Origin of the sequence: Brevibacterium sp. (assembly GCF_031179145.1) — a bacterium.
In the GTDB taxonomy this organism is placed as follows: Bacteria; Actinomycetota; Actinomycetes; order Actinomycetales; family Brevibacteriaceae; genus Brevibacterium.
Genome location: NZ_JAPSIB010000003.1, coordinates 171888 through 259152 on the forward strand (window position 1 = coordinate 171888; position 87265 = coordinate 259152).

The following is an 87265-nucleotide window of genomic DNA, read 5'->3' on the forward strand; positions in this document are numbered from 1 at the left end:
CAATGGTGCGGCCGTCGCAAACTTCACCGTGGCCTCGACGCCACGCGTCTTCGACCGCGCGTCCAATGAGTTCAAAGACGGAGAGACACTGTTCCTCCGTTGCTCAGTGTGGCGCGAAATGGGCGAGAACGTAGCCGAAAGCCTCCAGCGAGGGACTCGGGTCATCGTGCAGGGCCGGCTCAAGTCGCGTTCCTTCGAGACCAAAGAGGGCGAGAAGCGCACCGTCATGGAACTGGACGTCGACGAAGTCGGCCCCAGCCTGCGGCGCGCCACCGCTCAGGTGTCGAAGAACGAACGCAGCGGCGGCGGATTCTCCGGCGGTGGCAACCCCGGCGGCCAGCAGGGAGGCGCCCAGCAGGGCGGCTTCGGGCAGCAATCGGGATGGGGCAGCAACCCGCAGCAGGGCGCGCCCCAGGGCAATCCTGGCCAGGGCAACCCGCAGCAGGGTGGTCAGCGCCAGGGCGGCTACAGCCAGGGGAACAACGGACCGGCGAATGATCCATGGGCATCATCGAGTCCACAGGGCGGCAACGGCGGCTGGGGCAATCCGGGCGCCGATGAACCACCGTTCTAACCACGTCTGACGACATTTCGTAAATCAGGAGATACTCATGGCAAAGCCAGAGATCCGGAAGCCTATCAAGAAGAAGGCGAATCCGCTCAAAAAAGGCGAAGCGGCCAAGATCAACTACAAGGACACCGCTACGCTTCGTAAGTTCATTTCTGACCGTGGCAAGATCCGCGCACGTCGCGTCACCGGCGTGACCGTGCAGGAACAGCGCGTCATCGCGAAGGCCGTGAAGAACGCCCGCGAGATGGCACTTCTGCCCTACTCGAGCTCTGCTCGCTGATCGGAGAGAAGAAACATGCCAAACCGCAAAGTGATTCTGAATCAGGAAGTCGACGGCCTCGGAGCCGCCGGCGACATCGTCGAGGTGCGTGCCGGTTACGCCCGTAACCTGCTCCTGCCTCGTGGCTGGGCAAGCGTCTGGAGCGAGGGCGCGGAGAAGCACATCGAGGCTCTCCGCAAGGCTCGCCAGTCGAAGCAGATCGCCGACCACGATGAAGCAGTCAAGGTCAAGGCACAGCTGGAAGCCTCCAGCGCTCGCATCGAGCTCAAGGCCGGAAAGAACGGTCGCCTCTTCGGCGCCGTCACCCCTGCCCTGGTGGCCGAAGCCCTGCAGGCTGCAACCGGACATGACTTCGACCGCCGTCAGGTTGCCCTGGCCGGTCACGTCAAGACCCCGGGCACCTACACGGCCACGGTGCGCGTCAACGACGCGATCACCGCCAACGCCAAGTTCGAGGTCGTCGGCAAGGCCTGAGACCAGGCCTGACCGCTGAGGTCGATTCTGTTCAGCGCGTCGTCAGGGCGCGCGGCCGTGAAGGTTCGCAGCAGACGATTTGGTGGTCACAGACCCGAGGGAAACCACGATATTTCACGGTTTCCCCTCGGGTCTGTGACCACCAATTCTGCATTCACGGCCGACCGAGAGTGCGGTTACACGGGTGGTGCCTCTCAGGCGCGATCAGCTGGCTCTATCGGCGGCTCGACCTGGACGACGATCTTGCCGGACTGCTGATTCGACAGCATGTGCTCGTAGGCCCCTGCGAAGTCCGCGAACTCGAAGACCCGGTCCACCAGAGGCGAGAGCTGACCCCCATTCAGCGCGGCCGAGATTGCGGCGACGGCGCGTTCACGTTGGTGGGGATCGCCGACATGGTTGTACATCGAGTACGGGTGGAAACGAGCCCGCACACGTGCCATTGCCGCGACCGGCACAACGGGTTGGGCATCGCTGAGCGTCCCGTAGCCGAGAACGATGGCATCCGGACCCAGTAGATGCGCGTAGTCGAAGAGCGAGTCCCCGGCGATCGGATCGAAGGAAGCCGCGAATCCGCGCCCGAGCGAAATCTCCTGGCTGACGGCATCGAGATCGTCGACTCCGTCGATGACGACGGCATTGGCGCCGTGTTCGAGGACCAGGTCTCGTTTGGCGGCGGTGCGAATCGTCGCCACCGTCTTCAGTCCCAGCAACTGCGCGATCTGCAGGGCGCCGAGGCCGGCGCTGCTGGCCGCAGCCCTCACGAGGACGGTGTCACCCCACTTCAGGTCAGCCGCTTCGGTGAAGGCGAACCAGGCGGTGAGGTACTGCATCCAGATGGAAGTGCCGTGGATGAAGTCGATCCCGTCGGTAAGCGGCGCCAAGTAGTCCTCGGGAGTCACTGCAGTCCTGCCCTGGTTGCCGTGACACAACGTGTGAAACGGCAGCGCCGATACCCGGTCGCCGATCTGGAAGCGGCTCACTGCGCTGCCGACCTCGGTGACGACGCCGGCAGCCTCCTGCCCGATCCGGGTGGGGAACTGCGGGACCGTGTAGTGTTCGCCCGCCAGGAACATGAGATCCGCCCGATTGAGGGCGAAGGCTCTGACTTCGTAGCGGACCTCGTCGGGCGCCAAGGGCGGGTCATCGACGTCGACGACCCGGAGGCGTTCGGGACCGCCGAACTCGCTGAACTGCAGGACTTCGGCCATGATGTGCCCTTTCGATACGCGGTGGGTGGGCGGTGTCAGCGACGGACGCGGTCCGCTGCCGCCAAACCGACTGCCGCCAGGATGATGAAGCCGGTGACCAGGTCCTTCAGCTGCGGATTGAGGCTGAGCAGGTCGAAGCCATTGCCGATGAGTGCGATGAGGAAGACTCCGGCGACGGATCGCCAGACGGCTCCGACCCCTCCGTAGATGCTTGTGCCGCCCAGGATGACGGCGGCGATGGCCTGCAGCTCCATACCGGTCCCCGCCAAGGGCTGTCCTGAGGCGATGCGGGAGACTCCGATGGCGCCGGCAATGCCTGCGGCCAGACCGCTCAGCGCCATCACAGCCACTCTCACCCTGATCACCCGCACCCCCGACATCTCGGCCGCCTCGGGGTTCCCACCGACGGCGAACACATGCCGGCCGAAGACCGATCTGCGCAGAACGAACCACAGGGCAGCGACCACGGCGATCATGACGAACACGGAGATGAAGATCCCTCCGATCCTCTCTCGGCCGAGCGCCGAGAACCCTTCGGTGGTGACGGTGATGAGGCTTCCACCGGTGATCAGGACGGCGATGGTCGTGAAGATCATCGATGAGGCGAGAGTGGCGAGGAAGGAATGGACTCGGAGCCGAGTGATGACAAGCCCGTTGAAGGTGCCCAGCAGGATTCCGATGACGGGTGCGGCGAGCAGAGCGGGCCAGACGGTGTCGAAGGCCATGGAGATCGACGCCGCCAGCACACCTGCGAGGCTGTACATCGCGCCGGTGGAGAGGTCGAAGTTGCCCGAGATGATGACGAACGTTCCGGTGGCGGCGATGATGACGAGTGGAGCGTTCTGACTGAGGATGTTGACAAGGTTGCCGAAAGTGAAGAACGACGGGGACAGGATGGCGAGGGCGACGATGACGACGCCCAACAGGATGAGGACCGCGTATTCGATGGTCACCTGGCGGATCGATGGTCTGGTCCTGGCGGCCGGAACACGGTTGTTGAACAGCTGTTTCATGCTGCGGGCTCCTCTCCGGAAGCGACGTGGAAGAGTCGGAACAGGACGTTCTCCATGGTCGACTCGCTCGGTTCGATGTGATCGATGGTGCGACCGCCTGCGACGAGATAGGCGCGGTGCGCCAATTCCATGATCTCCTCGTGTTCGGAGGAGATCAGGAGCACCCCGTAGCCGTCGGCGGCGAGTCGGCTGATGAGGTCGTAGATCGTGCGTTTTGCACCGACGTCGACCCCACGGGTCGGCTCATCGAGGATGACCAGATCGGGTTTCGCGGCCAGCGCCTTGGCGAGCAGGGCCTTCTGCTGGTTGCCGCCGGAGAATTGCCCCACCGGGCGTTCGATGTCCAGGGGTCGGATCTCGAGCGAATCGGCGAGCTCGCGGGCTGTGCCGATCTCAGCGGACGTGCGCACGATCCCCGAGGTGGCGCGAGCTGCCAGGCTGGACAGGGCAATGTTCTCCCGGACAGAGCGTTCGAGGACGAGTCCGTCCTTGTGCCGATCCTCCGGGACCAGGAAAACTCCTTCGGAGATCATCCGATGCGGAGGGGCCCCGGTCCGGTCGAAGCCTTTGACCTCCACGGTTCCGCCCGTGATCGCATCGACGCCGATCAACGCGCGCAGGCATTCGGAGCGACCGCTGCCGACGAGTCCGAGCAGGCCCACGATCTCGCCGCGATGCACCTCGAAGGACATATCCTTGACCCCTGTGTCCGTTGCCAGGTTCGACACCTTGAGCAGAGGGACGTCGCCTGGTTCAGGTGCCTCGGTGCGGTCCGGAAACGCCTGATCCAGTTCACGGCCGAGCATGGCGGTGACCAGATCGCGTTTGCCGACATCCTCGGCGGGCACGGTCATGATGTGCCGGCCGTCGCGCATGACCGTGACGGTGTCGGAGACTCGCAGCACGGAGTCGAGGAAGTGCGACACGTAGATGATGCTGCAACCGCGTTCGGACAGACTGCGCATGAGGGTCTCGAGCTGGCCCATCTCATGTGCGGTCAGCGAGGACGTCGGTTCATCCATGACGATGACGTTCGCATTGCGTGCCAGTGAGCGCAGGATCTCCGTCTTCTGCTGGTCCGCGATCCTGAGATCGCGGACCAGTGCTCGTGGGTTCAGGCCGAAGCCCACTTCCGCGTCGAGAGCGGCGAAGCGTTCGTTCAGCCCGCGTTTGAGGAACCCGAGTCGATGTCGTTCGGCCCCCAGGTACACGTTCTCGGCAACGGTGAGGTCCGGCACGAGGGCGAGTTCCTGGGCGATCATGGCGATTCCGGCGGTCTGGGCCGTGCCGGGGTTCCAGTGTCTGACCGGGTCCCCGTCGATGAGAAGGTCCCCGTCATCGGGAGAATAGACTCCGGCGATGATCTTGCCGAGAGTTGACTTCCCGGCGCCGTTCTCGCCCACGATCGAATGAACCTGGCCGGGACGGATCGTCACGGACACGTCATCGAGAGCCTGGGTGGCGCCGAACCGCTTGCTGATGTGGCTCAGCTCGACCGGCAGTCGGTCCGCATCACTGTTCGACATGGCTCAGCCATTCCACTGACCGGTGAAGTCGGGATTCGCCTCGAGGTCTTCCTTGGTGGCGATGGGCCCGATGTCGAGGAGCGTGTCGGAGTCGATGACGGTCTCAACGGGTTCGTCCCGCACCGCATTGACCGCCTGCTCCACGGCTCTTTCGCCCATCGTGACGGGGAAGCTCATGAGATCGTTGGTCCACTTTCCCTCACGGACGGCTTTGATGGCCTCGGTGGTGCCGCCGCCTCCGTTGAGGAAGATGCTTGACGGTTCGATGCCGGCATTCTCCAGGGCGATCTGCGCTCCCATGGTCTGCTGATCGGCGATGCTGAGGATGCCGTTGATGTCCTTGTTCCCCTGCAGGAGATTGGCGACCGCGGTCAGCGACTTGTCGCGGTCGTAGCCGCCTTCGAGGGTGGCAACGATCTCGATGTTGTCATGCTCGCCGAGCACCTCCTTCCAGACCTTGACCCGCTCGATGTCCAGGGGTGAGTTGAGCAGGCCGGCCAGGAGGCCGATCTTGCACGGATCGATGTCGGCGCAGTAGTCGACCACCGTTTCGGCCTGCAGCTTCGCGCTGTTCTTCGGCGGGGACGCGACTGTTGAGACCACGCCTTCGACCTGGGGCTCCATCTTGTTGATGTCGGGGCCGATCGGGTTGAGCACGGCGACGACCGGGACGTCCTGTCCCAGGGGGAAGGCGGCGCCCAGCCCGGGTCCGTCATGCGGTTGGACGATGATGGAGTCGAACTGGCCGTTCGTCCCCGCGTTCTGCATCTGGGACAGTTGGGTGTTCGCGTCGAACTGTCCGTCCTGGATCTCGGTGGAGATCTCGACCCCGAGCTCCTCGGACAGTTCGGCCGCACGTCCTTCGATGCCTTCGTACACGGCTTGGTTGTAGCCGTTCTGCGACGAGGACGCGAGGAACACGAGTGAGAGCGAATCGTCGCCGGCTGTGGAGGAGCTGCAGGCGCTGAGGCCGGCGGTCAACGCCATGGTGCCGAGGACGGCGATGGTCTTGGTGACATGCTTCATTGCATTCATCCTTCTGTTCGGACCCGTCGTCGGTGGATCCGAGGACTTAGGTCGGTGGTGCAAGCCGAGTTGCGCGGTACTGCGTTCACCTCGGCGTGGGACGGAGGCCCTGCGGAGCCGGCATCTGTGTCGACGCCGCAGGAGCTGTGGGTCGTGGAGCTGCGGATCGTGGAAACTGCCGGCAGGTTCGGTCGGCGGCGAGTCTTCTCAGCGCAGAGCTCTGCCCTCCGTCTCCGGGATGCCGAAGGTGCCGATGACGGCGACGACCATGAAGACGGCGATCGATCCCACGACGGCGGCGGCCCCCATGCCCTGGTCCATCATCCAGCCGACGACCGGGACGGAGACGGCTTGGGCCGCCAGCAGCGAGGCGTTCGACAGTGAGTAGCCGGCGCCGCGGATCTTCGTCGGCATGGCCTCACCGCGCCAGGTGTTCCAGATTCCCCACGATCCCAGGATGAAGAAGGCGAACATGAAGTTGCCGAGGTAGAGCTGGAAGGTGTCGGAGGCATTGCCGAAGATCAGCCCGCCGATGCTGGCGCAGAGCGCGAAGATCACGAAGACCCAGCGGCGCCCGTAGCGGCGGGTCGCCCATGCCGCCAGCAGGTAGCCGGGGATGGCGACGACCTGGCTGATGGCGACGAAGCCGAGAGAGGTCGAGATGCTCAGGCCCTTGTCCTGCAGCAGCACGGGCAGCCAGGCCTGCAGTCCCCAGTAGGCCCAGTTGTAGGTGAAGGAGATGAAGATGATGAGCGTCATCAGCGGCAGGGTGCGCACCTTCTTGATCGAGGCGACGAGGTGGTTCTCACCCGTCTCGGGATCGAGGGTGAGATCGCAGTCAGGTCCGAGATCGAGCCCGAAGTCGCGGATGACGGCCTTCGCCTCCCCCGTCCGTCCCCGCTTGACGAGCCAGTACGGCGATTCGGGGACGAACTTCCAGATCGCGAACGCCCAGACAGCCGCGAAGGCGGCGATGATGGCGACGACCCTCCAGCTGATCTCACCGAAGAGCGCGCTGGTGCCGATGCACATGAGCACGCCGATGGGGAAGCCCATCGACAGGGCGACAGTCGCCTGACCGCGCCGCTTGGTGGGCAGCAGCTCCATGAAGTAGGGAACGGTGATCGCATAGACTCCGGCGAAGGCGATGCCGGAGACGAACCTCAGCGCCACGAAGAAGGTGAAGTTCGCGGCCAGGGCGGCGACCGTGGCGACCACTCCGTACAGGAGGAGGCTGATGATCGCGACGTTCTTCTTGCCCATCTTCTCGATCAGGGCCGCCCACATGATGGTGCCCGGGACCATGCCGAGGGCCACTGCTCCCAGGGCCGTGCCCACTTGGGCCATTCCGACTCCGAAGTCCTCGGAGAGGAGGTGGCTGACGTAGACCAGTCCCACCTGTTCCCAGGCGTCGATGACGAAGGTGATGAAGAGGACGGAGCCGACGAGGATGTGCGAGCGTTCGAGCTTCATCTCGCTGAATGCTTCGCCGACCGTCATGGTCTGCTGATTCCTCATCGTGTCCGAGTGTGATTGACTCATCGGTCTCTCCTGTTTCTCGAGTCGGTGAAATCGGTGGCGAGTTCGTGGACGGTGCGTACGCCCCACCCCGTCGCCTCAGGTCCGCCCCTGACGGTTCTGACCGCGGGTCCTGCGAAGTCGATGTGAGCGAAGGGGACCGTGTCCGCGACGAACTCCCCGAGCAGCAGGGCAGCGGTGATGGCGCGTCCGGTGTCGGTCCGCGGATGATTGCGCAGAGTGGCACCGGGTGCGTCGGACCGGATCTGGTCCGCGTACCGCTGGGCCCAGGGCAGCCGCCACATCTCCTCCCCGGTCGTCGCCGAGGTGGTGAGGAGCCGGTTTCCGAGTTCGTCGTCGCGGGCGAGCACGGCGGCGATCTCCGGACCCAGGGCGACCATCGCCTGGTAGGTCAGGGTGGCGAGAGTGACGACTGCGGCGGGTTCGTGTTCGCCGATGAGGGCGAGGGCGTCGGCGAGCACGACGCGTCCTTCGAAGTCCGTGTCGACGATCTCGAGGCCGGCCCCGCTGCGCATCGTCACGACGTCACCCGGCAGCACGGATTCCGGACCCGGAACGTTCTCCGCGAGGGGAAGTACGGCATGGATGGGGCAGGGGGAACCGGTCATGGCCAATGCCACCAGGCCCCCGAGCACCGCTGCCGCTCCGGCGCAGTCGGTGTGCATCGAATACATCGCGTCAGGGGACTTCAGTGAGTGGCCGCCCGTGTCGAAGGTGATTCCCTTGCCGGCGAAGGCCAGGGCCCCCGTGGGCGGTGCGGCTGTCCCGGCGCTTTTCGCCGAGGTGTCGGCAGCGTCCGAAGTGTTGGCAGCCTCCGAGCCGCCCGGCAGCCAGAGCTCGACCAGTGCAGGGGGTCTCTTCGAGCCCTGGCCGATGGCGATGATTCCGCCGAAGCCGCCTTCCTCGAGTTCAGGGGCGTCCCACACCCGGATGCCGAGTCCATGTTCGGCGGCGAGTTCCTCGGCGCGCCGGGCGAACTCCGCGGGTCCGAGCTGATTGGCGCGGGCGTTGGTGAGTTCGCGGGCGATCTCCGTTCCCCGGCGCAGAGCGAGCTCGATCTCGATGGCGCTCGTCACCTCGGCGGGGGTGAGCCCGGTCCCGGTGCCGAGGACGATGTCGATCGTTCCCAGAGGTTCGAGACCTCCGATGCCGTCGAGGATTCCCGCAAGCAGAGGACGCAGATCGCGCGACTCGATCGGATCGAGTCCGAGGAGCACGGAGGACTCCCCGACGGCTGTGAGGAGGTGGCCGAGGTCGCGTCCCCAGTCGATCAGCGATGAGGCTGCCCCTGAGGAGGGGAACGGTGAGAGCCGGAGGATGCGCGGAGAATCGGACGCGATCAGCGACCCATCCCATATCTCATCGGCGCCGATGACCAGCCGAGGGTGTTCGGCTCGGTCGCGCACATCCAGGAACGGCATCGTTCTGCTCCTCTCGGGAGTCTCAAGCGGTCGGCCACATCGGCGACCTCGGACGAGAGAGAAGCTACCAGTGGCTGAGATCACAATGGGTTGCGATCTGCACATTGTCAGAGGGACGAATAGGCGATCTGCCCAAATTTTCGACGGCGGCTGTCTGTAGGTTGACCGCAACGATCCGAGACTGCCAAAGGAGGCCACTTGTGAGTTCGTACAAAGTGTCCATGGACATCGGTGGCACTTTCACCGATATCGTCACTTACGACAACCAGGCGAAGAGGTACCGCGCGACGAAATCCTCGACCACGCCGGGAGAGCTGAGCCGGGGCGTGATCTCCGGACTCGATTCCGTCATCGATGACCTCTCCGACATCGACTTCACCGTCCATGGGACCACACAGGGCCTCAACGCGTTCCTCGAACGCCGAGGCGTCGGCGTCCTGCTGCTCGCCACCGACGGCGTCGAGGACAGCTACCACATCGCCCGCGGACCACGGCTCGAACTCTACAATGCCCAATACCGGAAACCGGAACCGCTCATCGAACGCAAGGACGTCGTCGGGATCCGGGGGCGCCTTGCCTATGACGGGTCCGAACTCGTTCCCCTCGACGAGGAGGCCGTCCGGGACGCTGCCCGTCGGGTGCGCGACGGCGGCTACGGTGCCGTGGCCGTGGCGTACCTCTTCAGCTACAAGAACCCGGACCACGAACGGCGGACCCGGGAGATCCTGCGCGAGGAACTCGGCTCCGATTTCACGGTGGCCCTGTCCCACGAGTCGGCGAAGGAATGGCGAGAGTACGAACGCACCTCCTCGGCCGTCGTTGAAGCCTATACCGGCCCTGTGGTCAGGGACTACCTGCGCAACCTCGAGGATGAGCTGAGCACCCGCGGGGTCGAGGCGCCGCTGCACATCATGCAGTCCTCAGGGGGCATCCTCACCGCCGCCTCGGCACGCGAACACCCTCTGCAGACCCTCTTCTCCGGACCGGTGGGTGGAGCGATCGGCGGGGCGAAGCTGGCCGAGTCGCTCGAGTCGGGCAACCTCATCGGCGTCGACATGGGTGGGACGTCGTTCGACGTGTCCCTGGTCATCGACGGAGTGCCGGATGTTTCCACCGAGGCGGTGCTCGAAGGCCAGCCGATGCTGATGAGCGTCGTCAACATCCACACGATCGGCGCCGGCGGAGGCTCCGTGGCCTGGATCGAAGCGGGAGGACTCCGTGTGGGGCCGCGCTCAGCCGGCGCCAGTCCGGGGCCCGCCTGCTATGGGCGCGACGGGACGGAGCCGACCGTCACGGATGCCAACCTCGCACTCGGCCGGGTGTCTGCGGAGGGCTTCGCGGCCGGGCACATGTCCCTCGACATCGAGGCGGCGAGGACGGCCCTCGCGACCGTCGGTGAACCGCTGGGACTCGGTCCGGTCGACATCGCCGAGGGGATCTGCGATGTCGCGAACACCCAGATGGCGCAGGCGATCCGGACGATCACGATCTCGCGCGGGATCGAACCCCGCGACTTCACTCTCGTCGCCTTCGGCGGCGCCGGCCCGATGCACGCGGTCTTCCTCGCCAAGGAGCTCGGCATCCCGGAGACCGTCGTCCCGCGCTTCCCCGGGGCATTCTCTGCCTGGGGCATGCTCCAGGGCGATGTCCGCAAGGACTTCACCCAGCCGTACTTCCACCTCGACGAGGACATCGACCCTGCGGACATGTCCCGGACCCTGCGTGGGATCGAGGCCGAGGCGCTCGCCTCGCTCGCCGAGGAGGGCGTGCCCGAGGACAAACGACATGCCCAGCACTCCGTTGACGTCCGCTATCAGCTCCAAGAGTTCTTCCTCACCGTGCCGCTGACCTCGGCGGACGAACCGCTCGACCCGGACTTCGGGCGGCGTCTGGCCGAGCGCTTCGCCCGCCAGTACGAAGATCGCTACGGTCACGCCAACCTCGGTGCCCCGATCGAGATCGTCACTCTGCGGACCCGGGTGACCGGAGTCCTCGAGAGCGCTGAGGAACGACGCAGCGAACCCGCCGAGGGTGCAGACTTCCCGCACCGGACGAAGCCCGTCGTCTTCGATCGGGAGCCCAGGGACACGATGATCGTCGAGCGAGACGATCTCCGGTCCGGTCACACCTTCGCCGGACCCGCCATCGTGCTCGAGGACACAGCGACGACCGTGGTTCCGCCGGGATTCTCGGTCCGGGTGGACGACCAGGGCGCACTCATCATCCGTAATCTCGAAGTCGAAGGGAATGACTGACATGACTCTGCTCGATCATGCCGAACCACCCGTGCACCGGGCCGATCCGGTCACCGTCGAAATCATCCGCAACGCCCTGACCAGTGCGGCCAACGACATGAACGCGACGCTCATCCGCTCCGCCTACTCGCCGATCCTCTATGAGGGAGGGGACTGCGTCGTGGCCCTCCTCGACACGGATCACCAGGTGCTCGGCCAGTCCGCTGGTCTGCCCCTGTTCCTCGGGAACCTCGAAACCTGTTCGAAGGCCGTCGAGGAGAAGTACGGCAGTGAAGTCTGGCAGCCCGACGATGTCTGGATCCTCAACGACTCCTACCTCGGCGGGACCCACCTCAACGATGTGACGATCTTCGCCCCGGTCTTCGTCGACGGCACCCACGTCGGATTCTCAGCGACCCGCGCCCACTGGATGGATATGGGGTCGAAGGACGTGGGCGGGTCGATGGACTCCGTGGACATCTTCCAGGAGGGCCTGCGGATGGGGCCCGTCAAACTTCACGAAGCGGGCAGAGAGACCTTCATCGTGGACATCATCTCGACGAACGTGCGATTTCCCTATCAGACGATCGGCGACATGAATGCGATGATCGCGGCGCTGCGGATGGGGACGATCCGGATGCAGGAGCTCGTCGCCCGCTATGGGATCGCGACGATCGAAGCCGCCCGGGACGAGATCTTCCGGCAGACCGAGGCGCTCGAGCGCAAGACCGTGGCGGACATCCCCGATGGGGTCTACGAGGCCGAAGGCGTACTCGACAATGACGGGATCGACCTCGACACCCCGATCCCGATCACGCTCAAGGTCACCGTCAGCGGCGACACCATCGACTTCGACGTCACGGGATCCGCCGATCAGACCCGGGGACCGGTGAACTGCGGTGTGGCTCAGGCCGTCTCGGCGCTGCGGGTCGGGTACAAGCTGCTCATCAGCCCCGAGACGAACTCGAACGGAGGATCCTTCCGGCCGCTGAGCACGCAGGTCCGCGAGGGTTCGGTCCTGGGCGCGGTGGCACCGGCGGCCTGCCAGTGGTACTTCTCCCACCTCGGCCTGCTCATCGACCTGGTGTCGAAGGCGCTCGCCCCTGCCCTGCCGGACCGTGTGGTCGCCGCCTCACACGGCGACTCGATGATCATCAACACCGCCGGCACGGATCCCCGCACCGGTCGTGACTGGGTGACCATGGAGGCGACCTTGGGCGGCTGGGGAGGCTGGGACGGATCAGACGGCGAATCGGCCCTCATCAACAGTGTCAACGGGTCGATCAAGGACCTGCCGATCGAAATGGTCGAGACGAAGTACCCCTTCCGGATCACCGCCTACCGGATCGAGAAGGACACCGGAGCGCCGGGCAGGTGGCGCGGCGGCAACGGGGCGACGCGGGAATACGAGTTCCTCGCCGACTGCGCCGTCGGACTGTGGTTCGAACGGTCGCGGACCAAGCCGTGGGGACTCTTCGGTGGCGAGACAGGCAGGGGCCCCGAGGTCATCATCAACCCGGGCCGGGACGACGAGGAGCGTCTGCTCAAGGCCAATGCGCGGCCGATGAAGGCCGGCGACGTGATCAGGTTGACCGCCAGCGGAGGCGGAGGCTACGGGAACGTCGCGGACCGGGATCCGCAGGCTGTCGCCTCCGACGTCGAGAACGGCTATGTCTCCGTCGACCATGCTCGCCGCCACTATGGCTACGAGGGCTGAGTTCCCTGTTCACAGGGTCGATTAGGGAGGGATGAACTATCATCGCCTACGGGTCGACCCGGTGATCGGAGCCGATGCTCGACCAGTGGTGGGGCAGCGGTCCGGCGACATCACGCGGCGCCCAGCTCTCGAGACGACGGCGAGGTCAGATATGCGAATCGGGGTGTGCGTGCACAGCACCGAGATCCGTGCCGTCACTGTGCGAGACGATGGAGCCATCGCCTCCCACGTCGTTCCCCTCGCGGACGAAGCAGGCATCGGCGGATTCGCCCAAGCCCTCGAGCAGCTGCTCGACCTCGAGCGTCACGACGAGGCGGTCACCTCGGTGACTTTCGATGTCGGTGCGGTTCTCCGGCGGAAGGCGGCAGGGAGGACGACCTTCGTGCGAATCGCTCCGCGGGCACCTGTCGACATCGTCCATGAGCACCCCGCCGAGGCGGTGGATGGGGAGGACGTCGACATCGTCCACATCGCCGGCGGCCACTCCAATTCCGGTGAGGAGCTCGTGCCATTGGACGCCGAGGCGCTGGTCCGGTGGTGCTCCCAGGCTCCGCGCGGCAGTCGGTACGTGATCACGGCGGTCGGATCGCCGATCAACGAATCTCACGAAGTGCGGGCCGGACAGATTCTCCTCGATCATGCTCACCCAGGAAGCGTCGAGTACTCGCACTCGTTCCACAGCAGTTCGGTGGCGGTGCGCGAGCGCACTGCCGCGGTCAACAGCTCCCTCATCGACAGCGCCGAGGAGATCGTGGGCGCTCTGCATCCGGTGCTCGGCCGGGCGGTGCCGGGCGCTCGTCTCTACGTGACGACGAACGAGGGCGGGTGCCACCCTTTGGCCCGGCTGGCGGTGATGCCGGTGCACTCCCTGTTCGCCGAGGCGAGCAGCGCTCTCGTCGGAGCGGCCGCCCTGGCCGCGTGCCGGGAAGGGTTCGTGGCCGTCCGGCGCGGCGAAGGCACCTTCATGGGCCAGTTCGTGCGGACCTGTCCGGCGGTGTTCCCCCAGTTCCGGACGAGTTCCGGGGCGGCGCTGGCAACCCAGGTGGCCAACCTCGTCGAGATCTCGCCGGAGGGCCACGGCCTTCCCGCCGCTGCGGTGATCGTCGAGGAGACCGAACTCGGAGACGACGAAGCCGAGCCTGATCGCCCGGTGCTGCGGACGGCGCTGAGTCTGTGCGCCCTCGGTGCGGTCGTCACGCCCCTTGCGGACTGGGCACATCGGGTGGTCCCCGGCACGACCGAAGGCGAGGTCAATGCGTCGATCATCGCCCTCGAGTCTCGGGTCCGCGCCCGGCTGGTGTCATTCGGAGCGCACGACCGCCGGATCGACCTGCTCGAGTCCGGGGTGGAGGCCAGCAGCTATGACAACTCGAGCACAGTGACGGTTCGAGTCCGGGGAGTCTCCCTCGACCCCATCGCCCTCGACAGGGAGTCCGTGGTCGACCTCGTGCCCGCCCGGCCTCCGGGGCGCACATCCTCACGTGAGGGCAGGAGGAGCGACCATGTACCTCGACTCTGAGGATGTGAGGAATCTCAGCGCCGGAGCGCTGTTCAATGCGTGCGCCGCGGAACCCGAATGGACAGAGGACGGGATGAGGCGGGTGCTCGCCCACATGGACATGACCGGGCTGCGACCCGAACTCAAACAGGTCACGGATCTCGATCCGGACGCGCTCGTCGTCTGCGTCGGCTTCGTCAACAACGGGCTCTCCCTGTCCGAGCTAAGGCCCGTCGGCGACGAATTCATCGCAGCGATCGAGCTCATCGCCGAAGCCCACGGTCGTGAAGTCGCCGGTCTGATTCCTCTTGCGGCGGGCAGCGCCAACGCCGTCGTGCCGTTCCTCGCCGGGATGCAGTGCGGAATCCCCGTCATCGACGCCGATCCGATGGGACGGATCTTCCCTCTCGTGTCCCAGACAGTCTTCGCCCTCAACTCCCTGCCGATCGGTCCGATCGCGGCGGTGAGCGCGCTCGGCGAGTCCGCGCTTCTGCGAGTGGACGAGCCTGCGCGCGGAGAGCGGCTGCTGCGGGCCCTGGCCGAGGAGTTCGGCGGTTGGGCGGCGACCGCGAGCTATCCGATGACGGCAGATGCCTTGGGCTCCGCCGGGATCCTCGGAAGTCTGTCGAATCTCATCGCGATCGGACGGGTCCTCGAATCGTCGCGGGGTACGGACCACAAGCACAGTGAGCTGCGGCGGTCCTGCGGAGTCCGGCAGATCGTGCGGGCTCGCGTGAGCGAGGACTCCTGGGTGGCCCGACCGTGGGCGCCGAGCAGAGTCGGGATCCCTGCCAGCGTCGTCCTCGAAGAGGAGGCGGGCGGGCAGATCATCCAGCTGGAGGTGCAGAGCGAGATCCTCATGATGCTCTCCGACGGCGCGGTCAGGGCGGTTTCGCCCGATATCATCACGCTTCTGCGTCCTGCGGACTGCAGTGTGGCCTCTCTCGACGACCTGTGGACGGGGAATGTCCTCGACATCTGTGTCCTCCGGGCAGCGAGTGCCTGGTACACACCCGCTGGAAGGAAGCTGGGACGCCGGCCCTCGCTGGCGATGATGGAGGAGACCCGATGACCAAGGACACACGTCGGAGCCCGGGAGCGGGAGAGGTCAGACTGGCGGACTTCGTCTCTGCGTATGCGGCCGAGCTCACCCAGGTCCATCATCTCGCGCCTGTGGGGGGCGTGATCAGGGATCTGGCCCTGATCTCCGACATCGAAGAGATCATCGGAGTCGGGCCCGACACCCTCGTCGTCCTCTCTGACACGGCTTCGCAGGGCGACTGGATGGTTTCGGCGGGACTGCGCTATGCCTGGGAACGTCGCGCCGCCGGGCTCGTGGTCCCGCACAGCTCGGTGACGAAGACGGCGGTGCGATTGGCCGAGCGCCTCGGCGTCTCCCTGTTGTCGACCGAATACGACGCCACCCGGACCGCGCTCGATCTCGCTCTGCGAATCGGACTCACTCGGTCGGGTCAGGTCGCCCGGCTGCAGCAGTTCACCTCTGCGGCTGCGCGGGCGAACGGCCTGCGGGAGCTCCTCGGCCTCGTCTCCACGGAGGTCGGCGGACGGCGGGTGCGGGTCGAAACCGCGGGATCGATCGTCTTCTCCGTCACCGCTGACGAGGTCGAACTCGACATCTCGAATGACCAGATGTCCGAGGGGGTGATCGACGGGGAGGCCATCGATGGTCTCGTCGAAGTGTCGGCCGAGGTCACGGGCGGGAAGATGGATTCGGATGTGCTCAGGATCTTCGTCTCCCCCGACGAGCGGGAATATGCCGGGCGCGTCCTGGAGGCCGTGGCACCGAGCGTGCGGGCACTGACGGCGGAGTTCCGGCTGTCCTCACTCACCTCGTCGTTGCCCTCATTGACGATCGCGGCACTGACGGGTTCATCGCGCTTCGACCTCATCGGTGAGGTCTCGTGGAATGCGTCGGAAGCGGCCGGTCGCTGGCCGCTCACCGGATCGTTCGTCTCCGTCTGCGTGCTCGCCGAGGAACGGGACTCATCCGCCGTCCACCAGGTGTGGCATGCGACGTTCCCCGACGTTCCGCTGGCTCGGATCGACTCGGGATGGTTGGCGCTCGTCCCGGTCCGGGCGAAGGAGGGGAAGGCTGCGGTGCTCGCCGCAGTCCGGGCAGGTTTCACCGTGTTCGCCGATCTCGACCTCGGGGTCGGGATGTCCGACCCCGGGATGGGCCCCGAGCGAGTCGCCGCGGCGGTGCAGGAGGCCTGGCTGGCCGCCCGCCTGGCTCGCAGCTCGGACAGGACTCGCAGCAAGGGGTCGGGTCCCGTCCTCGAGTTCGCGGCGATCCCTCTCGGACTCGCACAGGGTGCTCTGCCGCGGGAACTCGCGGTCGAACTCGCTCGGGCGATGTTCCCCGAGCTTCTCGCCGACGTCGAGGCTCACGTGATCATCGAGACGATCGTCGCCCTGCTCGACTGCCGCGGTTCGGTTTCCAAGGCGGCGCAGCGCCTCGGCGTCCACCGCAACACCCTTCATGCCAGACTTCGGAGGGCCGGGGAACTCGGGGTGCCTCTGGGAGATCCGGATTCGACCCTGTCCCTTCACCTGATCTTGACCGGCCTTCTCTCTGCCCGTGGCTTCAGATCCGGTACGACGCCCTCGGCAGAAGGCGAAGAAAGCCGGACAGACCGCGACAGCGCGTGACGGTGCCCGCTTGCGACAGCGGCTGACGACGGTGCCCGCTCGCGGCAGCGGCTGACGACGGTGCCCGCTCGCGGCAGCGGCTGACTGCACAGTTCTGTCCTTTACGCCAGTGCAGACTGCCCAGGGTGGCCGAGGTGGCCCCCGGTAGTGTCTCGGACAGCAGATGTGACGTGGATCAAGTCCCCCATCTCCATGTCCGCCGGCCGTGCGCCGGATCCTGACCAGCGACCGGCCCTGCCGGTGCGAGAGACAACGACGTTAGGCAATCATGTTCCGATCAGTTCTCACCCTCCGTGCGCAGCCCGAGCAGGTCGACGCCGTGCTGCAGCTCTTCCGGGACGAAGGAATCCTGCAGGAGTCCTTCGACAAGACCCGTCAGATCAGCTCCGACATCGCCGTCGCCGCAGACGGTTCCGGCGAAGTCGTCATCACCGCGGACTGGCCCGACGAAGACGGCTACCAGGAATGGCTCGACCACCCCGACCGGAATCGCGCCAGCCCGCAGCTCGAGGAGATCCTCGCCGGAGCGGAGGTCGGTGTCGGAAAGCTCTACCGCATCGACCAGCGCGTCCAGTCCGGCTCCTCGACCGGCGATCCTTCCCGTTCATGATCATGAACCGGAACCAGAAACCACAGCCCAAGGAAAGCAGAACCATGTCGAACAATGTTCGCGTCGCCGTCGACGTCGGCGGAACCTTCACCGATGTCGTCAAACTCGTCCCCGAAACCGGCGAGCTCCGCTTCGAGAAGGTCCCCACCGATTCCGCACAGCCCACCGCCGGTGTCCTCGCCTCCTTCGACAAGGCCGAGGTCGATCCGACAGGGGTGACGATGTTCAACCACGGCAGCACGCTGGGCCTCAACGCGCTTCTCACCCGCACGGGAGCGAGGATCGCCACGATTGCGACCCGCGGATTCCGCGATGTCTACCTGCTCGGACGCACCAACCGGATTCCGATGTACGATCTGGCCTATCGCAAGCCCGAGGCTTTGCTCGAGCGCTTCGACACCTTCGAAGTGACAGAGCGCAGCAAGGCCGACGGCAGCGTCCACGCACCACTCGACGAGGAGGACGCTCGGAGCATCGCCCGCGAGATCCGCGAGCGCGGATACGAGGCGGTGGCCGTGACCTTCCTCCACTCCTACGCCAATCCTGCGCATGAGCAGCGGATGGGCGAGATCATCAGGGAAGTCGCCCCGGAGGTCGAGGTGACCCTGTCCCACGAACTCTCCCGCGAATACCGCGAGTACGAGCGGACGAGCACTACGGTGCTCGACGCCTACATCAAACCGATCATGCGCAGCTATCTCAAGGAACTCGAGAAGGAGTTGGAGGCACGCGGATTCGATGGCCAGTTCCTCATGTCCCGTTCCGGCGGTGGCGCCATGACCGCGGTGGCAGCCCGGGAACAGCCCGTCAACCTCATCCTCTCCGGTCCCGCCGGCGGAGTGATCGGGGCGGCAGGGTTCGCGAAGCTCATCGGGCGGAAGAATGCGATCACGATCGACATGGGAGGAACCAGCCTCGACGCCTCCCTTGTCCTCGACGGAGCTCCCGTCCACTATCACGGAGCCGAGTTCGAAGGCCTGCCGATCAACACTCCCTCGCTCTACATCCACACCATCGGCGCCGGCGGCGGATCGCTGGGCTACCTCGACGAGGCTGGTGCCCTGCAGGTGGGGCCGAAGAGCGCCGGAGCGGTTCCCGGCCCGGCCGCCTACGGGCGGGGTGGAACCGAGCCGACTTTCACTGATGCCGCTTTGGCCATCGGCTACCTCGGCACGGACACGCCGCTCGGCGGCGAGCTCGTCCTCGATGCCGAGAAGTCAATACAGGCACTGGCCCCCATCGCCGAGACCCTCGACATGTCGGTGACCGAGCTCGCTCGCGGGATGGTCCGGATCTCGAACACGAAGATCACCGGTGCCGTGCGTGCGATCACCATCGAGCTCGGGCACGATCCGAAGGACTTCTCACTGTTCTCGTTCGGCGGGGGCGGCGGTCTCGTCGCCGTCGACGTCGCACGCGAACTCGGGATCCCCGAGGTCGTCGTTCCGCCGGGCCAGGGCGCCTTCTCAGCGTTGGGGATGCTCATGGCCGACGTCCAGCACGAATACTCCCGCACCCAGGTGTCGCTGCTCGAATCGGTGGACATGACGATCATCGAGGACATCTTCGCCGCGATGGAGTCCGAGGCCGCGCAGGCTCTGGCAGCCGAGGGCTTCGCGCCCGACCGGAGGGTCTTCCATCGCTCCTACGACGTGAGGTACCAGGGCCAGGAGCACACGGTCTCCGTCCACTTCGACGAATCCGCCGATGTTCGGGATCACATCCGAGCCGAGTTCGAGGATCTGCACCGGAGGCAGTACGGGCACGTGATGGACGATGCGATCGAGGTCACCACCCTGCGGGTGACGGCGATCGGACTCGTCGACAAGCCCAGCCTGCCGACCATCGGACGCCGGGACGGCGAGTCCATTCCGACGCGGACTCGCACCGTGACCCTGCCCGGCGATGCCGAAGTCGAATACGCGCTCATCGCCCGAGAGGATCTGCTCGCCGGCGATGCCATCGACGGCCCCGCCGTCGTCACCGAGCACACAGCCACGACGGTGCTCCACTCCGGCGACCGACTCACCGTCGGCGAATACGGAGAGCTCATCATCTCGATTCACACCGAAGGCAAGGAGGCCTGACATGGTCGACGCGATCACCACCGAGATCATCCGCCACGGACTGCTGGCCGCAGCCGAGGAGATCGCCCGCAATCTCTGCCGCACGGCCTACAACACCGTCGTCTACGAGATCCACGACTACGGCATCGGCATCCATGATGTGAATGGAGACGTCGTCGCCGACACCCCGGGCGTGGCCGTGTTCACCCGCGGCAACGATCTCGGGCTGAAGAAGGCCGTCGAGTTCCTCGGCCCCGAGGCGATGGAACCCGACGACGTCTTCATCCTCAACTATCCGTACTGGTCGAGTGCGCACGTCCTCGACCCGCTCGTCTTCGCCCCCGTCCACCATGGGGAGAGACTGATCGGCTTCGTCACCTGTCGCGTCCACGTCGTCGACCTCAACCAGAAGGACCCGGGCTACGTCCTCGACTCGACGGACCTGTCCCAGGAAGGTCTGATCCTCCCCGTCTCGAAGCTCTACCGGCGAGGTGTGCAGAACGACGACGTCTTCAACATCATCCGGTTCAACAGCAGACGTCCCGCCGCGACGATCGGAGACATCCAGTCCCAGGTTTCGGCCTGCTTCACGGGTGTCAAGCGGACCCGGGAGCTTGCCGAGAAGTACGGCGCGGACACCCTCGTCGAGGCGATGGACGCGATCAACGCGCACGGTGAGAAGCTGGCACGGGCAGCGCTGGCGAAACTGCCGAAGGGCACCTGGACGGCCGTGGACTATGTCGACGAAGACGGCATCGACGTCGGGGAACTCGTCCGGCTGCAGTGCACCGTGACCGTGACCGACGATGAGTTCATCATCGACTGGACCGGCAGCGCGAAGGGCGTCAAAGGACCCGTGAACGTCCCGATCGGACTCACCACGGCTGCAGCGAGCCTCGTCTTCAAATCCGTCACCACGCCGGACTCACCTGTGGTCGCCGGGAACTTCGCGCCGATGCGGCTGATCACGGAGCCGGGATCGGTCATGCACGCCCTGCCGCCGATGCCCACGTTCACTCTGTGGACGGGAATCCTCTGCGGCGAGGTCATCCTCAAGGCACTGGCGCAGGGAATGCCGGATCGCATCCCGGCTTGCTCCGGCGGCGACGTCGGCGCCTTCATCGGTCTCGGAACCCATCCGGAGACCGGTGAGCCGTGGCAGGACGGGAGCAACGAAGCCATCGGCTTCGGCGGCACCGCTGCCCACGACGGCGAGGACGGGATCATGCACCTGTCGGAACCCGGGTGCCGGAACACGCCGATCGAGGTGTTCGAGATGCGCACACCGCTCTTCCTCGAACACTACGGCTATCGTGAGGACAGCTGTGGGGCCGGCGAGCACCGCGGCGGGGTCGGCATCTCCCGTCGATACCGATTCACCGCTCCGGGAACCGGAATCATGATCGCCTACAAGACCCGGACCAAGCCCTGGGCGATCGCCGGAGGTCAGGAGGCCACACCCAACGCGGTGATCCTCAACCCCGGAACCCCGGAGGAGGAGTGGAAGGGCGGAAGCTACAACCATCTCGACGCCGGCGAGGTGCTGGTCAACGCCACGGGCGGCGGCGGAGGATACGGCGACCCGCTCAAGCGCGACTTCGCCGCCATCGTCAAGGACGTCCGCAACGGCTTCGTCTCCCGGGAAGCCGCGGAGCGCGACTACCGGGTCGCTGTCACCGAGGAGTTCGAGATCGACGAGGAGCGGACCGCTCAGCTGCGAGCAGCAGTACGCAGCTGAACCGCCGCCTCGGCGAGAATGAGTTCACCACACCCCAGGATAGGAAGTTGCACATGAACCGGACAGGCTCCCTCGTACTCACCGGCGCGAAGATCTGGGAGGGCCGGGAAACCGGCTTCGTCGATCGTGATCTTGTCATCGTCGACGGGGAGGTGATGGCGGGGTCCGTGACCGGTCAGACGCCGGAGACCCTCGACGTCTCGGGCTCCTGGATCATTCCCGGCCTCAGCGACGCCCACTTCCATGCCTACGGACTGAGCATGGACGGGTTCGAGAACGAGAGGGGACCGCTGAGCTACGCCGCGCTCAATGGTGCCAAACGCCTCTCCGGCGCCCTCGCTCGCGGCTTCACCACGGTACGGGATGTGGCCGGAGGTGACATCGGGTTGAGCCGGGCGGTCGATTCCGGCGTCATCGATGCGCCGCGTTACCTCTTCACGGGTCCCGCGCTCAGCCAGACGGGCGGTCATGGCGATCCGCGGTCGGAGCACATCGACATCTGCTTCGGCCACGGTCACATGTGCGAGGTCGTCGATGGCGTCGACAACCTCCGCCTCGCCGTCCGCAGCCGCCTGCGCACCGGCGCCCACGCGATCAAGGTGATGACCTCCGGCGGCGTGTTCTCGCTGACCGATCCGGTGCGGATTCCCCAGTACTCGGCGGAGGAGCTGCGCGCGGTCAGTGATGAGGCGAACCGGCGGGGCACCTATGTCACCGCGCATTCCTATTCGGTTGAATCCGTCATGCACTCGATCGAGAACGGCATCACGTGCATCGAGCACGGAAACCTCATCGACTCGGCCACGGCCGCACAGATGCACCGCCGAGGTGTGTCCTTGGTGCCGACACTGGCCACCTACGATGCGATGAGCAGGCGCGGACCCGAGCTTGGCCTCAACCCGGTCTCGCTGGCAAAGAACGAAGAGGTGCTGTCGAAGGGCATGGAGGCGGCGCAGATGGCGCTCGCCGCCGGGGTCCGCGTCGGCTTCGGCACCGATCTCATGGGAGACATGGAGGACGAGCAGCTGGCCGGAGTGCGGCTGCAGGTCGAGGCCTTGGGGGCCGAGACGGCACTGCATTCGATGACCATGGGCAACGCGGGGATCTTCGGGAGCTCACAGCTCGGTCACCTCGGCGCAGGCGCCTGGGGCGATGCCGTCGTCCTCACTGGCGACCCGCTGGAGGAACCGGAGGCGCTGTGGGAGATGGACGCCCGGAGGATGATCGTCCAGGGCGGATGCGTCGTGGGCTCAGGCGCGGGAGAATCCGGATCTGTCGGAGTGCCTCGGTGACTGTGATGCGGATGGGCAGAATGCCTATTCCCTCGGGGAATCGGCCACCTACGATGAGCTCATGACAGCAGAATCGAGTGTGAGCAGCTTTGGATCGGCACGAGTGGCCAACGGCCTCGTCTTCACCTCCGGGAAAGTCGGGGTGGACGAGCACGGCAGGCGCCCCGAGGCTTTCGGGGACGAGGTGAAGGCCGCGATCGCGGATCTGGAGGACACGTTGAGGGCGCACGGTTCCCAGCTCAGCGCTCTGCTCCAGGTTCACTGCATCCTCAGCGATATGAGCCGATTCGCCGAGTTCGACGAGATCTACAGGGAGAGGATTCCCGCTCCCATGCCGCCCCGATTCACGCATGGCGGTGAACTCGTGGAGGACTTCCGCTTCGAGATCGTCGCGATCGCGAGCGTCCTCGGATGACCGGGCCGACTGTCATGGAAACCTATTCGGTCTCCCGGCTACGTGCGCAGTTTCCGTCACTGAGCGCAGGGGGCGCCCTCTTCGACGGACCCGGGGGCACTCAGACACCCGAGCCCGTCGCACGAGCAGTCCGCGACGCACTCGTCGCTCCGGTGTCGCAGCGCGGAACCCATAACCGTTACTCCCGAGGTGCCGATGGCATCGTGAATGCCGCACGGTCGGCCATGGGCGATTTCCTGAACGTGGCACCGGAGGCGGTCGTCTTCGGACGCAGCGCCACGCAGCTCACATTCGACTTCGCAAGGGCGATCGGGGATCTGCTCGAACCGGGAGACGAGATCGTGGTGTCCCGCCTCGATCATGACGCGAATGTCGCACCGTGGCTCGACGTGGCGGCGGACCGGGGCGTCACGATCAGATGGGTCGACTTCGACCGCCGAACAGGCGACCTGGACGCCGAGGATGTGGCTCGGGTGATCACTTCCCGGACCCGGCTGGTCGCTCTCACCGCGGCGTCGAACCTGTTCGGCACCTGCCCCGACATCCCGGCGATCAGTGAGCTCGTCCACGAAGCCGGCGCCCTCTTCTATGTGGACGCCGTGGCCTACGCCGCGCATCACCTGGTCGATCTCGAGGAGATGGGCGCGGATTTCGTCGTCTGCTCGGCGTACAAGTTCTGCGGTCCGCACCTCGGCGTCCTGGGCTCCCGGAGGCAGACGCTTGAGCGCCTGCAGCCGCGCAAGCTGCGCCCGTCCACCGACAACGTGCCGGAGCGCTTCGAGTTGGGCACTCTGCCGTACGAACTCCTGGCGGGCACCACCGCGACGATTGACTTCCTCGCCGATCTCGCACCGACCGAAGGCACCCGACGTGATCGTCTGGCCCGTTCCTACGAAGCGCTGCACCGGCACGAATCGGAGCTGTTCGAGGTCCTGCTCACCGGGCTGCTTGAGATCCCGGCAGTCAAACGCGTCGGTTCGCCTGCGGTGGGAACGCCCACCGTCCTGTTCACGATCGACGGCGTCCCGGTCGACGAGGCTTGCCGCCTGCTCGGAGACAGAGGCATCGCGGTGGGCGGAGGACTGTTCTACGCGCACGAAGCGGGTGCCTGGGCCGACCTCGGTGAAGGCGGGATCCGCGCTGGCCTCGCACCGTACACGACGAGCGACGACGTCCGCCGACTCCTCGACGCGGTGCGCGAATTGGCCGATCGCTGATCCAGCCGTCGCTTCAGGGCTCGGAATGCGGCCCGGTCGGGAGCGACGCCGCGGTCATCATCGTGCTTGGCCCTGAGGGCGCGTGGCAGACGAATCGGTGGCCACAGACCTGGGGGAGATCGTGAGAACTCACGGTTTCCCCTCGGGTCTGTGACCACCGATTCTGCATTCACGGCCGCATTCGTCGGGAACCGGAGCGGATTGCCTCATCAAGGTCGCCGCGGCGGCCGAGCGCGGTGAGCAGCAGGCCGACGAAGGCCCAGCTCGCGAGAACCAGCCAGGGGAAGAGCATGGCCGCATCCGGGAAGTAGGACAGTTCCCGGACCAGCGTGCCGGCCGCCCCGACGGGCATCCATTGGCCGACTTGGCCCCATGGCCAGACGATGAATTCCGGCGGGAGACCAGTCCCGCTCAACGGATTGGCCACGAGAATCATGAGGACCGCGCCGACGCCTATTCCTGCCGGGCCGACCATCCCCGCAAGTCCGGTGATCGTTCCGGAAATCGCTGCCAGACCGAGGCCGATCGCCAGAGCATTGAGCATGAAGTCGCCCTGGAGGACCCCATACCAGCCCTGGAGGATGCCGGTGAGCACGCATCCGGCGAAGGCCGCGTACACGATGATCGCTGCGGCCCGCTTCGGACCTGATCCTCTGACGGTCAGCGCAGTGATCGCCCCGCCGATGAGACCGCCGATGACGAGAGGGAACACCGAGGTGGCGAGCCCGGCGCCTTTGCGGTCATCGTCGCTGAAGGGCACCACGTCCGTCACCGTCACCTCAATGGCCGGTTGCGCGGGAGAGGCCGGGGCCGTCGAGTCCGCCGGTGCGGAAGTGTCTCCGGCGCCCGTGGGCCGGCCCGACGCCAGCGCCTCGGCGATCTGCTCATTCGCTTTCTGCTCGAGGTGATGAGCCAAGCCAGCCAACATCTGTGCGACGGGTGGGCCGGCCGCCGAGGCGGTGAGGACTTCGGGTGGATTCGACGGTGAGGAGCCCAGGACGACGGCTCCATAGACCTTTCTCTCTCGGATCGCCTCCACAGCTGAGTGCCGATCGTCGTACGTGACCGGATCGAACGCGTCATCCGCGGATTCGGACAGCTCGGCTGCGACGGCGGTGGCCTGGGGGCCGGATCCGACGATGCCGATGGGAAGATCCCTGGGTGATGCGGTGACGGTGGGCCAGGAGAAGGCGAGCAGGACGATTCCGACAGCGAGTGAGAGGCCCAAGCCCACTAGGATCACGCGTGACCACGGGGCCTGGGCTCGCGCTGGTGAAGGGACAGGTCGCTCGCCATCCGGTGGGCGAGTTCGCTCGGTGAGCACCGTTGACATGATTCCTCCTAAAAAACAGAAAGTTCGTTCTTTTAGGATAGGTCCCGCGATAGGATTGTCAAGGGAGGAATGATGCCGAAAATCAGCGAGGAGCGTCGTGCCGAACGACGCGAGGAGATCATCACTGCAGCGATCGCCTGCTTCGGTCGGTCCGGATATCAGCGAACCTCGATGACGGACATCATCCGGGAGTCGGGGCTGTCAGCGGGTGCCATCTACGGCTATTTCAGCGGCAAGCAGGAAATCGTGCATGCGGCGGCTCAACGGGTGATGGAGGGTCGACGCGAGGACTTGGAAGCGAAGGGCCACGATCATCTCCTCGCCCCGGCCGAGATCGTCACCACGATCATCACCGGCCTGCGGGCCGTGGCCCCGATTCATATGGTCCTCCAGGTCTGGTCGGAAGCGACGGTCGACGACCGCCTGCGAACGATGGTCGACTCGGTGATCGCGAAGATGCGCGGGACGATCGAGGACCATCTGGGTCGCTGGGCGTCGGCCCAGGGCACTGATATCTATGAGTCCCCGGAGGCATGGGCTCGGTCGACCGCCCCACTCCTCATGTCCCTGGTGGCGGGTTTCATGGTGCAGAGAACCCTGATTGATGGCTTCGTCGACGAAGCTTATCTGTCTGCGCTTCCGGGACTCCTGCCGGGCGCCGATCCACCGCTGTGAGCAGCTGCCGTGGGGTGCCGTCGCTTCAGGGCTCGGAATGCGGCCCGGTCGGGAGCTGTCGACCCATCGCTCAGAAGACCATCGACTCGATGCTCGGGAACTCGTCGACTCCGCCGGCGTTGAATGGCGGGACCAGTTCGAGGTAGACGGGGACGTCGTTCTCGATGAACAGGACGATGATCGCGGAATCGGCGACGGCGTCGAGGATGAAGCTGCTCCTCTCCGCGTCGTAGGCGTAGCGGGGTGTATCTCCGGGCAGGGCCAGGGCGATGGACGGGCACGTTCCGCACGCGCACGCTGCGGAGACGACTGTGTTGGCGAGATTGGCCGCCCAGACCGTTCGTCTGTCCGTTCGCGCGCGCAGCTGGTACGCGGACGCGTTCTTCCGGGTGGCCGGACCTCGGTTGCGGTTGAGGTCGGGGAGCTTCGCGGACGGCCCGTTGAGGCCGGCGGAGACCTGAGCGCGTCGGATCATCTCGACGGCCACTTCCAGTTCTCTGTCGCTGAGTGCGCGGCTCATGCTTCGATCGTACGCGGCTGCCCGGCAGCTTCCCGGGAAGGACGCAGAAGATGTTGCGAAATCGTGAACTCGCCGTCCCTGCGGACACCGAGCCTTCCCAGCCTGGCGGTGAGAGCCTATGCCACCACAGTTCGCTAAAGTCGGGGCAGGGGGTAATCATGGCGATCGAAAGAGCACTGTCCGTGCCGCGACTCGGCGGCCCGGGCGAACTGACCGTTGAGGATCACGAGCGGGCCGCCGGGCTGCGGAAGATGCGCACGCTGGCTCTGTCGTTGCTCATCCTCGCGACGCTGACCTTCCTCGCCACCCACGTCTTCACCGACTTGTCCGGGGTCTGGGGATTCGTCTCCCGCGCCTCGGAGGCGGCGATGATCGGCGCGATCGCGGACTGGTTCGCGGTCACCGCCCTGTTCCGGCACCCGCTGGGCCTGCCGATTCCGCACACCGCGATCATCCCGCGCAAGAAGGACACGCTCGGCGCGAGCCTGTCCGCGTTCGTGGCCACGAACTTCCTCCACGCCGAGGCGGTGTCGACGAAGATCCGGTCCGCTCAGGTCTCCCGCCGAGGTGGGGCCTGGTTGAGTCGGGCAGCCAACCGCGACCTCGTCGTCGACCGCGCCGCCGCCGGCCTCGAGTACGTCCTTGACCGGATCAACGACGAATCGATCGTCGCCCTGACGAACAACGTCATCGTCCCGCGGCTCGTCGCCACCCGGAAGACTCCCGTGCTCGGGCAGCTGCTGAGCCAGATCGTCCTCGACGGTGCCCATCACAAGCTCGTCGATCTCGTCGTCGCCGAGGCGCACACCTGGCTCAGCGACAATCCGCAGGTCATCGACGAGATCGTCCACAACCGCGCCCCTGCCTGGGTGCCCGACTTCGTCAACGAGCAACTGGCCGGACGGCTGCAGCGCGAAGTGCTCGGCTGGATCGCCGACGTCCGCGACAACCCGTATCACAAGGCCCGGCAGGCCCTCGATGCCTGGCTCGTCGATCTGTCTGCGGACCTGTCCTCCGACACGGCGCTCGCGGACAAGGCCGAGGTCGTCGTCAACGACCTGCTCAGCCAGCATGGGGTCGTCGACTCCGTGCTCGAGGTCTGGGGTTCGCTCAAGCACCTCCTCCGCCAGGCCATCATCGATCCCCAGGGTGAGGTCCGGGATCGGATCACCGACCTCATCGGCGAGTTCGCCGAACGCCTTCAGACCGACACCGAGTTCGCGGCCCGGATCGACGATCGCATCGCCACCACCGCCGGTGACCTCGCGGAGAGCTTCGGCCCCGAGATCGCCAGCGTCATCTCGGACACCATCGAGAGGTGGGACGCGAAGGAGGCCGCCGACCGGATCGAGCTCTATGTCGGCCGCGACCTCCAGTACATCCGCATCAACGGAACGGTGATCGGAGCCCTGGTCGGGCTCGCGATCCACACCGTCATCGTGCTCCTGCCGGGGTGATCGCCCGTCAGCTGGCACCGGGCCCTATCGTCACTCGGCCGCTGCCTCGGCCTGGTGGACGATCGAGATGAGGTTGCCGACGCTGTCGTCGAACACCGCCGAGGTGACCGCCCCCATCTCCAGCGGCTGTTGGGTGAACGTCACGCCCAGGCCGGTCAGACGTTCGTACTCCGCGTGGACGTCGTCGACGGCGAACTGGGTGAACGGGATTCCGTCTGCGACGAGCGCCTCGGTGAAGGGCGCCGCAGCCGGGTGGCCCTTGGGTTCGAGCAGCAGCTCGACCCCGTCGGGATCCTGGGGTGAGACCACGGTCAGCCAGCGGTGCTCACCGAGGGGGATGTCGACCTTCTTCGTGAAGCCGAGCTTCTCCGTGTAGAACTGCAGGGCGCGCTCCTGATCGTCGACCATCACGCTCGTCCATTGAATCTTCATGACTCCTCCATCGTCAGCTGTTCCCGGGTGGGACCGAGTCGGGCCCGGTGCCCGTCTCGGTGGTGGAACTCGGCCTCCACCGGGTGACGATGGCGTCAAGCGGTGTGGTGTCGATCCGGTGGAACTTGTAGCGGCCTTCGCGTCGGGTGCGGACCAGACCCGCTGATTCGAGGATCTCCAGATGCTGGGAGATCGCCTGTCGTGACGAGCTCAAACCGTGCTTGTTGATGAGCCGTGAGCAGATCTCGAACAGCGTCTGCTCGTCACGATCGGTGAGTTCGTCGAGGATCGTGCGTCGGGTGGGGTCGGCCAGGGCCTTGAACACATCAGCCACATGACCACGATAGGCAAGTGTTCAGTTGCATGTCAATGGGCAAGCGGAGACTTGCGTTTGTAGATGTCTGAGAATGAGGAACCCCGATCGGCGAACCTCGGGTTTTCCGTGTCCCTGTGTCGGGACCACTCCATGTCGCAGCGCTCGGATCGACGACAGGATGGAATCATGACTGAGCTTCCTCCGATCCTCACCGCGACGCAGGTGGGCAAACACTATGGACAGACTGCCGCGCTCGCCGACATCGACATGAACCTCGCCCTCGGCGAATCACTGGCGATCATGGGACCATCGGGCTCCGGCAAGACGACCCTGCTCCACTGCCTCGCCGGAATCATCGCACCAGACTCCGGCACCATCCGACTTCAGCCGACCGACCGGAACCCAGCTGCCGAGATCACCTCTCTGAAGGAATCCGGGCGCACCGCGCTGCGCCGGGAGGTCTTCGGCTTCGTCTTCCAGCAGGGCCTCCTCCTGCCGGAACTCTCCGCAGTCGACAACGTGGCATTGGCCGCCATGCTGGCGGGGATGAGCCGCCAGGAGGCCACGGCGCACGCGCGCGGATGGCTCCAGCGACTGGGCTTGGCCACGCATATGGGGCGCAGGATCGGGCAGCTCTCCGGCGGGCAGGCTCAGCGAGTGGCGATCGCCCGCGCCCAGGTCACCCAGCCAGTGGTGACCTTCGCCGACGAACCGACCGGGGCACTGGACTCCCACACCTCCGCCGAGGTGCTCTCCGAACTGCTCGCCTCGACGACCGGACGGGGATCGACCCTGGTCGTGGTCACCCACGACGAGACAGTGGCCGCTCGGTGCTCGAGGATCGTGCGCCTGGCGGACGGACGCATCGTCTCCGACACGGGACGACGGGTGGAGGCACGATGAGCGGCGTTCGTGTCCTTCCCCTCGTCCTCGGCCGCAGGACGATGTTGTCCTCGAGCTCACTGCTCGTGATGAGTTCCTTCCTGGCGTGCGCAGCCCTGTTCCTCACCGTGGCCGCCGGCGCCTGGAGCTTCTTCCAGATCCCGCCCAACCCGGATCCGAGCCAAGCGGACATCGGCATGATCTACAAGGTGCTCGCCTCACTGGCGACCGTCCTCCTCGTGATTCCGGCGAGCACATTGGCGTCCGCCTCGGCGACTCTCTCCGCCCGGCGCCAGGACGAGCGTCTGTCCACGATGTCACTGCTCGGCGCCCGGAGGTCGGCAATCGTGGCGCTCGCCGTCGTCGAGCCACTGGTCCCGGCGATCGCCGGAATCGTCCTCGGAGTGTTCGGATATCTGGCGCTGGCCTGGCCCGTGAGCCGGATTCACTTCCTCGGCGCGCCCATCGGCTACGAGAATCTCCTCATGCCCGCCTGGCTGTTGACCGTGGTCGTCATCTTCCTCGTCCTCGTCTGCCTCGGCTCTGCGCTGCTCGGCCTGCGACGGGTCACGGTCTCTCCGCTGGGCGTGCGGACGAGGTCCGTGGACCGGAAGTTCCCCTGGGCGCGGGTGGCCACCGCGGTCGTCGTGCTGCTGGCACTGCCCGTGCTCGTGGCGCTGTCGAAGGCCGGAAGCCTCGGGGTCGGGGTCATCGTGTCGGTGATCGTCGCCGTCTTCGCTCTCGGCCTCGTCGCCGTCGACCTCATCGGCGGGCTGCTGATCAGGTGGTTCGCCCATCTCAGCGGAAACAGGGCACAAACTCCCGCCCGGCTAATCGCGGCGCGCCTTGTCTCGGATGAGCCGAAGAGGTTCTGGAGGCGGGTATCGGGGCTGGCGATGACGGCATTCGTCGCCGCCGTCGGCGGGACCGGCGTGGCGTTGATGCAGACGGGGCTCGACTTTGCCGAGAACTCCGAGTCCGAGACGGCACCGGAGGAGGTCGTCCTGTTCCATGACATCTTCACAGGCGTCCTGGTGGTGCTGGGGATCTCGATCCTGCTCATCGCCGTGTCCGCCCTGATCAATCAGGTCGCCGATGTCTACGACAGGGCTGACACCTTCCAAGATCTCTACGCGGCCGGCATGGATCCGGGCACAATGCATCAGGCTTTGGTGCGGGCCGTGCTCGGCCCGACCATCTGGATATCGCTGGTGGCCGCCGGGTTGGGGCTGCTGCTCGTGCTGCCGTTGGCCGGTGCCGCCTTGGTGCTCAGTCCCGTCACGTTCCTCACGATTCTCGCGTCAGTGGTCGCGGGTATCGTCGTCATCAGGGGCGGGCTGCAGGTGGCCGAGCCGATCCTCGTCCAGGTGGCGACCGCGGGCCGCGCTCGGGAGTGAGTAGAGACACCTCGGCGTGGGTGGTCAGGAGCTGCGGTCGTAGATCTCCCGACGGTGACCCAATGCCACCACGACGACGAGCAGCCGATCGTCTTCGATCGTGTAGATGATGCGGTAGTCCCCGACCCGAATCCGCAACCCTGACCGGCCTTTGAGCATGGTCGCTCCCGGCGGTCGAGGGTCGGTGGCGAGGAGCGCGATGGCGCCTCGGATGCGGGTTTGGTCTTTGTGATCAATGCGTTTGAGCGCGCGAACGGCAGCCGGCCGCAGTTCGATCTCGTAGGACATGCTCAGGTCCAGCCGAGATCCTCCTTGACCTGATCCCACGGGATGTTGGGGCCCTCTTCTGCCATGGCGGCGTCGAAGGCGGCGACGTCGTCGGTTTCCTCGGCGGCGGAAACCAGGCGATCGTACTCGGAGGCACTGAGAACGACCGCCTGGCGTTCTCCTCGGCGTTCAATGACGACGGGTTCGGTCTGAGCGGTCTCGAGGACGGCCGCGAAGGACTTGCGCGCGTCGGAAGCGGTGATTGTCGACATGGTTCAATTGTACAATTCAAGGTCTGAAGTGTACATATGTTGGTTTTCGGGCTAACTGTCTAATCCTTGGGCTAAATCGCTCCGGATGAGTTGGCCAGGATTGGTCGGCCAACAGCGTGCCGGACACTTTAATGGTTTCCGCCTGCGCCGAGTCGATTTTGAACTAAGGCGGTTCTTCACCATAATGTCGGTCAAAAGACCCCGGCTGCTGCTTGAGAATTAATATAACGAGCAGCGTGACCCCCGAAGAGGGCCTACCTCCGCCTGCGCGGAGCGGATCTCCTCGCAGACGATGAGGACGGTCTGGGTGGGGGCTTACCCCCGCGTGCGCGGAGCCGATGAGCGTCTGGTCGAATCCGAGGATGTGGCGGGCGGGCCTACCTCCGCGTGCGCGGAGCGGATGCCGAAACCCTCGTCGAGGGCGCGAAGGGCTACGGCCTACCCCCGCGTGCGCGGAGCGGATACCCCAGTCATAGTGGTGTGCGCTTCCCCCGATCCCGAGCGGGCCTACCCCCGTGTGCGCGGAGCGGATTTCGGCGCCGTCATCGACTCGTCCAGGATCGCGGGCCTACCCCCGCGTGCGCGGAGCGGATGTTTCGTGTGTGTCGACGGCGAGCTGCCAATGGGGCCTACCCCCGTGTGCGCGGAGCGGATGCCCGGTCCCTCACCTTAACGGGCAACGCCAGCGGCCTACCCCCGCGTGCGCAGAGCGGATCTCAACGACACCCTGACGTGGAACACCGGCCGGGGCCTACCCCCGCGTGCGCGGAGCGGATAGCACATCACGCACATCACCAAGACGATACAGCGGCCTACCCCCGCGTGCGCGGAGCGGATAGACCGATGCCCCGGCGCCGTTCAGGATCAAGGGGCCTACCCCCGCATGCGCGGAGCGGATTACGTGACCGTCAACAGTGGCAGGTCGATGCCGGGCCTACCTCCGCGTGCGCAGAGCGGATCTCAACGACACCCTGACGTGGAACACCGGCCGGGGCCTACCCCCGCGTGCGCGGAGCGGATCGTGCTCGTGTGCGATCACGCTGGATCGGGAGCGGGCCTACCCCCGCGTGCGCGGAGCGAATAGCACATCACGAACATCACCAAGACGATAAAGCGGCCTACCTCCGCGTGCGCGGATCGGATAGCTGCACCGCCGATGGCGACTGGCTGTTCCAGGGCTTACCCCCGCGTGCGCGGAGCGGATGATGTCCGTCCAGTCGGAGGGGCCGGCGCCATGGGCCTACCCCCGCGTGCGCGGAGCGGATTGCTCTTGGCCTCAGCCAGCAGCTCCTTCAACGGGCCTACCCCGCGTGCGCGGAGCGGATGCGTGCGCCCACCCACCCGGTGCCCAGGCGGGGGGCCTACCCCCCCGTGTGCGCGGAGCGGATGAGAAGGGATACCCCGTCCCCTACGCTGGGACGGGCCTACCCCCGCGTGCGCGGAGCGGATTCGCTTCAGTCTGTCATCTCAGCGCCGGGTTCGGGCCTACCCCCGCGTGCGCGGAGCGGATTCGCCAACGCCGACCTGTCGTTCGTGGCGAAGGGGCCTACCCCCGCGTGCGCGGAGCGGATGTGACACCGGAAGTTCTCGAGGACCGGCTGCGGGGCCTACCCCCGCGTGCGCGGAGCGGATAAGGTCGAACTCCTCGATCAGTGCCTTGCAGAGGGCCTACCCCCGCGTGCGCGGAGCGGATCCCAGGTTGAGCTCACGCAGCAGCTGCTCCACCGGCCTACCCCCGCGTGCGCGGAGCGGATAGGTTGTGCTCCCACCGCATCTGAGACGTGGACGGCCTACCCCCGCGTGCGCGGAGCGGATCTCGACTCCCCTCGAGGACTTGTCCCAGGCATCGGCCTACCCCCGCGTGCGCGGAGCGGATTTCGGCTGCGCTCATGCCGTAGTCGTCCACGGAGGCCTACCCCCGCGTGCGCGGAGCGGATACCGACATCCTCGACGGCACGCATGAAGCCACGGGCCTACCCCCGCGTGCGCGGAGCGGATCCTACGGCGCGGAACTCGGCGGACTCACAGCGAGGCCTACCCCCGCGTGCGCGGAGCGGATTTGAGCTCACAGGACACCGCCCTGCGGCCGTGCGGCCTACCCCCGCGTGCGCGGAGCGGATTCAGAACATCGCGCTCACGCCGGACACTTCGCCGGCCTACCCCCGCGTGCGCGGAGCGGATTGTGGATGCGGTGCGGTCCTGCTGCTTCCACCGGGCCTACCCCCGCGTGCGCGGAGCGGATCTTGCGCCTCCTGGCCGTCTCGAGCAGGCCGAGGGCCTACCCCCGCGTGCGCGGAGCGGATACGAACCGGGCCACAATGTCAGAAACTTCGCGGGGCCTACCCCCGCGTGCGCGGAGCGGATAAATCAGACATGCCAACATGCCCGTGCGTGGCCGGCCTACCCCCGCGTGCGCGGAGCGGATCGTGGAGACCACACACTCCCCGACCGTCATCGCGGCCTACCCCCGCGTGCGCGGAGCGGATCTAGTCGCAGATCCCATTTCCGCATTCACGGGCGGCCTACCCCCGCGTGCGCGGAGCGGATCTAGTGGTGCGACCGCCGCGCACGCTGCGGCAGGGCCTACCCCCGCGTGCGCGGAGCGGATGTCAGCGGTCGCGCTCAGGTACGGAAGAAAACCGGCCTACCCCCGCGTGCGCGGAGCGGATTCCGCAGACTCGGCAAGTTCTGCGTGCACGGCGGGCCTACCCCCGCGTGCGCGGAGCGGATAAGCTCGAGAACATCGACACCGGTGAAGCGTTGGGCCTACCCCCGCGTGCGCGGAGCGGATCCTGACAACCAGTCCGGGGCGTTCACGATCAGGGGCCTACCCCCGCGTGCGCGGAGCGGATACTTCCTGACCTGTAGCGTTACTCGCAAGGGGGTCCGTTTTCATTCGGTTTGACGTCGATGCTGCACCCCACCTCTCCAGATCGATTCGTACTTTGTGGGCTTTTGATGACGCGCCATATAAACCCATTGCAGACCAACGCCCGCCCAGTCCCAGTTGACTCGTCCTCGACCTATGAATGTCAGTGCCTGGAGCTCGTGGAAAGTCAGAGCCTCGGTGGGCATTGGCAGGATGAGTTCTCTGGTTCGGTCGCTGACTCCAATACCTCTGACTGGGCCAGCACCTATTTTTGCGATGCCGTAGAGAACGAGGGGAGCGAGTGCCGATCGAGTCTGGCGGGTCATGACGTCACCGAGGCCATTCACCACGGGGCTCTCCGCTAAACTTCGATCCATTCCGCCATCACAAGGATTATTGCCAAACCCAGCAGTCATGGTAGTCAACGTCAGGTATGCTTCCTCGGCGGATCCTTCACGTCTCTTCTCAGAGATCCGGTCGATTGCGATCTTCGGATACGAGGCATTGTTAGCGATTGGCACCAGAGGCATGACGACCTTTTCGCCCTCCGATGCCACGAGATCATTACCGAGAGTGAGGACGATCTCGTTTTCAGCGGCTTCCGATTCGGACAAGAGGCCCCGCAGGTTTCTCGCGGGATGAAGCTTCTGACTCTTGACTCCCAGGCTGCGACCGGTCGTATGCAGACCCAACAGCTTCTCCGCTTCGTCCCACTGAGGATCGGAGTGTATTCGGTCGACGAGTTCGGCCACGGGCACAGCGGAGCGAAGCACCGGTACGACCGGCAAGGCGTACTGGCTCGCATACAGGGTAGACCAATGGAGCCTTGCGTAAGGGTCATCTTCCTGCGTCGCGGCCAAGAGTCCGACTGCTGCGAACCAGCCGGTCAACGGATGGGTATGCAGCCCTGTCAGCGCTGTAGTCGTGGGCTCAGCCAGCAATTCAGGCACCTGGTTCTTGACCTGAGACCGCGATTCGTTCGTCTTGGCAGTGAATGCCTCAGGTGCCTCAAAACCGTTGCTCGGTCGCGCGGAAGCACGCCAATCGGCCAAGCGTAAGATCGCTTCCAAGTAAGCCAGTCCCCATACGCCATACAGCCGATTGAGTTCGGCGAACTCGTCAGCATGTTCAAGTGCCCCTGGGTATATAGGTTCGTCCGGTGGAACAACGCGCCGAATCGGTCGAAGCACGGGCCGGAACCACCCGTGGTGGGAACCGACCAGGTGCCGTTCGAGGAGAGGCAGATTCGCCATCATCACGGACTCAGCTTCGTGCCGCCATCCATCCTCGATTCCCACCAGACGCAGACGACGCAATTCCTCTGCACGGGACAGCCTCCGTCCCGATTTGGCCAGGACCACTGCACTCGAGCTCCCTTCGAAGGCACCAAGGTGCAGCTGGAACTCTCGACGGCGTTTGCCCTCGTCGTGGTGTAGCGCCGCGGTTGCCACTGAGCCGACGAGACCGGACTCAAGTCCGACGTTGCGGGCATCGGCGCTCGCCCACGACGCCGTCTGACGCTGGTGGGCAACGAGTTCGTGCGAATTCTGCACTTCGATTCTGCGCGCGCTCTGAATCCGAACGACAACAACTGACGGATGACAGGTTAACACTGTGACCTGTCGAACTTGCTCGCGATCGGAGGCACCCTTCTGCGCCAGTGCCTCCGCAAAGTCACTTGCCGCTTCGATCAGCAATGAGACATCGAGATCGTCCACCGGTATGCCACCTTCTGATTTCCTCTTGAGGACAGAGAATTCAGCGCGAAGTGGAGAGACATCGAAATCGTCGGTAAGTACCTCCAGTTGATCGAGGGATGACGGGCTCAGGACGAGGTCAACTTTGGTTGGCAGTCGGCTCCTTCCCATGTGGGAAATCGCCTTGACGGCAACAGATATCGAGATATCCAGGTTGGAACCCTCATCGGTCCGATTTCCTGTCCAGCCGAGTACCTTGTCGTAGCCACCAAGTGCAGGCTTCATCACCACACGTACTGCTGTAACAACGTCACGAATCGACCGGGGGATCTCCCAGGTCTCGCTTGAACTTCTCCATGTCCGGAATTGGTCAAGTGCGAATGGCAGTGGACCCGATTCTCGACCGATTTCCACATCGCCAACCCCATCGTGCATGGTCGCCGTCGCTTTGGCTTTACCCTGCAAGAAGAGTGCCAGTGCGCTGCGTGGAACGGCAACGACTTCCATCGGATCAATCCGAGGAGCATCTGTGCGGGAATCGAAGACGTCGAGTCGTTCCCGCCAGGCAATGGACACCTCGTTGGCGATGGGCGCGTCGGGGCCGGTGATGAGTGCATCGATGGGGACGTCTGGCTCGGGAATCGGACGAGTTTGGGCCAGAATGGGAAGCATCGCCGAGGTGAGCGTGCCGATGCGATTCTGATTGCCGACCAACTCTTCATGATCAATGTCGGGTCGCGCCCTGAGTTCTCTCAGTCCTGTGAAGCCGAGATCGATGAGGCCGTCATCCGATTCTTCGTCAAGTTTGCGCATGAGTCGAGTAGCCGCAAGAATGCGTTCTTCGCCGTACACTGCGTTTGTGGCCTTGCGTGAAGCAGGAGAATCGGTGTTTTCGTCCCAGCCTGCGATGACGGTGGCCGTGCCGTGATCGGAGTGGCCGTCTCGATTGAGTCGTCCCAGCCTCTGCACGAGAGCGTCCCACGGGCACACTTCAGTGATGAGTGCATCGAAGCTGATATCGACACCGACCTCGAGAGTCTGCGTGGCGACCACGATCCCCACATTCGGTAGAATGGGTTTGTCGTGAGGTCTGAAGCGCGAAGTGAGCAGAGTGACAGGCGCGTCCTCGTTTGCTGACTTGCTCAGTTTGCGATGGATCGCTTGTGCCATTCCGACAGTGTTGGTGAAGACCACTATGCGCTCTGCACCGGACCGTCGTGCTTCTTGGGTCGCAGCCACCATCAGCTTCTCGACGTTGGCATCGGTGTCACCGGACCAGTCGATGCGGGCAATGCGTTGCGTCTCGAGCCGTCTTCGTGCTGCTTCTGCTGTTTCCCGACAGGGGTCCAACGACAGAATGGTACCGCCGAGGTCGGTCAGCTTCGTATCGACAGTGGCCCCCAACAGGGAGGTCTGTGACTGGGGCACGCCGAGGTCTCGAATGGCCCGGGCCTGCAGCCGCTCCGTGGCAAGGATGGTGTGAACACTCTGCGCCGAGAGATGGGGTTCGTCGAACAGCACGAGTCGGTCAATGGCGCAGAGGCCGGCTGCGATGGAACGGACACCCGGGTTCACCCCGTAACCGCGTAGAAGCAGTCGAGAGACGAATTGATGACTGGAGAGCGACACAATGGAGCAACCTGCGGCGCGCAGCCATCTGCGGTCATCCGCACTGTCTCCATGAATGCTGTCGGTGACCAGTGCGAAGTCGTCCCCCGGGCCGAGGAGTGAGCCAAGAGCATCGCGGACAGTCCGCAGAGGGCCCTCTGGTGCCAAATTGATCTGTTCCGCGATGTGCTCGGCATATTCTGCGGTCGAGTCGATGATGGTGCGGCGATCGACGACATGGAAGATGCGTTGGGGTGCTGTTCGCGGTACTCCTTCATGGCATTGTCTGGCGAGTTCGTAAACGGCATTGGCAATCGTAGCTGTCTTGCCGAGCCCGGTGGGCACGTCGATATGCCAAGGCCAGGTTCCGTGCACCGCAAGTTTGGTGGCCAGGTCCTTCTGCCATTCGTAGGGCTCGTTGCCGTCATGCAGGGCAGCAAAGAATAATGTGAAGGTCGGGTAGCCGGTCATCGGTTCTCCTTGTGCGGCAGAAACATGCCGAATCCATGATCGGTCGAGGCTCCCAGAGCCAGTGGACCTTCAACCGGGCCGTCGAATTCGATCTCGAGCCACCATTGGGCGAGACCGTCGGAGTAGGCAGAACTCGGCCAACGGTGCTCGCCACGACGGTGCGGTTCAGAGTGCGCCTCGGTGATCGTCACGCCGGTGCCGAAGTGTTCCTGAGTCTCCTGACAGAGGTTATAGGAGAGAACTCGAATATCTGGGAAACCTCGGAGCGGCGTGGTGGATGTCCAGCGAATGGCAGATCGAGTCCACGTGCTTGGATCGAGCGTTCGCACGGCCCCAGAGGTAACGGCTGCGCGATCGTAAACGCATCTATTGATCACCGCGTTGACGGCGGCAAGCGGAGGTGGGACCTCCGCGATTTCGAGTGGGAGCAGTCCGATTCCAGCCAACCGCCCATCGCTCTGCGGATGAAGGCTTGCGGTCAGAGGCAGCGCCCGCCACTGAGGTGGCAGCACCTCGGCGATTTCCCGCATCAGAGCCGGCGCCCTCGGTTGGGGTACAGATGTAGGCAGTTCGAGGACATGCATCCGCTCCTGCCGAGGGACCGCTCGGGAGTAGCTCAGTGGCTGAGTGTACGCATCAGGCGGCAAGGTCGGCAGAACATTGATCGACCCATCCTCGGAGAATCGGCGACGATGATTCTCGTCCATCCAGGCGATGGTGTTCGGTTGCCATCCGAGCAGATGGCCCATGGGGCGTTTGCTGGGATGCCATGCAATGAGGTGTCTGGATGCAGCATACGTATCGTCAATGCTGAGTACGTTGAGCATCGCTGGATCGTTCGAGCGCCCGAAATACGGCACCAGCCGAGCGGCGGCATCAAGCGCTTCGATGTGCTCGGGTTCTAGTTCGATTTCGATGCGAAATTCAAGACGTCGTCCGGCTAACGCCACGGCGCCTTGAGGTTTGGCGACACGGTTGTGCGAGTCCATGCCGAAGTGTTCGAGACCCAGGTACTCGACGGCGGTCTCACCATGTGTGGCTGACAAGCGAGATGGCAGCCAAGTGCGGTCGGTGTAGGTGTCGGGAATCGCGAGATCACGATGATCGGATGTGTGGATGATCGGCGGCGGTGCAGCGACCAGACGGTTCAGGGCATCATGGGCACGCCGAGCCGTGTCGCTGGATTCCAACGAGTGTGCTCCCTGCTTGAGCGCGCCGAGGAGACGGATGGGCGAGGGCGGCCACTGCACCTCGCCAGTGCGTCCATGCCCGTGGAATGTCGGACGGAACAGGGTCACCGTGACGAGGAGTGACATCAGTTCTCCCGAGTCTGCTTGCTGCGTTCGTTCTCGACACGTTCGGCGATCAGTTTCCGTTGTGCCTCGGAGAAGTTGAGGCGGATGGGTTCCGCGAATCTCAGGCCAAGTGATTCGGCATCGGTGATGGCCTCCTGCAGAGCCCCGACGAGATCGTCGAGACCACCGACATCCAAGGTGATGGGATCGGCTTGTCCCTGTCTCATCGATCCCCACCTTTGAACGGTGGCGAGCAGCGAGCAATGGCTGCGCAGGAAGCCGTCCTCGGCAGCGAGCTCATGCCCGGTCATCGCCAGTAGCGTCAGAACTGTCAGTGCTGCATCTTTGATCTCTCGATTCTCGAAGCTGATCGAGCGCAGGACGGCCAGGGAGATGCTGGCCTGCTGCAGTATCAGCTCACAGATGTAGCCCGTGGTCATGGGTTGGCCCGGAATCTGACCGAACCCGGCCTTGGAGGGTTCGACTCCGGTCTTTCCGACAACGAGTTCGCCGTTCTTGAAACCGACGCGGCTCTTCTCGGACGCACCACCAGTGGGATCGAGTTTGGTCGCTCCCGTGACATTCGGGACAGCGCCGTACCCGATGATTTCCGAGGAGTAGGAACGTGGCAACTTGTGCCGTGCGGCAACTCCTGAGGAGAGCCAGAAGCCGAAGATCGCCGAATTCGGGAAGTATCGATAGAGCTGTTCTCCGGTGGCGGCACTCGTCGTAGTGATCAATTCCCTGATCTGCCCATTCTGCTGCCAGACCTGCTTGCCGCCGTCGGTTTCTGCGAATCGAGCCCAAGCATCAGCATGCCGATGTGCCGCAGTCCAAGAAGAGACCTCAGCTCGAAGCGCGCTGACGATCTCGGGGTCCCTTTCTGCTGACAGGACGTCGTCGGGGACGGTGATGCTGATCCCGGGGAGTCGGGCACCGAGGCGGTCCTGTGAATTCCAGAGTCCGGCTTCGTTGCGTCCACTTTGAGATCCGACACTGTCGATGATCACCCGTGCAGCTGTGCAGGGTCGGCAGTTCTCGTCGCGCGCGATATCAACGAGCCACCCGTCGCGGTTCCGCGCGGGTACGAATGCATTCTCAGACACTGCATGCTGGGGAGTACGGTCGTTGTCACCTTGCTGCCGCGCATAGGTGGGCGGGGCGACCGCGACATTGCGACCGCCGAGAGGCTGGTACTCGGTCTCGACGACAATACCGGCGACGGCAGGATCGCGGACAAGTTCGAGGACAGATTGCTTGAGCTGTGATGGCATGACTGTTTACCTTCCGAGGTCGTTGGTGAGTTCAGTCGGTCCGGACTCGGAGGAGGCCGAGACCGTAGTTTTTCGCCTTTCCGACTCCTTTGGTGATTGAGGCGGACAGTTGTTCGGCTTCGGCCACGATGCATTGCGCCGTGATCTCGACTGCTGGGACCTTCTGGCGACGACCTCCGAGACGAGCGCTGACGAGGGGACCGAGCTTCAATGAACCGGGATCGGCGATGAGACCAATAGCAGAGAGTCGCTTGGCCGCCCACTCAGTGCGCTCCTCCTCGGGAACGATGATCATGCGGGAACGGTAGGCCTTCCCTTGTTTGAGCAGGGACCGGAGTTCTTCCGGGGTGCGAGACGGCGGAGTCTTCTGACAATTGCGGAAGACGGAGATAGTGAGATGGTCTCCTTGGCGGGGCATTTCGATGGATCCGAAGGACTCAACCTCCCCGAGGAGGCCCGGAGAAGTCGGTGGTGCGGCCGACTGCACAGTGAGCCGCTGGGCCCGATCGTCGAGATACCAGAGGATCGACATGGCTGCACGAGGAGAGTCCGTTCCGTCCACTCGCGGGAACGCCGACATGATGTGGGTATGGGCTCGTTCCCTGTTCTCGCGAAGTGCATCGCGTACGTAGGGACTGACGGTGGTGTGGACCTGATGCAGCATAGATCAACCTCTTTGTTGATGGTAAATGCAGGAATGGTAGGTATCCTAGATGTGACATAACTCACTGTCAACATCCGTAGTTTGCGGGATGATCCTCTCTTCGTTGACGGTACGGAGGGATTCCTTTTTCGGCCTTGCGCATGCAGGGGTGGCAAGACTGAAGCACCCAGTCCCGTCACGTTCCTCACGATTCTCGCGTCAGTGGTCGCGGCTATCGTCCTTATCAGAGCCGGGTTGCAGGTGTCCAAGCCGATCCTCGTCCAGGTGGCGACCGCGGTCCGCACGCGGGAGTGAGGACTGCCACCTCGGCGCCTGTGGTGGACACCGAATCCGGGTGAAGGAAGGGGGCTCGAACCCGGTTACAGTTGAGAGGCACTGATTTCTGGTGCGCGGTACTGGAGAGGGAAGCAGTTGTTGAGCAACGATCAGGGTTACGACGGTCTGAGGACTCCTCCACAGGATATCGAGGCGGAGCAGAGCGTGCTCGGCGCGATGCTCCTGTCCAAGGACGCGATCGCCGACTGCGTCGAGTCGATGGCCGGCGATGACTTCTACAAACCCGCACACGAGACAATTTATGAAGCCGTCCTCGACCTCTATTCGCGAGGCGAACCCGCGGACTCGGTGACGGTGGCGAACTACCTGACGAAGACCGGCGACCTTTCGCGCATCGGTGGTCCCGCCTATCTACACACCCTCATCTCCTCCGTGCCGACCGCCGCGAACGCCGGCTACTACGCCGCGATCGTCCGTGAGCAGGCTGTGCTCCGTCGCCTCGTCGAGGCCGGCACCCGGATCGTGCAGATGGGCTATGACGCGGAGGGCGACACGGACGATGTCGTCAACCTCGCCCAGGCCGAGATCTATCAGGTCACCGAGCGGCACACGACCGAGGACTACGTGGTCCTGTCCGAGATCCTCGGCGAAGTGGCGCAGGAGATCGAGCGCAACGGCGACACCGACGGGCAGACATCCGGGGTGCCGACCGGGTTCGTCGAGTTCGACCAGCTGACCAACGGCCTCCACCCGGGCCAGATGATCGTCATCGCTGCCCGTCCCGGTGTCGGAAAGTCGACGCTGGCGCTGGACTTCGTCCGTTCCGCCGCGATCCACCACCACCAGGCCGCCGTGTTCTTCTCCCTGGAGATGGGAAAGAACGAACTCGTCATGAGGCTGCTGTCCGCAGAGTCGGAGATTCCCCTGCAGAACCTCCGCCGAGGTGAGCTCAGCCCCCATGACTGGACGACCCTGGCCGCGACGGAGGCCCGGATCAACGACGCGCCGCTGTTCGTCGACGATTCCCCGAACATGGCGCTGACCGAGATCCGCGCGAAGTGCCGCCGCCTCAAGCAACAACATGACCTGAAGATGGTGTGCGTCGACTACCTGCAGCTGATGAGCTCCGGTAAGCGCGTCGAATCGCGTCAGCAGGAGGTCTCCGAGTTCTCCCGTTCCCTCAAGCTGCTCGCCAAGGAGCTCGAGGTCCCGGTGATCGCTCTGTCGCAGCTCAACCGCGGCAGTGAGCAGCGTACGGATAAGCGCCCGATGATCTCGGATCTGCGTGAGTCCGGGTCGATCGAGCAGGACGCGGACATGGTGCTCCTGATCCACCGTGAGGACATGTACGACAAGGAGCACGAACGCGCCGGTGAGGCGGACATCATCGTCGCCAAGCACCGTGCGGGGCCGACCGGTGACATCCCGGTGGCGTTCCAGGGTGCGAAGTCCCGCTTCGTCAACATGCCGCAATAGGGGTTCCGTAGCAAGGGCCACGTGGCCGGGGCCGCGGCCTAGGATGCGCTGACTTGGGCCGCTTCGCGGCCTGGTTCAGGCCGCTGACTCAGGCCGCTGAAGCCCCAATGGTCCTCTGCGTACGATTGCACCTATGGACCCCAACCCGAATGACCTGCTGGTGCTGCTCGCCGTCTCCCGGTCGGCGAGGTACGCAGTTGCGGCACGCACTCTGGGCGTGAACCACACGACGATCTCCCGTCGAATCGCCTCCCTCGAGACGGCTCTCGGCGGTCGAGTCCTCTCGCGGACCGACAGCGGGTGGGAGCTGACCGAGTTGGGTGAACAGGCGGTGCGCGCAGCTGAGAAGGTGGAGAGTGCGGTGGGCAGCCTCGGCGAGTGGGGGCAGACTCCCGACCCGGTGACCGGGGTGGTCCGGATGACCGCGACCGATGGATTCAGCGCCTATGTCGCGTCTCCTGCTGTGGCAAAGCTGCGGCGCACACATCCGGGGCTCAGCGTGGAGATCGTGACCGTAACCCGTCAGGCCTTGCAGCAGCGATCCGGACTGGATATCGAGGTCGTCGTCGGCGAGCCTCGAGTCCACCGCGCCGAGGCCTTGTTTCTCGGTGAATACGAACTCGGTATGTACGCTTCTCAGGACTACCTGGCTGAGAACGGAATGCCGTCGACCGTCGACGACCTCATGGCACATCACCTCGTGTACTTCATCGACTCCATGCTTCAGGTCGACGACCTCGATGCTCCGCGCCGGCTGTTCCCCGAGATCAAGGATGCCCTGACCTCGACCAATGTCTTCGTTCATGTCGAAGCCACTCGATCCGGTGCGGGAATCGGGTTCCTCCCGACGTTTATGGCGGACCTCCACCCCGACCTGATTCGGCTCTTCCCCCGCGAGGTCGCCGAACGTCTCCCGTACTGGATGGTGCTGAGACCCGAGTCCCTGCGACGACCTGCGGTCGCGGCCGTCGTGCAGGCGCTGCGGGAACAGGTGGTTGCGCACCAAGAAGCGCTCCTCGGTCGAGGTCGTGCCGAACGCCCGAAGCCGGATGCCAAAAGTGAAAACTGCAAGGACTTATCGCTGTCGGAATGATCTGCACCTGCCGGACCGAGCGGTCGTCGGACTTCTTCCTGCGGAAACCACTTCTACCGCGCAGCCACGCCCACACCATCGCCGTTCGATCGTGGCCATGGGACTGGAGGCTTCGGGTGTCCCGTGCCTGCTCACAGTGGATGCTGCGGACCCGGGAAATCGCGATGGAGCAGGTCGGTGATGCGACTGAGGGCCTGCGCCGAGGTGAGGACGGACCAGCCGCGGGCGATCGTGTGGACGACAGCTGCCCGGTCCATCTGGTGGAGAGGCAGGCGTTCGCGTGCGGGATTGGAGACGCGTCCGAGTGCGAAGAGGATGCAGGCGTAGCTCACGCCGAGGAAGATCAGGGGCAGGGTCGACATGCTCTCATAGTCGAATGTCCCCAGTCCGAATACAAGCAAACGTTGCTCAACGATCGTGTGGACGAAATGTACACGGACAAGGCGCGCGAAACCGCGGACGAGGTGTCCCCGCCTGTCTCCGAGGATAGAGCAGGCGCCCGCCGCGACGGGCGCCCGAAGACGATTGCCGGTAGCCCCACGCCAGAAGCCCGCCGCCCAAAGTGAGAACTGCAAGGACTTATCGCTGTCCGAATGATCTCTGCCTGCCGGACCGAGCGGTCGTCGGACTTCTTCCTGCGGAAACCACTTCTACCGCGCAGCCACGCCCACACCATCGCGGTTCCGCAGCCGCGCAGCCACGCCCACACCATCGCGGTTCCGCAGCCGCGCAGCCACGCCCACACCATCGCGGGTTTCGTGGCCGCGCAGCCACACCCACACCATCGCGGTTTCACGGCCCGGCGACCACGTCACACCATCGCACTCCGCGGACGGGCGCCAACGCTCGTCCACGACCATTGCAGTTTCGCCCCTGCAAGCTTAGGTTGGAGCCATGTTGGACTACGCGCCTTTGCAGATCCGGGTGGTCACGCCCCGGCTTGAGCTGGTCGGAGCCACGGATGAGATGCTGGCGAAACTGGCGCCCCTGGTTTATGAGGGGAAGACCTTCGCGGAGCCTGCGCCCTACGACGATCCGATGCCGTTCTACGAATCCGACCCCGAGGCGCGAGTCCACGAATGGCTGCGCGGCCGCTGGCGCGGACGGAGCATACTTGATCCCACGCAGTTCCGGCTCAGCTTCGCCGTCGTCGTCGACGGAGAGGCGGTCGGGATGCAGGACCTCATCGCGGAGAAGTTCGACACCTGCGGCACGGTCCTGACATTCTCATGGCTGTCGACCGACGTGCGGCGACGTGGGTTGGGCACGGAGATGCGCAGCGCCATCCTCCACCTCGCGTTCGCCGGCCTCGACGCGCGGGAGGCGAGTTCTGATGCCTTCGTGGATAATCTCGGTTCGAATCGCGTGTCCGAGCTGTTGGGCTACGAGAAGAACGGCGTCGAATGGGACACGCGGAGGGGCGAACCCGCACTGCTCCAGCGGTGGCGATTGACCCGGATGAATTGGGAAGGACACCGCAGAGGCGATATTCGTCTCCACGGTGTCCCGGCAGTGCGTCAGCTGATCGGCTGCGACTAGGCTGATCGGGCTGCGACTAGGCGCGCCGGAACTCAGCCATCATGGGGCAGTCGAACGGATCCCTGGCCGAAAGCCCGACGCGGTTGAGATAGTCGATGACGATCGCGTAGGAGCGCACCAGGCTCGTCTCGGTATAAGGAACGCCCTGTTCCTCGCACTTGGCGATGACGAACTCACGGGCCTTGGCCAGATGCGGTCGGGACATGCTCGGGAACAGATGGTGTTCGATCTGGTAGTTGAGGCCGCCCATCAGCCAGGTGGCCCACCAGCCGCCGCGGATGTTCCGCGATGTGCGGACCTGCTTGGAGAAGAAGTCGATCTTGGCATCACGGGCGATGACGGGCATGCCCTTGTGGTTGGGGGCGAACGAGGCTCCCATGTAGACGCCGAAGACTGCGAGCTGAACGCCGAGGAAGGCGAACGCCATTCCCAGCGGCAGGAACATGAACAGGGGCACGAGCAGGGCGATGAACCGGACGGTGATGAGCGTCAGCTCGGTCCAGCGGTTCTTGACCTTGCCCCTCGACATCAAGTGCGCGAGGCTCTGGTAGTGCAGATTGAGGCCCTCAAGCGTGAGGAGCGGGAAGAACGCCCAGCCCTGGTACTTCGTGATGAGCTTCCAGATGCCACGGTCCTTGCCGGCGTCCTCCTCGAGGAAGACGATGGCACCGGTGGCGATGTCGGGATCCTTGTCCACTTTGTTCGGATTGGCGTGGTGGCGGGAGTGCTTGGAGTCCCACCACGAATAGCTCATCCCGACGATTCCGACGCCCAGGATGAGGGACAGACGGTCGTTGCCCTTCTTGGTGGCGAGGATCTGTCGATGGGCGGCCTCGTGGGAGAGGAAGGCGACCTGCGTGAAGATGATTCCGAGGCCGGCGGCGATGAGGAGCTGGAACCAGCTGTCTCCCAGGAGTACGAATCCGGCGACGCAGCCCGCGAAGGCGACGGTCAGAGCCAGGCCGACCGTGAGATAGAACCAGGGGGTGCGCTCCAGCAGGCCGAGGTTGCGAACCTTCTGCGACACCTCGGCGAAAGATTTGATCTGAGGGGGGAAGGAATCGACGCCGAGGTGTTTCTGTTTCCGGCGTGTCACAGGCCTGACAGGTTCAGCAATCGTCGGTGTGGTGGTCATGAACTTCTCCGGCATCGTTGGGCGAATCGTCCAATGTCGTGGGGTGGACTCCCCGGTGCCAATGAGGCCCGGTACGCATTGGTACCGGGCCTCATTGAGCGATCGTCAGCTCCGAATATCAGAGAGGACGCACGCTGGTGGCCTGCAGGCCCTTGGCGCCCATTTCGGTCGAGAATTCGACCTTCTGGCCTTCGGTCAGCTCACGATAGCCGGTGCTCTCGATTGCAGAGAAGTGGGTGAAGACGTCGGCAGAACCGTCGTCGGGCTGGATGAATCCGAAGCCTTTTTCAGAATTGAACCACTTCACGGTACCTGTGCTCATGCTTTTTCCTTTGTTTCGATCGACCGCACTCGCGGCCGATGTGATAATGCAGTTTATTCGGTTATCCCGGCGGGAGTGGAAATTCAGACAATTCTTCCGAAAGAATTCGGAGGAATAGCTCGCTGTGATTCCGAGCACCTGGAAGGTGCAGGAGAGAAGCTTGCAAACGAATGAATAGTCCCGATCGGGTTGCGCGGATGGTAGACACGCGCCTAGAGGCAGTGGCATGGCGTCAAGTGGATCTACCTACACTTACTTAGCCATATATCTTCCGCACCTGATCGTGCGGCAACAATTCAACAATAACAGACTTCGGGCCGAATGCACACATTCACGTCCCGAACCTGCGATTCGCGGTGCTCCTTGGCAAATTGCCTTGCCACTCGGATTCGTTGCGGCAGCAAGACCGGTCTAGCCTGCATCCATGAGCTGTCGCATCGCGTTGCCCAGTCCCACCGACGCGGAGGGGATCGCCCGGATCCACATCGAGGCGTGGAAGGAGACCTACGGGCACCTGTTGCCCGCGGGCTTCTTCAGCCGCGAATGGGAGCAGGGGCGCGAGAGGCTGTGGAGAGAGGTCCTCGGCACCGAGAATCCGCACAGAAGGGTTCGCGTGGCGAGGGGCGACCCTGGAGGGGAGGAGGCGATCATCGGCTTCGCACTCGCCGGCCCACCGCAGGATGCTCAGACGTCTCCCCGTCCGCTGCTGCTCTATTCGCTCTACGTCCTGGCCGCACACCACACAAAGGGAGTCGGTCAGAGACTGCTCGAATCAGTGCTCGGCAACGAGCCGGCATTCCTGTGGGTGGAGAAGACCAACGTCCGGGCGATCGCGTTCTACCGCCGCAACGGATTCGGACTCGCTGGTGCGGAGCAGGTCGAAGACTCGTTCCCCGGAATCGTCGAGGCGCGGATGGTGCGCTGAGCCATCACGGCGGGCGGATCACCTCGGTGACGGCGTGCCTCTGACCAGGCGTCCGAAGGATCGCATCGCCACGGCGCCGAGGAGTGGGCCGAGAGCAAGGACGATGAAGGCGAACTGCCAGCCGAGCAACCGCGCCAGCACCGGCACGAGGTTGATCGTGACGAGGGTGAGCAGGAACCCGATCGCCGTCTGCGCGGTGAGCGCAGTGCCCGTGTACCGATGGTCGACGACCTCGCTGAGCGCGGTCGAGAACACTCCCGAGTCGGCGATGACCGCCGCTCCCCACACGGCGAGCATGATGAGGGCCAGCGGCCAGGGCGCGACGAACACCAGAGGCGAGGCAAGACAGCATGCACCGCTGACGATCATGGCGAGGCCGGCCGCTCGCGCTCGCCCGAACCTGCCCGAGGCCCACCCACCGAGCAGGCAGCCGATGACGCCGGCTCCTCCGATGGTGAGGAATGAGATCAGTCCGATCGGCGCGGAGGGATGGGCCGCGAGGAGGAAGGCGGGCAGCCAGGTCCACAGGGCGTAGAGCTCCCACATGTGACCGAAATAGCCGAGATTGGCCAGCCGCGGACCCCGCTCACGGAACATCTCCAGCGCATAGCGAGGCCGATGGGTGCCCCCACGTCCACCCAGCTGCGGTCCGCGGCGGACACACAGGAACGCGAGTGCCGCAGCGACCGCAGCCAGCGCTGATGCGGAGAGGAGAACCCCCTGCCAGGGAAGCTCCTCGAGACCGGTGAGCAGGTGGGGAAGTGCCGAACCCAGGGTGAGGGCACCGATGAGGACACCGATCGCCAGCCCGCGGTGGGCGGGTGCGAACCACGAGGCCATGAGCGCCATCCCCACCGGATAGACACCGGCGAGGAAAAGGCCGGTGGCCAGGCGCAGGACGATGACCGCGGCGAAGCTTTCGGCGAGGAACGGAAGCGCGGCTGTGGCCAGGCCGGCGCCGACGGCGGAGCAGGCCATCACCCGCTGCGGCGGGAATCGGTCGGGAAGGTTGAGAGCCGCCGAGGCGATCGCCCCGCCCACGAAGCCCAGCTGAACCGATCCGGTGAGCCAGATCGCCTGCGCATCGGAGATGCCCCAGGACGTCCGCAGGGCCGGCACCACTGCCGAGGCCGAGAACCAGGTCGCCATCGCGAGGATCTGCACCGTGGCGATGAGCGCGAGCTGCGCCAGCGGCGAGGGCGCTGGGCGCCGTTTCGGGTCGGCACCGTCTGGGCTGCCCCCTGGTGCAGGAGCCTCGCCCCGGCACCCGAGTTCGTCTGCCATGATGACCGCCCCTCCTCGCCCCCTGCAGCGGTGCAGGGGTCAGGAGAATTCAATCACCTTCTGCCCGGGATCTACACTGAGGAGCGTGTCGATCCCGGAGCTGCTTCCCTTCCTGCTCGGAACCGCCGTCATCGTCGGCGGCGCGATGGTCGTCCTCAGGACCGCCGAGGCAGGTCTCGGGTGGTTGCCCGTCGTCGCGGTCGTCCGTGCCCTCGTCCAGCTCGGGCTCGTGGCCCTTCTGCTCCAGGGCGCACTGACGACCTGGTGGACCGTGGTCGCCTTCGTGGCGCTGATGGCCACGACCGCCTCGGTGACGTCATTCCGGCGAGCCCGGGAGCTGCCGCTGGGACCCCGGGGTGCGGTGATCGGTGTGCTGGTCGGCTCGTCTGTCACGATCTCCCTCGTCTTCGCCTTCGGACTCGTCGCCGGGGACTACGAGAAGGTCATCGCCGTCGCGGGCATCGTGATCGGGAACTCGATGATGATCGCGACCCTGGCGATGCGCAGGTTCGCCTCGAACATCAGCTCCCACACCGGTGAGGTGGAGGCGTGGCTGTCGCTCGGGGCCAGACCCAGACGCGCCGTGCAGCGCCTGCGCCAGGACGCGATCAGGGAAGCGCTGATCCCGAGCCTCGATCAGACGAAGAACACGGGACTGGTGACGCTGCCGGGAGCGTTCGTCGGTGCACTGTTCGGCGGTGCGTCGCCGATCGAGGCCGCCCAGTTCCAGATCGTGGTGCTGGCGTCGCTGGTCCTGGCGGGTGCGCTGACCTCCGTGCTGGGCACCCTCATCGCTGCGAACATCCGGGCGCTGCCGGCGACCGCGCGAGACTGAACTCCGCGCTCGCCGGTCTGCGGACGCTGGCGTCTCCATCCTCAACTCCTCTGCGGCGAGTTCTTCGGTTCTCCGGCCGTCAGCGGGCGGGCGATGTCCTCGAGCTTCCTCCCTTCGGCCTTGACGCCGAAGATGAGCTCGCAGATCCCGCCCAGCGCCATCACGCCGGCGCTGATGTAGAAGCCGAGAGCCACCAGGCCGACGTCGCCGGACTCGATGAAGCGGCCGAACAGCAGGGGCCCGATGATGCCGCCGAGGCCCGTGCCGATCGCGTAGAAGAAGGCGATGGCCAGGGCGCGGGTCTCCATCGGGAAGATCTCGCTGACCGTGAGGTAGGCGGAGCTCGCTCCCGCGGACGCGAGGAAGAAGCACACCATGAGAACCGTCAGGAACAGCCAGGCATTGTCGCTGCCGGTCAGGATCAGGGCGAGGACGACCGCGACGGCTGCCGAACCGAGGTAGGTGATCGAGATCATCGGCTTGCGGCCGACGGTGTCGAACAGCCGTCCGAGGATGACCGGTCCGAGGAAGTTCGAGATCGCCCAGAGGACGAGGAAGATCGGGACTGTGGCCGCAGCGACGCCGAAGAAGCCGGTCATCAGGGTTCCGAGGTTGAACGTGATCCCGTTGTAGAGGAACGCCTGCCCGACGAACAGGGCCAAGCCCAGGACAGCGCGCTTGGGGTACTGCGTGAAGGCGACCTTCGCGATCTCCCGGAACGGGATCGTGTGACGCTGATGAATGGTCAGCGAGTCCTTGTCGTCGACCTCCTCGAGGTGGTGCTCACCGGATTCGTCCTCGACCTCGCGTTCGATGGACTCGATGATCGCTTCCGCCTCGTCTTCCCGGCCGTGGATGAACAGCCAGCGCGGGCTCTCGGGAACGTGACGGCGGACGATGAAGATGAGCAGACCGAGCAGGGCGCCGAGGCCGAAGGCCAGCCGCCAGCCGAGGTCCTTGGCGAAGAAGTCCTCATTGAGCAGCAGCAGGGCGAGGGCCGAACCACCGGCAGCGCCCAGCCAATACGAGCCGTTGATGACGAGGTCGACCTGACCCCGCTTGCGGGCTGGGATCAGCTCGTCGATGGCGGAGTTGATCGCCGCGTATTCACCGCCGATGCCGGCACCGGTGACGAACCGTGCCAGATAGAAGTACCACGGGGAGAAGGAGAACGCCGTCGCGACGGTGGCGACGACATAGACGGCGAGAGTGAGGATGAAGAGCTTCTTGCGGCCGAATCGGTCGGTGAGCTGACCGAAGAACAGGGCTCCCAGACAGGCGCCGAGGATGTAGACCGCTGCGGCGATGCCGATCTGTGCCGCACCGAGTTCGATTCCGCTGCCTTCTTCGGTCAGCCGCGCCGCGACGCTGCCGACCATCGTCACCTCGAGCCCGTCGAGGATCCACACCGTTCCCAGACCGATGACGACACGCCAGTGGAACTTCGTCCACGGCAGCCGGTCGAGCCTGGCAGGCACCTTCGTCGTGATGGTGCCGAGATCTCCTTGTGCCATCGTTCACCCTTCCAACCGAACGCCGGCCCCGGGGTCTACGAGCGGTCGTTGAACTTCCGCCACAGCCGCAGGGGCAACAGCCCAATCAGTGGTGCACGGCGCCCGAGGGATTCCGAGTCGTCGCGGTCGAATGCCGTCGCGTACCGGGCGGCGCGGTCGGCAGTGGGATAGGTCTTCGTCCCCCCGGCGCCGCAGCCGCGCTCGCATTCCCAGACCATCGTGCGGCCCTCGGAGCGGAAGCGGAACCGGTGCCCGAGCATTCGACAAGTCACCATGGCTCAGAGGCTAACACTCAGGCGTAGTTTGCGGGCAGGTGATCTTTCTGTGCCGGTTGCGCTGCCGGTGCCTCAGTGCTTGAACCCGGGCAGGTCGACGCTGAGCCGCGGGGCGATCGCGCCGGCGAACGCGGTGAACAGCGACAGGAACGTGAGCATGGCGGCGGCGGGCCACCAATGGCCGTGTGCTGCGGAGACGAAGCCGGTGGCGAGCAGGGGAATGAACCCGGAGAGCATCCCCGCTGCGTTCTGCGCCATCCCCACCCCGGTGTACCTGGTGGCGGCAGGGAAGAGGCCGGTGAGCACGGTGCCCGAGGCCGCGTAGGGCAGGGACAGCGTGGACACCGCGAGCACCATGGCCAGCACGATGAGGACCGGCCGGTCCGAGGAGAAGAGCAGGAACGAGGGAACGGCCATGATCGCCGAGGCGACCCCTCCCCAGAGGATGACTCTGCTCGCCCCGTACCTGGCCCCCAGCATGCCACCCCAGATGAGGATGAAGATCTCCACGGCGGCGGCGACCATGCTGCCGAGCAGGAGGAGGGAGTCGTCGTAGCCGAGGACATTGACGCCGTACCAGACGCAGAAGGCCGTGACGAGGTAGAACCCGCCGACGCCGAGCAGGGCCGCGGCCATTCCGACGATGATCTGCCTCCAGCTCTGACGCAGGGTGGTCCGCACCGGGCTCTTGGAGACCTCGCCGGACTCCTCGAGCTGGCGGAACACCGGTGACTCCTCGAGGCGGCTGCGGATCCAGACGGCCACGAGGAGGAGCGGGAGGGCGATGAGGAAGGGAATCCTCCAGCCCCAGGAGTCGAAGTTGTCCTGAGAGAAGAGCAGCGTCATGACGAAGAACCCGCCGGAGGACAGGATCGTGCCGATGGGGGATCCGATCTGCGGGATCGCGGCGTAGCGAGCCCGCAGGTGCAGTGGAGCGTTCTCCACGACGATCGTCATCGCTCCCGACCATTCGCCGCCGACGAACAGCCCCTGCAGGATCCGCAGGAGCACGAGCAGGACCGGGGCGGCGAATCCGATGGCGGCGTAGGTGGGGAGCATCCCGATGAGGCCGGTGACGAGACCGATGCCGACGATCGTGATCATGAGGACCCGGCGCCGTCCGATCTGATCGCCCATCCGGCCGAAGATGATTCCGCCGATCGGACGGGCCGCGAGGCCGACGCCGAAGGTGGCGAAGGAGGCCAGAGCGGCTGCGGTGGCGTTCTCACTGGTGAAGTACTGGACGTTGAAGATCAGGGCCGCCGCGGCGCTGAACAGGAAGAAGTCATACCATTCGAGGGCGGTGCCGATGAGCGCCCCGAGCGCGACCTTGTTGGCGTCCTTGATGCTCAGTTCCTGGGTGGCGTCGTACTCGAGTGCTGCGGGGGTGGCTCTCTCGCTCATGGTCTCTCTCCGTTGAGGGTGGGAACAGGTCCGAGGGTGGGGCTGTGCTGAGGATCGAAGCAGGTCCGCGGGTGGGAACAGGGCCGCCTGCTGAGTTCGGCCCACAACCGACAATACCGAGTGGCGTCGATCACAGCGAAAAGCAGCCCACCCGTGAAGCGCCGACGCACGGGCAGGCGGACAGTCCTGCGCACGAGCCGGCGGACAGACCGATCAGCTGTCCGGTTGCACGGAATCGGACGAGGACTCGGGGACCCGATGCTGGCCCCTGGCCAGGGCATTGGCTAAGGTGTGCACATGGCTCGGTTCAGTTTCCTCGAGTGGCCGGTGATACGGCAGCTCCGCACGTCCGACAAGTCCGGACGGGGCGAATCCGTGGTGTCCCAGCGCACGCGTGAGACCACGCCTCGGACCACGACCGCGGACAAGGTCGTGCAGTCCGTCTGCCCGTACTGCGCCGTCGGCTGTGGCCAGCGGATCTTCGTCAAGGACGACAAAGTCGTCCAGATCGAAGGCGATCCCGACTCCCCGATCTCCCGCGGGAGACTGTGCCCCAAGGGCGCTGCCAGCGAACAGCTGGTCAACGCTCCCGGGCGGCAGACCGAAGTCCTCTATCGAGCGCCCAAGGCCAAGGACTGGCAGAAGCTCGATCTGGGCACAGCGATCGACATGATCGCCGACCGCTTCCTCGCAGCCCGCCGCAACCACTGGGAGGACTTCGACGACAAGGGCCACCCGCTGCGGCGGACGATGGGGATCGCCAGCCTCGGCGGGGCGACCATCGACAACGAGGAGAACTACCTCGCCAAGAAGCTGTTCACCGCAGCCGGGGCGATACAGATCGAGAACCAAGCTCGCATTTGACACTCCGCCACGGTTCCCAGTTTGGGAACCTCGTTCGGGCGCGGCGGCGCCACCCAACCGCTCCAGGACATGGCGAATGCGGACTGCATCGTCATCCAGGGATCGAACATGGCCGAGTGCCACCCAGTGGGCTTCCAATGGGTGACCGAGGCCAAGGCTCGTGGTGCCCGGATCATCCACGTCGATCCCCGCTTCACGCGCACCTCGGCGCTCGCGGACAAGCATGTCCCGATCCGCGCAGGGTCGGACATCGTGCTCCTCGGCGCGCTCATCAACCGCATCCTCGATGAGGGGCTGTACTTCGATGAGTACGTGCGCGCCTACACGAACGCGACGAACCTGATCAGCGACGAATACCTGGACACGGAGGACCTCGACGGGCTGTTCTCGGGCTATGACCCGAAGACGAACACCTACGACAACTCGACCTGGGCCTATCAGACCGATGAAGCCGGGAATGCTGTGACGGATCCGGCGCTGGCCGATCAGCGGACGGTGTTCCAGATCCTCAAGCGCCACTATGCCCGCTACACCTCGGAGATGGTGGCCGAGAACTGCGGCATCGGGCCGGAGGACTTCGATTACCTGCTCGAGTCGATCACCTCGAACTCGGGACGGGAGCGCACGACCTGCTTCGCCTACGCGGTCGGGTGGACCCAGCATTCGCTGGGCGCCCAGTTCATCCGCACGGCCTCGATCCTGCAGCTGCTGCTGGGCAACATGGGCCGTCCGGGCGGCGGCATCATGGCTCTGCGCGGCCACGCCACGATCCAGGGATCGACCGACATCCCGACCCTGTTCAACCTGCTGCCGGGCTATCTGCCGATGCCGCGGGCCGGCGTTCACGACACGTTCGACGACTTCGTCGCCGCCATCGGCACACCCGAGACCCACCGCGGATACTGGGCCAACGGACGCTCCTACGCCGTCAGCCTGCTCAAGGCCTGGTGGGGAGACGCAGCCACAGCCGAGAACAACTGGGCGTACGACTACCTGCCCCGTCTCACCGGTGCCCACGGCACCTACCAGACACAGGTGCGGATGCTCGAGGACGGTGTCGACGGGTACTTCCTGCTCGGCCAGAACCCCGCGGTGGGCTCCGCGAACGGCAAGATGCAGCGAATGGCGATGAGCCATCTCAAGTGGATGGTCGTGCGCGACTTCAACCTCATCGAATCCGCCACCTGGTGGAAGGACGGTCCGGAGATCGCGACCGGTGAGCTGCGCACCGAGGACATCGACACCGAGGTGTTCTTCCTCCCCGCCGCCAACCACACCGAGAAGGCCGGCACGTTCACTCAGACCCAGCGTCTTGTGCAATGGCGGCACAAGGCCGTGAACCCGCCGGGAGACGCCCAGAGCGAGCTCGAGTTCTTCTACGAGCTCGGTGAGCGCATCCGGGAGAAGCTCAAGGACTCCGAGGACCCCCGCGACCGGCCGCTCCTGGACCTGACGTGGGACTACCCGCTCGACGATGATCAGGAGATCGACGCCGAGGCGGTGCTCAAGGAGATCAACGGCTACCACCTCGGCGGGGAGAGGGACGGAGAACCGCTGACCTCCTATACGGAGATGACCGACGACGGAACCACGCTGGGCGGTTGCTGGATCTACGCCGGCGTCTATGCCGGGGGCGTCAACATGGCAGCCCGGCGCAAGCCGGGCGCGGAGCAGGACGAGATGGCCTCCGAATGGGCCTGGGCCTGGCCGGCGAACCGGCGCATCCTGTACAACCGGGCCTCCGCCGACCCTGACGGCAAGCCCTGGTCTGAGCGGAAGAAGCTCGTGTGGTGGGATGAGAAGGCAGATCGGTGGGCCGGGACTGACAGTCCCGACTTCCCGATCGACCGCGCGCCGAGCGCCCGGTCGGACGAGCCGTACGGCGGTCCGAGCCAGCTCGACGGGGACGATCCGTTCATCATGCAGGCCGATGGCAAGGGCTGGCTCTTCGCTCCGAGCGGAATGATCGACGGTCCGATGCCTGCGCACTACGAGCCGCAGGAATCGACCGTGCGCAATCCGCTCTACGATCAGCAGAACAGTCCCACACGACTGACGATGAAGCGTGACGACAACCTCTCCGCACCCGGGTCCGGCTACCCCGGTTCCGAGGTCTACCCCTACGTCTTCACGACCTACCGGCTGACCGAGCACCACACGGCCGGCGGCATGTCGCGCTGGCTGCCGTATCTGTCCGAGCTGCAGCCGGAGATGTTCTGCGAGGTCTCGCCGGAACTCGCCGAGGAGCTGGGGCTCGAACCCTACGGGTGGGCCACCCTCGTCTCGCCGCGCTCGGCCATCGAGGCACGGGTGCTCGTGACGAACCGGATGACCCCCCTGACCATCGGGGGCAGAACGGTCCATCAGATCGGCCTGCCCTACCACTGGGGAGTGGGCGGAAACGCCGTCGTCGAAGGCGATTCGGCCAACGACCTCCTCGGCGTGACGATGGATCCGAACGTGTTCATCCAGAACAGCAAGTACGTCGCCGGTGCCGTCCTGCCCGGGCGGAGGCCGCGCGGCGAGGATCTCGTCGACTTCGTCGCGAAGTTCCAGGCCAACGCGGGACTGACCACCGAGTCCGGAAACCAGTCGCTGACAGTCTCCGAGGAGGTCGTGGCCGCCTCGGCGGCAGCGCGCACGGACGCGGACTCCGGAGGACACGTCGGCCGCGAAGGACACTCCGCGGTCGGAACGGTTCCTGCCCGGACCTACGGGTCGAGCGGCGGAGGCCGAAGCGGAAAGAGTCAGGGCGAAGGATCCGACGGCAGCTGGGACTCCGAGACCGCCGAGTCGAAGTCGCCGATGGCGGGTGAGGCCAGTGAGAACGGACATGCCAATGCCGACGACAGGACCGGACAGGTGAACGTCACTCCCGGTCGCCAGACAGGGAAGGCCGAGGACAGCAGGAACGCGGAAGGTTCCGATGCGCCTGAGGGCGCACCGGACGGAGCAGACGAGAAAGAGGAGGACCGATGACGACGTCGACGTTCGGACACGACGCCATTGCCGACGGGCACTGGGACCACTCGGCGCACGGTCGCAAAGGGTTCTTCACCGACACCTCGATCTGCATCGGCTGCAAAGCCTGCGAGGTCGCGTGCAAGGAATGGAACCGCAACCCGCAGGACGGCACCTACGAGCTGCTCGGGTCCTCCTACGACAACACGGGCAGTCTCGGTGCCAACACCTGGCGGCACGTCGCGTTCATCGAGCAGGACAGCGAGCGGATCGAGAAGGCGCGTGAGTCAGGGCGCAAGCTCGTCAGCCTCGGCATGCCCAGCATCCGTCCCCGCACGGACGAGACCGCCGCCGCCCAACCGGTGTCGACCCTGCCGAGCTCACCTGAGATGAATATCGACCTCCTCGCTCCGGGGGCCCTGCAGCCCTCCGACCCCGAGGACTTCGCCGGACTCGACACCGCGCCCCCGGACACCGCTGACTTCCGGTGGCTGATGTCCTCCGACGTGTGCAAGCACTGCACCCACGCCGGCTGCCTCGACGTCTGCCCCACCGGTGCCCTGTTCCGGACCGAGTTCGACACCGTCGTGGTGCAGAACGACGTCTGCAACGGATGCGGCACCTGTGTGGCCGGCTGTCCCTTCGGCGTCATCGAACGCCGCGATGACGGGACCATCAACACGCCCACCGACCGTGGCCGGAGCGCCACGGAGATGGATGTGCCCGACAAGGGGACCGCGAACAAGTGCACCCTGTGCTACGACCGACTCGTCGAGGGGCAGACTCCGGCCTGCGCCCAGACCTGCCCCACCACCTCGATCAAGTTCGGCGATCACGAGGACATGGTCGCCCAGGCCCACGAGCGTGTCGCCGAACTCCATGCGAAGGGCCTGACCGAAGCGCGCCTCTACGGCGCCAACCCGAATGACGGAGTCGGCGGAATCGGATCGGTCTTCCTCATCCTCGACGAACCGGAGGTCTACGGCCTGCCGCCGGACCCACGGGTCGCCACCAAGGACCTGCCGCACATGTACGCCACCGCCGGAATGGCGGCACTCGGCATGGTCGTCGCCGCCGGTCTCGCATTCTTCGGGAGCCATCGTTCATGAGCAGATCTGAATTCGATTCCTACCGTCCGCCGGAGCTTGCCGAGGGTCGGAGGAAACGCCGCCGAGGTGACCGCGATGGTCGTCCGGGCAAGGGCGGTGGCCGTGGTTGGCAGAACCGGGGCGCCGACGGCGGTCGGGAGATGCCGATGGTCGAGGACGTCGAGTTCTCCTCCTACTACGGCAGGTCGATCGTCAAGGCTCCACCGTGGGGTCACGAGATCTCGCTCTACCTGTTCCTCGGCGGGCTTGCCGGCGGGTCGACTCTGCTGGGCCTCGGCGCCCAGCTCACCGAGCGCCCGGGCCTGCGCTCCGCGACCCGGCTGACGGCGATCACGGCGACCGGAGTGGGCGGCGCCGCGCTGGTGGCCGACCTCGGCCGGCCCGAGCGGTTCCTCAACATGATGCGCACGGTCAAGGTCACGTCGCCGATGAGCCTGGGCACGTGGATCCTCTCCGGCTTCGGCGTCGGTGCAGGTGTCACCGCTGCGATCGAGGTCGACCGGCTCACGGGTGAGAAGCTCCTGCCGCTGGGGCCCCTGCGCAGGCCGCTGCACGCCATGGAGACCCTTGCCGCGGTCGAATCCGCAGTCTTCGCCACTCCACTCGCCGCGTACACCGCGGTGCTCCTCGGCGCCACTGCGGTGCCGACCTGGAATGCCGCTGGGCGCAACGGTCTGCCGTATGTGTTCGTGTCCTCCGCCTCGATGGCCGCCGGCGGAGCCGCGATGGCCCTGGCCCCGGTGCGTGAGACGGGTCCGGCTCGCCTGCTCGCTCTCGCCGGTGCGGCAGGAGACCTGGTCGCCATGCAGGGGATGAGGAAGCGCATGCACCCCGTCGAGGTGGAGCCGATGGACGAGGGCGAACCCGGCGAGAAGCTGCATCGCTCGGAAAAGCTCCTCATCGCCGGTGCCGTCGGCGCCGCCGCCGTCGAGGTGGGCGCCCGCTTCCTGTCGAGGAAGCTCCGGGAGTCGAAATCGACGAAGACCCGTACGATCCTGCGCGCCGTTTCCGCAGTCAGCGGCGTTGCCCTGGCCGCGGCCTCGGCGTACACCCGGTTCGGGATGCTCGAGGCCGGTATCGAATCAACGAAGGACCCGCGTCACGTCGTCGAGCCGCAGCGCGCTCGACTCGCGGAGCGCCGGGCCCGGGGCATCGTCGACGATTCGATCACGACCGGTCGCTGAGGCGGAGTAGTCCGGATGGGGACGTAACCGTTTCGGGGAGCGGGTGCACCGCGCGATGCGTCGCAGACGGTTCAGCGCACCCGGATGCCCGAACCGGGGACGGTCTCTCCGATGACCGGATGGCCCGGCAGTTCGCCGACGACGAGGAGACCGCCCGAGGTCTGAGCGTCGGCCAGCAGCACGAGCTCCTCCTCGGAGATGCCGTCATCGGCACGCAGATGCGGACGGACCCAATCGAGGTTGCGGCGCGAGCCGCCGGTGACATTTCCGTCGGCGATGAAACCACGGACACCATCGAGCACGGGAACCTTGGAATGGTCGATGACGGCGCCGACCCCCGAGGCGCGGCACATCTTGAACAGGTGCCCGAGCAGACCGAACCCGGTGACGTCGGTGGCGGCCCTGATCCCCGCGGCGACGGCGGCGCGCGAGGCATCGGCGTTGAGCTCCGTCATCGTCGCGATCGCCTCGTCGAAGACTTCCCCGGTGAGTTTGTGGCGGTTGTTGAGGACACCCACCCCGATCGGCTTCGTCAGCGTCAGGGGCAGTCCCACCTCGGCGGAGTCGTTGCGCATCAGCTCATCCGGGTGGGCGACGCCGGTCACGGCCATGCCGTACTTCGGCTCCGGATCATCGATCGAATGGCCGCCGGCAACAGGGCAGTTCGCCTGCGCGGCGACGTCGAGACCCCCGCGCAGCACCTCGGTGAGCAGCTCCATCGGCAGCAGCTCACGCGGCCACCCGACGAGGTTGATCGCCGTCACCGGCGTCCCGCCCATCGCGTAGATGTCCGAGAGCGCATTCGCCGCAGCGATCCGGCCCCAGTCATAGGCGCTGTCGACGACGGGAGTGAAGAAATCCGCGGTCGACAGCACCGCGAGGCCGTCGCGCACGAGCACGGCGGAGGCATCATCACCGTCGTCGAGACCGACGAGGATGGTCTCCGACTTCTGTCCCACGAGTCCGCGCACCGCATCCTCGAGCTCGCCCGGCGGGATCTTGCATGCGCATCCTCCGCCGTGGGCGTACGAGGTCAGCCGTTCGGTGCTCACAGTCATACGGCGAGACTAACATCGAGGCGCGGGCGAGCATCGAGCACGTTCGTCGAGGCGCCCCGGACAAGGCGCCCAGGTCGAGGCGCACCGGACGAGGCGCGTCGGGAAGCACCGAGCGGGCCGGGTAGGATTCTCGGTGGAGGCGTCCGGGTCCTGGTGGGCCCCCCGGTCTTCAAAACCGGTGAGACCGAGCATCTCGGTCTGGCGGGTTCGATTCCCGTCCGTCTCCGCCACACTTCACGACTCCGGGAGGAAGCAGCAATGACCGGTGCGGATCCTCGCCGCCACATCCCGCGCACTGATCATCTGCTCTCCCTCCCCGCGGTCGTCGACGCAGGCCAGCGCCTCACCGAAGCGACCGTCCGCGCCGTCATCACCCAGGTGCAGACCGCCGCCCGGGAGGGGTCTGTCCCCGCCGCCGAGGTGGAGGACCGCGTCATTTCCGCCCTTGAGTCCCGGCGCCCCTCCAGCCTGAATCCCGTGCTCAACGGCACCGGCATCATCGTCCACACCAATCTCGGCCGTGCCCCGCTGTCGCCCGCAGCGCAGGCCGCTGTCGCCGCGGCGGGCGGGTACGTCGACGTCGAGATGGACCTCGGATCAGGCAAGCGCAGCCGCCGCGGGACCGGGGCCAGGGACGCTCTGCTGCGCGCCTGCCCCGCGGCCGAGGACGCCCTGGTCGTCAACAACGGGGCGGCTGCTCTGCTGCTGGCTGTCACCGCCCTGGCGACGAACACCTCCGGCCGGATCGGAGAGATCATCGTCAGCCGTGGCGAACTCGTGGAGATCGGCGCCGGGTTCCGCCTGCCCGACCTCATGCAGACGACCGGCGCCGCACTCCGCGAAGTCGGCACGACGAACCGCACACACCTCGACGACTATGCCCGAGCCATCTCACCCACCAGCGGGTGCCTGCTCAAAGTCCACACGAGCAACTTCCGCGTCGAGGGCTTCACCGCCGAAGCCGATATCTCGAGCCTGCGCGCCCTCGCCGACGAGCAGGGACTGCCGCTCATCGCCGACCTCGGAAGCGGGCTCTTCGTCCCCGACCCGGCTCTGCCGGACGAACCCGACATCACGACCGCCCTGGAGGCGGGAGCAGACGTCGTCATCGTCAGCGGGGACAAGCTCCTCGGCGGCCCCCAGGCAGGACTGGTCCTCGGTCGCAGCGACGCCGTGCAGCGGATCGCCAAGCACCCCCTGGCTCGGGCGATGCGCACGGACAAACTCACCCTCGCCGCGATCGAGGCGACGGTGACGAGCCCCGGCAACCCGGTCCACGAGGCACTCCACATCGACCTCGACCACCTGGGGGACCGCACCGCACGTGTCGCGAAGTCCGTCGGCGCCGCGGTCGTCGCCCACGACGGTCGAGTCGGAGGCGGAGGAGCGCCGGGCGTGCCTCTGCCCGGCTGGGCCGTGGAACTGCCCGAAGACCTGGCCGCTGCCCTGCGCCTCGGCGACCCAGCCATCGTCGCCCGATCCCACCAGGGCCGATGCCTGCTCGACCTCCGCTGCATCCCGGAGACCGAGGACGAACGGGTGGCCGCCGCCGTCCGTGCCGCGCAGGAGAGTGTGCGTACGGGACGGCAGGGTGAGCATGCCGCCCCGCACGAGCCGAGGACCTGAGAATGGACGTCGTCGCCACCGCCGGTCACGTCGACCACGGCAAGTCCACCCTGGTCCGCGCCCTGACCGGCATGGAACCGGACCGCTGGGCCGAGGAGAGGAAGCGCGGACTCACCATCGACCTCGGCTTCGCTTGGACCACGCTGCCCTCCGGCCGGGAACTCGCCTTCGTCGACGTCCCGGGACACGAACGCTTCCTCGCCAACATGCTCGCCGGCGTCGGACCGGCGCCGGTCGTCTGCTTCGTCATCGCCGCTGACAAGGGTTGGCAGGCGCAGTCGAGTGACCACAGGGACGCCATCACCGCGCTCGGCATCACCCGCGGAATCGTCGTCATCACCCGAGCCGACCTCGCCCCCGACTCCGTCGCCGCCACCTCGGCGCAGGTCCGGGCACAGCTGAGGGGCACACCGCTCGAGAACGCTCCGACCATCGCCGTCTCCGCGACCACCGGGGAAGGGATCGATGAACTTGTTCATCAGCTCGACGAGGTGCTGGCGGAGACGCCGGCTCCCGACGCGAGTGCCCGCCTGCGCCTGTGGGTCGACCGCGGGTTCTCGATCACCGGTGCCGGAACCGTCGTGACCGGCACTCTCACCGCCGGCACCCTGCACCGGGACCAGCGCCTCCAGCTCGTCGGGGAGACGAGCCCGCGCACGGTCACCGTGCGCGGGCTGCAGAGCCGCAATTCGTCGGTCGGAACCGTCACCCCGACCGCCCGCGTGGCCGTCAATCTCCGCGATGTCCCAGCCGACGACGTCCACCGCGGCGCTGCCCTCATCACCCCGGGGACCTGGCCGGTTGTCCACGTCATCGACGTGCGTCGGAGCATGGGAGAGGACCTCGACTCCGGCGTGCGACAGCTCATGCTCCACATCGGCACCGCCGCGGTCCAGGTCCATGTGCGGCCCTTCGACGCCGATCATGCTCGCCTCACCCTCGAGCATGCGCTGCCCCTGCAGGTCACCGATCGGCTCGTCCTGCGCAATCCCGGCAGCCGCAACGTCTTCGCCGGTGCGATCGTCCTCGACGTCGATCCGCCGGAGCTGGACCGCCGAGGTGCCGGAGCCCGGCGGACGGCTGAGCTCACCGGCCGCCCGGAGACGGGAGACATCCGCGCCGAGGTGGCTCGCCGCGGTGCCGTCGAACGTGAGCGACTGTCGGGCTTCGGGCTCGCGGTGCCCGAGGCGCTGCCGGAGGATGTCGTGGAGCCGGTTGCCGGCTGGCTGGTCCATCGCCCGACGCTGGAGACCTGGACTGCCGCCGCGCGGATCTTCGTGACGAAGACCCTGGCGGCGCAGCCCCTGATCGCCGGCGTGCCGGAGAAGGCGGTCGCCGAAGAGCTGCGACGGACCCGACCGCCGCTGCCCTCGGCGACGTCGGGCGGTGAGGCGGCACGACCGGTCGCGGATCTCGTCTCCGTGGTCATCGCCGCGTCGGGTCTCGAGATCGTCAAAGGCATGGCGCGACCTCCTGGCCATTCAGCGAATCTGGGTCCCGCCGAGGCCGGGGTCGCCGAGGTGGAACGCCGATTGGCGGCAAACCCCTTCGCGGCCCCGGAGGCCGACGACCTGCGCGAGCTCGGTCTGGGAGTGCGGGAGCTCGCGGTGGCAGAGGGCGCGGGACGACTCCTGCGCCTCGGCGACGGGGTGGTCGTCTCTCCGCGCACGCCGGCGCAGGCGATGCGGCTGCTTGCCGGGTTGGACCAGCCGTTCACGACGAGCGAGGCGAGGAAGGCACTGGGCACGACCCGCCGGGTCGTCATCCCGCTGCTCGAACACCTCGATTCCCGTGGCTGGACGCGGCGCATCGACAACATCCGGCGGGAAGTCGTCCGCTAGGAGCGATTGCACCTGAGCCGGGCGCACTTGGATTCGGAGGGGTTCTGCTGGGCCGTCGTCGAACCCCGACCACTGTCGAACCCCGATTACTATCGCCGTCGTGGACTGCCCGGCTGATACTGGTACGTGGACGACGTCGTCCGAAATCGCAGAGGCAATCGAGAGGTGAACGACATGGCGATCAACGCATATGTCTTCTACAGCAACGGTCAATGTGCTGAGGCATTCGACATGTACCAGGGCATCTTCGGAGGTGAGGTCTCAATCATGCGGATGAAGGACGCCCCCGAGGACCACCGGATGCCCGGTGCTCCGGACGACAGCGTGATGCACGCTGTGCTGAAGTTCGGCGACACCCTGCTCATGGGATCCGACGACCCCACCGGCGACGGAGGACCGAAGACCGGGGTGGCCCTGTCCTACACCGCTCCCGACACGCAGACCGCCCGGTCGGTGTTCGGCGCACTCTCCGACGGAGGAGAGGTTCAGATGCCGCTGGAGAAGACATTCTGGGCAGAGGCGTTCGGAGCCTGTGTCGACCGCTTCGGAGTGTCCTGGATGGTCGACACAGAAGAGCAGCCGAGCTGACCGGGTCGGAGGTCGTTCACGGCCGCTTGGATCGCCCAACAATGTTCGGCGGTTGGAGTCAGCCGCGCGACAGCGGGACCGTGGTGAACATGACGGATTCGGACCGGCAGGAGGCGATCCCGGCGGAAATCTGCGAAAGTTGAGTGGTGACATCCGATTCCTCCGCCGCCCCCGCACTGTTGAGCGATTCAGCGCCGACCTCCCAGACCTTCGACGCCGTGATCGTCGGCGGTGGCCCGCGAGGAGTGGCCACCCTCATCCGGGTGGCCGCGCGCCTCGGCGCTGACGAGCGACAGAACCCGGGCCGCACCGGGACGCCGCTTCGGATCGCCATCGTCGACGCCCTGGAGGTGGGCCCGGGGGCGACGTGGATGACGTCTCAGCCGGGACAGTACCTCAACAACACCACTGCCTCGGCGACGACCATCTACCCGGACGAATCCACCGAACTCAGCGGCCCACCCTCACCGGGGCCCTCCCTTGTCGACTGGATGGACGACGTCGCGCGTGCCGGCGAGCATCCGGCAGGGGACTGGGTCGCCGCCGAAGCCGGCGCCCTGCGCGCCCTCGACTTCACCTCCCGGCGCCTCCAGGGCGTCTACTACCGCGATCAGCTCGACGCCGCGGCAGCGCACCCTCTCATCGAACTGGCCGAGTTCACCGCCCTCGCCGTCGACCTCGATCGCGTCGATCACGTCGAATCGGTGAACGTCGAATCCACCGACGGCGGCACCGAGGCGACGAGCGTCGTCCTCGCCGATGGGCGCCGGCTCGCAGCTCCGACCGTGGTCCTTGCTCAGGGCATGGTCCAGTCGGTGCCGGACGCCCATGTGCGTGCCTGCATCGACTTCGCCGACGCGCACGGGCTGCGCTACGTTCGACCGGGGATGCCGGCCGAACGCGATTTCTCCGGACTGCCCGCCGGTGAGACCGTGCTGGTGCGCGGCCTCGGTGCGAACTTCTTCGACGTCATCGGCGGCCTCGTCGAGGAGTGGGGCGGCCGGTTCGAATCGGTGGCAGGCGACCCGCACGGCAGGTTGCGCTACCTCCCCTCGGGATGGGAGCCGCGGATCGTCGCCGGATCGGGCCGGGGGATGCCGTACCGGTCCAAACCCGTCCCCTACAGCCCACAGCGAGACTATCGTCCGCGCTGGGCGACGTCCGAGTGGTTCGCCGAGCTGCGGGGACGCAGGAATCTCGACTTCGCCGCCGAGGTGTGGCCGACGATCGCCAAGGAGATCGCCGATCAGTACCTCGCCTCTCTGTCCGCATGGGCACCGGAGGCGCTTCGCGCCGACCTGCGGGCAGAGCGATCCACCCCCGCCGCTGCTCCGGGTCCGGCCTGGATCCCGCTGTTGGAAGGCTGCGGCACGGGCGAGGAAGTCGATCGGGTGCTCGCCGAGGCGGTCGTCGATCCGCGCTGGAACTGGACCATCGCCGATCTGCGCCGCCCCACCCGCGGACAGAGTGTCAGCGCCGAGGAGTGGGCGGAGTTCGTCGATCGCCTCATCACCGACGAACTCGGCTCCATGAGTGAAGCCGCCACCCACCCCCGTGCCGCCGTCAATCGGGTGATGAGCGTGCTGCGCAACGCCGCTCAGGACCTCGGAGCCATCGGCGCCGTCGCGGGGGAGTCCCTCGTGCGTGACCTGCACGGATGGTTCGACGCCGACGGACTCTTCCTCGCCTCCGGACCGCCCTCGGAGCGAGTGAGGCGAGTCCTCGCGCTCATCGAATCCGGCGTCGTCGACCTGTTGGGGCCCGAAACCATCATCGAGCTCGACGATGACAAGGCCTGCTTCCGCGCCACCTCCGCGATCACCGGCCGCGTCGCGGAGTCGCGGGTGCTGCTCGAGACCCGGATGTCGAAGGGGAAGGTGACCGCGACCGACGACCCGCTGCTCCAGTCGCTGCTGACGAGTGGGCGTGCCCGCATCCATGCCGTTGACGGAGTGAGAACCGACTACATCGAGGCCACCGGCGCTCTCGTCAGCGAAGACGCCGATCTCGGCCACAACCTCGTCGACGCCTCCGGACAGGTCGACTCCAGCGTCGTCGTGCTCGGGATCCCCGCCTCGACCACCCAGCCCGGAAGCGCGATCGGTGCGACGCCGCACAAATCGTCTCCGCTGCTGGCCGGGGCGGACATCGCCGCGAAGCAGATCCTCCGACGAGCTGCCCGGGCACGGATCGAGCATGCCGACGCCGCCTGTGCCCGGGCAGCGGCCCTGAGCTGAGGCGCGCCCACCCTCACCCCGTGTCGTGGTTCACTGCGGGGCTGCGGAATAACTCGGGACGACAGGCGGTTGCCTGAAGTGTCCGCGCGTACTCCCCTCTGCGGCAGACCCCGAATCGACGACGCACCGGCGTCCGGCTCGGAGTCATCGACTCGACCATGTGATCGGAGCACACCCTTGTCCAGCGACAGCTCACCCCCAACCACGCACACCGACACCATCGACCCGGCGGGAATGCGGGTGATCTGGCTGCTGCTGGTCGCTGCCTTCGTTGCCATCCTCAACGAGACGACGATGGCCATCGCGATCCCGGAACTCAACGCCACACTGGGCATCCCACCGGAACTCGGTCAGTGGCTGACCAGCGCATTCATGCTCACGATGGCGGTCGTGATCCCCACGACCGGATTCCTCATCCAGCGCTTCACCACCCGCCAGGTGTTCCTCGCGGCGATGATCCTCTTCTCCGCGGGCACCCTCATCTGCCTCGTCGCCCCCGGATTCCCGGCATTGCTCGTCGGTCGAGTGGTCCAGGCATCGGGCACCGGAATCATGATGCCGCTGCTGATGACCACCATGATGAACGTGGTCCCGGCGCATCTGCGCGGGCGGATGATGGGTCGCGTCGGCCTCGTCATCTCCCTGGCTCCGGCCATCGGTCCGACGATGTCCGGCATCGTCCTCGACTCCCTGGGCTGGCGCTGGCTCTTCGCCATCGTCCTGCCCGTCGCCCTCGTCGCCCTCGCACTGGGAGCGAAATGGATGACCAACCTCGGCGAGACCACGCGCGCCCCGATCGACGTCCTCTCGATCGTCGTCTCCGCGCTCGCCTTCGGCGGCATCGTCTTCGGGCTCAGCCAGTTCGGCGGCCACGGAGACTCCGGAGGCTCCTCGGCGGGCCTGGCCTGGGGTTCGATCACCACAGGCGTCATCTTCCTCGCTCTCTTCGTGTGGCGACAGCTGGTCCTCATCAAGCGCGACGGCGCACTGCTCGACCTGCGCGTCTTCACCTCGCGGAACTATGTGATCTCCGTGGTCATCATGGCAGTGGTCGCCCTGTCGATGTTCGGCACCTTCTCCCTCCTGCCGCTGTATCTGCAGAACGTCATCGGTCTCAACGCCACCCAGTCGGGGCTCGTCCTGCTGCCGGGATCGATCCTCATGGGACTGCTCGGGCCGGTGATGGGACGCGTCTACGATGCCAGCGGACCGCGCGTGCTCCTCGTGCCCGGAGCGACGATGATCATGGTGGCGATGTTCGCGTATTCGATCGTGGGCATCGGCACCCCCGCGTGGGTGTTCGTCTGCATCCAGACCGTCATGTCCCTGGGCCTGGCCGCGTCGTTCACCCCACTGTTCTCCGCCTCCCTCGGTTCGCTCGACCGCAAGCTGTACTCCCACGGTTCGGCGGCGCTCAACACCCTGCAGCAGGTGGCCGGCGCCGCCGGCACAGCGCTGCTCATCTCCATCTACTCCTCGGCCCTGCACGCGGGACAGGCCTCCGGCCGCAGCATCGCCGAGGCGGGTGCACCGGGAGCGCAATCGGCCTTCCTGCTCGCGGGGTTCATCGCCCTCGTTCCGGTGGTGCTCGCGTTCTTCATCCGCAAGCCGGAGGAGCAGGAAGCACGGCAGCCCGAGACAGTGGACATCGCGGCGGAGTGAGCTGACGCTCCCGCCCGGACCCCGATCCCAACTACCGGAAATCGGAGCGGATATCGGCGACAGGGGACCTGGCCGGGCGTAATGTGATCCCGTAGTGCACCGGGGCAGAGGAGCGCGCCCGGTCCTGATCGAGGGAGATCACATGTCATCCGAGGTGAACTCGTCCATGAGTGGGCAATCGCCGGCCGACGCCGCGATGGAGAAGCGGACGCTGAAGAAGGTCACTCTGCGACTCATCCCCTTCATCATCGTCATGTACTTCATCAACTACCTCGACCGCACGAATCTCGGCATCGCGGGTCCCGGTGGGATGAATGAGGAGCTCGGGCTGACGGCCACCCAGTTCGGGTTCGCGGCAGGAATCTTCTTCTTCGGGTATCTGCTGCTCGAGGTTCCCTCGAACCTCGCCCTCCACAGGTTCGGGGCGCGCAAATGGCTCGCTCGCATCCTCGTCAGCTGGGGACTCGTCGCCGCCCTCATGGCCTTCGTCCCCAGTGCGGGATGGCTCTACGTGCTCCGCTTCCTGCTCGGCGTCGCCGAGGCGGGGTTCTTCCCCGGCATCATCCTCTACCTCACGTACTGGTTCCCCTCCAGCGTGCGCGCCCGTGCCACGGCGCTCTTCATGCTCGCGATCCCCATGTCGAGTGTGATCGGAACGCCGCTGTCCTCGTGGATCATCGCCGGCGGCGACGAGATGTTCGCGAACTTCTCGGGCTGGCGCTTCATGTTCCTCGTCGAGGGTCTGCCGGCCGTGGTGCTCGGCATCATCTGCCTCTTCTATCTCACCGATCGCCCGCGGGATGCCAAATGGCTGACTCCGGAGGAGCGGGAGTGGCTGCAGACACGGATGGATTCGGAGGATCAGCAGAAGTCCGAGACCTTCCACTACCCCGTGCGCCGCGCCCTCCTGCAGCCGCGGGTGCTGGCGATGTCGTTCGTCTACTTCGGCATGGTCTACGGTCTGTATGCCCTGAGCTTCTTCCTGCCCACGATCATCGCTGGATTCAAGGAGAGCTTCGGCACCGACTTCTCCATCGTGCAGATCGGGCTCATCACCGCGATCCCCTGGGGCTTCGGCGCCCTGACCATGTACTTCTGGTCCAGGCACGGAGACAGGACGAATGAGCGGGTCTGGCATGTGGCGCTGCCGCTGTTCGTCGGCGGAATCTCCATCCCCGTCGCGCTGTACATGAGCTCACCGTTCACCACGATGGTGGCCGTCACCATCACCTGCATGGCGATCTGTGCCGCTCTGCCCTCGTTCTGGCCCCTGCCCCAGACGTTCCTCGCCGGCGCGGCAGCGGCCGCAGGCCTGGCCCTCATCAACTCACTCGGCAACTCGGCGGGATTCTTCGCCCCCTACATCACCGGTTGGCTGGCCGAGCTCACCGGCACCCAGAACGCCGGCATGTGGGTCGTCGGCGCCACCATGGTCGCGGCCGGCATCGTCACCCTCATCCTCAAGGCCGCCCCGGCTCCCGATAAGGTGGATTCCTCGGCGGCCAAGTAGGACGACAGCCGACCGCACCGCAGGCGCGCTCAAGACGCAGTACAGGGGGAGACACATGACAGGAGACCAGGGGGCGAGCGAGCAGTCCTCCGCACTCCGGCAACCGGCCGAACAGCCGATCGCCGCGCAGCAGCCGGCGACCATCGATCAGTCCGCGATCGACGGATTGGCCGCGCGGCTGAGTCCGGGCGCGCTGACCACGGACCCTGACATCGTCGCCGCCCATGCCCGCGACGAAGCGCTCTTCTGCCCCCATGAGGGTGCGATCGCACTGGTCAGGGCCGCCTCGGTGGACGACGTCGCGGAGGTCATGCGGTTCGCCACCGCGAACCGCGTGCCCGTCGTCCCGCAGGGCGCTCGCTCGGGGATCTCCGGCGGGGCCAACGGCTCCCAGGGCGCGATCCTGCTCAACGTCTCGCGGATGAATCAGGTCGTCGCCGTCAATGAGGCCGAACGCCTCGTCACCGTCCAACCGGGGATCATCAACCAGGACCTCAAGAACCACCTGGCCCCGTACGGGTTGTCCTACCCACCGGATCCCGGCTCGGTGGCCCTGTCCTCGATCGGGGGCAACATCGCCACCAACGCGGGCGGGCTGTGCTGTGTGAAGTACGGGGTGACCCGGGACTACGTCCGCAGCCTGAGGGTGGTTCTCGCTGATGGGACGGTCACGACCCTGGGTCCGCAGACGGCCAAGGGGGTGGCCGGGCTCGACCTGCGCCACCTGTTCATCGGGTCGGAGGGCACCCTGGGCATCATCGTCGAGGCGACGCTGCGCCTCGTCCCGGCATTGCCGGATCCCCTCACCGCCGTCGCGACCTTCCCTGATGAGCGCACCGGGCTGCAGACGGTCGCTGACTTCATGGCCGCCGGGGGAGTCCCCAGCCTGCTCGAGTTCCTCGATGCCTCCAGCCTGTCCATGCTCAACGAGTTCGGCGACTTCGGCCTCGACGCCGAGGCCGGATCGATGCTCATCATGCAGGTCGACGAGAATCCTTTCGATTCGCAGTCGACCATGGAGATGTTCGCCGAGGTGGCTCAGCGCTGCGGCGCACTCGACGTCGCGTACTCCGATGATCCTGCCGACAGCGCCGCACTCGTCGCGGCCAGGCGGATGATCCAGCCCGCGTACGAGAGGTTCGCCCATGCCCACGGGGGTGGCCAGCTGCTCGACGATGTGTGCCTGCCGCGCATGGCGATGCCCGAATTCTGCGACCGCTTGAACGAGCTGCGCTCACGATCAGGGCTGACGATCGCCTTGGTCGCGCACGCCGGTGACGGAAACACCCACCCTTCCGTGTTCTTCGATGCCTCGGACGCCGACGAGACGGCGAAGGCTCAGGAGGTCTTCGGCGACATCATGCGCGCCGGTTTGGAACTGGGCGGAACGATCACGGGTGAGCACGGAATCGGCTATCTCAAACGCGAGTGGCTGAGTGAGGAGCTCGACGCCGGCGCTCAGCGGATCCAGCTCGCCGTCAAGACCGCCCTCGATCCGCTCGGCATCCTCAATCCCGGGAAGATGTTCGCACGCGTTCAGCCCTCGGCGCGGCCCTGACGCCAGTAGCCCATGAATGCGACCTGTCGGCGGGCGACGCCGACTTCCTGGACGAGGTAGCGGCGCAGCCGTTTGACCGGTCCGGCCTCTCCCGCGATCCAGGCGTAGAAGGGCCGCGCGTCCTCCGAGGTGCCATTGGAGCTGCCCTGTGCGGCCTGGGTCAGGGCCGCCGGTACGTCCCAGAGGATCTCGGCGTCGATGTCGACGTCCTCGAGGTCGACTCCGGAACTCCTGCGGACCGATTCCGGCGCACCCACCTCGGCGAGGACTCGCGATTCCGCCCGGACGGCCGCGCGCACCGCGGGTTCGAGGAGCTCACCATGAGCGGCCGAACCGCGAGGCAGCCACTGGACCTCGATCCCGGGGGGAGCGTCGATCTCGAGGAAGTCGGCGGGGGACGGGACTTCGAGGATCGCCCGCCCGGCCACCTCGGCGGCGCGAAGGGAGTCGAGGATCGACGCGATCGCAGGAACTGCGGTCTCGTCTCCGGCCAGGAGGATCTGCCGGGCGTCGCCGGGCGCGAACTCCACCCCGCCGTATTCTGGGCCAGCCAGGCGTGAGGGTCCGATGATGTGCAGCCGGTGTCCGACCTCGGCGGTCTGTGCCCAACTCGCCGCGGGGCCCGAATGGCCGTCGGCATCGGTGTGGAGGACCATGTCGACGACGAGTTCGCGGGCATCATCGCGCCATTCCCGCACCGTGTAGGTGCGCATGCACCCGCGCACGGCCGGATCGAGCTGGAGCCAGGACTGGTACCAGGACATGCCGGGCTCATGGTCGGCGGAGAGGAATCCGAGCAGGTCGAACGTGGGCTCGGTCGCGCCGGCCGGCGGAATGACGAGTTTGAAGCGCAGATCGCGGGGATGTCCGGCCACGCCGAAGTCCTCGAGGCCCGGACCGCCGAGAGTGACCCGCCGGAATGAGGGGCTGAGGTCCTCGATCGCGACGACGGTGGCTTCGAAAGCGAGAGGTGTTCGTGACACGGGTGCTCCTTCGTTCCTCGCGGGAACTCGGTCGTCGGCGACAGTGGTCAGGGTGGGGTCCGGGCCGCCTGGAGGGCTTTTCACGATCGAGTCTACTGCAGTTTTCTAAGGTTAGCCTTGCCAAAGCGAAAGAACCTCGAACGCGTGTGCGCTGAGCCATGGTCGCGGCATCGGCGCCTCTTCTGAGTCGACCGCATCGGCGTTAGAGTCAAGACAGTACGATGCGACCGCTTCGGTGCGGTCGGAGCCCGATCTCTGTGGAGGAACCGCGATCATGAACTCCGAACACACAGACGCCCAACCGGTCTCCCCGTCCGAGGACGAGGTGATCCGCTCACTGGCCGCGGAGGTCCCGACCACCTGGTTCCGTCCCGCGCTTCCCGGAACCGACGAGGTCATGCGCGACATTGCCGTCGATGACAGCTTGATGGAGGCGGCCGCTGAGAGGTTCGAGCGCTTCGCGCCCTGGTTCGCGTCCGCATTCCCGGAGACCGCCGAGGCGGGAGGGATCATCGAGTCCCCTCTCGTCGAAGCCCCCGCAGCCAAGACCGAACTCGACGAGCTCCTCGGCGTCGAACTGCCCGGCCGGCTGTGGCTCAAACGCGACGACGCCCTGCCCGTGAGCGGATCGATCAAGGCGCGCGGAGGCTTCCACGAGGTCCTCGAATACGCCGAGGCGGTCGCCGCGGAGTACGGAATGGACCCCGCTGATCCCGCCACGTACAGCAGCGAGGAGTTCCAGGAGAGGGCCCGCACCCACCACATCGTCGTCGGGTCGACGGGGAACCTGGGGCTGTCGATCGGGATCCTCAGCGCCACTCTCGGGTTCGCCGCGACGGTCCACATGTCCGCCGACGCCCGGGAGTGGAAGAAGGAGAAGCTGCGCAGTCACGGCGTGGAGGTGATCGAATACGAAGGGGACTTCGTCGCAGCGGTCGAAGCCGGACGTGCCTCCGCCGAAGGAGCCCCGCGCACCCATTTCGTCGACGATGAGGACTCGGTGAGTCTGTTCGCCGGCTATTCGGTGGCGGGGCTGCGACTGAAGGAGCAGCTCGCCGATCTCGGCGTTCCGGTCGACGCCGGCCACCACCTCGTCGTCTACCTTCCCTGCGGGATCGGAGGAAGCCCCGGCGGGGTGACCTACGGACTCAAACGCATGTTCGGCGACAATGTGCACTGCGTGTTCGTCGAACCCAGCACTGTTCCCGCGATGTTCGCGGGAGTCAGGACTGGTCTGCACAATGACATCGCCGTCCAGGACATCGGCCTCAGCGGCGCCACGGCGGCCGACGGCCTGGCCGTCGCCCGGCCGTCCCGCTTCATCGGACCGGTCATCAACCCGCTCATCTCGGCATTCGCGACCGTCAGTGACGACGTGATCAAAGCGGGTGTCGGCATCCTCCACGAGCGAGAAGGAATCGACGTCGAACCCTCAGCCACAGCGGGACTGACGATCCCCTGGCGCGCGGTCGCAGCCGCATCCCAGACGGCCGGAGCGGAGACCGGCGCAGAGTCAGTCGAGGACGCAACCGGGGCCAGGGTTCCGTGGCCGCTGGACGCATCGACGATTCATCTCATCTGGCTGACCGGGGGCGCGATGGTCCCCGCCGAGGAACTCGAGCGCTATGCAACCGAGGGCGCCGGGCTCAAGCACGTCATCGGCAGTCCCCACGAGGCCTCGGCGAGCTTCTTCGAGTAACCAGGGTGCCCCGCTCCGGTAAGCTGACGGCGTCATCGCTGTGTACACGACAAAGGAGCCGTCATGCAGCACTACGACATGGTTGTCATCGGAAGTGGTCCATCGGGTCGTCGCGCTGCGGTTCAGGCGGCGAAGTTCGGCAGAAGAGTGCTCGTCGTCGACCGGGGCAGCCGGGTCGGAGGAGTGTCGGTGCATACGGGGACGATCCCCTCGAAGACGCTGCGTGAAACCGTGCTCAATCTTTCGGGCTGGCGAGAGCGCGGATTCTACGGCAGGGGATACCGCGTCAAACAGGAGATCGGCATCAGCGACCTCATCCGTCGGCTGCACAAGACCCTCGACCATGAGGTCGAGGTGCTCCAGCACCAGTTCATGCGCAACGCGATCCGGCACATCAGAGCATCGGCGAAGTTCCTGTCGAAACACCTGCTGCAGCTGACCGGGGAGCACGGCGAGGTGACGGAGATCGGCTTCGACCATGCGCTCATCGCCGTCGGCACACGTCCGCACCGCCCGCAGCATGTGCCTTTCGACCGCGACCACGTCTTCGACAGCGACGAGATCCTCGAGCTCGGCCGACTGCCGCGCACTCTCACAGTCATCGGAGGCGGGGTGATCGGAGTCGAATACGCCACCATCTTCTCTGCGCTCGACGTTCCCGTGACCCTCGTCGAACCCCGCCAGAGCATTCTCGACTTCGTCGACCATGAGATCGTCGACGATTTCGTCCATCAGATGCGTGACCGGGGCATGCAGCTGCGGCTGGGAGCGTCGGTCTCCGACATCGAGAAGGTCGAGGACGGGACGCGGGTGACCCTGTCCGACGGTCGGATCGTCCACAGCGAGATGGTGCTCTACGCTGCGGGACGTGCCGGCAACGTCACCGGCCTGGGCCTTGACGCCGTCGGCATCGAACCCGATTCGCGCGGTCGGATCAAGGTCGATCCGGAGACGTTCCAGACTGCGGCTGAGAACATCTATGCGGCCGGGGACGTGATCGGCTTCCCGAGCCTGGCCTCGACATCGATGGAACAAGGACGTGTCGCAGCGTGCCACGCATTCGGCGCACCGGTGCCCAAGCCTCCCGAGAGCTTCCCCTACGGAATCTATGCCGTCCCCGAGATCTCGACTGTGGGCAGATCGGAGGAGCAGGTGCGCTCGAGCGGGACGCCCTACGAAGTCGGGGTGGCCCGGTTCCGGGAGACGTCGCGCGGACACATCATGGGCGTGGACGCCGGCTTCCTCAAGCTGGTCTTCGACCGTCGGACGCGTCGCCTTCTCGGAGCCCACATCATCGGCGAGGGCGCGACCGAACTCATCCACATCGGGCAGGCGGTCATCAACCTCGGCGGAACCGTCGACTTCTTCGTCGAGAACACCTTCAACTATCCGACATTGGCCGAAGCCTACAAGATCGCGGGACTCGACGCCTGGAACCGGATGGGGGCAGGGGAGACGGAGACGATCCCCGCCGCTGCCGGCTGAGCGACCGGGTCATTCACTCCACCGCCAGAGCGCCTCGGCGACGCTGCACCAGGTAGACGAGCACCCCGATGACCAGCCACACGACTCCGATGAGCAGAGCCAGCGGTCTGGCGTTGGCGAGCACGAGGATGAGCAGCACGCCCCCGATGACGGGGATGAGTCCGTGATGGAACCAGCTGGGATTCTCGCTGCCGAGGCGCTTGACGAGGAAGTAACCGACGACCGAGGCCTGGACGAAGACGAAGGCGGTCAGCGCCCCGACGTCGACGATCGAGGTGAGCTGGTCGAGTCCGTCCGCGCGTGAAGCCGCCCACCCGGCGACGATGACGTTGCCTCCGGCGGCGAGGAGGATCCCCTTCCACGGAACCCCGGAACGAGGAGACACCTCGGCGAGGAATCGCGGCACCCGCCCCTGTCGGCCCATGTCCATGAGGATCCGGGATCCGGCCGCCTGACCGATCATCGCGGAGAAAGCGGCACCGGCGCCTTTGGCGAACGCGAGCAGCCAATGCAGCCACGTGCCCAGAGTGGCGTCGACCGCGCTGTAGTAGGCCGCGCCCTCCAGCTCGGGTGCCATCCGCAGCTCTGCAGGTGTCACGGGGGAGAGAAGCGACCCGACCCAGGTCTGGGCGACGAAGAAGAGGCCGGCGATGACGAGGCAGATGAGCGTGGCTCGGCCGACGATCCGCGGACCGCCCTTGGCCTCCTCGGCGAAAGTCGCCAAGGAGTCGAATCCGAGGTAGGAGAGGATGGCGACGGACACGGCGCCGAGGATCGCGGTCATGGAGAACGCGTCGACTCCGGTCAGCGGGGACAGCCAGTCGCGTGCCGGTCCGTGCGCGGCCAGATGCGCGACTCCGAACGCCAGGACCAGTCCCAGCACGATGACCTCAAGGATCACCACCAGCGTGATCACCCGGGAAGCGACCTTGACCCCCGCGAGATTGAGTCCTGTGGTCAGGACGACGGCGGCCGCGGTGAAGACCCAGACGGGGACTGCGGGGAAGATCGAATTGAGGGCGATCCCGGTGAAGAGGTAGGCGACCGAGGGGATGAAGAGGTAGTCGAGAAGGATCATCCACCCGGCCACGAAACCTGTCCGAGGGCCGATGCCCGCCGAGGCGTAGGCGAAGACCGTGCCTGCGCGCGGGATCTCCCGCGACATGCGCATGTAGCTGATCGCGGTGAATGACATGACGATGGTCGCGATGACGTAGACGAGGGCAACCGCTCCGCCCGAGCGGGCGTCCAGGGTGCCGAAGACGCCGACCGCCGCGGCCGGCCCGATGAAGACCAGCCCGATGAAGATGAGTTCGGTCAGGCCGATCGTGCGGCGCAGACCGCTTCCCGTCGCCGAGGTGTCTGAGTCCATGTCGTTCCTCCGTCAGTCGTCAGCGTTGCCCGGGCAGGTCAGCCCGCGCTCGCCGGTTTCGACTGTTGAACAATACCGCTTCCGGTGGGCAAGTCGAACCCGGTGGGTGGCATGGACTCGTCGCGTGCAGACGGCTCAGGTTCGAGCCGGGTTCACTTCGGCTTCGTCATCGCCCTCTCCAGCCCCTCCCGGCTCGGGTCGGCTGTCGGGCCACGGCGATGTACGGTGCGAGCGCATCCCGCAGGTCATCGGCATTCCGATGGCTGAGGTCGATCGCGTATTCGATGCCGTCCAAGGAGAAAGAGACCTCGCCTCCTTGGTCCGTCGGAACTGACCGACCGTCGAGGTCGTCGGTGATGTGCTCGATGATTTTGCGTGCCATAGCGTCAAGTTTAGGACTCGATAACGTGCTCGATCCACAGAAAGCTGGAAGCCCAGATGTTTCCACTTTCTTCCAAGTCTCTCCGACGTCGGCGTTGTATTCGCCTAGACTGGCCCATATCTGGCTGACAGCACTTGATGAGAGGACGCTTGTGTTCGACAATCCACAAGGCGGTGTGACGCCTCAGCCTGTCGCGGTGTTCCCGTCCAGGAACGCTCATTTCCTGGTGCTGACTGTGCGTGAAGGCGCCGAAGGAGCGGTTCGCGACTTCCTCACCGATGTCGCGGGCATCATCCGCGCGGTCGACTTCCGAGCCACGGACGAGCGGCTCACCTGTGTGGTGGGAATCGGTGCCGTCCTCTGGGATCGTCTGTTCGACGCCCCCAGGCCCGCGTCCCTCCGCTCGTTCACGCCGGTCGTCGGCCGAGTGCACACCGCCGTGTCGACACCCGGTGACCTTCTCTTCCACATTCGAGCGGATCGCCCGGACCTGTGCTTCGAACTGGCCAGGCAGATCATGGATGCGCTGTCGGGCTGCGTCGACGTCGCCGACGAAGTTCAGGGCTTCAAGTACTTCGACAACAGGGATCTGCTCGGATTCGTCGACGGGACCGAGAATCCGCGCAATCAGCCTGCTCTCGAGGCAGCACTGGTGGGCAGTGATGAAGCGCCGCTGACGGGTTCGAGCTATGTCATCGTGCAGAAGTACATCCACGACATGACCAGCTGGGACTCGCTGAGCGTCGAGGAGCAGTCGCAGGCGATGGGACGCCACAAGCTCTCCGACATCGAGATCCCGGATGCCGAGAAGGCCGACAATGCCCATGTCGTGCTCAACACCATCGAGGCTCCCGACGGCACCGAACTGAAGATCGTCCGAGAGAACATGCCATTCGGGAGACCGGGATCCGAGGAGTACGGAACGTATTACATCGGCTACGCGTCGGATCCCGCGGTGACCGAGCGAATGCTGGAGAACATGTTCATCGGCGATCCGCCTGGCAATCACGATCGGATCCTCGACTTCTCGACTGCCGTGACCGGCAGCCTCTTCTTCGTTCCCACCATCGACTTCCTCGACGATCCGACCGACGCCCTCGAGGCTCTGCGCAGGCAGGATCCCGTGGCGCGGATGAAGGATGAGGACAGGCATGAGCCGGGACCCACCTCGGCGAGCGAATATGTCAACGACGGAAGCCTGCGAATCGGCAGTCTCAAAGGAGCGGACCATGAATAACCTGCATCGTGAACTGGCACCGGTCTCCGAACCGGCTTGGGCGCAGATCGCCGAGGAGGCGACCAGGACCTTCAGACGCAACATCGCCGGACGGCGGGTGGTCGATGTCGAAGGGCCGAAGGGCTGCGAACTCTCTGCGATCGGAACCGGACACGTGCGGGCCCTGCGATCAGACGAGAACTCTCTCATCGTCTCCCAGCGGGAGGTGCAGCCGGTCATCGAACTGCGCGTTCCCTTCCGCGTCACACGAGCCGCAGTCGACGACGTCGAACGCGGAGCAGGAGACTCGGACTGGCAGCCGGTCAAGGACGCGGCCCGGGCCATCGCCATCGCCGAGGACCGGGCGATCTTCAGCGGAATGGGAATGGCGGGGATCGGAGGAGTGATCCCGCAGAGTTCGAACACTCCCATCAACCTGCCGGCACGGGCGGAGGACATCCCCGACACGGTCGCCCATGCGCTCAGTTCGTTGCGCCTGGCGGGCGTGGACGGACCCTACAGCCTCCTGCTGTCGTCGGACGAGTACACGAAGATCATGGAGTCCACCGACCACGGATACCCCATCCGCGACCACGTGGCGCGACTCCTGCCCGAAGGTGCCATCATCTGGGCTCCCGCGCTCGAGGGCGGTCTCCTCATCTCCACGCGCGGCGGCGACTACGAGCTGCACCTCGGCCAGGATCTGTCGATCGGTTACAGCAGCCACGACTCGGAGTTCGTCGAACTCTACCTGCAGGAGACATTCGGCTTCCTCGCACTGACCGCTGAGTCGAGTGTGCCGCTGAGCTCGATTCCCGACGGCGGCGTACACACGTGAGAGAACATCACGGGAATTCTCGGACGACTATGAGAAGGGAATCGGAGTGAAGCCGTCGATCCTCATCAGCGCCACGAAGCGACTTCTCATCTCTGTCGGCGCGGGAGTCGCTGCCGGAGTCGTCGCCGGGCTCCTCACCGGCGCGGGTCTGGGGGCGCTGATCGGCGTCACCGTCGCGACGACGCTCTTCGTCGTTCTCGGTACGGTCGTCCTGTGGCCGATGACATCGGCCGAGACGCAGGCCAATGCCAGCCGGCAGGACTTCCGCCCCTTCGTCGACGAGGTGATCGTCGCCGGTGGGCAGCTGTGCGGGATCGGGGGAATCATCACCCTGCTGGTCATGGGTGGCTCCGACGCGGGGCCGATTCCGGCCGCGGTCGCACTTCTCGGGGTGTTCATGTCCTGGGCGGGCCTGCAGATCCTCTATGCAGTCCGGTACGCCTACATGTACTTCGGGGACGGGACACCCGGCGGGATCGACTTCAACACCGGGGACACCCCGAACTTTCAGGACTTCTTCTACTTCGGCTTCGCCGTGGGAATGACCTTCGGCGTCACCGACACGGGAGTCTCCGACCGGGCGATCCGCGCTGTGGTGCTGCGCCACAGCCTGCTGTCCTACGTCTTCAACGCCGTCATCCTCGCCACCGCGATCAACCTCGTCGTCGGGGTCTTCTCGTGAGAATCATCGGTGATACTCTCCAGTGGAATTGACCCGCCGTTCAAGAAGGCGCCAAGTTGAGTTCACCAAAACATAGCTACCGTGTTCAACATGGATTCAACACCATCAAATAGCACAGAATATTCTCCAGCTGGTTCTGCAACCGGAGCGACTCGGCGGCAGGTGCTGAGAACCGCAGGAGCCGTCGCCGGAGTCGCAGCGCTGAGCTCTCTTCTGCCGCCATCGGTGAGTCGGGCGCTCGCAGAACCGATGAAGTCCGGTGGTATGGGTGCGATCGAGCATGTGGTCCTGCTGATGCAGGAGAATCGATCCTTCGATCACTACTACGGGACGTTGCGCGGTGTGCGTGGGTATGGGGATCGGGATCCTCTGCGTCGACGAGGAGGGGACACGATCCTCCATCAGCCGGGGGTGAAGGGCGATGTACTCCCGTTCTCCCTCCGCGAGGCCGCGGCGGCGGAAGGCCGGCCGGCGGGCGACATTCAGTACCTCAGTGCTCTGCCGCATGGTTTTCGCGATGCCACGGGTGCATGGGCGGATGGCTGGTACGACCAGTGGGTGCCGAACAAGGGCGAGGGGTCGATGACGTACTACGATCGTCGCGACATCGCACTGCAGTACGAGCTTGCCGACACCTTCACGATCCTCGACGCCTACCACTGTTCGGTCTTCGGGTCGACGAATCCGAACCGGATGTACTTCTGGACCGGAAAGGTCGGCGAGGAGCCGACCGGTGGGCGCGCAGTGACCAACGACGCCTACGACAAGGATCACCCAGGGTATGACTGGGGCACCTACCCGGAGCGGTTGGAGGACGCGGGGATCTCCTGGCAGATCTACCAGGAGTGGGATAACTTCACCGACAACTCGATCGAGTACTTCAAGCCGTTCAAGGAGATCGGCCGAAAAGCGCTGCGGAAGGTCGACGGCTCGTACCGGACGACCGAGGAGTTCTACGAGGCTCTGCCCGGAAAGCCTGCCGCAGAGCAGGACCGGCTGCTCAGCCAGCTTGACGAAGGGCGAAAGGCTCTGACACGGGCCGAGCGCAGCCTGTTCGACCGCGCGATCTACCGCAGTCGTCCGGGGACGTTGGTCAAGCGGATCGAAGAGGATATCGCGAACGGCACCTTGCCGCAGGTGGTCTGGGTGGTTCCGACTGCGGCCCTGTCGGAACACCCGAGTTCGTCGACGCCGGTGGGCAGCGCGAACCTGATCTACGACCTCCTCGATGTCGTTGCCTCGGACCTCGACACATGGTCGAGCACCGTCACGTTCATCAATTTCGATGAGAACGACGGGTACTTCGACCATGTCCCCCCCGCCGGTGCCTCCTCGCCCGTCGAGCAGGAACTCCGACGACTGGTACGACGGACAGCCGATCGGCTTCGGTCCGCGCGTGCCGATGACTGTCGTCTCGCCGTGGACTGTCGGCGGATACGTCGATTCCAGGCTTGCCGACCACACGTCAGCGCTCCGGTTCCTCGAGCGGTGGACGGGTGTGCAGGAACCGAACATCTCGAGCTGGAGACGTCAGGTCGCAGGCGATCTGACGTCGGCGTTCGACTTCAAACATGCGGGCAAACCGCCGACTCTCCAGCAGCCCGACTCGGTCCCAGCCCCGATCAAGCGGTGGCAGCCGAACCCGCCCGCGGATCAGACGATCCCGGAGCAGGAGGCCGGGAGGAAGGATTCCCGGCGAACTCCCTACGCGACCAGTGTGTCTGCCCGGTTCGACGATGGAGAGATCGAGGTGTCGATCTCCAATCGTGGAACGGTTGCCGCGCCTTATGCGGTCTATCCGTTCGCAGCAGCCGAGACCGAGTCCAAGCCCCAACACCTGACGATCGAACCGGGTGGGACGAAGCGGGTGAGTGTGCCGGTCGGGGAGACCTGGGATGTTGTGGTGCAGGGACCGGACCGATTCTGGTACGAAGCGCGAGGGTCGCAGTCAGGATCCGCTGCAGGGGTGGACGTGACGCCTTTGATCGATCGGCACAAGCTGCGGATCACCGTGGGTAACGACGCCGAGAGGACAGCCAAGGTTCAGCTGATCTCGCGGGCCTACGAGGGAGGCAAGCGCTCGGTGAAGGTCCGCGCCGGAAGCGAGGCGGAGGTCCCTTGGCCGCTGGATCACGGTTGGTTCGATGTAGAAGTCACCTGCGAGGACGACCCGACGTTCATTCGTCGGGTGACCGGGCGGATCGACCATCCGTCCAAACCGTTGACCGCCTGACGGGCCCTTCTGACGGATAGCCCGCCCAGCGCCTCGGCAGGACATCTGCCGGTGCGCTGAGCGGGCAATCGTGCTCCTATCCGGCCTGTCTCATTCCGGTGCGGCTGGCAGAGATCACGGCGTCGAAGGCCTTCAGCGAATCCTTGAGGACAGTGATCCTGTGCACGAGTCCTTCTCGCTCGGCAATGACCTCACCCAGCACGTCCGGTGAGCACGTCAGTTCGACGCCTTCTTCGAAGTTGGTCAGGAACGGCAGGATCTGCTTGATCTTCGCCGAGGTGAAGCCGGCTTCGATCAGTGCCTGGATATGTGAGACCAGGACGACGTCGGATTCCTCATAGATCCGGTAGCCGCTGGGCAGCCGCGTCGGAGTCAGAAGGTCATTCTCTTCGTAGTAGCGCAGAGAGCGGATGCTTGCGCCGGTGCGATTGGACAATTCGCCGATCTTCATGGGTGCACTCCAGTCTTTGCCGAAGATCGTGGTTCGACGAGGGCAGGGACTGATCGATTCCTCTGCCCGGTCTCCGTGACCTTCACACCTTGTCTTCGTCGAGAGTGAGGAGCCGTGCAGGATCTTCACGCGAAGCTTTCCCGACGAATGTACCACGTTGGGCTTCCAGAATCCTCAATAGCGCATGGCTCACCCCATAGATTGCGATTCGCAAATCTGCCGGGACGGGCGAGATGATCTTTATGGGCTTCCAGGTGGTGGGGTCAGGGCATAGAGGCGGCGAGAGGGGCGTCCACTGTTATGTGGGAGATCTCGCCAAGGTCGACGATCGCGGAATCGCGATGGTCGCGCGTGAGGATGGGGCCGTTGCTCAGCAGAGTGCCTGCATTGACTCCGGGTCCGATGACTATGCCCCCTGCGATCAGATCTCCAGCGCGCTCGGGGATGCCTCCGTCAACCACGACCGCATTCGTCGACAGCTTCTCGACTCCGACCTGGCAAGACCGTGGGCAGGTACCTCCGGACAGCAGAATTCCGGTGCCTCGCACGGGAGCGTCAATCGTGCCGACGGTGATCTGAGCCAGGGACGCGAAAAGCTTTGACGCTGAGCTTCGCTGGCGATTCCACACAGTCAGGGCGCCTTGGAGGATCTCCATTTCGCCGGTTCGCGGTCGGTGTGCTCGTCCCCGTGTGTCGGCATACGTGATCGTGAGGCTGTCCACGATCGCCGTTCCCTCCGACAGCACGTCTTCCATGATCAGTGCCACTTGGCCGCAGACCACCACATTGGTCAGCGTGATTCGCCCCATGCTCAGCAGGGAGGTGTCGGTGCCGATTGCCACGTCGCTCGGGTTTGCCGCGATGGTGAGATCGGAGATCGAGTTGTCGATGGTGACAGTGATTCCCTTGCTTCCGAACTCCAAGACGGCTTCCTCTCGGCCTTGGAGCGCTGTGCCCGGGGGAAGGGTGATGCCGGTGAGCCCGGGGATTTGGCCTTCGACGATGATGGCGTCCACGCCTTCACAGAGCGCCTGTTCCAATTCGAACTTGTCGGTCACAGTTCTCTTCGACATGGAACAGTTCCCTTCTCGTCAACGATGCCGACTCGAACCTGAGGCAACTGCGATCGGAGAGGGCTCTATTGGGAGCCGACGCCGGGGATGGTGGCCTCGGTAGGCCTACCGATTCGAGGGGTTTCAGCGGATGGTTTCTGGTAGCCCGTAGTGCTTTTCATCATACTGAGCGCGGCTTGAGAAAGGAACTTCGAACCCTGGCAAGATATTCAGCTTTCGTTGCGATCTCTTGGAGAAGGGATAAACCCGGAGGCATAGGGCTGCGGGAACTGGGCTGTGAGCGATTGTCGATACTTCAAACTGGAAGCCCGCAGTGCTGTATTGCTCTCGTGGGAGCGGGACCCGAGCAGGATCTGATCGGACCTCCTGTTCAGTACTCGTGGAAAGCTGATGCCTGGGCGCGCTGCGTACTCGCGGCTTGCGCGTTCAAACTCTCACACCAACTCGGGTACACCCGGCGACTAACTCGTAGTCGCTTACGGAGCAGAATTCCGCCAAGCACTTCTGAATGTCAACGGGACTGCCACGCAGAAGGGAGTCAGCTGATCCCCTCACGCTCTAAGCGCTGGTCACCTGCGAGACCATAGTGTGTTTGCGTTCGGTGTTGAGGAGCTTGGGCAGGACTGCCTCAGCCATCAGGGGGTTCCTCAGCGCAATCGCCTCGAAGGTGAGTTGATGGGCACGAACCAGCTCCTTGGAGAACGGCAACGCGGTGACCAGGAGTCTCATTCGAGACTTCAGTATCCCGTTGATTTCGTGAACCAGTTCATTCTCGGCCATTCTGTGCAGGACCTCGCGCCATTCGAATGCGGCCTCAAGCAGACCCTCGTTGTCTTCAGCCTGAGTGAATTCCTCTTCCTGAGCCACAATCCGCCTCATTTGTCGGAGATGGTCGGATGAGGCCCGCTCAGCAGCGAGTCGAGCCGCCGTTGAATCGAGCTGAGTACACACATCGATGAGAGCGATCCCGTCGATGTCGCTGAGGGGACGCACTCGAGAGGCAGCGCGGTCGCTTCCCTCAGTGACGAGCCCTTCACGGACAAGCACCTCGATCGCTTGCCGTACGGGGTAGCGGCTGACATCGAACTCAAGCGAAATATTGCGCTCCGACAGCACATCTCCGGGTTGTCTTACACCGATGATGATCTGTCTGCGCAGAGTATCGGCTACTCGGACAAAGTGGGGAGCAGTGTGCTGAACCGACTCGGCTTCTCCGTGTTCCACACGGTGCTGTTTATCGTCTGAGTCGTCAGTGAACTCGGAATCGAGAGTGCTCAACATCCCTTCATGCCAAGCCCGCTGCCATTTCCGTGTGGACTCCACAAACACTTCCACCGCGGCTTCCGAGTCACGCTCAGCGATAGCCTCGGCCGCGCGACCGAACATAGTCGGATCGATGCCGAGCTTCAGGCTGAGCGAGTTGTTGAAGAGCAGCTCCAAACGGCTCTGGATCAGGTGCCTGACTTCGTCAAGCACCGTGTTCTTGGCTGAAGAGAATACCGCCTCGCGAAACTTGAGGCCCTGGCGGATGAGCTCCTCTGGGTCACCCGAAACCTTCTCAGAACGACACACTTCGGCCAATCGGCGCAGTTGTGCCAAGTCCTGGTCATCTCTGCGCTGAGCGGCGAGGTTCAAGGATAGGGAATCGAAGGCAAGATACATTTCGGCCAGATTGGCGCGTTCTCTCGGTGTGAGTTCGTGGACCCGAGCTCGCCGTCGCGGTTCGTGGTCGATGAGGCCCTGGGCCTTCAACCGCCGCAATGCCTCACGGATGGGAACCCGACTGGAGAGACCGAAGCGTTCGCTCAGAAGTCGTTCGACGAGAAGCTCGCCGGCAGGCAGTCGGCCCGTGACGATCTCATCTCGCAATCCTGCGTAGACTCTGTCGACCTCGCTCTCCGGGGCGGGGAGAGGAGCAACTCCAGAGGATGCTGATTCGCGGCGATCCATAGCTTTCAGCTCCCTTACCGGCTGTTTCGAACTGCTAGCCAATAGTACACTTTCGCTCCAGCTATTAAGCCCTCATCGGGTCGGAGATGAGAACTGCACTCTTGCGCATAGAGCTGGGGCCCGAAGCCTCACTTTGGTGAGAGGCTTCGGGCCCCAGGTACCCGCTACAGCTTACTGGCCGAATCGGTTCCTACTGCGGCGTGCAACGAGAACCGCTGCTGCGCCGAGGACGATCAGGAGAGCTCCGGCGATGCTGGCAACACCGACGAATGCATCCATTCCAGTCCTTGGAAGGTCGCCACTTGGCCTGTCCGAGTTCCCAGAGCTGTCGCCGCCGTCGGTACCGGCGGAGGCATCAGCATTGGAATTCGGATCGGCGTTGGCACCGGGTGTTCCGGGATCGGACGATGCGTTTGCATCGGCGTCACTCGGATCAGCCGAAGCATCCGCGCTACCGGGATCGGCCGAGGCATCGGCGTCACTCGGATCCGTGGAGGCATCGGCATCACCGGGGTCAGCGGATGCATTCGCATCGTTGCCGGTCGAATCGTCATCGACGTAGGTGATGGTGACCTTGGCGCCGGTGTCGTTGCCGTTGGTGTCCTTCACGGTGTAGTCGATGGGTGTGGGGTTGCCGTTGAAGCCGTCGGCCGGGGTGAACGTGATGTCACCGGTGTT

70 protein-coding genes, 1 tRNA gene, 2 pseudogenes and 1 CRISPR repeat array (1 of these 74 running past the window's edge) are annotated in these 87265 nt (G+C 65.5%); of the genes and pseudogenes, 41 read left to right on the top strand and 32 right to left on the bottom strand.

What is annotated here, in order from left to right:
• The 3 genes in view from RIT73_RS03980 to rplI are tightly spaced (at most 37 nt apart) and all read left to right on the top strand, a layout consistent with a single transcriptional unit that may run on beyond the window.
• Positions 1-574, top strand: the 3' portion of a protein-coding gene (locus RIT73_RS03980) for a single-stranded DNA-binding protein (protein ID WP_309130758.1). It extends 68 nt beyond the left edge of the window; the window shows 574 of its 642 coding nt (coding positions 69-642); its start codon lies beyond the left edge, outside the window; the stop codon is at positions 572-574.
• 37 nt (positions 575-611) lie between these two features.
• Entirely contained in the window at positions 612-851 is a 240-nt protein-coding gene (gene rpsR, locus RIT73_RS03985) for a 30S ribosomal protein S18 (RefSeq protein WP_113903124.1), read from the top strand.
• A gap of 15 nt (positions 852-866) precedes the next feature.
• Entirely contained in the window at positions 867-1325 is a 459-nt protein-coding gene (rplI, locus tag RIT73_RS03990; RefSeq protein ID WP_309130759.1) for a 50S ribosomal protein L9, read from the top strand.
• A 194-nt stretch (positions 1326-1519) separates the two neighbouring features.
• Here rplI and RIT73_RS03995 read toward each other — a convergent pair whose 3' ends face one another.
• The 6 genes from RIT73_RS03995 to RIT73_RS04020 all read right to left on the bottom strand — a co-directional run bounded on the left by RIT73_RS03995 (position 1520) and on the right by RIT73_RS04020 (position 9061).
• The gene (locus RIT73_RS03995) at positions 1520-2536 is read right to left on the bottom strand and encodes an alcohol dehydrogenase catalytic domain-containing protein (RefSeq protein WP_309130760.1); all 1017 of its coding nucleotides are present in this window, start codon (positions 2534-2536) and stop codon (positions 1520-1522) included.
• Between the two features lie 35 nt (positions 2537-2571).
• Positions 2572-3549 carry an ABC transporter permease gene (locus RIT73_RS04000; protein ID WP_309130761.1) on the bottom strand — a complete coding sequence of 326 codons (978 nt, stop codon included), beginning with the start codon at positions 3547-3549 and terminating at the stop codon, positions 2572-2574.
• Positions 3546-5075 (bottom strand): sugar ABC transporter ATP-binding protein, encoded by a 1530-nt coding sequence (locus tag RIT73_RS04005; protein ID WP_309130762.1) that lies wholly within the window; start codon positions 5073-5075, stop codon positions 3546-3548. The genes RIT73_RS04000 and RIT73_RS04005 overlap by 4 nt, the downstream gene beginning before the upstream one ends.
• A gap of 3 nt (positions 5076-5078) precedes the next feature.
• On the bottom strand, positions 5079-6101 hold the full coding sequence (locus RIT73_RS04010; RefSeq protein WP_309130763.1) for a sugar ABC transporter substrate-binding protein: 1023 nt from the start codon (positions 6099-6101) through the stop codon (positions 5079-5081).
• A 207-nt stretch (positions 6102-6308) separates the two neighbouring features.
• A complete protein-coding gene (locus tag RIT73_RS04015; protein ID WP_309130764.1) occupies positions 6309-7643 on the bottom strand; it encodes an MFS transporter in 1335 nt (444 codons plus the stop codon).
• Entirely contained in the window at positions 7640-9061 is a 1422-nt protein-coding gene (locus tag RIT73_RS04020; RefSeq protein ID WP_309130765.1) for a M17 family metallopeptidase, read from the bottom strand. Before RIT73_RS04020 ends, RIT73_RS04015 begins: the two co-directional genes overlap by 4 nt.
• A 200-nt stretch (positions 9062-9261) precedes the next feature.
• Here RIT73_RS04020 and RIT73_RS04025 point away from each other — a divergent pair, with 200 nt between their 5' ends.
• The 11 genes from RIT73_RS04025 to RIT73_RS04075 all read left to right on the top strand — a co-directional run bounded on the left by RIT73_RS04025 (position 9262) and on the right by RIT73_RS04075 (position 24518).
• Positions 9262-11316 carry a hydantoinase/oxoprolinase family protein gene (locus tag RIT73_RS04025; protein WP_309130766.1) on the top strand — a complete coding sequence of 685 codons (2055 nt, stop codon included), beginning with the start codon at positions 9262-9264 and terminating at the stop codon, positions 11314-11316.
• The gene (locus tag RIT73_RS04030) at positions 11309-13012 is read left to right on the top strand and encodes a hydantoinase B/oxoprolinase family protein (protein WP_309130767.1); all 1704 of its coding nucleotides are present in this window, start codon (positions 11309-11311) and stop codon (positions 13010-13012) included. The genes RIT73_RS04025 and RIT73_RS04030 overlap by 8 nt, the downstream gene beginning before the upstream one ends.
• A gap of 31 nt (positions 13013-13043) precedes the next feature.
• The gene (locus RIT73_RS04035; RefSeq protein ID WP_309130768.1) at positions 13044-14531 is read left to right on the top strand and encodes a hypothetical protein; all 1488 of its coding nucleotides are present in this window, start codon (positions 13044-13046) and stop codon (positions 14529-14531) included.
• Entirely contained in the window at positions 14515-15582 is a 1068-nt protein-coding gene (locus RIT73_RS04040; protein WP_309130769.1) for a DUF917 domain-containing protein, read from the top strand. The genes RIT73_RS04035 and RIT73_RS04040 overlap by 17 nt, the downstream gene beginning before the upstream one ends.
• Positions 15579-17180, top strand: a complete 1602-nt coding sequence (locus RIT73_RS04045) for a helix-turn-helix domain-containing protein (RefSeq protein ID WP_309130770.1) — start codon at positions 15579-15581, stop codon at positions 17178-17180. The genes RIT73_RS04040 and RIT73_RS04045 overlap by 4 nt, the downstream gene beginning before the upstream one ends.
• Before the next feature lie 268 nt (positions 17181-17448).
• Positions 17449-17790 (top strand): antibiotic biosynthesis monooxygenase, encoded by a 342-nt coding sequence (locus tag RIT73_RS04050; protein WP_309130771.1) that lies wholly within the window; start codon positions 17449-17451, stop codon positions 17788-17790.
• Between the two features lie 44 nt (positions 17791-17834).
• Entirely contained in the window at positions 17835-19877 is a 2043-nt protein-coding gene (locus tag RIT73_RS04055; RefSeq protein WP_309130772.1) for a hydantoinase/oxoprolinase family protein, read from the top strand.
• A 1-nt stretch (position 19878) separates the two neighbouring features.
• Positions 19879-21594, top strand: coding sequence for a hydantoinase B/oxoprolinase family protein (locus RIT73_RS04060; RefSeq protein WP_309130773.1), 1716 nt, complete (start codon positions 19879-19881; stop codon positions 21592-21594).
• A gap of 53 nt (positions 21595-21647) precedes the next feature.
• Positions 21648-22886: an amidohydrolase family protein gene (locus tag RIT73_RS04065; protein ID WP_309130774.1), complete on the top strand. Its 1239-nt coding sequence runs from the start codon at positions 21648-21650 to the stop codon at positions 22884-22886.
• A 61-nt stretch (positions 22887-22947) separates the two neighbouring features.
• Positions 22948-23301 carry a RidA family protein gene (locus RIT73_RS04070; RefSeq protein ID WP_309130775.1) on the top strand — a complete coding sequence of 118 codons (354 nt, stop codon included), beginning with the start codon at positions 22948-22950 and terminating at the stop codon, positions 23299-23301.
• Positions 23302-23315: 14 nt separating this feature from the next.
• Positions 23316-24518: a cysteine desulfurase-like protein gene (locus RIT73_RS04075; protein WP_309130828.1), complete on the top strand. Its 1203-nt coding sequence runs from the start codon at positions 23316-23318 to the stop codon at positions 24516-24518.
• A gap of 169 nt (positions 24519-24687) precedes the next feature.
• On the opposite strand, the gene RIT73_RS04080 is transcribed toward RIT73_RS04075, so the two are convergent.
• Positions 24688-25746 (bottom strand): hypothetical protein, encoded by a 1059-nt coding sequence (locus RIT73_RS04080; protein WP_309130776.1) that lies wholly within the window; start codon positions 25744-25746, stop codon positions 24688-24690.
• Positions 25747-25923: 177 nt separating this feature from the next.
• Between RIT73_RS04080 and RIT73_RS04085 the strand changes: the two genes are divergently transcribed.
• Positions 25924-26526 carry a TetR/AcrR family transcriptional regulator gene (locus tag RIT73_RS04085; RefSeq protein WP_309130777.1) on the top strand — a complete coding sequence of 201 codons (603 nt, stop codon included), beginning with the start codon at positions 25924-25926 and terminating at the stop codon, positions 26524-26526.
• Between the two features lie 70 nt (positions 26527-26596).
• Here the strand turns inward: RIT73_RS04085 and RIT73_RS04090 are convergent, their stop codons facing one another.
• A complete protein-coding gene (locus RIT73_RS04090; RefSeq protein WP_309130778.1) occupies positions 26597-27046 on the bottom strand; it encodes a hypothetical protein in 450 nt (149 codons plus the stop codon).
• Between the two features lie 158 nt (positions 27047-27204).
• On the opposite strand from RIT73_RS04090, the gene RIT73_RS04095 reads away from it, so the two are divergent.
• A complete protein-coding gene (locus RIT73_RS04095) occupies positions 27205-28503 on the top strand; it encodes a DUF445 domain-containing protein (protein WP_309130779.1) in 1299 nt (432 codons plus the stop codon).
• A 30-nt stretch (positions 28504-28533) separates the two neighbouring features.
• Here the strand turns inward: RIT73_RS04095 and RIT73_RS04100 are convergent, their stop codons facing one another.
• Entirely contained in the window at positions 28534-28935 is a 402-nt protein-coding gene (locus RIT73_RS04100) for a VOC family protein (RefSeq protein WP_309130780.1), read from the bottom strand.
• A 13-nt stretch (positions 28936-28948) separates the two neighbouring features.
• Entirely contained in the window at positions 28949-29269 is a 321-nt protein-coding gene (locus RIT73_RS04105; RefSeq protein WP_309130781.1) for a metalloregulator ArsR/SmtB family transcription factor, read from the bottom strand.
• Positions 29270-29437: 168 nt separating this feature from the next.
• On the opposite strand from RIT73_RS04105, the gene RIT73_RS04110 reads away from it, so the two are divergent.
• Together RIT73_RS04110 and RIT73_RS04115 are read left to right on the top strand one after the other, a co-directional pair.
• Positions 29438-30154 (top strand): ABC transporter ATP-binding protein, encoded by a 717-nt coding sequence (locus tag RIT73_RS04110; protein WP_309130782.1) that lies wholly within the window; start codon positions 29438-29440, stop codon positions 30152-30154.
• On the top strand, positions 30151-31530 hold the full coding sequence (locus tag RIT73_RS04115) for an FtsX-like permease family protein (RefSeq protein ID WP_309130783.1): 1380 nt from the start codon (positions 30151-30153) through the stop codon (positions 31528-31530). Before RIT73_RS04110 ends, RIT73_RS04115 begins: the two co-directional genes overlap by 4 nt.
• Before the next feature lie 24 nt (positions 31531-31554).
• Here RIT73_RS04115 and RIT73_RS04120 read toward each other — a convergent pair whose 3' ends face one another.
• From RIT73_RS04120 to RIT73_RS04145, 6 genes are all read right to left on the bottom strand, one after another.
• Positions 31555-31818, bottom strand: a complete 264-nt coding sequence (locus RIT73_RS04120; RefSeq protein ID WP_309130784.1) for a type II toxin-antitoxin system RelE/ParE family toxin — start codon at positions 31816-31818, stop codon at positions 31555-31557.
• A gap of 2 nt (positions 31819-31820) precedes the next feature.
• Positions 31821-32069: a type II toxin-antitoxin system Phd/YefM family antitoxin gene (locus RIT73_RS04125; protein ID WP_309130785.1), complete on the bottom strand. Its 249-nt coding sequence runs from the start codon at positions 32067-32069 to the stop codon at positions 31821-31823.
• Positions 32070-32320: 251 nt separating this feature from the next.
• A CRISPR array of direct repeats spans positions 32321-34921; the repeat unit is 28 nt; unit sequence GGCCTACCCCCGCGTGCGCGGAGCGGAT.
• Positions 34922-34961: 40 nt separating this feature from the next.
• Positions 34962-38714 carry a hypothetical protein gene (locus RIT73_RS04130; protein WP_309130786.1) on the bottom strand — a complete coding sequence of 1251 codons (3753 nt, stop codon included), beginning with the start codon at positions 38712-38714 and terminating at the stop codon, positions 34962-34964.
• Positions 38711-40030, bottom strand: a complete 1320-nt coding sequence (gene csb2 / locus RIT73_RS04135; protein WP_309130787.1) for a type I-U CRISPR-associated protein Csb2 — start codon at positions 40028-40030, stop codon at positions 38711-38713. The genes RIT73_RS04130 and csb2 overlap by 4 nt, the downstream gene beginning before the upstream one ends.
• Positions 40030-41283: a type I-U CRISPR-associated RAMP protein Csb1/Cas7u gene (gene cas7u, locus RIT73_RS04140; protein WP_309130788.1), complete on the bottom strand. Its 1254-nt coding sequence runs from the start codon at positions 41281-41283 to the stop codon at positions 40030-40032. The genes csb2 and cas7u overlap by 1 nt, the downstream gene beginning before the upstream one ends.
• Positions 41284-41314: 31 nt before the next feature.
• A complete protein-coding gene (locus RIT73_RS04145; RefSeq protein WP_309130789.1) occupies positions 41315-41947 on the bottom strand; it encodes a type I-E CRISPR-associated protein Cas6/Cse3/CasE in 633 nt (210 codons plus the stop codon).
• Positions 41948-42361: 414 nt separating this feature from the next.
• Here RIT73_RS04145 and dnaB point away from each other — a divergent pair, with 414 nt between their 5' ends.
• Together dnaB and RIT73_RS04155 are read left to right on the top strand one after the other, a co-directional pair.
• On the top strand, positions 42362-43699 hold the full coding sequence (dnaB, locus tag RIT73_RS04150; protein WP_309130790.1) for a replicative DNA helicase: 1338 nt from the start codon (positions 42362-42364) through the stop codon (positions 43697-43699).
• Positions 43700-43832: 133 nt separating this feature from the next.
• Positions 43833-44792, top strand: coding sequence for a LysR family transcriptional regulator (locus RIT73_RS04155; protein ID WP_309130791.1), 960 nt, complete (start codon positions 43833-43835; stop codon positions 44790-44792).
• Positions 44793-44923: 131 nt separating this feature from the next.
• Here RIT73_RS04155 and RIT73_RS04160 read toward each other — a convergent pair whose 3' ends face one another.
• Positions 44924-45154, bottom strand: coding sequence for a hypothetical protein (locus RIT73_RS04160; RefSeq protein ID WP_309130792.1), 231 nt, complete (start codon positions 45152-45154; stop codon positions 44924-44926).
• 532 nt (positions 45155-45686) lie between these two features.
• Between RIT73_RS04160 and RIT73_RS04165 the strand changes: the two genes are divergently transcribed.
• Complete coding sequence (locus RIT73_RS04165; RefSeq protein ID WP_309130793.1) at positions 45687-46331, top strand: GNAT family protein; 645 nt, start codon at positions 45687-45689, stop codon at positions 46329-46331.
• Between the two features lie 16 nt (positions 46332-46347).
• Here the strand turns inward: RIT73_RS04165 and RIT73_RS04170 are convergent, their stop codons facing one another.
• Positions 46348-47466: an acyl-CoA desaturase gene (locus RIT73_RS04170; protein ID WP_309130794.1), complete on the bottom strand. Its 1119-nt coding sequence runs from the start codon at positions 47464-47466 to the stop codon at positions 46348-46350.
• A 118-nt stretch (positions 47467-47584) separates the two neighbouring features.
• Positions 47585-47788 carry a cold-shock protein gene (locus tag RIT73_RS04175; protein ID WP_113903112.1) on the bottom strand — a complete coding sequence of 68 codons (204 nt, stop codon included), beginning with the start codon at positions 47786-47788 and terminating at the stop codon, positions 47585-47587.
• Between the two features lie 424 nt (positions 47789-48212).
• On the opposite strand from RIT73_RS04175, the gene RIT73_RS04180 reads away from it, so the two are divergent.
• A complete protein-coding gene (locus RIT73_RS04180) occupies positions 48213-48713 on the top strand; it encodes an N-acetyltransferase (RefSeq protein WP_309130795.1) in 501 nt (166 codons plus the stop codon).
• Between the two features lie 18 nt (positions 48714-48731).
• Here RIT73_RS04180 and RIT73_RS04185 read toward each other — a convergent pair whose 3' ends face one another.
• Positions 48732-49997 (bottom strand): MFS transporter, encoded by a 1266-nt coding sequence (locus RIT73_RS04185; protein WP_309130796.1) that lies wholly within the window; start codon positions 49995-49997, stop codon positions 48732-48734.
• Between the two features lie 85 nt (positions 49998-50082).
• Between RIT73_RS04185 and RIT73_RS04190 the strand changes: the two genes are divergently transcribed.
• The gene (locus tag RIT73_RS04190; protein ID WP_309130798.1) at positions 50083-50832 is read left to right on the top strand and encodes an ABC transporter permease; all 750 of its coding nucleotides are present in this window, start codon (positions 50083-50085) and stop codon (positions 50830-50832) included.
• A 41-nt stretch (positions 50833-50873) separates the two neighbouring features.
• On the opposite strand, the gene RIT73_RS04195 is transcribed toward RIT73_RS04190, so the two are convergent.
• From RIT73_RS04195 to RIT73_RS04205, 3 genes are all read right to left on the bottom strand, one after another.
• Complete coding sequence (locus RIT73_RS04195; RefSeq protein ID WP_309130799.1) at positions 50874-52346, bottom strand: MFS transporter; 1473 nt, start codon at positions 52344-52346, stop codon at positions 50874-50876.
• A gap of 35 nt (positions 52347-52381) precedes the next feature.
• Positions 52382-52621, bottom strand: a complete 240-nt coding sequence (locus tag RIT73_RS04200) for a hypothetical protein (protein ID WP_309130800.1) — start codon at positions 52619-52621, stop codon at positions 52382-52384.
• A 72-nt stretch (positions 52622-52693) separates the two neighbouring features.
• The gene (locus RIT73_RS04205; protein ID WP_309130801.1) at positions 52694-54025 is read right to left on the bottom strand and encodes an MFS transporter; all 1332 of its coding nucleotides are present in this window, start codon (positions 54023-54025) and stop codon (positions 52694-52696) included.
• Positions 54026-54322: 297 nt separating this feature from the next.
• Between RIT73_RS04205 and fdnG the strand changes: the two are divergent.
• The 3 genes and pseudogenes from fdnG to nrfD all read left to right on the top strand — a co-directional run.
• A pseudogene (fdnG, locus tag RIT73_RS04210) lies at positions 54323-57499 on the top strand (formate dehydrogenase-N subunit alpha); the annotation flags it as partial.
• Positions 57500-57864: 365 nt separating this feature from the next.
• Positions 57865-58959, top strand: a complete 1095-nt coding sequence (locus RIT73_RS04215; protein WP_309130802.1) for a 4Fe-4S dicluster domain-containing protein — start codon at positions 57865-57867, stop codon at positions 58957-58959.
• A complete protein-coding gene (nrfD, locus tag RIT73_RS04220) occupies positions 58956-60143 on the top strand; it encodes an NrfD/PsrC family molybdoenzyme membrane anchor subunit (RefSeq protein WP_309130803.1) in 1188 nt (395 codons plus the stop codon). Before RIT73_RS04215 ends, nrfD begins: the two co-directional genes overlap by 4 nt.
• A gap of 71 nt (positions 60144-60214) precedes the next feature.
• Here nrfD and selD read toward each other — a convergent pair whose 3' ends face one another.
• Complete coding sequence (gene selD / locus RIT73_RS04225) at positions 60215-61201, bottom strand: selenide, water dikinase SelD (protein WP_309130804.1); 987 nt, start codon at positions 61199-61201, stop codon at positions 60215-60217.
• 135 nt (positions 61202-61336) lie between these two features.
• Between selD and RIT73_RS04230 the strand changes: the two genes are divergently transcribed.
• From RIT73_RS04230 to RIT73_RS04265, 8 genes are all read left to right on the top strand, one after another.
• A tRNA-Sec gene (locus RIT73_RS04230) sits at positions 61337-61431 on the top strand.
• Positions 61432-61459: 28 nt separating this feature from the next.
• Positions 61460-62827 carry an L-seryl-tRNA(Sec) selenium transferase gene (gene selA / locus RIT73_RS04235; RefSeq protein WP_309130805.1) on the top strand — a complete coding sequence of 456 codons (1368 nt, stop codon included), beginning with the start codon at positions 61460-61462 and terminating at the stop codon, positions 62825-62827.
• 2 nt (positions 62828-62829) lie between these two features.
• Positions 62830-64668 carry a selenocysteine-specific translation elongation factor gene (gene selB / locus RIT73_RS04240; RefSeq protein WP_309130806.1) on the top strand — a complete coding sequence of 613 codons (1839 nt, stop codon included), beginning with the start codon at positions 62830-62832 and terminating at the stop codon, positions 64666-64668.
• A gap of 174 nt (positions 64669-64842) precedes the next feature.
• Positions 64843-65256, top strand: coding sequence for a VOC family protein (locus RIT73_RS04245; RefSeq protein WP_309130807.1), 414 nt, complete (start codon positions 64843-64845; stop codon positions 65254-65256).
• 146 nt (positions 65257-65402) lie between these two features.
• Positions 65403-67493 (top strand): FAD/NAD(P)-binding protein, encoded by a 2091-nt coding sequence (locus tag RIT73_RS04250; RefSeq protein ID WP_309130808.1) that lies wholly within the window; start codon positions 65403-65405, stop codon positions 67491-67493.
• Between the two features lie 234 nt (positions 67494-67727).
• Positions 67728-69155, top strand: a complete 1428-nt coding sequence (locus tag RIT73_RS04255) for an MDR family MFS transporter (RefSeq protein ID WP_309130829.1) — start codon at positions 67728-67730, stop codon at positions 69153-69155.
• Positions 69156-69321: 166 nt separating this feature from the next.
• Positions 69322-70665: an MFS transporter gene (locus RIT73_RS04260; RefSeq protein ID WP_309130809.1), complete on the top strand. Its 1344-nt coding sequence runs from the start codon at positions 69322-69324 to the stop codon at positions 70663-70665.
• Positions 70666-70720: 55 nt separating this feature from the next.
• On the top strand, positions 70721-72223 hold the full coding sequence (locus RIT73_RS04265; RefSeq protein ID WP_309130810.1) for an FAD-linked oxidase C-terminal domain-containing protein: 1503 nt from the start codon (positions 70721-70723) through the stop codon (positions 72221-72223).
• Here the strand turns inward: RIT73_RS04265 and RIT73_RS04270 are convergent.
• Entirely contained in the window at positions 72202-73206 is a 1005-nt protein-coding gene (locus RIT73_RS04270; RefSeq protein ID WP_309130811.1) for a siderophore-interacting protein, read from the bottom strand. The two genes, RIT73_RS04265 and RIT73_RS04270, sit on opposite strands and share 22 nt — an antisense overlap.
• Positions 73207-73480: 274 nt before the next feature.
• On the opposite strand from RIT73_RS04270, the gene RIT73_RS04275 reads away from it, so the two are divergent.
• Together RIT73_RS04275 and sthA are read left to right on the top strand one after the other, a co-directional pair.
• Positions 73481-74905: a D-serine ammonia-lyase gene (locus RIT73_RS04275; protein ID WP_309130812.1), complete on the top strand. Its 1425-nt coding sequence runs from the start codon at positions 73481-73483 to the stop codon at positions 74903-74905.
• 63 nt (positions 74906-74968) lie between these two features.
• Positions 74969-76390, top strand: coding sequence for a Si-specific NAD(P)(+) transhydrogenase (gene sthA, locus RIT73_RS04280; protein WP_309130813.1), 1422 nt, complete (start codon positions 74969-74971; stop codon positions 76388-76390).
• 13 nt (positions 76391-76403) lie between these two features.
• On the opposite strand, the gene RIT73_RS04285 is transcribed toward sthA, so the two are convergent.
• Together RIT73_RS04285 and RIT73_RS04290 are read right to left on the bottom strand one after the other, a co-directional pair.
• Positions 76404-77762 (bottom strand): APC family permease, encoded by a 1359-nt coding sequence (locus tag RIT73_RS04285; RefSeq protein ID WP_309130814.1) that lies wholly within the window; start codon positions 77760-77762, stop codon positions 76404-76406.
• A 166-nt stretch (positions 77763-77928) separates the two neighbouring features.
• Positions 77929-78144, bottom strand: a complete 216-nt coding sequence (locus RIT73_RS04290; RefSeq protein WP_309130815.1) for a histone-like nucleoid-structuring protein Lsr2 — start codon at positions 78142-78144, stop codon at positions 77929-77931.
• 196 nt (positions 78145-78340) lie between these two features.
• Here RIT73_RS04290 and RIT73_RS04295 point away from each other — a divergent pair, with 196 nt between their 5' ends.
• The 5 genes and pseudogenes from RIT73_RS04295 (at position 78341) to RIT73_RS04315 (ending at position 83113) form a co-directional block, all read left to right on the top strand.
• Positions 78341-79381: a Dyp-type peroxidase gene (locus RIT73_RS04295; RefSeq protein WP_309130816.1), complete on the top strand. Its 1041-nt coding sequence runs from the start codon at positions 78341-78343 to the stop codon at positions 79379-79381.
• On the top strand, positions 79374-80198 hold the full coding sequence (locus RIT73_RS04300; protein ID WP_309130817.1) for a family 1 encapsulin nanocompartment shell protein: 825 nt from the start codon (positions 79374-79376) through the stop codon (positions 80196-80198). Before RIT73_RS04295 ends, RIT73_RS04300 begins: the two co-directional genes overlap by 8 nt.
• 46 nt (positions 80199-80244) lie before the next feature.
• Positions 80245-80880, top strand: coding sequence for a DUF1345 domain-containing protein (locus RIT73_RS04305; protein WP_309130818.1), 636 nt, complete (start codon positions 80245-80247; stop codon positions 80878-80880).
• Positions 80881-81174: 294 nt separating this feature from the next.
• Positions 81175-82137: pseudogene (locus tag RIT73_RS04310) on the top strand (alkaline phosphatase family protein); the annotation flags it as partial.
• Positions 82138-82189: 52 nt separating this feature from the next.
• Positions 82190-83113, top strand: coding sequence for a phospholipase domain-containing protein (locus RIT73_RS04315; protein WP_309130819.1), 924 nt, complete (start codon positions 82190-82192; stop codon positions 83111-83113).
• A 76-nt stretch (positions 83114-83189) separates the two neighbouring features.
• Here the strand turns inward: RIT73_RS04315 and RIT73_RS04320 are convergent, their stop codons facing one another.
• From RIT73_RS04320 to RIT73_RS04340, 5 genes are all read right to left on the bottom strand, one after another.
• Positions 83190-83564, bottom strand: coding sequence for a MerR family transcriptional regulator (locus RIT73_RS04320; protein ID WP_309130820.1), 375 nt, complete (start codon positions 83562-83564; stop codon positions 83190-83192).
• A gap of 263 nt (positions 83565-83827) precedes the next feature.
• The gene (locus RIT73_RS04325; RefSeq protein ID WP_309130821.1) at positions 83828-84637 is read right to left on the bottom strand and encodes a hypothetical protein; all 810 of its coding nucleotides are present in this window, start codon (positions 84635-84637) and stop codon (positions 83828-83830) included.
• A 370-nt stretch (positions 84638-85007) separates the two neighbouring features.
• The gene (locus tag RIT73_RS04330) at positions 85008-85139 is read right to left on the bottom strand and encodes a MepB family protein (protein WP_309130822.1); all 132 of its coding nucleotides are present in this window, start codon (positions 85137-85139) and stop codon (positions 85008-85010) included.
• Between the two features lie 56 nt (positions 85140-85195).
• A complete protein-coding gene (locus tag RIT73_RS04335; RefSeq protein ID WP_309130823.1) occupies positions 85196-86587 on the bottom strand; it encodes a GntR family transcriptional regulator in 1392 nt (463 codons plus the stop codon).
• A gap of 171 nt (positions 86588-86758) precedes the next feature.
• Positions 86759-87265, bottom strand: a 507-nt coding sequence (locus RIT73_RS04340) for an LPXTG cell wall anchor domain-containing protein (protein ID WP_309130824.1), incomplete at its 5' end; no start/stop codon positions are given.

What these genes read in the sequence shown, in the direction of transcription:
- RIT73_RS04075 (WP_309130828.1), top strand. Translation starts at nt 23,316, where the DNA reads ATGGAAACCTATTCGGTCTCCCGGCTACGTGCGCAGTTTCCGTCACTG.
- RIT73_RS04285 (WP_309130814.1), bottom strand. Translation starts at nt 77,762, where the DNA reads ATGGACTCAGACACCTCGGCGACGGGAAGCGGTCTGCGCCGCACGATC.
- RIT73_RS04170 (WP_309130794.1), bottom strand. Translation starts at nt 47,466, where the DNA reads ATGACCACCACACCGACGATTGCTGAACCTGTCAGGCCTGTGACACGC.
- RIT73_RS04290 (WP_309130815.1), bottom strand. Translation starts at nt 78,144, where the DNA reads ATGGCACGCAAAATCATCGAGCACATCACCGACGACCTCGACGGTCGG.
- RIT73_RS04320 (WP_309130820.1), bottom strand. Translation starts at nt 83,564, where the DNA reads ATGAAGATCGGCGAATTGTCCAATCGCACCGGCGCAAGCATCCGCTCT.
- RIT73_RS04115 (WP_309130783.1), top strand. Translation starts at nt 30,151, where the DNA reads ATGAGCGGCGTTCGTGTCCTTCCCCTCGTCCTCGGCCGCAGGACGATG.
- RIT73_RS04065 (WP_309130774.1), top strand. Translation starts at nt 21,648, where the DNA reads ATGAACCGGACAGGCTCCCTCGTACTCACCGGCGCGAAGATCTGGGAG.
- RIT73_RS04255 (WP_309130829.1), top strand. Translation starts at nt 67,728, where the DNA reads ATGCGGGTGATCTGGCTGCTGCTGGTCGCTGCCTTCGTTGCCATCCTC.
- RIT73_RS04215 (WP_309130802.1), top strand. Translation starts at nt 57,865, where the DNA reads ATGACGACGTCGACGTTCGGACACGACGCCATTGCCGACGGGCACTGG.
- selA (WP_309130805.1), top strand. Translation starts at nt 61,460, where the DNA reads ATGACCGGTGCGGATCCTCGCCGCCACATCCCGCGCACTGATCATCTG.
- RIT73_RS04100 (WP_309130780.1), bottom strand. Translation starts at nt 28,935, where the DNA reads ATGAAGATTCAATGGACGAGCGTGATGGTCGACGATCAGGAGCGCGCC.
- RIT73_RS04245 (WP_309130807.1), top strand. Translation starts at nt 64,843, where the DNA reads ATGGCGATCAACGCATATGTCTTCTACAGCAACGGTCAATGTGCTGAG.
- RIT73_RS04180 (WP_309130795.1), top strand. Translation starts at nt 48,213, where the DNA reads ATGAGCTGTCGCATCGCGTTGCCCAGTCCCACCGACGCGGAGGGGATC.
- rplI (WP_309130759.1), top strand. Translation starts at nt 867, where the DNA reads ATGCCAAACCGCAAAGTGATTCTGAATCAGGAAGTCGACGGCCTCGGA.
- RIT73_RS04260 (WP_309130809.1), top strand. Translation starts at nt 69,322, where the DNA reads ATGAGTGGGCAATCGCCGGCCGACGCCGCGATGGAGAAGCGGACGCTG.
- RIT73_RS04020 (WP_309130765.1), bottom strand. Translation starts at nt 9,061, where the DNA reads ATGCCGTTCCTGGATGTGCGCGACCGAGCCGAACACCCTCGGCTGGTC.
- RIT73_RS04045 (WP_309130770.1), top strand. Translation starts at nt 15,579, where the DNA reads ATGACCAAGGACACACGTCGGAGCCCGGGAGCGGGAGAGGTCAGACTG.
- RIT73_RS04015 (WP_309130764.1), bottom strand. Translation starts at nt 7,643, where the DNA reads ATGAGTCAATCACACTCGGACACGATGAGGAATCAGCAGACCATGACG.
- RIT73_RS04040 (WP_309130769.1), top strand. Translation starts at nt 14,515, where the DNA reads ATGTACCTCGACTCTGAGGATGTGAGGAATCTCAGCGCCGGAGCGCTG.
- RIT73_RS04155 (WP_309130791.1), top strand. Translation starts at nt 43,833, where the DNA reads ATGGACCCCAACCCGAATGACCTGCTGGTGCTGCTCGCCGTCTCCCGG.
- RIT73_RS04120 (WP_309130784.1), bottom strand. Translation starts at nt 31,818, where the DNA reads ATGTCCTACGAGATCGAACTGCGGCCGGCTGCCGTTCGCGCGCTCAAA.
- RIT73_RS04005 (WP_309130762.1), bottom strand. Translation starts at nt 5,075, where the DNA reads ATGTCGAACAGTGATGCGGACCGACTGCCGGTCGAGCTGAGCCACATC.
- RIT73_RS04000 (WP_309130761.1), bottom strand. Translation starts at nt 3,549, where the DNA reads ATGAAACAGCTGTTCAACAACCGTGTTCCGGCCGCCAGGACCAGACCA.
- RIT73_RS04095 (WP_309130779.1), top strand. Translation starts at nt 27,205, where the DNA reads ATGGCGATCGAAAGAGCACTGTCCGTGCCGCGACTCGGCGGCCCGGGC.
- RIT73_RS04010 (WP_309130763.1), bottom strand. Translation starts at nt 6,101, where the DNA reads ATGAAGCATGTCACCAAGACCATCGCCGTCCTCGGCACCATGGCGTTG.
- RIT73_RS04160 (WP_309130792.1), bottom strand. Translation starts at nt 45,154, where the DNA reads ATGTCGACCCTGCCCCTGATCTTCCTCGGCGTGAGCTACGCCTGCATC.
- RIT73_RS04195 (WP_309130799.1), bottom strand. Translation starts at nt 52,346, where the DNA reads ATGGCACAAGGAGATCTCGGCACCATCACGACGAAGGTGCCTGCCAGG.
- selB (WP_309130806.1), top strand. Translation starts at nt 62,830, where the DNA reads ATGGACGTCGTCGCCACCGCCGGTCACGTCGACCACGGCAAGTCCACC.
- RIT73_RS04300 (WP_309130817.1), top strand. Translation starts at nt 79,374, where the DNA reads ATGAATAACCTGCATCGTGAACTGGCACCGGTCTCCGAACCGGCTTGG.
- RIT73_RS04090 (WP_309130778.1), bottom strand. Translation starts at nt 27,046, where the DNA reads ATGAGCCGCGCACTCAGCGACAGAGAACTGGAAGTGGCCGTCGAGATG.
- RIT73_RS04325 (WP_309130821.1), bottom strand. Translation starts at nt 84,637, where the DNA reads ATGTCGAAGAGAACTGTGACCGACAAGTTCGAATTGGAACAGGCGCTC.
- RIT73_RS04070 (WP_309130775.1), top strand. Translation starts at nt 22,948, where the DNA reads ATGACAGCAGAATCGAGTGTGAGCAGCTTTGGATCGGCACGAGTGGCC.
- RIT73_RS04335 (WP_309130823.1), bottom strand. Translation starts at nt 86,587, where the DNA reads ATGGATCGCCGCGAATCAGCATCCTCTGGAGTTGCTCCTCTCCCCGCC.
- RIT73_RS04110 (WP_309130782.1), top strand. Translation starts at nt 29,438, where the DNA reads ATGACTGAGCTTCCTCCGATCCTCACCGCGACGCAGGTGGGCAAACAC.
- RIT73_RS04185 (WP_309130796.1), bottom strand. Translation starts at nt 49,997, where the DNA reads ATGGCAGACGAACTCGGGTGCCGGGGCGAGGCTCCTGCACCAGGGGGC.
- RIT73_RS04125 (WP_309130785.1), bottom strand. Translation starts at nt 32,069, where the DNA reads ATGTCGACAATCACCGCTTCCGACGCGCGCAAGTCCTTCGCGGCCGTC.
- cas7u (WP_309130788.1), bottom strand. Translation starts at nt 41,283, where the DNA reads ATGCCATCACAGCTCAAGCAATCTGTCCTCGAACTTGTCCGCGATCCT.
- nrfD (WP_309130803.1), top strand. Translation starts at nt 58,956, where the DNA reads ATGAGCAGATCTGAATTCGATTCCTACCGTCCGCCGGAGCTTGCCGAG.
- RIT73_RS04265 (WP_309130810.1), top strand. Translation starts at nt 70,721, where the DNA reads ATGACAGGAGACCAGGGGGCGAGCGAGCAGTCCTCCGCACTCCGGCAA.
- sthA (WP_309130813.1), top strand. Translation starts at nt 74,969, where the DNA reads ATGCAGCACTACGACATGGTTGTCATCGGAAGTGGTCCATCGGGTCGT.
- RIT73_RS03995 (WP_309130760.1), bottom strand. Translation starts at nt 2,536, where the DNA reads ATGGCCGAAGTCCTGCAGTTCAGCGAGTTCGGCGGTCCCGAACGCCTC.
- RIT73_RS04315 (WP_309130819.1), top strand. Translation starts at nt 82,190, where the DNA reads ATGTCCCCCCCGCCGGTGCCTCCTCGCCCGTCGAGCAGGAACTCCGAC.
- RIT73_RS04275 (WP_309130812.1), top strand. Translation starts at nt 73,481, where the DNA reads ATGAACTCCGAACACACAGACGCCCAACCGGTCTCCCCGTCCGAGGAC.
- rpsR (WP_113903124.1), top strand. Translation starts at nt 612, where the DNA reads ATGGCAAAGCCAGAGATCCGGAAGCCTATCAAGAAGAAGGCGAATCCG.
- RIT73_RS04085 (WP_309130777.1), top strand. Translation starts at nt 25,924, where the DNA reads ATGCCGAAAATCAGCGAGGAGCGTCGTGCCGAACGACGCGAGGAGATC.
- RIT73_RS04035 (WP_309130768.1), top strand. Translation starts at nt 13,044, where the DNA reads ATGAACTATCATCGCCTACGGGTCGACCCGGTGATCGGAGCCGATGCT.
- RIT73_RS04050 (WP_309130771.1), top strand. Translation starts at nt 17,449, where the DNA reads ATGTTCCGATCAGTTCTCACCCTCCGTGCGCAGCCCGAGCAGGTCGAC.
- RIT73_RS04055 (WP_309130772.1), top strand. Translation starts at nt 17,835, where the DNA reads ATGTCGAACAATGTTCGCGTCGCCGTCGACGTCGGCGGAACCTTCACC.
- RIT73_RS04060 (WP_309130773.1), top strand. Translation starts at nt 19,879, where the DNA reads ATGGTCGACGCGATCACCACCGAGATCATCCGCCACGGACTGCTGGCC.
- selD (WP_309130804.1), bottom strand. Translation starts at nt 61,201, where the DNA reads ATGACTGTGAGCACCGAACGGCTGACCTCGTACGCCCACGGCGGAGGA.
- csb2 (WP_309130787.1), bottom strand. Translation starts at nt 40,030, where the DNA reads ATGTCACTCCTCGTCACGGTGACCCTGTTCCGTCCGACATTCCACGGG.
- RIT73_RS04165 (WP_309130793.1), top strand. Translation starts at nt 45,687, where the DNA reads ATGTTGGACTACGCGCCTTTGCAGATCCGGGTGGTCACGCCCCGGCTT.
- RIT73_RS04200 (WP_309130800.1), bottom strand. Translation starts at nt 52,621, where the DNA reads ATGGTGACTTGTCGAATGCTCGGGCACCGGTTCCGCTTCCGCTCCGAG.
- RIT73_RS04205 (WP_309130801.1), bottom strand. Translation starts at nt 54,025, where the DNA reads ATGAGCGAGAGAGCCACCCCCGCAGCACTCGAGTACGACGCCACCCAG.
- RIT73_RS04030 (WP_309130767.1), top strand. Translation starts at nt 11,309, where the DNA reads ATGACTGACATGACTCTGCTCGATCATGCCGAACCACCCGTGCACCGG.
- RIT73_RS04130 (WP_309130786.1), bottom strand. Translation starts at nt 38,714, where the DNA reads ATGACCGGCTACCCGACCTTCACATTATTCTTTGCTGCCCTGCATGAC.
- RIT73_RS04145 (WP_309130789.1), bottom strand. Translation starts at nt 41,947, where the DNA reads ATGCTGCATCAGGTCCACACCACCGTCAGTCCCTACGTACGCGATGCA.
- RIT73_RS04175 (WP_113903112.1), bottom strand. Translation starts at nt 47,788, where the DNA reads ATGAGCACAGGTACCGTGAAGTGGTTCAATTCTGAAAAAGGCTTCGGA.